This is a genomic window from Enterobacter cloacae complex sp. 2024EL-00214, assembly GCF_043945575.1.
Lineage (GTDB): Bacteria > Pseudomonadota > Gammaproteobacteria > Enterobacterales > Enterobacteriaceae > Enterobacter > Enterobacter cloacae_P.
The window spans coordinates 1-90,907 of the sequence record NZ_JBIMRC010000022.1 but is presented as its reverse complement, the minus strand read 5'-3'; the positions used below and the strand labels follow the sequence as shown (position 1 = coordinate 90,907).

Sequence of the window (90,907 nt, the reverse complement as noted above, 5' to 3'; positions counted from 1 at the left end):
TGAGGCAGCACCTGGCACGGCTGGGACGGAAGTCGCTGTCGTTCTCAAAATCGGTGGAGCTGCATGACAAAGTCATCGGGCATTATCTGAACATAAAACACTATCAATAAGTTGGAGTCATTACCCTTTTCTTCTGCATCGAATTAGCAATGACAAAGATCAGGAGCAAGTTCATAAAATGGTACCCGACAATTTGCGAGGATTACTCCGTGAATTGCCTTCATTGCCATCTCAACATGCAATACTGATGGGCTGGGCATCTGAACTTCCTGTCTTAGTTAAAATGAAAAATTTGACGAAAGAGCAGCAACCCCATTCTGATGACCCTGATTTCTGGGATGTTTGGACAAGAAAGGATGCTGATGGGAAATTGGTCGAGAGAACGGCCAATTGGGAAGCTGTTGTAAAGGAATGGCAACAAAATTGAACTGAAGTAGGATGTGAAAACGGGAGGGCAGATCGGAATTGAAGGAACTTTATGCAATCAATCTACTTGGTATTGCGTTCCATCGACCATCAGCCCCATGATCATTGGAGTAGCTGTAAATGCAGCACCTAATAATTAAAATAAAACAATAGGTTAACCTATTAACGTGGTTTTTTACATCGTTGGCCCTCAAACCCCTAAAATCAGAAAAGTATCTTTCCAGACCTGTCAAATGGAAGCATTAACAAATCAGTTAACAAAACGGACAATATAGTAAAAAGTGGCTGGTAAGCATACTAACCACCTGATAGGCAGGTAGCAGCATAAAAGGGGAACCGAGTAATGAAAGGCTGTATCACCCGAAAAAGGTGTTTTCAGAGATGCACTATATGATGGAATAACAAGTTTTTGCAGATACTACCGGCGTAGAGGATGTCCCGAACACCTATAGCTGGAGTATCGATATTCACGGCATAATACGAATAAACCGAATGGGATATAAATATGGCAATTATTTTGGGTGTTTTATTTGTGATAACATTAACACTTAGCATCTATCAGTTGCGGAAGATAAGAAGACTATCATCCCGAATTAACACATTGGAATCCGTTATCCTGGGTGAACGGACGGGAAAGACAATTCCTTATGAATCGTTGCACCTTCTCAATATTTTGAGATTACAGGCACGACAATGGACTAGTTCGGAGGAAAATCCCGCTTTATTAACTATCCGGCCAGTTTGTATTGAACTGCTGGATGATTATATGTCTAAACTTTTAGCTTCTATTCCAGAATTGAATTTGATGATAGAACCTCGTCCTTCATATGCATCGCTATACAGTATCAATTCTGTAATGTTCTACATCGATAGTGAGAAACATGAAAAGTTGCCTATTCGCTTTCATTGCGCCAATCAAGACCTGGCAGAGCGCATTGCAAACTTGTTGCTATCGAAGGGCATTGAAGCTCGCGCAGCGATTGAAATGTCACACGTAGATTAGCCTGATATAAATAGATGGGCATTCTGTCCGGGTTGTTTATGCAGCCCTGTTTACAATGCACTGAATAAAACGGACAGCAATAACATAAGCCGTTAGCAAAAATCCCTCAATCAGAACCGTGGAAACAGCGACAGTCGTAAAATCCGTTGTTAGCTTGATCGCTGCTACTATCACCAGTCCGCCAAAAAGAATGCAGCGGGTAGCGATAGTTTCACGTTGAAACCAGCTAAAGAAAGCGCCCGCGATAATGACCAGGGAACAGTAAATCGAAAAAAGAAGTGTCATCATATTCTGTTATCCTATCTAACACAGAAAAAACTGGCCCGAAGCTTTTGAAACATATATGGAAATCAATCAGAGCACGTCTAACGAGCACGGTCTTATATATTCAATAACTATACATGTTGCTTATCATCATAAATGGATTTGGTATAGAGTGGCCAAAGAAAAAGGTAACAACAGTGGCAAGGACAACACAGGCTAACAATATCCACTCAAACTTTTCTGGAATGAATAATACCCGGATGGAACCTGCTGCGATAGTGCCACCAACTAAACCACCAATCAACGCTTCAGAAATTGTTGATAGTTCCATAAATTAAGTCTCCTGGTGTTTGGAGGGCTTCGGGAAGTTGCACCAGCTTATTCGCCAGACGCGTCCACTCACGTTAATAATAAAATCTGTCAGAAAACAACTCTACCAGAACCGTTGAAACTTCGATAAAAAAAGGACGCTGTTTTGAGGGCGTTTTCTATGCAAGTTATTTACAATGTTTCAGGCAATTACTTCACTACCGTAAGTTTTCGTTCGACAAACATTCAGATCCCATAGTTTGCGCTGGAACTGACCTATGTGGACGAGATCTGCTGTAGGTCTGTAGGGATTGGGGGCCATAGAGTAAATCTGGCATTTTTAGCTATAAAGTAATGATTGGGCTACACGTATGTAGGTTTTAAGGTTATGTTATCTCTGCCTCGTAATTCTGCGAGCACCTCATTAGGGAATAATATGAGTAACTTAAACCACATGGATAGAACCGTAACACAATACGTAAACACTAAAGTATTAGTGGCGCGTTTAGTACATCTTAGCGCCACTATCAGAAAGCTTGAATCCTACCAATCGTCATCTTGGGCAGATAGAGCTCTCCATGATTTATATGCAGAACTTCAGCGAATTTGGCCACAGGTGGAAGAGTATTATACTCAGATGCCAACATACCAAATGGAACGTGAGTTTTACGCTGAACTCGTGCAAATAAAGATAAAGGCTGAAGAGTACCTACGTAGAACTAAGCAGGAACAATAAAACAATTCGTTTTTGGGGAGCCCGGTGGGCTCCTTTTTTGTGATGGTTCAATCCGGTGACGTGGGGTTACCGAGCTGGCGCATTCCCACGATTCGCACCTGATGGATTACCGGTTTTACTTGGTCAGTTCTAACCGGCGCTGATAACGCTCCCAGCGCATGACGAGATTCGCCGGGTCTATCGGACGGCAAAGCCCGGTAATCACATGGCCATCGTATTGCTGCAAATCGGGATCTTCGGCCTGCGCGACAGGGTCAACGTGGACGGTCAACGTCTCCGGGCAAATGGCAAGGACGTTGTCGTCAAACAGCCGGTGCAGATCGATACGAAGCAGCAAGCCATTACTCCAGTGATCCAGACCACCAGCACTATGCTCTACCAGGTGTGCGGCCTCTGTCCTGCGGCGTAAGCTTGCTCCTGTAATCACGCAGCGGTCGTTACAGTTTCGACGGACGGTAGCAGCGAAATCAGCCTGATCCGGCCTGGTCACCACGCAGGTTGTAGAGCCTTCACGTTTAGGGTGCGCCAGGGGCGCAACAGACGGTTCCTGCATGGAGACGCGGGATTGTTCAACTTCGACGGAGATCAGGGCTGGCTGGGGTGCTGGCTGCGATTCTCGCACTACATCGTGCGTAATGCCGTTGGTTTCCGCTTCTTTAAGCTTTCCGACCTGGCTTGCTGCGGCCAGCGCACGGTCACGCGCTTCCTGCTTTTCTTCCTTCGTCCATTTACGTTTGGCAGGTTCGTGTGTGGGAGCCGGGAGATTATCTGGTTCATTGACCGGCACAGGGTCAACCATCTTTTTGCCTTGCATTGACTCAGCCATAAACCGGCGAGCCAGCACATCAGCGCGTAGTCCCGTATCGCGATGCTCATAAAGATAGGTGCGAAATTCCGTCACACGTCCGCCCACCAGCTTAATGGCCTCACTCATTCCGGCCTTGTTGATGGAAGCGCTACTGGTTTTCAGGTTGGGCAAACCGTACTGACGTGGGTTTTCTTTCTGGGTGCTTTCAGCGCCGGTCAGACGGCTCTCTCTGATTTTTCCATTATGCCGGGTCGGTGAATCGCCATTCGGATGTTCAGGAGATCGCCAGGTGTCTGCGGGAGGCGTATACGTTGTACCGTTCTTCTGGGCCATGTAGGCGAGCACTTCCCGCATATCAACACGGGTCTTTTTGCGCTCGGCAATACCTTCATCAATCTGACGTTCAAGATCCGCTCGCTTCTCTTTGTGCAGGCGGCGCGATTCCAGTACGGTTTCGTTATCATTCAGGCGTTCTACTATCTCACCGGTATTTAAATTCTGGTTTGCCAGTTCGCGCACCATGCTCAGCACTAAATCGCCCATTGGATGCCGGGTTGTGATACCCAGGCGCTCAAACGCCCGGTTGGTGATCTCGTTTCTGCGGGTTTGATTGGCCAGTTCCGTGATCTTCTTCAGGCGCTCGATTTCGGCAAGCTGTGCCCGCTTCATCAATTCGCTGCCGGTTAGCATGGCAACAATCTGAACCTGACTCTCACCCTTCAGTAAGTGCTCGGTGATGAATGTAGAAAGAGCTGCCCGCCCACCGTGATTTTTAGGGATACCCAGCGTGGCCAGAATGTCTCTCTTTAGAATATTACGCAGGTTAGCGGCCTTTTTTTCCGCTTCATGTTTGGCCTGCATGTCCCGGCTATGCTGCTTACGTTCGGCCCGGGTTTTCTTCACCTTCACTTTCGTCGTCACTACTCTTTACCTGGCAGGGCATCATCATCATTGATACCGGTCGCGGAGGCCTGCGGTCGTTACCTATCCCCCGCCGCTGGCCGCACATTTGATGGCGAGAGTATACCTGCTCTGTCGGCAGCGCGTCTTTTCTTGTCTTCATATATGCAAAATTAGTCCAACATACAAATGCGATCAGGGTCAACACCCCCGCGTCCACCCTGCAAAGCGCCCTTGACCTTTATACCCACTGAAACCCTCGCGCCCCCGGCCCCTCTTTTTTTTCTCTTTTTTTCTCTCTTTTTCTCATATTTTCTCGCATGGCTCATCCAGCGACCGGAGTCCCTATGTGGGGTTTGCAGGAACCGGACGGAAAGACCGGCACGGCCCGGTTGCCGCAGGCGGGGGAAATGGCCAGACCGGGCACGGCGGTTTCTTTTTAAAATGGTGGGCCCGGGCAGAATGGTTACCCCGGGCACGGGCCCGATCCTGAAAACGACACGGAGGTTTCAGGTACGGCTCCCCTTTCTGCCCCAAGCGAAGCGCAGGGGCAGAAAGGGGAAGTTTATTTGTATGTTGGACTAATAGAGGGTGATTTACGTGAATTCTGCCCGGGTTTTCCCGGCGATTATCCCGGAATCCATCACCGATATTCTTCCCTTTATCCTAATACCGGTGATGGCCACCGGCACAAAATGCAGGGTGTTCCGGCCCGGCGAAGATGCGGCCGCAAACCAGCACGAAAGTGTCGGTCGGAAAAAGGTGAAGCCAATGCTGGTGGCCGCACGGAATTCAGGCGGGCACTCGACGTTACTCACCCACGACTCCGGGTTAACGGTTCGACTCCGGGTAGCCTGGCCCGGGTGAAGCCCGGGGCAGGCTACCCTGTTTTTGTATGTTGGACTATTTTGACGGGTACTGGAGCAAACCACTCTGCCACACGATATGGCATTTAGTTACCGCTCTTGCGGTTCATGGATGAAATAGTCGGTTCTGTCAGGAGGGAGTCAGGGAAATGTGAAGAACCGAAATGGCCACGCTGAAAGATCATGTAGCCAGTTCAGATAAGCAAATTGAGTTAACGCCCTCGCTCATACCGCACCAGCTCTTCAGGTTTAGACAACCACTCTGTAATCTGGTGATCATGCATTGACGTATCGTATTCAAAGTCTGGCGGATAATACATATCGCCAACAAACCACTCTTCCTGCTTTAATTCATCCTCATCTATATCACAACCGCTATCAAGCCAGTCCCATCGGCCTCTTTTGTTAAAAATCACTCTCCCATTCGGCATAAAAGCTCCTTATTCAGTCAGATGGTTACGGTCTCGATATCTCGATGCCAGGTTAACATCGTTCACCAGTTTTACCACGGCTGGACGTTCGGCTTCAGTCCAGGAATCAGGCTGATAGTACACCCGCAGCGATTATCATCAAACTACTTCGCCTCTCAATCCCGCGCTCTCAAATTTCTGTTATGCATCATGCCAGAGTACAATATGAGGACACTATCGCCGGAATATTACCGACCGCCCCGACGATTAACGTTACCGGCCTAAGCTGAGGAAAATGGTTCTATGAAGTCATTTCTGATCAAAATGTCAAACGCGCATAACGAACACATCCGGGAAGTCGCTTCCGTGGATGAAGCTATTCGTATCGCATCCGAAAGAGCAAATGAAGGTTTCTGGCTTCCACCCAGCCGGGTCTGCGAAATGAGCAAGGAACATGAAGGCCGGTATACAGTCGGTGATGATGGCTGGTTCCGCCCCATCGAGCTGGCGGTTCCAGTCGAAATAGAAGAAGTGAAGTCGTCCTACGGGAACGGTGGTTACGACATGATTTCCGTAGGCAAATGGATCCAGACTCAATCAGGCTGGCAACCGTCACCGGCTGTCTGACTCTCCTTTTGTTTCGGTGGGGCTAGAGTGCCCCACTATTCTTCCGCTTTACGCTCGCGTTTTTCTTTGTCGCACTTCACTTTTTCATAAGCCTTGCCAAACCACTTAGGCTCTTTTCCCATCCCCGAATAAGATAGTCCTTCCGGCAGACTCTTCCAGAACACCGTTATCGCCTCGGCAAATTCTCTAAACTGTTCCTCGGAAACTTCAAGTTCTTCGTGGCGAGCTGGTCTCTCTTGCGGATAACCTTCGCATTGCCATACTGAGTAGTACTCCGGGTGAGCATTAACCAGTTTCTGGTGGGCATCACCATCTCCATGTTTATAAACGTTGACAACCTGATGACATGCACTGATTAACGGGAAACATGGCATGTTTCGTACTTCAATACCCAGCCATTCCATCAAATCCATAAGCCTCGGAAAACTGAGGTTCCAGATCAAATCTGATATCACAACCATGTCGAGCCACCGCCAGCTTCTGGCCTCCCGGATAAGCAGATCTCGTAATGCCTTGTCAAACTGGTGGTACATCCCAGCGGTCAGGGAAAGCGTGACCGTGACCTTCATTTCCCGCAACGCAACCCAGTGGCAAGCTTCAATCTGTTCAATATTCTCGTATACGTCACTTTCGTCGTGGTAATCAGGATTGAACCAGTCTCCAGCTGACTCTATAAATGACTCGCCTTTCTTTGTCGCTTCACTCCTGATCTCCACATCACTGAACTGCGACAGCAAACGTTCCTGCGCTTGTTCAGCGTAAAAAAGATGCGGGTTAAGCACCCACGGTCGGTCAATTGCCGCAAAGAAAAAGATGTTCCATCTCGGGTCGATAATTTCTTTTTCAGCATCAACAGCTGGCGCTGATACACTGCGGTTTGATTGTTTTTTTCTACCCATACCACTATCCAAATTAAAAACAGACGAAAAAAAACCGTCCAGCTGGACGGTTAATATCAAAATATCCTTCAGAAGTCTGACACGGGTCAGGCGCTAACCCGGGCAGTCGCTACTCACTAATTAAACCCCGCATAGGGGAAAACAATATTTTGATACTCCGACAACGCACCCCGCGATGGGGGAAGGTATGTCAGGCCAGTCTAACAAACCCAAAGCTCGTTGCAACCGCCAATCAGTGACTTAATCCTGGCAATCCTGATCATCAGTTTCAGTTCCGCAACTTAAGTAATCCATATTTAAAAACATTTTGTTCCCCGAGCCTGCCAATGCAGACAGACCTGAGATTTTACAGATCACGACAATCGACGGTACGCGTTTATAAATCTCGATTTCGCTTTCCCAACTTGACGCAAGATACCTTTCAAGCTGAAGTTCAGGGGTTACATCAACAGGTTGAATTCTGACCACAAAACCGTCTTTTCGCCCCTCATTGCGAAGAGATGTTAGCTGTTTTATCTCTGCATCGTTGAGTGTGGAAAATTTACGGCCATTAAGAATATGAGAGCAAAAATTGAAGCCAGTGATATGAGATGAGCCACCAGTTATCGATTCCAAAATGCTTGCATATTAGCTATCTGGGGGTTAGGCTCGCCTGTTTGCGGAGTGGATTCACATAATTCAAGGAGTCTTTCCAATTCCGATTTGGAATCACCCATACCCAATTCATTGCAAGGAAAAACATTGTGATTATTATTCATGAAAACTCCGTAGCATTAGATTTGAAGGCTAGTTTTCAACACTATGGGATCCCGAAATAAGTTCTCCCCCCCGCTCCCGGTAAGCTTTCGTTAATACCGCATAACTTTCTGAATTAACATGCTCATCAACCCCCGAACAAATCAGCCGGTTCGTCGGTGCTTCAAAAGCGTGGCGTTCGTATTTTTCGACCACGCGACAATCTTCCGACCATCTCTTGCCGAGCAACAAATCATTTGTGGTAATTGATGGAAACATCATCAATGCAAAAATTCCCCCAAGACAGCCTATTGGCACGAGCCACATGCAAACGATCTTGTTTTCGGAGCGTACAAATTTCAACCCGATGGTAGCGCCTATGATAGTCACGACAAATACCACCAGCAGAATTTTTAAGGGTAAAATCAGATCTGCGGCATAAATTAGCATTAATCATATCTCCTTAACTTTTCAATATTTGGTTCCTTCAAAAAGCCATCCATACTTTCCTTCATCTGGATGATCTGTCTTGTAGTTTATCTGGCAAGTGGTGAACTGACGCATCCATTCTCGTGACCTAAAAAATTTCCCACGAGGAAGTTTATCGCCAGGTAAGCATTGTTCAGCCCATTCGACAAAAGCAGGACAAACCCCCTTAAAGTGAGGAATAACAACTTGCGTGGCTTCTTTACGCATTACTGCTGACTGAATGGTTTTGGGATCAATCGTCATGGCTTCACAGGCTAACCCGACTTCACAAACATTTCTATTCTGCTGATGTTCTGTCATAGCGCCTTCCAGTTGAAGTTAAGTAGGGTCAGTTTGGATTTGAAAATTGTTGTACGGTAAGCCTGTTCTTGAACCTGCTTCGTGATCTTATGCCCGTTTGATGGCCACGGACTGACGCAAAAGTGCAAGAACGTCACTGACACTCATATCCCACGCATCCGCCTGCCGTTTCAGAATAAATGCCCCTACTTCCATTCTTTGGGCATGGTTCAACATATGCGTCAGCATATCCCCACCATGAGAAAAGTTTATCCCGCAGCCGGATGCACCATTGTTGATGAGCGTAAAACCTTTGTTTTTATCGGTTCCGTGAAAGTTTGCCCTCATCTCCTTTTCCAGCCCGAACAATACCGCGCAACATTGAGTTAATTCATAGCGATTCAGCTGGATGACGCGCTTAAGCTCCCATTGGGCTTCTTTTGCGCCATCAGCAATCGGAGCCATAGTGATGTTCACCGTGGGAAACGCATCCTTACCAGGCGAAACCACATATTGAAAATCAAGAGCAGTACGTTTTGCGCCCGTTTGCCGGTCTGCATAAAGCTTCAGCTGCTTACCAAATGTCGAAGTCATAACTATCCTCCAGAACTTAATTTACCCTGGTCATTCCAGCCGACAAAAGATTGTCGGGTTGTTTTCTACAGGCCTTCCCTCTCAATCCCACCGGGTATATTTTCCCCTTCCCTCTCGTTCCCACCGGCGATAAAAACTGTGCAGATTAAAAAAGTATCTTTTTGGGATTAGGCGAACAGCAGTAATTATAAAGAGGAGTGTTATTTTCTTTATTTTTCATGGTAATACAAGTTGTATTCAATAGAGGCCTGACGCGCCCCATCAGCTTTTCAGATGTAAATGGGACTATTTATCCTTTAGCGACTACAAAATCACGGGTGGGTTTGAGAGGGAAACGTCAACTTAGTGTTTTTGACCGGTGGGAATGAGACAGCACATTCCCGGAACCGGGCAAAAAGACGTTTCAAACATCAGGAACCTGTTAGTTTGGGATTCCGATCCGTGATCTGAATGGTGGGTACGCTGGTGTCCACCAGGTAGTAAAATTTCAGGTAACCGATGCTGGCAAGCACATCGAGAGCAGTTCGCATTTTCCGGTTCTGTTCGGCAATGCGCCCATTGAGCAGTAAACGCTGTCGAAGTCTGTCAAAGGTGATCGGGGCTGGATGTTGAGGTAGCGCTTCAAAAAATGTATAGAGCGCCTGAGCCGTTTCATTCCTGGTAAGTAGCTCCAGGGGTTTCTTCCGCAACAGAGTAAGATGATCTGAACGGTACAAATCCCAGAGTCGTTCGTCGGCTTCCAGGATGATGTAATCACTTTCACCATCAAATTCCGCCTCTTTCAGCAACCCGGCTACTTTGAACTTGGTGATCCCCGGGTTCTTCTCAAACCGAATGCTTTTTGAGCGAATCTTCGTCAACGAATCGGCTATCTCATTGCGCAGTTTCGTGCTGTAGCGTTTTGATGGGTAGCCGCAGAGTTTGGCAAATTCACTAAAGGGCATTTTAATCCGGTTACCTTTCAGCGCATCAGGCGATACGCTGAAGGAATGGACGATTGCTGTCCAGCACCGGAAGTCCTGGAAATAATTCAGCATCGGGCCGGTGATCTTTATGTCCGTGTACCCTTCCTGTTTTGCAATTTCCAGACTGGATAGCGCTTCCGTCACGTTTAGCGTGACCGTTGCCTCTGTTCGGCAACTGGGAGTAAAAACGCCCAGGCGGAGCAGTGATACAGGTTGTACTGATGAATTTTTTGTCACCGTCAGCTTTCCAGTCGACGGCTGATTGAAGTCGGGAATAGCGTCCTTGAAAAGAAGAACTTCATTCGAGTTCATCGTGTGGATCCCCCAGTTTTATTGTTATTTTCCGGGTATCTTGGAATGCCCAGTCCGGGCGAATGTATCACGGTGATTTTTATTGATCATGAGAAATAGGGGTCATTTAGTCCCCATTTATCGGGTATTGGTTTTTATTTGTACTAAATCAATACGTTATTTCAGAGATGAATCGGATAAATGTCGTTGACATCAAATTTTTGATCTGCTGCCAGTGTGGACAAAAAATGAATACCGATCACCTATTTTTGAGATTTGTTACGTATGATTATGTTTTTATTTGATGTTTTCATTAGCACAGCAGATGTTGATAATTAAGTTCCTTTCCCCTTCCAATCCCACCGTTATTCCCTTTGAACACCACCAGCTACCAGGCTAACCCCACCGACAGCCCTTCAGAGCTCACTTTTTTCCCTCTCAACCCCACCGGGGCAGGTCTTCAGAGCTTACCAGCTGCGGGTTTGCGGGAGCGGGGATCTTTTTGGTTCTATTTGGTCTTAATCTGGATCGATCTGTTGATCTACCCGGTGGATATGTGGATTAGTTGAGTCACGTCCTTGTTACTCGGTTGCTTAAATTTGGCCACTACGAACTGTCTCAATACCACTCTGAACAACATCCCAGTTGATACCGATATCACCATCGTGAGTTCGGTCTATCAACGCTAAGGTCGACTCAGCTTCGCTAGCTGAAACCTGCGGCATGTTTCGGTCTATTGCTAACTCCTGAACATCAGACTTGTACCAGACACGGACTAGCACCTTTTCGTCAGGGTTCATTTTTTGCAGCTTTGCGATAATTTCTTTTGCAGTTGCGTACATGTGAGTGCCTCTTATCGTTTTGTTTACACAATCAGTAAAGCACCGAGTCAGTAGCTGACGAAGGCAAAAAAGATACTTTTCCACAGGACAGTTCCAATAAAGAGATCCCAAAGGTGCAACGGAGTACAAAAGAGATCCCTGTACGCTGCAAGCCGCATGGTTACTGGGCTCAAGGGCATTTTATGACAATGGTAATGACTTTTTTGACATTGGTAATGATTAAAATGACATTGGTAGTGACTATTTCGACGTTAGTAGTGAGTATTTGTGACAATGGTAGTGAGTTTTATTGTGTGATCTGAAGGTATAACTCTTAAAGAGTTTTGAGTATATTTCTATTATAATTCATATAGATACCATCTATCACCTGTATGATGAAACAAAATTATTAAAATCTTATCCACTGTTTTCTATACGCATTTTCCTTTCATGCCCGTACATATTTTCGACAATTTAGCTATTCGATGTTGATTTAACTCGAAGAGAGAATTTATCCCCATTTTCCACAAGGTAGTTCCAATAATTAGTACCTTACGAGTTCCCATAGATCACAAGAGATCCCCGCAGCTCGGAAGCCAGACGGCACAAGGCCTGGAAGCCAATCGGTGACAACGGTAGTGATTATTTTGACATTGGTAGTGAGTTTTTTAACGGTAGTAGTGAGTTTTTTGACAACGGTAGTGATTGCGGCGACAATGGTAGTGATTTTTTAAAGGATCTTTTTCACCGGAATTGATCCTTTGTTGATAAACTACGTATGTATTTGTTTTTATGTGAATTTCAGAGTTTTATATTTAGTCGTGGCGTTTTTTTAGCCTGGACTTATGCACAATCTGAGATCGTCGCAGAGATCCCTTAAGTGACACTGAGGGCTTTGGGCGATAGTATTCAATAATCTGTTGATTAATACAGTCGATAAACCACTATGACCAATGAGAAAGATTCTGAGCAGCAAGGCCAGATGGTTACCAGGGCTTTCTCTGTAACAGAGAGAGAGACAGGTAAAGAAATTATTTTACGTCCTAATAGCAGCAGGACGGTTCAGTCTATCGCGCTCATGCGCCTTGGGTTGTTTGTGCCATCACCAAAAAGCGTTGGCCGTCAGAGTCGTGAATACAAAACTGTTGGCTTTGATGCCACGAAAGAACTACAGACACTTTCTTTGATGGAGAGCGAGGGTTTCACCAATATCTCGATCGTGGGTCAGCGCCTCGATATGTCTGTTGACTTCAAAACGTGGATGGGAATCATCCGAACGCTAGCTAACCATCCGATTGATAACGATAAGATCAGCCTCAAATTTACTGAGTTTCTGAAGCTCTGTAACCCTGAAAATTATCGTTCCTCTACCGCATCCCGTAAGCGTATCGACGCGTCGTTACGCAGGCTGGCATCCGTGATGTTGTCCTTCACCAGCACCCACTCGTCAAAGGTGTATACGACGCACCTGGTGCAGTCTGCCTTGCTTGACCCGGACTCTGATCAGGTAGAGCTACAGATAGACCCTAAGATATTCGAGTTGTATCAGTACGACCACAAGGTTTTGATGCAGCTGAAGGCTATCAAGGAACTGGCGAAAAAAGAGAGCGCACAGGCGCTTTACACGTTCATTGAGTCACTTCCACCAAATCCAATCCCGATCTCCTTAACGAGACTTAAGAACCGATTAAATCTTAAGACCCGTGCCAACAGCCAGAACGCCACAGTACGTAAGGCATTGGAGGAGCTGGCATCCATTGGTTACCTTCAGTACACCGAAGTAAAAAAAGATGGGAAGGTTTATTTCCAGATCCACAAACGCGATCCTGATTTGAATCTGAACAATATCCAACCACCACCTGATGGTGATGGCGAGGGTGATGCTGATGAGGAGAACAATGGCACGTCGGGTAAAAATAATGGTGAGCCACTGGAAGGTGAATTGTGCCCACCAGATGAGCCCATTGATGGGGATGAAACGTTAACCATCCATGACTTAACAGCTGAAGAACTTCACTACATTCGCAGCCTTAGAAGCCAGAAAAAGAACAATCCCGCCAGCTAGCATTCCCTCCGGGCTGTCAGATGACGGCCTGGAACCCTCCCTCCCTGCACATCGTCAGAGAATCCTGTTTAGCTTAATGACAACGGTATTGAGTGACGCGGTCACTACTGTTGTCATTGTGGGGTGACCACTCATGACAATGGTAATGAGACTAGATAGCTCACTACTGTTGTCATCATCGACATCTCTCCAGACCAGCTTCTCAGGGAAGGTCTTACACCGCTCACTACCATTGTCGGAATCGCCGGTACAGACAAATCGCTGATACCCATGACACCATGACATCGGCAATGAGTCTTGGCAGCTCACTGCTGTTGTCATCATCGACAACTCTCCAGAGCAGCTTCTCGGAGAAGACCTCATACCGCTCACTACCATTGTCGGCATCGTCAGTACGGATTTATCGCTGATTCCCATGACACAATGACAACGGTAATGAGTGATTTGACTCACTACCGCTGTCATTTGCTCCCGGCGCATTTGAATGACCACTGTATTGACTAAGAATACTCACTACCGTTGTCATTCATGATTCAGACCAAGTTCTTACTGCTCCACCAGCACAATGACAACGGAAATGAGTTCTGTTGGTCATTACCGTTGTCATATGCATTCCAGGTTAATCAGGCCTTTCAGGTAGCTATGGTAAGGATTCACTCGCCGTACTGTCTGCTCGTACTTGAGGGGCGGGATGAATGACCGTGGTAGTGACCGCGTCACTCCCTGTCGTTGTCGTTGTATGAATACATGGCCTGTCGGTGACAATGGAAATGAGTCCAACCGCTGTCGTAGCTAACCTGATTGGTCAATGACAATGGATGTGATTTTTTCAAGTCTCTACCATTGTCATCGTTTCCAAGTACATTTCAGTGGGGTCGTTCCGGCGATGACGAATCAAGTGAGTGCGGGATCACAACCATTGTCGAGGCACAACTTGCCGGTTGTAGCCATACCGAACGCTGCGACAACGATAGTGATCTCGATCACTCATTACCGTTGTCACCAGGCGGATGGTGAAGCACCAGAATCACTACTGTTGTCATCTAACATTCTGCTACCCATGCAACCAATGACGATGGTAGTGAGCAACGCCGTCTACTTGCTGTATATAGGGATAGTATGATGAGCCATAACAATGGTAATGACTCACTACCATTGTCATAGTTCCTGTACTTGATTGCCGGTAACCAGACAAGGGTTAACCATTAAGTCACTACCGTTGTCATTACAGAAAGGTACTTTCCTTAATTGTCATTACCGTTGTCGACCATGCACCCTCTTACCAGTAGTAACGGTTCGTTAATTATGTGAAGGTGATCATTACCATTGTCACTGGTTACACTCCCGGCAGATTCAAAAATCGAGTGACAATGGATGTGAGTTCGATGCGCAGGACGGCATCTCAGTGCCGATGGCAATAGTTATGAGCTGACCAGACTGGTGACAACGATAATGAGCCAAGCATTGAAGCCCGTTTGCTACGACAACGGTAATGATTAGGCCTCACTACCGTTGTCAGACACGATGCTTACTTCGGCCAGGTAAGTTCATCCCACCGGGATTTTAACCAGGCAGGGTTTACAGGTTTTCTTGTCGGTAATATTGGCCGAGCTTCATACGCGATGAGATCGTCATCCTTAGCCAGGATAGTGGGGTGGAAATGGATTGTCAGGGTGCTGGGATTAATCACACACAGGCCGTTGTCGTATAACCGATGTATGTCTGCCCGAAGCCACAGGCCATTACTCCAGTGGTCAGAGCCCGCTTTATGATGCTCAATCAGATGTGCTGCTTCTCCCCTGCATTTTGTCTTCACACCGGTGACGACACACCGCTCCATGCAGTTGAAGTATACCCTGTCGCTGAATTTCTTCTGATCAGGACGGGACATCGCACCGTACCGGCGATATCCAAAGCGTTTTGGTGAGACTTTCTCATCCAGGTCATCGTCAAATGAATCCTGACTCTCAGGCCGGAAGGTCTTCAGACGAACTTCCCAGCGAATGCCGTCACGTGCAAATTGCTGCCCTACGCGTGGGTCATCATCAGGCCAGATAGCTATTCCCTTAGCTTTAACAGCCAGCCGGAACTGGCGGGCATCAGCAGGGGTTCCCGTGCGGGTTAGTGTCATAAATTCATGGACACTCCGGTACTCCACTGGTTCTCCTGATGAGCCAGCAGGCCTGGCGAGAACCTTGTCTTTAATATCGCGGGCGAGTTTATCGGTTTGATTTTTATCTGAAGCCATGTGAGCTATGCCATACCGGAAGAGGGAGGCATGAATAATGGGCTGTTTTCCGAGGATAAGCCATAGATACTCACTACTGTTGTCATTCTTGTCGATGACAACAGTAGTGAGTCTGGTTGGTATGCATCATGTCGAAATCGGAGCACCGGTGACTTATCGAATAGTCTGAACTGACTTGTAATGCGCTTGTGCAGGGTGGCCATAAGCCGTATTCGAGCGTGGAACTTCGAGGTGACCCGGCATCCATCCGGTCGTTTTTGCAACCCAGAAACAGCGTTCCTCACCGTCATCGGTAGTGACTCTAACACGACAACCTTCAAGCCCAATTAGTTGGGGGGAAAGATTACCGGGGCAGCATTTCCGGGAAGCGTTAGCATATACCTGCCCGCGCCGCATGAGTTCTGCACATTGTTCAAAATGTTCTTCTGTACCCAGTGCAGCTACTGGTGCTTCAACGTCCATCCAGTCAGCTACGGCGGTTGCTTTTGTATGCAGGAGATCAAATCCGTAGCTTGATAGAATAGAGCCACATTTAAGAACATAGAGCTGCTGCTCTTTGTTAATGTTTTCGAGTTTCATAGCCGCTCCTGTTAGATTATCGTTGCCTGTTATTTAAAACATGGCTTTTCAGTAAATAAATAACCACACCTGCATGACGATTGGGACGCGATAATAAATAACGAGTATCTATTAGCTTTGAGTGCCGAAAAAACCACAATCCATAAGTTGCTCACCAACGGTATTGTCGAATAACATATCGTCTACTGAAACTTCATAGCTATTCTCTGATGAAAAATATCCAGCGTTATCATAGTCGACTTCTAAAGCGTCACCATCAATAACCACAACCTCAGTATTAACGAAAAGATCATCAAGGTCTGAAATAACCTCAATATCTTCACTCTGTTCATCGGTAATGACAATGACAACCATATCATCTTCAAACTCGGAAGCTGATACTTCATCATATCTTGCTGCAATTAAATCTGACATATTAGCCTCCAGTTGAATGTGATTGCCTATATGTCTATATTACCACCCACATGCTTGTGACGAAGTGATTTGGCTTATTTTTAATCGTTTAAAACAAAAAAGCCACCCCGGTTATTTCCTTGGTGGCTAATTGATATTATCCCTCGGCTAGTTCCAGCGCTTCCTTCTGGGAAGTGGCTTCACCGAACCAGACCAGATCATAATGCGTGAAGTCAGTAGATAACATGCTCCTGACCCGTTGTTCCTCTGTTGCCACAGTGCGGCTATAGACAGCTACACAGCGCTCTCTCTTCCCGCCCCGCAATGATGAAGGGCTGTTGAAAATCGCAAAACACATCGTTTCCGGCTTAACGTTAACCCCGCCCATTTTTTCAATGACGTAATCATAGGCAATTTTTTCAATGTCATAAAATGAGCCGTCAGATGACACCATTGAATATTTCAGAACAGTACCCCCCAGAGCTCGCTTAATCTGGTGCTCCCTTTGCTGCTCGTTGTTCCAGCGAAAGGTTTGACGGCTGCTGGGGTGTCCTACTTTCTGTTCCGCTTTTGCACGTGGGCTATAGCCGTCAGCAATGAGTGAATCCATAAATTCACGCATTGATAAAATCTTACCGTTATGACGAATTTGTTTGGCTAGGAAGTTTTCAATACGTTTTTCGTTGGCTTTTTGAAGTGTCATTTTTTCTGGCCTATGGTTCGTTGTCGTTATATTCAGTAAACCATAGGTCGTTCATGTGACGAAACGTGTATTTATTCAACCCTATCTTCAATTATTTCGGTCATTAGAAAACGCAAATGATGATTATCGCCATCAGGATTGATTTTGTTTTTGTGATAATCCATTACGCTTACATTTCTTGCTTGTTTGAAGTGGTAATTATCCATCGCGTTTACAGTTTTCTCATAGTAAGCTTCAGCTGAATAATCCAATAAACTTCGATAATAGGCAGCGACAACATCCCATCGACGATTTTCCGATGCTTTACATAACTCTTCGTCGTCACCTATTGCCGCTATGATATAACCATATATATAGCCAAGACATATGTCATGATTAATGGCTTTTCTGAATAATTCGGGAGAATATACCATAAGTATAAAGCCTAAAGACCTATGTATAAATACCCTGCTGTCATGGACTATTTTTCTGTCATGTTCGATAGCTGATGGCGCGTTATCACCCTCAAGAGTAACAGGTTCAGGTATAGAGACTGACGGTTCCGCCCTCTCCTGTTTTGTTGCGCCAGCGAAAAACCTGCTTATACGTTCAAACATAATGTGTCCTCCGCATTTTTGACTCAGTATAGCCAGGAGCACTGGCCCGTGTGCGGGAACGGAAGATGACCGTCGATATCCCGTTGTTACTTAACCAGCCTTACCGTACTATCAGGTGAATTATAGTTCACGTGGATTAACCTATGTACAAACCCACCAGCGATGAATTTAAAGCAGAGATGAAACGCAAAGGCTGGACGCGGCAGGCGCTGGCACAGCGCTGGGGCAAGTCCGAAAGATGGATAAGTAATATTTCAGGTAATGAGGAACGCGAGCAGCATTGGAACGATGCGCTTGCAGGACTACCAGTATTAAAAAAAACCAAGAATAAGTGAAGTATAGTTCCCTTTTTTATTGATTAAATGTGAACTATAGTTCATGCTTTCTCGTGTGTTCGACTTCACTTCCCATCGAGGAGCAGCAGGCATGAACGTAGATCAGCGGCAACGTATTGAGCAGGAAATTGCCCGGGCAGCAGCAACCGGGTTGATTGAAGCAGGATATAGCATCTCGGTATTCGACTCAGAAGAGATTGTGCTGAAGCGCTCTACGAACGTAGAACGTATTGTTGAAGCCATGTTCTCTACTGATGAAGACTACTTCTATGCTTATCGCCCTGAAGAAACTGAACGTGCAGGTTACGTCCATTTTGTTTACGGCAATGAGGGATGGAATGTTATCAGCGATAACAGCCTGTCGCTTGAACCGGCGCTTGAAGCCGCTACTGCTCTGTCTGAGTCTTATGCCTGACCCTCAATGGCCCACTTAGTACTCGCAAGTGGGCTGTTTCTTATTCATACCCCATATGAATAGCAACATTATCACCACCTCGTGCCTATCCCTTTCTCCGTTCTTCGCCCCGGCACCAAGCCGTTCCGTTTTGTAATTGATGCCACAGCTGTAACGCGAAGAAATAAAAAGCCCGCTTGCAACGACTAAAGCGGGCTTTTTTTTATTCATACTGCATATGATTAACGGTCTATCCACCGTTCAATAATCCCATCAGGTACATCGAAATCATTGTCGCGGAAGAAATCCTTTTCGTATTTTCTGGCCTGCGGCATCGTCTTGAGTACGAAGAGGATGGCATCCTCCTTGGAACTGAACGAAGTCCGCGTAATGACGTGATCCGGCGCGTGAATGTGGGAGAGTGCCAGGCTTTCTTCGGTTCCTGGCTTACACAAATCACACCAGTGCTTATGCCAGAATGTCTCACCATTCTTCTTCAGCTTCGCCCCTGGTTCACCGGTTGGCGCTGGGTTAATAACCACCTCAAGAATATCTACCGGCTCATCTGCATCTCGCGCCGCATCGCCGAGCAGTTGATCGATAAGCAACTCCCCGGCTGAACTGACCAGGTTGCTGGCTATCGTGAAGCGACGGTGTAAGCCGCGATCTGCCTCTTGCTGAATCAGCGCTATCTGCGATTTAAACGATACCATATGCGTAAGCACAGCATGGTTAACGCCGAAATCAGGCCCATATGTCTCTATGTTTCGGTCTGCGCTAAAAGGGGCCATGTCCGGGCGCTGTTTTGTGCAAAAGAGACCCAGACTTGTTTTCTTATTGGCAAGATTATCGAGCTTACCCTCTTTGACCTCGTAATTTGAAATCAGACGGTGGGCTACCCGGGCCTTGAGTGCCTTATCATTCAGATTCTGATAGATATACTCGACCGCAGAGCCGCGTGTACCAAGATATAAGTATGACCACTCCTCACGGTCGACAATAAGACCAATCGGGATCATCATTACTGGCTTTTGAACGATCCCGCCAGTCGGTCGGTAGAAGTTCATTTCTTCAAAAGCATTAATCCACAATTCTGCCAGCTCGCTCAGACCTTCCTGGTTGCTGGGATTCAGACGCTTGAGAGTCTCACGGCCAGTTCAATGTCTGCCAGAGCTTTAAGTTTCCGGTCGTAGCTTTCAAATACAGACTTTAACCCTTTCCACTCATCCACCAGCGGCCATTCTTTGAGGGTGCATTCAGATACGCTCAGTTCGTTAACCAGAGCCCATGAGCGAGATACCTCTTTCACACCGGTACGCGTCAGACTCAATACCACACGTATAGCCCATTTGTGTTTCTCAGCTGCATCGTTTCGTTCTTCAGCTCGTGGGGCTACATACAGGCCCAGTTTGCCGTTTGGCATTACCACAAGCCGTAGAGGAGAGTTTCCAAGTTGCTCACAGTAGCATTCAATTTGCGGGATGCTTGCATGACCTCGCCATGCAATTAAATCCATCATGGCAAGGAGCGCTTTCCATTGCTTCTCATCTTCCAGACCACTTTGGAGGGATGCACCTCGGTTTGCGCAGCGCCACGTCTGAATCGTTTTATCTACAGCCGCAACCCGGTCATTTTCGTCACCGATGTTCCCGGCGTTTAAAGCCGCCAGCATTTTGCTTCGGTATTGTTCTTCATGCGTTTCTTCCAGCTTCAGCAGTGCCGCAAGTTCTTTGAAGAGCCGGATGTAATAAAGATGGTTAGCCCGGATACGCCGGTTGTGAATGTAATATTCGAGATCGGCGGATTTCACCGTGTCCAGGCAAAGATAGCCAAGGCTATCAGAGGTTCTGAATTTTGAGAGGCATACCTTGGCATTGAATTCTCGTTTGTCTGACTTCGCATTACGGCTGTAGGTGTGCTGAACGACTGGCACATCAACGTAGATCTCTTCATTCTTCTGGTATGCCACGCTGGTACTACGGCTTTTAACGAAATCAACCGTGAATGAATGTCCCCGGTAGCCGTTACCTGAATCATCCTTAGCTGCCCCGGGTGCGGTAACCGGATTAACGACCTGTCTCCACTCACAAAAGACGCGTGAACCAGAACGCAGGTGCTGGTTCGCCTGCTTAATGTAGGACTCCAGCGATGGTCTGGTATCGGCCTCCGGGTCACTCAACAGACCGGTTCCATCTGCGTCATGAATAAAGCGGCAATATTTCTCCTGGAAGTCCATCGAGATGAAATTAATGTTACTACTGCGATCATAGAATTCGCCAAACAGGCGCTCACGCTGGTCGAGCCCGCAGCAAAGGATCAGGAAACGTTTATAGTGCAGCGCCATCTTTTCATGCGCCCGCAGCCGGTCAGTGTAAGCTACATCGCGGAAGGTGATGCGAGAACCGTCAAAACCGCGAAAAAGCGCGTCCTGCTCGTCACGTTCAGGGAACAGCGTATGAGCGCCCAGATGAGATTCAACCGGGCTGCATACCTGGTAAATATTTTCGCCGTCTCGTACCAGCAGGAAGACACATCTGTTTTGAAAGTCTTTGGCCGCAGCCTCCCACGGATCCTGATAATTGACGTGCCGTCTGGTGACGGCCATAACCAGTACGCAACGTTGGGTCGGGAAAATCTGCTCGATTAGGCCCGGGTGTTTTTGCAGTGCCTGGTCGAATAAATCTGCTTTGGTGAAATCGAACCAGTCTCCCAGATCCAGATAGACAGCGAGCTCCTCATCCATCAGTAGCTTTTTCTGGACAAATGTCAGAGGAATGTCGCTCGGGGCTGAATTGCCTTTGATTATCGTGTTGACGACAACATCTTTGCCGATGAAAAGATCCAGAGACGCAATCCCTTTCATCAGCGATTCAACGTTCTCCCTGCTCTCTTCGAATGCGGCCAGCTGCGCCGCAGCCATTTCCTGGTAATAGGGTACGACGGCCTGAACGGCCCTGGTAATTTCGTTATTCTTACCTTGTAGCCATTCAGATTGTATGACGGCCAGTTTATGTCCATGCCGAGCCGCTTCCATCATTCCCTTAATGCTTTCCTCATTGACACCGGATGTCAGCGCATTTTCTAACGGGCCGGTGGCGAGGTTTGTGTACTGGTCAATCGTCGCGGGTAGAGTATTGAGTTTGTTCTCGCTTTTTTCTGTCTGCTCTTTTTCAAGGCGTTCCGCAATGATCTCTTTCATGCGTTCAGGGTTTGTCATCGCCTCGGAAAGTTCAACGGTCAGCTTCTGAGCCAACTGCTGGCAGGCCTGCACTTCACTTTCGCGGACTTCTTTCGAGTCAGCAGCAAAGGTGAATTTGTTAACGAAGTCATCAAACAAAAAGCGGTGCTGAGTGAAGCTACGGGTAGTGCCACAAGTGCGGCCAGATTCATCGGTATATTCAAACCGAATGTGTTGGCCATGTTTTGATGGGTGGGTGCGCAGAATGACCGTATGCAGTTTGTTGTCGACCCAACGCAGCGATTCAATCAGCAGTACTTCGGAAGCGGCAATGTTCTCTTCAGCAATGGCTTCATTTGCCCGCCAGTACTGACCGCCTTGAAGAGAATGGAAACGTTCAATTCGCTCTACCGGTTGTTCAATGCGCACGATACCCGTCATTATGATCTCCTTCCCCCGGCTTTAGCCATGTTGCCGCTATTGTACTAGGACATGGTGTTTCTAATGGCTTAAATGGGGGACATATTGTTTGTGATACTTTGATTTTATCGTTGGGGGGGCAGGTGACGAATAGCTCTGGGGGATGAAAGGCAACGAAGAGTTGCCTTTTACGAAAAGGAAGATGCAGTACGAATTGCGGGTGGTCAGGAAAGAGGGTTTACCCAGCCTTTTCCGGTCACGAACTGAATTTTGCCAGCCTTTCTTAGCGCCTGTAACCGCCGGTCAAGAATGCGGAATGGCATCGGCTTATTCCTCTCCTCATCAGCGAGTCGGGAACACTCACCAGCTACGTCTGGAAGCATAATCAGTGAAAATGGAACCGGCTCTTTGCCGAGTATTTTCATGATCGCACTGTCCAGAACGGCGTACTTGTTTTTAGCAACTTGCATGTTCACTGTCCCCTCTCTCTATAGCGTGGTGATCGGTTCGCCTGATACCTACGGAACACATTCCGGTGGGACGGCCTTATTTTTATCCTGCCAACGTAGAGCAGCCTTAATACACTGCTTACACGTTATTTCACATACGTAAGGCCCGTACTCACCATCACTATGGGTGGCTGGGTTAACCCAAAGCTTGCCGTTACTTCCACCTGCGGCGGTGCAAAGAAAATCCCCTTCATTTCTGACCAGGCGCCCATCACGTATGTCCTCAAGTAAAAGCACGTGAATCACAGTTCGCCGGTTTATACCGTTACCGCTACTGTTTTCCGTCAGCCCGGAAATCACCGATTTGAATCCGCTTGTCCATCGTACCGGAAGATACAAACGAGCGTTTCGCTCTTGCGCCTGTTGCATCAGCTTCATATCGAGAGCGGCCTTTTGCTGTCGTTCTTCTTCTTGCCGTGTCAGACGTTGTCTGGCCTGTTCCTCTCGTCGGGCCCGGCTATCAATCTCAGTTTCAGCTTTAATATCGAACCGGTCAGGTGTAAGAAACAAAGTCGCACCTACCGGAGGGAGTGTGCCCTCCACCAGCAGCAGGTTATCCTTTGTTGCTTCCACATAAACTGTTCCAACCTCGGTAACCACACCCGTTTTATCTTTTTCCCCCCGGAACCAGAAGGGCGATGGGTAAGGAGGGTATTTGAGAACGATCATAATTTTTCCTTTCTGAAATACCGCATCGAGTTAATTTACTGGTTGTCAGAACGCAGTAATGTTATTTCTGATTTTGTTCCCGGTACTTCATTACGATATCCATTTCCTGTTGAGTTAATCCATTCTGAACTGCGGCCCGGCCTTGCCATATGTGAAAGAGCACCTCAAGAAAGACCCTTTCTTCTTCCTCTGATACTGAACCACTTGAATCAGGTGAGTAATCATCTTTCATAAAGCTATCGAACAGAACTCTTTCGCTGAGCCCCGCTATAGCAGGTTGTTCGCTGTGGGTCAGCCAACCGTGATGCCACGAAAACATGCAGTAGGCTGCTACATCACGTGGATCACCTTTTGAAAGGTGTCGGTGGAGCTCTTTGAGGCATTCATCCTTCCAGTCAGATTTTGCCCATTCAGCCCCACGACCATACTTCTCCTGGGCCCGGTAAAGCTTACCCGCCATCTCAGAGGCGAAGTTAACTACAAGCTGAGCTGTTGCATCGTGTAAACCAGCAGGGATCTTTACGAGGTGATTTGTGAGGCCACACTCATTGATAACTACCCGCAGACCACGCTTTATCTCTTCAACATCATCGGAACCAATTGCACCCTCACCAGATGCCGCGTGGAACGCGTAGGCCATTGCGTCCGTTATTTCTACCGATGAATCAGCCTTTTCGCCTGACGTACACGTTTCTTGAACCAGCTCGCCCTTCTGTTTGTTGTCCAGCAGACTAATCATGGTGTTTTTAAGTAACGTTGCTTTTTTGACGGCTTCCATATTGCCGTTCTGCAAAGCGGTCGTAATCTCAGTATCTATCTCGTTAATGCCTAGCTGAAGCTCTTCAGCACTGGCATAGAATATATTTACGATTTTTGTCTGGCGCATTAATTTTCCTTTTCAATAATTTTATGTCCAAGAGAATCAAGTATTGCAATAACTTGGTCTCTGGAATATGCAGGATAACTATGATCTGCAAAGCAACATGCAGGGGGTGGCAGTATGATTTTTTGTGGGCTTTTATTTCTTAGTTCCTTTAACTCCAATAATATGCTGAGTAATTGAGACGCTTTCTTTTCCATCGCATCAGCTCGGCTTGGGCTGATAAGTGCCCTCTGCGCATATAGCAGTTCAGTTGTAGTCTCAGTAATCATCGAGTCGAGTTTTGCAGGTGTCAGTTGCTCCATTTTTCCACCGGTTATTAATGCAATAATTGAATTCAGACCGTCTCTTTTGAATAGACAACGTTTTTAGCGAGTTCGAATACAAAATCGCTTACGAAGGTAAAATCGCGCCATACCAGCACACCATCTACCTTATGCCGCAACTCAACCTGAGTGGATGTGTTGCTATACTTAGTGACCTTGATGTCCCAATCAATGAAACCACCAGCATTCTGAAGTTCAGTGACAGCGGCTAGGTTTTCCTGTTGCTTCAGGTTGTAGGCCTCGTCTGAGTCGTCGTTCTTCACAAGCTGGATTTTTTTGAATACCATGCGGAATCGGTCGGCCAGAACTTTGCCACGCATTTTTTCAACATCATTAAATACCTGCTCGACGTATGCACTCATGGTTTTCCTCGTGACTTTAATGATAGCAATTACAAAACCCGTATAGCCTGATTAGGCTCTGTATTTTTTAAAAATTAATCCGTGAGTAACATTATTAACTGCATTAAACCTACGACGAAATTTAAAAGAAGACAAAATGTGCTTGAATTTAAGAAATATTGAATTCGTTTAGTTTATCTGTTAAAAAAATACTGCTATTGAGCACCAAAAAAGGTGTCTTCTTACAGCGGAAACAAAAAACGCTAGAAAGTTACTTTTTCCTCATTGGAAGGCTTTTTAAAAGCGTTTCCATCGGGATGGCTTCGACGGATTGTTTCATTTTCTCTGGTTCTACTCCAAGAGATGCCAGCTGCCGGTACAGTACTTCCCGTTCTTGCAGGAGGCTTATCGCCAGCCGTGATATTGCAGCGGCGTTTTCCAGGGCGATTGCAAGGTTGTTTTCGGATGGAAAACTATCCCATGTATCCACTATGCCTTTTGCCAGGCACACGGTTCGCTTAAGCGGCTGAGGAACGTTTAATGGGTTAACGCCGGGTGGCATACCGGACAACTGCCTAATCAGTGCTCTTCCTTTCATTCCATCAGTTCTGTCTGCCATAGCAAGACCTCTATTCGTTGTACGTGGTCACTTCGGCTGAGTAGCAGTGCTGCTGATAACAGGCCTCTGTCTGACCAGACAAAGCGGTACGCAGCATTACGGTAGTTCCGGGTACGGGCGCGGATTTTGACCCGGGCGGAAAATCACTTAGCTCTACACTGATTCCGGCATGACCCGAAAACAGCACTGGGTTTTCACGCATTTTCATGCCGATATTCTGGTTACCATTTGCAATGCGATACATCACTTGTTCGATAGTAATCTGAACAGGTTCGTTGATCCGTAAAGGCCTGTTCCCGTTGCTGCCATTAGCCTGGCTGCACAGCAACAACATAGATGCTACTGTCGTAATAGCAACAGAGCCTAGTGAAAGCATGATTTTCATTATTTTCCCTTTATTCCAGGCAGTTAAGCCGCCTCACAAAATTCACTCTGACCAATGCTTGTTAAACCTGACAATTGCCACAGCCTGATTAACCGCATCATTATTTTGATATGGATCCGTAACGCGTCCGCGTTCTGAGTTGCCAGTTCCTGTATGTGTATCAGGCCAAGGCTCAACTCTTTATGGCTATTGAGTTCATAAAGCGCACGTCGATAAATATTGAACATCTCACGAGCCACCAGCGATTTAAGGACTTCCGGTACTGAAGCACAGTGCGCGAAAGCTCGGGCCCGCTCCTGTCTCCAGTAGCGGCGCAGCGCATTTGATGTATCAGGTTTGTTGCCCACGTCACTCATCACAAGACACCAGGCATTGGTCTGGTTGATCAGGACAGTTTCCAGGCTGTTTTTGCACAGCGTTTTCTCGTCCATAAGCTCGTTATGGCTTTCCTGGCGTAAGACGCGATGCAGCCAGAACCCAAATTCTGTCATGCGGGTCATGTGGTACTGGATGGTGAAAGCGAGGTTAGCCCACCATTTAAAACGAATGATCCGGGCCTCCAGCGTTCTTTTCAGAACATGCTGGTATTTCTCGGTCGAGAGGATGCGAAGGTCTTTTCGAGCTGTGATCCCTTCCATCGACTGGAATCCGGTCAGGCCGAGTCGATGGTAGGTTTGACCACGCTGCATCATTTTGTGATACAAGGCTGACTTACCTTTGCACAGAGATACCGTGCCGAAACGCAGGTAGAACTGCGCCGCGCTCCCAGCGGTGTACGCCCCGCTCTCAATAGCAGATTTAAGGCGTGGGTATTCCACCCATAACACAAAGCTTGCAGACTCTTCATCTACGGTAACTTCGTTATCTTCGCTGAAACTGACAACACGACGGTGGCCGTCTCTTGTCTTGATGACACGTGCGGCGCGTTCGTCATCTCCGCCGTCGAAATAGGTCATTTCCGCAACAGGATCAGCCAGCCCATCAAATAGTGAGTCATCGCCAAATTTCCCCACCTTCAGCCAGACTGCTTTAGGGATTGGGGACTGAGGGACTACAGGCATCGTCGGTTCATCAGTCAACAGATCCAGCTCGCCGTGGGCCCAGACGCGGTGGTAGATCTCCAGTGCCCTAAAAGGCTTGTCATTGAAATGATGGAAAGCCCACATGAAATCGACATGCACAACGGCTTCTTCGCTGACGATGCGGAACTGAGGCCGGGACATGCGACGGTTATGCGCATTGTCTTCCAGCAAGCCGTAAGCGAGTTTCTCGGCAACGTCATCGGCGCGTTGCTGCTCTACGTAGTCGGCGCTACAGCAGATGTGTAACAGACGTTCCAGGAATTTCGGCGAGTATACATCTGGCTGGATCTTAATATACCCACCTTCGTATACCGTGCGGCCCACTGGATGGCGGTCTTCCCAGGCATAACGGCGTTTGGCAATGAAACGCTGAAGCCGGTTCAGGATAGCCATATAGCCATATTTCTCCGGGTCGGCATTCAGCAGGTTTTCCATAGAGCGGTCGAGCCCTACAGCCTGGCAAAGGTAACAGCCAAATCGTGAACCACAGGCGCTTTTTGCTTTTTCAGAACCCGTCCAGACACATTCGCCCGTAGCCTCTTTGTAGAGCTCAGCAGTTTCATTATTGTTAGGCAGGTAACTGGGTAACGCAAAACGAGCCTCATCCCCGGACGATAGCAGGAATTCCCATACGTTCCCCTGATGCCAGTGACGGATCGGATAGAGCTCACCGCCCTCTTTTGTCTGTTTAACGTCTTCAGCGCTCCCGCCTTTTTTTTCGATGTTCATGGCACGGGTTGTGCTCTCTGCATCACGGGAACCCAGCAGCAGACAAACGCGCTGACGAACGGCTTTAGGCAGTCCTCGCATGTACTCGGCACGGGCCCGACGTGCAGGATCGACCTTCAAGTCGATCGAGCACTGTCTGGCGGAACTATTTGAAAATGTTGGCAATCCTCGCCCTGAAAGGATGCGGCCAGTCCACCCAGATGTCAGTCCAGGCTTACCAATTACAATGCTCAGCGGTAACTGGTGCTTTTCAACGAATGCCTCAAGTTCGGCGAGTTTTGTGTCTGCCAGCCAGCGGACGGCTGGATTCTCGATGCCCGTGTCGGTGTGGATCACATAGTGATGCTGGCTGATGTTTGTGCCATTGCGGGTAGCCCTTACCAGCGCCATCAGGAAGAGGTGCAGAACGCACTCAGAGTCCTTTCCTGATGAATACGCCAGGCTCATAGTCCAGCCGTCAGTAAGCGCTTTATAAATGGCGTTTGTGCCGGTGGTGATAAGATTGGCCATGCTCGTGCCAGTGCTGGCATCGACATAATTCAGGTCTTCGTCATTAGCCAGTGTTTGCCAAACCGTATCCCATTTATCCCCGGTAAGGATTGGGGCAAGGGTCGGTTCTGATGTGCCAAAGTCGATTACCTGTTGCATGGTTCACCTGTTTATTTATTCGTTTTGTATATTTATTTAAACACGGGCGTACCAGCTGACGAATAAGGCCAGCGGTATTATTTAATGATTTATTTAGTAATCGGGGATGGAAATAATTGATCAAGACAACTCATTGGTTTGCCAATGGCATTTGTGAGCTTTAGAATTTCTCCCGGCGTAACTGCCTTAAGCATTTCAGAGCGCCCTTCACGGATATATTCATCTACAGACATATTCCGCCATCCTGCTTTTGGTCGATTACTGCAACCTTGCCAGTTTGAATCAGCATTATCCCGACGAAGAACATATACATCGATAGAGCGAGTTAACCCTGCACCGAACGCAGCCTGAGCAGTAATTTTCACTTCAGATCCATCCTTGCGTTTAATGACCTGCGATATACGCGTGATTAACTCTTCAGGTGCGGATGCGTTGTTCTGAGTTTCATTTGTCATAAAACACCTCGTGAATATTGTCCGGTTTGTTTACTTATTAAATCACGAGGCATTCGGGTGACGAAGTGATGTTCAGAAAGATACTTTTCTTTGCTGGAGCAGGCTTAACCGTTGGTTGTCTGGATGCTACCATTCATAAGAAATGACGGTTAGCGTATCACTCACCTGTTCTTTGGTGATCTTTGGTTTTACCGGTTCGGGTAAAATTGTAATCGAAATTTGAATAGTTGCCGTTGCCTGTTGCTTTTTATCACCACTATTTCCCTCATCCTGTGCCAGTGCATTCCATGAAACAACGAATAATAAAGCTGAGAGTATCGTTTTCATTTTACACCTATATAAAAGATTGCTGTCCGTAGAACCATTATCTATCGGGCCAATCAGCTGGCGAAATTAAACAGTCGAAAACCTTTAATTAAATATCAGGATAAGGTCAGTAGCTTTTATGGTCAGTCGTCATCATGATACTCAGGGCCACCATAATTATCAAATCGAGACCATTGACCATTAAATGTGAGACGTACTGTCCCTATAGGCCCGTTGCGCTGTTTACCTATGATAATTTCGGCTATACCTTTCATATCGCTATTTTCGTGATAGACCTCATCACGGTAAATAAACATGATCAGGTCAGCATCCTGCTCAATGGAGCCTGACTCTCGCAAATCTGAGTTTACCGGACGTTTATCGGCACGTTGTTCAAGCGAGCGGTTTAGTTGCGATAAAGCGATTACCGGTACATTCAGCTCTTTTGCCAGTGCTTTCAGAGATCGGGAGATTTCAGCAATTTCCAGAGTTCTGTTGTCAGATAACGACGGTACACGCATCAACTGAAGGTAGTCGATCATAATGAGGCTAAGCCCACCGTGTTCGCGGGACAATCGACGCGCCCGGGAGCGAACGTCCATAGGTGTTAGGCCAGAGCTGTCATCAATGTAAATGTTCTTTTTTTCCAGCAGCAGTCCCATTGTGCCGGATAACCGGGCCCAGTCCTCGTCATCGAGCTGTCCGGTTCGGATGCTGGTCTGGTTGACGCGTGATAGCGATGCCAGTGAGCGCATCATGAGCTGTTCCGTAGGCATTTCCAGGCTGAAAATCATGACGGGCTTATCGTTTGTCAGCGATACATTCTCGCAGATGTTCATTGCAAACGTAGTTTTCCCCATTGAGGGTCTGGCAGCGATAATAATCAAATCCGAGGGCTGTAGACCGGCTGTCTTCTTGTTCACGTCCACGTAGCCGGTATCAACTCCAGTGACCCCGTCATGGGGACGCTGGAACAAGGCTTCAATCTTGGTAACGGTTCTGTCCAGAATGCTGCTGATATTTTCCGGCCCACCGCTTTTATTTCCCCTTTGCTCTGCAATCTGGAAAATCCGGCTTTCTGCAAGATCAAGCAATTCGTCACTTGTCCTACCTTCCGGGTTGTAACCGGCCTCGGTTATTTCGTTGGCAACTTTTATCATTTCCCTGATTACGGCACGTTCCCTGACGATCTGCGCGTAGGCAATTATATTTGCCGCACTGGGCGTATTTTTTGACAGTTCTGCCAGATAGGCGAAACCGCCGAGACTATCCAGCTTACCTTCTCCCTCGTTTTCGATGTGCTCAGCGAGGGTTATCAAATCAATCGGGAATTGATTCGCAACGAGCGATCTCATTGCAGAGAAAATTGAGCGATGCGGTCGAGAACTAAAATCCTGCTCACTAACGATTTCTGCCACATCATCCCATCTCTGGTTTTCAAGCATTAACCCGCCCAGCACGGACTGTTCCGCTTCTATCGATTGCGGAGGGGTTTTTAAGCTGTATTCAGCTGTTTGCTTTGTCTCACCTGTTTCGGTAAACGAGATGTCCGCCATAGTCATAAGTGGCCTCAGAGGTTCTGGAATAGCTTTTGTTTTTGTAATTGTCGTGCGCATTCCGATACCAACTCCGGGTAACTGGATGCTATTGCCTTTAGAATTGCTTCAGAGAGCTCATTCGCTTCATCAGAGCGGCCCACCAGCCTCAGCTCGGCTACTGTACCGGGGTCGCAGTTTGTCAGGTTGGCGCGGGCGTAATTGACTTTCAGCCGCGCCAGAAATTCCACCCCGGGCTTGCGCTTCACCGCGTGGACAGAAAGTGTTTTTCGGCAAAATCGACCAGCTGTACGGCGTTCGTGATGCTCCAGAGCTTTTGCTTCCAGCTCCTGCCCGGCGATAACGGTCACATAGAGGCTACTAATCAACGCCGATACATTCATGCAGCAATCCCCCGCTTATTAGCCAGCGCAACGGTATCCAGAAGTACGAAGTCATCAAGCAGGTTCAGTCCTGCGGGCGTCTTCTGATCACGCCATAGCGCATCCAGTACATCGGTGTCTGGCATTCCCGTTGGGATTAGGCTTAGAAGTTCGGATAACGTATCTACCTGTAGCATGTGGCAGATAGAAGCCAGCATTATTCCCTCTGACGCTTTATCCATAAGACCACCGATCAGAATCTGAATTTCCGGGGTCATAACAAAATGCTCATAATTGGATTTATTGAATCGGCACTGAATGAGTTTATAACCCTTGAACTCAGTAATTAACTCCTGAAGGAATACATGCAGCATATCTGGTTTTGTTTTTCTAATAGCCGCTACCTGCATTGCAATTTTTAAAATGCCATCATCAACTCTTTCGTGCGGGCATCCTGCGGAGGAATAAATACTTTTTGCCTTTTCGAGCCAATTTTGCAGCTCGATATAATTAGTCTGAATATTCAACGCGACCCCCATTGCTATCCAAAAAAGTCTATAACCCTGATATTTTAATGCGCTCCTGTCTATCATCGAAAAATTTAAGACAGCAAAATGCGGCCATTTATATGTGCAAAAATATGAGCCGGTTTATCCGGCCCATCAGAATGAAAAGGAATTTTATGCAGGTCTGTTAAAGACCTGCTGGGAGGTTAGTACACCGGGTGCAGCTGAGTCTCTTCAGTTTCACCATTCTGCTGGTTAGCGCCATCGGTATCGGCATCAGTCGCATCGTCAGCACCGCCGTTGTTTTCAGCACTATCACCGTCGTTGTCACCATTAGCTTCAGCATCTTCTGCCTGTTTTGCTGATTCCAGTTCAGCCAGGGTAGCCATCAGAGTACGGGCCATTTCAGGAGTCAGGCGTAAGACGACTTCTTCCGGCACGGTTTCCGTAATTTCGATCTGATTTTCATGCTCACCTTCCGGCTGCGGCGGGATCTGGTCGCGCAGCTGGCTCAGGGTTGGCAACAGGCTGTCGAAGGTTTTACGGATAACTTTCGGTTTCAGGCCAGTCTTTTTCTTGGAACTCACGAATTTGGCAGTGACGCGGGTTTTCCCAGCTCCTTCTGCCTTTTTCAGGGATTCCATCAGGACTTCATACGGGTCGCGGTCAGTACCCTGACATTCGTTAATAACGTCAACGGCAACGTCACCAGATACCTTATCTTCTTTCACCAGCATCTTGATGCTGAAGTCAGCGTTTGCCAGCACGATACTGCGGCGAACGGTGACCAGAGAGACACCCAGACGCTGAGCAATCGACTCAATGGTGTGACCCCAGCCAATCAGGCGCTTGAAGCCTTCAGCGCGTTCCACCATCTTCAACTGAAGGGAGTTGGCGCTCTCGATCATGTTGTAGACTTCTTCGTCCTTGCCGCCTTCAAATTCCTCGACGGTGATTTTCTGGAAGCTCGCGCCCTCAGCAATCGCCATCATCAGGCCAGCAAAACGGTGGTGGCCATCAATGATTTTCAGGCGGGTTACGCCTTCCACTACTACTGGTTTAACGCGGATGACAGGCACTGACTGAGGACGTTCCAGATAAGCGTGTTTGAACATTACCGCACGGTCATAATTTACGTCGCGGAGGTTCAGTCCCTCTTCCACAAACAACCAGTACGGGCTCACCGCAAAGACGTTGTTACGCCCGATATCGGCTTCTTCGAACTGTTCCGTATTGCCGCTTTTACGCGCTTTGGTTACGAAATCGCTCAGTGCTCGGAGTGATGATGGCGCTTTGTCTAAGCTGCGCATCAGTACCGCAGCGCCTTCCAGATTTTCCAGGGTACGGCTTTGTTCGAAGATAGCTTTAACGTCGGTGTTCATGGTGTTTCTCCGCTTTAGTTATTGTGTCGCGAGGTTCGTTGCTTGCTGTAAATCCAGTTAAACACACACCAAACAGGTGACGAAGCGTATTTGGGGACAAAATGTCTCTTTTTTTTCGGGTACATAAAAAAGCCCTGTAATCCAGTGATTACAAGGCCTTAGCTCGTAATGATGACATCAAGATGGCGACGTTTTTCGATTTTGACCGCATTTTTCATCAAAATTGTCATCACTTCATTTAGTTTTGAACTCTCCCCTTCCTCATATGAACCCCAAGGTAGGAATGGAGTAGGACTATTGATATTGAATGCAACGCCCGTAGGGCATCGCCATGCAGTTGGCTTCTTTGAGTCAGGTTCCCATTTCACCAGGAGTATTGGCGCGTTACAGTCGATGTCATCGATGGCTGGTATAGCCTCATATAAAAACACTCCCGCATCATCCCCACTGAAGAAAGCTAGATGCTTATACGCGCTGGCAAAAGAGACTACGCCCGCGAAAAGGCCCACAACGATGAGGTTAAGGTTCGATGTTTTGTGACGGATACGTTTTTGCTTCAGGCGAACCATTGTCAGGGCTGACAAGAAGATAGCCACCAGCCCCCCGGCTCCTGCGAACCAAACGGAATTGATTTGCAGGAAGGAAATCAAATCACGATGCTCTCTCTGGTTTTCTTCAAGCATCAACGACACAAAAGTTGTTGTTACTGGCATTGATATCAGGAATATCGTGATCATCACTATTGCAAAAGTCTGTATGGAATAGCGGTCTCTATTTTCCTCTATAACAGAATTAAAGGATAACAGATAAACAAATGTAAATAATAAAATGGAAAGAAGGTACATTGGTTATGCCTTTTTTTGGGTTATCGCTGAATTCTTTTATTTAATTCTGTTCTGAAAAATGCATACAAGAACTGCCACCCATCACCATGAGCCGTTCTGAAATCTTTTTCAGGGAGTACCGGAAAACCAAATTTAAAATTATCTTTTCCAGTGTGGCGCTGGCAAAAGTGCGCAAGCTCATGTGCCACTACGCCTTTGATATGATCCAGTTGATTGATTGAATAAAATGCTCCGATGTCCTTACGCTGCTCTATATGTGCGTACTCATGGTAGCGATAGCGCGGTGTATCACTGTCAGGATAAATGGACGATGGTGAAATAGTGATTGAGCTCCTGCCGCCCCATGAATGTTTGGCACTCCAGTTGACCCGAACTTCAGGCGCAGGGCCGGTGAAACCATATGCCTGTCTATAGAGGTGCAGAAGATACCCTGAATACAGAAAAACAACTTTCTCCGCCGTCATAACGCGAGAAACGCCATAGCGAGCAACTGCCCTATCTCTGGCTGTCAGAACGGGGGTTTTTACCCGTGGGGAGAATAATTTTGTTGGGCTGAATAGCCAGACTTCTGAATCGTCATCAGGCATATCCAGTATCACCTGAATTTCTTCAGGCGACCCAACTCGTTGATGCCACCTTTCAAGATTATCGCCCACTTCATTCAGGCTGATTAAATCATCGGCATTCTCGTAGAATAACCAGATCAGCGTTCCTCGTGGGAGTGCTTTCTCAGCTGTAATATGTGAGAGGATAATTTGACGTGGTGTCATCTTATTCGCCACAGTTCCCGGATGCTTCTATCAGTTTTATTTTTGTTGCTTCTGCCGCCTGCATTTTTTGTTTCATCTTCTCAATGCTAGCGGTCACACGGCGGGCGCACCATTGATACGCTGCCTGACGTGATTCGAAAAACTCATAATCCGCGTGCAGGTAAACTGATGTGCCGTAGGAGACGGACATACGGTAACCCTTCGGCGTTTCATTGATGACTTCCCGTTCTTCTACACAGTTTTCAAACTCAGGGACATAATCCACGAATCGACGACGCAGAATGCAAAACAGCACCTTTATTTGGTTTTCATCAGTCATTTGTTATCCTCGTTATTCTTCTTATTTATCATCAACCTTTCTTAATTGTCGATGCTGAATACGGCGGAGCGGATTTCACGCTTGGCCTGCTGACGGGCGCGGTGTTTGCTTACACGAAGAGATCTATCGTATGCATTGTTTTTACGATAGCCACGCGAGCGGCACAGTGAACAAGTGCAGCCTTCTACTGAATAGAAAATCCCAAACGGTTTCATAAGTATCACCTTTAAGCTTGATAATAATGTTTATCATAGCTGGAGTTATTCAGGTGACGAATAGTTAAGGGGCGCGTTTTGCTTGGGTTTTTACACTATCGTTTATTGAGTCGATGAGGTCGGAAATAGAAAGGAGTTTTCTGCCAAAGAATAGTTTTCGTCTGGCTTCTATTTCGTAGCGGAAGGGTTCAATAATTTCATCTTCATGCATGATTACGAAACGATAGCCGTTATTAAGGAGTTTATGCAGCTTGTTTGTTTTTTTTCTTATGGGACTTAGCTTAAACATTGTTATCAACTTCTCATCATGATCACCTGAATTGTTATAACACAGTTATTTCCGACACGCTGCTGCTTTTGCTGAAGAACTCGGATTGCTTTGGGCTGGGCCAGCAGGTTGTATGCCGGGCGAACCCGGCATCGTTATCACAGGGCTTTTTCTTTTCCCTTTCGTTCTATCCCACGAAACATCGCGCATTTCCGCACAATATCCAGTGTCGGGATGCTACCACTCCCCTGCTCTTTCACGCTCATTCGCAACGTGAGCCGTAGCAACATCTTGATGTCACGTGGTGGAAGTTCTGGGTAAGTGTTTACAAGTGATCTGACCAGTTCATCAGGAATGTTCACGCCAAAGTTCTCACCCATAATCTTCCAGATCTTTTGGGCATCTGATTTCTCCGGCACATCATAGTGAATGATTGCAGCGCATCTTGGTATGATAGCCTCATCGATGTCACTACCCCGGTTGCTTGTCATGAACATCAACCCATCGAAATACTCCAGTGTACGGAGGAACTCCGCAACGATGGCATTTTGAGTCAGTGATGCTCCACGCTGCATGACAAACACATCGGCTTCGTCCAGAAGCAGGACACAGTTCCAGCGTTTAGCCCGGGTCAGAATCGTCCGCAGATTTTTCTCAATGTCATCGGCGTTGGTTCCCAGTGCGCCAGCATGAATTGAGTACAGGGGCCGTTCAATGACCTCTGCATACACTTCAGCAGTTAATGTCTTCCCAAGTCCGGGTGAGCCCACGCACATGATGATGTTACCCGCGCTTTTCCCTTCAACAATATCGCTGGTGAAAGCGCTGATATCCGTGGTCAGTATATCGAGTAAATCACGGTGGTCTTCCGGCAAAACCATCTTTTTTGGCAGTTCTTTATCATACTTGTATGGTTCTACGTTATTGGCATGTATCCAGATAAAGTCTTGCAGCGAGAGATCAAAATAACGCTGCACAGGAATTTCGGGTAAAAGGCCAAACTGGTCATCTTCAAAAAGAGGCGACTCCACTTCTGCACCGTAGGCATCGCACTCACTATCAGGCAAATCGTGTATCAGTTTATGCCCTGCTATTTCCAGATTCCGGTCGCTGTAGCTATACGATTCCATTCTGACAGCCCTGCCGGTTGCTTTAAACTGATTGCCAAATTGCCCGTCGACCACTTCCTTAAACCGCGTTAGTTGTTCCAGGTACTCTTGTTTCAGCTCATGCGTTTCATGGTAGATATCACGGTCGGCCAGTGTCTTAGCGACACTGCGCCGCGCCACCTCATTAGGCTCGAAATTCAGGGCGGTAAGCTGGGTTCCGTAAACCTTTTTGGAGTGCGAATATTCGCCGAACCCATACCAGCTGATTTGTAACAATAGTGATGGGGGACGGTCAGAGTTTTTTTCTGATTTTACTTCTTTTATTGCTGTAACAAGACCGGGGTACAGGTTGCCGTCATGACCGCGTCGGTATATCCAGCCATCAATTCGATTTGACTTCAGATACTGTAGTAACACACGACCGAATGCCGGAAAACTGCTCACAGGCTTATCGAAATCACCTTCCAGTGCAGTGATGATCGATTCAAGAGCTCGTCGATTTTTTGACTCTCCATCACCACGACATGCCTGTAAAAGTTCATTCAGATCATCCCGAGATAAACATAGCGGATCGACGGCAATCTCATCGTCAGAACTACGGTGGCTATAACGATTACGTAAAGCCTCAAATGTTGGGCTTGTGGTAGCTTTTAGTGTTTCTGTTTTTATCGTGAGTGCCATAGCCGTCCTCGTCAGTAATTTACTTTGATATGCCTTAAGTTCACATGGAAGGGGCAACTTCGAACGCATTAGGAACTCTGATCCGCGAGCCTATTTCCAGTTTAATGGTTGCCTTTACGTATTCACCCTCCTTCAGATAGGTGATGTCTTGGTTATGAAATGTTGACTTTTCATGTGTAGCCCACCATTCCATAGAGCTTGGGATTTTTAACGTTAGCCCAAGATGTTCAGTGAGATAGCATACTCCCATGTTTGAGTAGGTCTTAACGGGGTTCGGGTAGAATTGAAAGTTACCCTCTACGAGACAATCAGTACGAGGATCGATGAACGAAAGGAAAACGCTAAAAGTACCCTGACGTTTTAGCTCGGCGTAAGCCTCAAGAATCGTGAAACGCTTTAATGCGTCATTTGAAAACAGGGTTACAATTTTTTCCGAAAGCATAGCCACCTCATGAGCTGTTTTTTTCCTATTATCAACCGGTGTCTCCTCCTGACGAATAGGTTTGCGGCCAAAAAAAAACTGCACCAGGAGGTGCAGTTTCGATAATCAAGCAATGGCGAATTGTTATTTTTCGCTACTCAGTTTATCCGTAATAAATGCTTCAATTTCTGCCATGAGCTCGGTACTCATTCGGTTAAATTCAAAGCGAACTTTACGGCCTGATGCATTTTTGCTGATACGGGCGTATTTGTCCTTATTAGCAAAATTAGCCAGATCACGGGTTTCCCAACTTTTTGCAGGTGGCTTTTGATCGAGTAATTCAACCGCCTTTGTGATCTGCGCCATGACAATTTTCTGCGCTTCCGGGATGTCACTGATGTCCAGATTAGCAATTTCTTCTTTCACCCTATCAACTACATCTGCAAGAATGAAAAGGTTGCTCTCTACGTATTTCTGAAGTTTGGACAACCGGCTGTAGAAGGAGTTTGGTATACCTTCATAATCCGGGAACAGAGCTATCAACGAACCGTCAATACGCGCCGCCTGAATACGTTTAAAGACTGACACATGGCTTATGCCAAGAAAGAGGGCAAGCTCTTCATTTTTGGTGAATCCTTTTTCCTGCATTAGTTCCAGATACTGAAGCCCAACCTCTCGGTATGAGAATCGGCGTGATGTTTGTGCAGCGGTAATAATCGCCTTGATGTCCTCAGCTGATAGATCATCTGGTAGCACCCATAAAGGCAGATCTTTTTGAGCCGCAATACAGCAAAAACGTCTGCGGCTACCTTCAATAAGCAGGTACACGCCATCACGTTTAACGGCAACACCTTCAGTATCAACACCCCTTGACTCAATTTGTTGCAGGATATCTCGTACTGCGTTTGTGGTAAGCGCTTCCTGATTTCGCGGGTTCATTGGGTGAACGGCGGTCTCAGTAGCGACATTTTCAGCTGCTACAGTGACGTGCTCAGCTTCAAGTTTTCGCCCGTTATGAAGGGTAAAGAGTTTCTTAATGCGAGGGGGACTCTTAAGGTTAGCTAACCCGGAACGGTGGCCTACATCGGTTCGCTTTGGCGTATTTAGATAACGCGATTTATCGTTTCCGATATGCTGTTCATCACTCATGCGTTAACTCCTTCCTTCGCTGAAAAACTCTTTATCTCATTAATAAACTGTTGATATACGGACATTACGGATTCTTCGGCAATATCCAGCTGCTTTGGTGAACATAACTCTTCAGATTTCTTAATATCGAGAACCGACCTACCCCGTGACGCAGCTGCTTTGAATGCTTCAGAGTTTTTGATATTGGTTGCCATAAACAGGTCTTGAACGGTTCGAATTAACTTATCGAGGACTATTTTTTCGTATGGGCTTTTATCATCGACGTTAACGGCCAGTACTTTAAACCATTTAATATTTTCACCTTTATTGGGAGACTGACGGAATCGCTCACTGATCGTCAGCATAAAATCAGTTGTGGATGCATAGTCGTATTCTCGCGGAGAAACTGCGACAAGAATACCGTCAGCGGCCTCATCAGCGGCCCAGATAATTGGCGAGTCTTCTGGAGGGGTATCGAAGATAATAAGGTCATACTTAGCTTTCAGGACTGGCATTATCACTTCTTTGAATCGTAGCAACAACTGAGTGCGCTCTTCTTTACTGCACTGCCAGTATTTATCTTTGAATCTCGCATCGGTTGGGAACGCAGTAATTACATCAAGATTTGGCAGATGGGTTGAGAACGGCATATTCTCAATGATTTCAGCCTCAGAGTAACCCATGTCGAGGTATTTTTTATATTCAGAACCTTCTTCATACACGCCCAGGATTGCGTCGATTGCAGTCAGGAATACGTCGTCTTCAGATACGCTTTGAATCATACCGCTACCAATAGAGCCTTGCGGATCCCATTCAATTACTAAAACTCTGGCATTCAACTGGAGATCAAGTGCTGCTGCTACAGCCAGAGCCACTGAGGTCGTGCTTTTTCCTGTCCCACCTTTATGATTCTGAACAATGATTGTTCGGCTCTGGTAGTAATCTCTATAGCGCGGATAACCCAGGGCATCCATAATATTCTGGACATCCCAGCGGGTATAAAGGTGGTTTTTGTTCTGATAAATAGGTTGACCCACCAGCCTTTTTTCTTCGAGATCAGCGAGAATTTTATTGAAGGTAACTCGAGATTTTCCAAAGAAGTCGGAGAGATTTTTTTTATTCAGGCAGTGGTTATAGATAAGGCGATCTACCCCCTCCACACTGTCATCTGATACAGATACCCGGGAAGAAGCCAGTAACGATTCTTTCAATGAAATTTGTTCGGACTTCATGCGTTGCCCGACAAGGGCAATTTTATCTATTAGATTCATTCTCGTCATACCCTCAAACCTGAATTATGAATTTAAACGCATATGCGTATACTTTACGTATAATGCGTAAAATGACGCTCTATGCGTATAATTGTAACGGCAATCAGATTGAGACGCTAACATTCTATTTTGTTTTTTCTTCATTTTGCGATCTCGAAATGCAGTTCAATGACACATCATCTTTCTCTTCTGGCGATTAAGGGGGTTAAGTAATCCACGGGGCGGGCAGAACCCGGAGAGACTGACTGGCGATTAAGGGGGTTAAGTAACCCACGGGTCGGGCAGAACCCGGAGATGCTGGCTGGCGATTAAGGGGGTTAAGTGACCCACTGTACGGGCAGAAACCGGAGAGGCTGGCTGGCGATTAAGGGGGTTAAGTGACCCACTGTACGGGCAGAAACCGGAGAGGCTGGCTGGCGATTAAGGGGGTTAAGTGACCCACGGTACGGGCAGAACCCGGAGAGGCTGACTGGCGATTAAGGGTGTTAAGTAATCCACGGGTCGGGCAGAACCCGGAGATGCTGGCTGGCGATTAAGGGGGTTAAGTGACTTAGCGCTGGAGGATACGCCCTGCAACTATTGGTAAATTAATGACAAGGTTTCCCGTAAGACCCATCAAATAAAAAAGCCTCTGAAGTAGAGGCTCTTGGGTATTCGATATAGTTAGGCTAATTCGTCCGGGTCGTTGATGGCACTAACGAAGAACTCCGTGCGGTAATCATTCCCCCATCCCAACCAGACAGAAGGTGAACCCTCCTTTGCCAACGAACGGTCACCCGTCATGCTGTCCGCTTGGACAGGAACTGTCACGCATTCTTTAATAGTATCGGCCTCGGCAACCAGTCCAGTACTCTGGGTTTCAAATCCGGCAATTACGACAACAGCATCAGGGTCGTGTAGCTGAAGCTGGGCGATAAGCTCTTTAACTTTCATAGTGATCCTCTGCGCTAGAATTATCCAATTCTACCACGCTTGATGGTCAGGCGTATAAGTGCTTACTGTACAGCTCGAAAGCTTCATCATGTTCCAAATCGTCCAGGATAACGATATCAGGGCCATGTTCTTTTTTGATTTGTGCGATGTATGAAGCGTATTGAGCCTGGCTTTTGTAGCCCACTGTCCAAAGTCTACCTTCGCGTAAGACGCAGATTTTCTTGCGGTAAACCTTCTTGAAACTTGATTTAGTTTTCCGGTTACGCTCCTCGTCACTGACAAGCTGGTCGATTACTTCAATCAGGTTTGAGTCTATGAGAAATGGCTTGCCATTGTGTTCGCCAAGGCAGATTGGCAGAAGACCCTTCGCATATGATTCGGCCTGGCGGAACAGCTCTTTTTTTCCTGGTTCGAACAGTACGCGAGTTTCGCCACCATGCCCATCATTATCAGCTGTACCTATGCTCAGCCCGTCGAAGAGGACAGTAGCGTTAAAGCAGACTGTTTCCTGGCTCATGCCAGTATAGATTTTGAGGCCTTTCAATTTGATTCTTGTCTGAGTGTTCATTGTGTGTTCCCCGCTTTCTAATTGTGATTCTATTTTCAATCACCTTGAGCAGGTGACGAAGTGATACGGAGAAATAATTGTTGGGTCGCCTGATAGCCGGGCTGGTGGCAGCCGCAACCCTTAGTCAGTACTTCGGGATCGTAGTTCCGAAAAGCCACAACAGTCTCCACAGCGTTTTGGGGGTGTTAACCCCCATACGCTTTGAGACTTTGCCCTAGCGGGCCGCGAATTCGCCTAATCGCCCCGTGAGGGCTCTATTCGAATTTACATGTCGTGCCTGCTTCGCTTGAGAGCGAAGCTTTTGGACGGCGATTGCCCGCGTGGCGGGCAGACATTTTTACGTGCGCATTGCGCACGATTTTCTTCGGTTACATTACAGGGCTGGCTGGGGATTGGCTTATTGCAATATTCTACAACGAAGCTGGGAACGGCTGGCTGGAACGCGAAGATTTAAATCATACTCTATATCGACTGATATCAACGACGGTATCAGCGGGGTCTGTTGCCAGCTTACAGGTCACTTGACCTTCCTGATCCAGCATCAGTGTCGCGGTTAACGGTTCATTTTGAGCATCGATTACAGTGACATTCACGCGTAACCGTGTTGGAAGCATCATCAGAATTCGCGTAGGGCTCTCTGATAATGACACGTTTCTGGCTTGCAGAACCGCTAAAACACTCTTCATTAACTCTGCTTGGTCGATCATATAGTCACATGCCACTGGATGTATTGGGATGAAATCGTGCCTACCGCAGGGCTACACGAAAGATATAAATCAGTATGACATGCGGGCCGGACTCAAACCATCAATTACTGGAACCAGTCCGAAGATAGCGCTCTGGTTTTTATGCTGTTGAATTTACATAGTTGTTATTTAGTGAATTATTCGTACCTTATCATTCACTGATATCACTTAAATTCAAAGTGAACAGGAGAGGATTGGATTAAAAGTCCATAAAATGTGAATTAAAAGTGCGCTAGGAAATGCGATAAACTGATTGATTTGTTTTGATATGGTTTTTATGTGAATTATCGGTGAGTTACTTGTGTGCTACTTATCTCCATGCTGCTATGCCTTTCCAATAAATAGATTGGATAGGGCAGGGAGATGGAAGAGGGGAGAGGGCTTACTCCGCAGGTGATTTCACTTTAAATTCAAGCCATCTTGCCCCGAGCCTGTTTTTATCCAGATTGTAGAACAACGGTTTTATACAGACCCCTTCATACTCAGGGAACTCTATACCGCTGGCGAAGTGAATCTGTAGTGTATCAGGATCAATACCCATCATGTTTGTGTCAAACAGCCTGTGGAATGTTGGTGATAGCAAAATGCCGTTACTGGCGTTATAGCAGCCTGCTACGGATGTTGGTTCAATATGTGCTGCCTCCAGCACACCGTTGAGGTGTTTGCCCGATACCGCGCACAGGCTTCCGAAATTCTTATCCACCAACTCACGGAACTGAGACTGGACATGCACATCGCGAACGCTAACCTCTCGGCGGAAGCTCGGGGAGCGCATACGGATATCTGCATGGGGGAGGTGACCGCGTGGTAATGGCAATACAGCCGGTTGCTCATCCATTACTGGATTCTGCTCCTCGCAGTAGGTGTCCACGGACTCAATCAAACGGGATGTGTCATTACCAAATCGGCGAGTGAACCAGAGCCTGAAGTGAGCCAACCGTGATGCCGGAATTTTGTTACGTGCGTACTCCTGAGCATTCTCCTTTTCGATTTCAGTATTTAGTAAAGCCAGACGGGCCTGAGAAGCACGAATTTCTTCCTGGACTCTGAGATATCCTGCCAGTAGACAAACTTTGGATTCCTGATGTTCAGGCCGTCGCGGATAACCAGATCCTGTTTCAACCACGCCAAAGGCTTTGTACCGGAACATTCGGGGAAAAAGCGTTAATGCCACCCGGTTGTTACGACGAACGAGGGAACGAATCAGATTGGTTATCTTCCTCATGTTCTGAATAGTGCGGGGAGAAAAGAACGCGGCGTATTACCTCTGCTCTATCTATTCCCGACATTATCCCTCTGCGAATGACACCACGGAGGTGAGCATTATGTCTTGCCCCGCTTACTAGGCCGAACTCACGGGACAAACTGACATACTCTTTCAGGAGGTGATGCTTAGGGTCGGTAAACGCCTCTGGAGGAATCACCTGATATGCAACTGACGAAAGTATACGGAAAGTCAGTTCAGATGCTGTCCAGCCCTCACGCCGAAGCCGAATAATTGTTATAACGAGATCATCGATACCAGGCATATCCGGTTCGATATATAGGGACATCAGAGTGTCGTTCATTCCGGGAGGAAGGCTAGCAGAGTGTGACGGGTTGCTCATAGGGTAAGGTACTGATCGGACGTAGAAGAAGCGCTTATGTTACGGAATTCGCTCTGGTGGGTTTTAGCTCCAGTGGCGAACGCTGGAACTACGGGTAAAAAAATCCCCGGTTTACCGGGGAAGTTAACAACTACCTCCAGAAGGGTTGGAGGCAAAGCCGGTTGGGCGACCGGCCACAGGGAATGCTACGGCTTAATGCCGAGTACTACACCGCCATAGACCAGGTACATCACGATGGCGAACAGCATGAAGAAATGGGTTACCGGGTGCGCCAGCGCGGCTGCTGCCGCATTGCTTGCGCTGAGCTTCAGTGAGCCAAAAGAGTGATTACGAACAGCTTGTGCTTTCATGGGTCGCTCCTGATAACGGGTTACATGTTGTGGCTTCTGTATCCAGTATCTGGTGAGTGACTCAGGTGACGAAGAAAACCAGGGCATAAAAAGCCCTGTATTTTCAGAAAGATAATATCGGTTTCGTTTTGTGTTGTGCTTGCTATTCCGGGCATAAAAAAACCGCCTGGTGAACCAGACGGCTTTGGGATAAACAGGCTTTACACAGACAGGTCAGTGGATCATTTAAGTCACTTAACCCCCTTAATCGCCAGTGTATTGCCACCAGCAGTACGTGGTCTAACGCTTAAATATCGTAGCGACCTTCTTTGATTTGCTGGAGCTGTTCAGCCAGCACCTTCGCCAGTGGTTCGGCTTCTTCTTCATCATCAAGATTGTCGATGAGCGTCAGATTCGACTCACCCGCACGGCGGGCATAAACCCCATACGCTCGCTGGCCGGAGATATCGGTGACCGAAGTCTGAGAGTGATCGCAGATGATATTGCCGTGACGGTCTACCGGCCCGAAGCTGATGGCTTCATAATCCGCATCGTGGCCCAATGGTAAATCGCGCAAAACAAACAGGCGTAATGGGAGAACGTCGTACTCAGCACCACATTTTGCTGCCACATCCAGATCGTTAATTTCACGGAGAAAATCTTTCGCTACCACCGAGTCAGAATGCATCCGGTAAATGGTCGATGCGGCCCAGATTGCACCAGCATAAAATTGTGATTCTTCTTTTGTCATTTAGCACCTGCTCTTATTGTCATGGGTATGCCGGTCGAACGGTATCCCCGTGCAGACCGTCAGTAAACGGTTATTTCCTTTGCGCAGCAGTCGCATTGGTATTCGTTGATACCACCAGTTGCGACCCAGTTTATTGCGCCGCAGCGGCAACTCAACAGCTGGCGCATACCAGGAGCAAGTGCCCGCTCTGAAAACGACTCAACCGGGACTTCGCCCGGGTAGTAGTAACCTTTTATCAGCTTGCTGCGTGAATGCCCGTCAGTGTCGGTGTAATGCAGATACACCTTCCGGGTATAAATCATACCCGAGTCAGTGCCGAACTGCGTTTTCAGAAGCATACATATCCTCCAGACGCTGAATACATTGTTGTGCGGCCTTATCAAGTAGTTCAGCCGTGGGTTCATCATAGATGCCACGTACCAGCAGACCAAATATTTCCGGGTCTACAGACAAATCGTACATGCATACGCGAACGCCAAGCGCTGTACGTAGCGCATAGACATGGCGGTTAGGCTTTCCGCCGATACCGGTGACTGACGCGACATTTTCAAAATTACCAGGGTTAACCAGGTTAATCACGGGGCACGATATACACTCAGGGATCCGCTTCAGAGCCACAGCATCCAGATACAGGCTGTGGCCCACTTTCAGGTTTTTTGGCAACGCTTGCAACGGCATGGCTTCGAGGGCCAGATTTTCTTCAAGATGCAGGTTATCCGGCAAAGTGGTAATACGGGTGTTTGACAGCATCATACTGCCAGCTACTTTCAGCGTATCCGGCAGATAGGCGATATCAGTACACATGATGTCCAGAACGCGGCCCACCGTCAGATTTTCCGGCAGATACTTAAGACGTGAAGAATTCGCCATGAGCGTACCGGTAATGGTCAGGTTGTCAGGGAGAGATTCCAGCTCAGAGTAGCTGATAAACAGATTGCGGGCCACCAGCCCGGCAGGGATGCTATGAATGCCCGACAGAATGGTCAGGGTGTTCGTCACGGTCAGATTCGCGGGAATATAGTCGCAGGGAATTGCCGGATCTTCTGGCTCAAGCGTAAACCCGACACGAAGATCGCCTTCAACGATGATTCGTCCGTCCTGAAGGGTAAAGGCCACACCATTCGCTGCCAGTTTATCAATGAAGTCTGTCATATCGGTTTCCTTTTAATGGCCCGACGAGCCGGGCCGGAGGTTCAGAGTTTGCTGACAAAGTTCTGCTGCGTGAACAGGTACATATCGCCCTGCTCATTGAACATGCACAGATTTTCGAGGATGCGCTTTTCAATCCAGACGACCGGCTTTTCACGCATATCCTTCGCGAGCGAAAAGGTGTTTCGCAGCCGGGTAATGCGGTGCTGATCATTGATTGCCTGGTGAATTGCGGCCTTTGACGCTGCCGCCTGCTTTTTTACGTTGTTGCGGGCACACCATAATTCGCCACTAGCGGCTGATGCCCGCGCTGCTGGCTGACGTGAGGAGTCCAGTTGGTCATAACGTAAGAGATTCGGCATGATGCCCCCTGTCATAGTTTTGTCGTTATTGACCTATTATCTGGCAGGTGGGGCTGGTGACGAAGGGCGCTGAGGTTGTCTGATGGTTAAAAGATTGCCGTTAGTGTTCCATATGGTATAATTGAATTACCAAATGGGAGGGCTAGTTATGACGATGAAAGTTTTTTCTCCAGACGTTACCAAAACGAATCAGCACTGCTTATGGCAGGTTGCTGGGCTGGATAATGACGGTATCGCGCTGATGGATAAAATCAATCACGGTCTCGATGGCACAGTAGCTAAGCACATTTCTGAATGGGCTAACATCACGCCGTCTGAGCTGCGCAAAATGTCGGGTATACCTAATACGACGTTTAATCGTAGCATCAAAGACCGTTTCACTGCCGATCAGAGCGAACGTCTGGTGCGCATTATCCGCGTAATTGAACGCGCTGTAGAGCTGTTTGAAGGTGACAAAGAAGCGGCGCACAAATGGCTGAACGAAGCGAACCGTGGTCTGAGCTGGAAATCACCGGCAGAGCTTGTTTCTTCTGAGACAGGTGCGCTTGAAGTGATGCGCCTGATTACGCGTATTGAGCACGGGGTATACTCGTGATCCTTTACCGACTGACCAAGACCCGTTATCTGATGACTGCGTGGTCTGGTCTGGGTGCGAAAGAAGCGGGGGGCCGCTGGAACAGCGTAGGCACTGCAATGGTCTACCTGTCTGAAACGGCCAGCCTTACCATGCTTGAAACGCTGGTACACATTCACGCGCCGCAGTTACTGGACGACTTTACACTGCTGAGTCTTGATGTACCGGATGATCAGATCCAGACCTTCGACATGAGCCGTCTCCCTGATAACTGGGCGAGTGAGGATGCTCCTGCTGAGCTGGCGCTCTACGGTGATAACTGGGCTGAAAGCGGTTCTTCTATCGCGCTGCGTATTCCAAGTGCGTTGTCTCCGGTTGAATTTAACTACTTGCTGAATCCGGCACACCCTGAACTCTTTGACCTGATGGCTACGGTTAAGAAAATTCCGTTCCGGTTTGATTCCCGCCTGAAATAACACACAGGCAACTCCCCGGCATTGACGAACTGAGGTGTCTCTGATGATTCAGAAAGCGAAAGTCGCTAAAGCGTTTATCTCTGTAATTGCCTTGTTCGCCTTTGTCTACTGGGGACTTGATCCCGATTCAATTTGTCAGGCAGTTGGTGACGCATCTCAAACCTGCGGTTACTCCGGCAAGAATGGCGATGCGAGTCTGGTTGGTTCCGTGTTTGCTCTGATGCTGACGGTGTTGGCGGGTGCGATGCTTTGGGCGTGGGTCAGGAAAGGCTAATCAGAACTCTTGCAACTCCCTCCGTGATGCCGGGTGACGCTCCTCACTGAGCGCCACCAGTCAGTCATTACAAACGGGTTGATGATTCAATCGCGGGCGGAAGGCTACTATTCAGCGCGTCGAACCCGCCAAATGCCCGGCCCTCTTTTGTCAGCACCAGATGCATCGGCGTTTCGTTGATATTACGGGCGATGTAATCGTTGATGAATGCCCGCGCCTGATCGGCATTTTTAACCTCTGCTGTTTCCGGCATGGAGTTATGGGAACGATTAAAGACGACAGAGACATAATTCCCTTCAATTCTTACCGGGCGAGTCGATACGGTGAGTTTCATGGTCATTTTCCTGTAGTGAGTGTTGTGTGTATTGGTGTTCTGCCACTATCTACTGCAACGTTGCGGCCACAGGGCGAAGAATTGCTATCGCCTTTGATAACGCCTGCCGCTCACCACCATCAAGGATTCTGACTGCTTCTACGCAAGCCGCTTCTGCTGTATCAGCACGTTCTACCAACGTCCTGACGGTATTTTCATATGATCCGCAATCAGGCTCCTGATTGCTGTCTTCGCTCAGCGTGTTCCATGACTCAGTGAGGTTAACTGCAACAGCGACCAATTGGTCAGTGCTGATATCACCTTTTACGCAACGGCAGGCCACTTCAGCGCCCAGACGTTCAGCAATGTCGTAGTACCAGACTCCCGGTTCTTCAGATGCCTGATACGCAGGTTCGCAGGCTTTACAGATCTGCTCTGCGGCATCCAACATCCAGTGAGCACATTCAATTTCGCCACCAGCCAGCGTTTCACAGATCATTGTCTGTACGCTGTCACAGTTGAAGGTGAGGGGGATAGGATTAGCCACTGATAATGCGGTCAGACGGGAGACTTCATGCTGGAAGCCCTGAAACATGAACATGGCGCAGATAGCTGGATTTAACATGGTAGACCCCTGTAGTTATGTGTGTTGTTCGTTTTGTTTACATAACCAGTTAACCACGCTCCCCGCAGGTGACGAAGGCTTTCGGGGCAGAAAATTCACAAAAAAAACCGACCATTAAGGCCGGTTATGATCTGGAGTATATGGGGCTGAAAACCGCGTTATGCCTTCACTTTCGCCATAAACAGCTGCATGGTTTCTTCAGCAAGCGGAGTGCCAACCTGCTCAAGAACATACTCCGCGACATGCGGGGTGAGAATGAAGTCGATAAACTCCGGCAAGGACATGCTGTTCAGGCTCGGTAGCTGTCTGGACAGTGCATTCTGGTAATTTTCCACTTCACCCAGTTTGCGCTCGGGCCAGCCCACCAGCTCAGGGTGCTTTTCCTTAAGTGCGAGGCCGCGCTCCGGGAAACTGTTACTGATGGGGTGTCTGGCGAGGGTGGGGATCAGGAGATTCGCCAGAAAATCCACTTTCTCGTAATCAAGACAGACAGAATTCATATAGGTTTACCTCTTGCCACTGGCTATGATGTTCGCTTGCTATCTGGAAAACTCTACCAAAGCGGCTGGCGATATCTCATTGAAAACGCCAGCAGAATGCGGTCATTTCCAGCAGGAGTTACCCCATCTGATAACTGTCATAAGATGCCCCGCAGGCTTCCACCAGCGCATCCAGATCACCGGTAAACTCTCTGGCCCGCTTCATCAATGCACGGTGTAATTCCGCTGGTGGAATGTCATCGCTACTCTTCGCCGGGTATTCAACACTGAACGCGATGGTAAACGCATGGCTATACCACGGCCCGGCATTCTGGTTTTCAAAGCGGGCCATCAGCTGGCTTTCGGTTGTATCGGTAGCAAATGTATCGAGGTGGACGACATCGACCGGCACGTTGAGTGCCCCGGCAGTGGTTGATGCCAGCTGCCGGGCTTCGTCTCCTCGCTCTGGTGGTGCGCAGTAGAGACATTTCCCGTTCAGTACCACCAGCGTCTGACCGTAGGTCGTACTGACGATACTCACGGTGTTAGCCGGTTGCGGGTGTGTGGTTGCAGTGTGCTGCATGGTGTTCTCCATTAGGTCACTCACATGGCAACCAGCTTACCCGGCACAATTCAGCTGACGAAATCAGGACGGACTGGTGTATATCGTTCGCAAAATAAAGATATTTTTTATCATCAGCACCGGTAGTTACGGGGCAAATTGCAGGTATCCGGTACAATGGTGATATGAAGGGCATTACATGCAGAATCGTGTGGCCCGGCAGACGGATACCGAATATCAGCAGAAGGAACCAGGACAATGCAGGAACTCGACTTTGACCATATCCAGATAAACCTGAACCCGCGAGCGTGTGCTGTCACACCTATCCCGGAAGACCTGAAAAGGGAGCTGGCTTATCTGGGCGCTATCGCAGAGAGAAAGAAATTCGCGGCAAGCCTGATTGTTAATCTCTACAACCCGGACGTTTGCGGGGCGAATATGTACAAACTCACGGCCTATTGCCGTAACGAGTCATGCGATACCCTTCGCGATGGCATGATGACCCTGATACAGCTTTGTGCATACATGGAGTCACATGAGATCTATGGCGAGACGTTTGTCAAAAAGCTGATTAAACAATGGGAGTTTCGTAAGTAGTCTGCTGCTTCAAAATACCTTTCTGACAGGGCGCTATGTGCGCCCTTTTATTTTAAAAAAACGGGAAGGTCTTGCCCGGGTATTACCTGCTATTTTCAACTACCAAACCACAACGGCAGAAGAAAATTGACCAGTCGAAGCAATTCGACCAGGAGTTCGACATACAGGAAATGGAAGTCTTTCATAACAGTCTCTTCATATAATTGGCTCGACAAAATCGTTGCATCACGACGATCGCAGGTGTGAGGTTTGTTTTCTTCGTGGGGGTTGTCAGCTATCACGACATTGAGGCAGGCAAGCGCAGGTGTCACAGTTTCGGGTATATTTTATGCTGGTGGGGTGACCACCAGCTGCGGGTATAGTTACTTAATGGTTTTCAGGAGGGTGAACTTGGTTTTGCACCGGGTGCATTGCGCTTTCAGAGACCCGGAGCGCACCTGTTTCAGTTTCCCGGCGCACTGGGTACAGGCTACGTCCTTCACACGTTGTGCCATTCGCTCATCCACAGCGAGTGTTTTGGTCGGGTTATGCTTACGCTTGGGAGCCTTCAAAAGCCCCAGCGCCCGCAACGTGGCTTTGTACTCCCGGGTGATCCATTGACCGTCGCGCTCATAGTGCAGGCCATCCCCCATCATATCGCCAAGCTGTATCAGCCGCTGATGCAGCACTTTTTCTTCTTCAGGACTCATATACCGTGCTCTCTTTAAATTATTGAGACGGAACCGAGCCGATTGATACCTCATATGAGGCCACCAGCGTCTTTACTGGCGTTTCAACGAAGCTGACGCTCTGCTGAGTAGAGTCGAATGAGAATCGCGTCCAGCGCCCCACAGAGCGCGATCCTGAAGCTTTCGCTATGACCGTCCCGTTCGCGCATCTCCAGAAGGGCATCCAGCTCGTTATCGTCAATCGGCAGTGGCCCGGAACAGAAGGTTTTCACCATGTCAGAGGTGTCAGGGTTTATACCTGCAATGCGCAGGATATCGGGAACCTCAGACCGGTAGATCACCGGTCGGCCTGATGGCGGTGTCCACGTTATCGGCTCTATCTTCAGTTGCGGTAAGCCAGCACCGGCGAGGGCGTTATTCAGATCGTCTATAAGCACGACATCCGCTCCTGAAGGAGGATGTACGCCGAGGGCCGCAGGGATTTCGACAGAGATATTGTGCATGGCGTTTACCTCAGTGAAGGACGTGATTAACCAGCGACGGGGGGATATCGAGTGACCCGACACTCCAGCCATTGGCAGTTGTCGCAATAAGATCTGGCCGGAACCCACCCCAACCCGTCACACGGCCCGAATCGTTGACCACCACCACCAGCGGCGCACCGGTATTTTGTGTCAGGCGAACGAGATCTGCGTTGTCCACCAGCGGGATCTCATTCACGTCCACCCCAGCCAGAGAAAAGCGGGTAAGCGTCATGCGACATTTCGGACAATCAGGGGCAGTAAACACAGTAATTTTCATTGGGATAGCCTGGTGTATACGGGATATATTCATTATCCCAGCTTTCCGCTTCTGACGAAGCGTTGCGCGGGTAATCAGAGCGTAAGCAGGTAAGATATTGTTGGGGCCATCCTGCAACATCAGTTGCGCCAGTTGCCTGGCTATTCGTCGCTCTCTCCATTAGAGAAAATAAACCAAATAAGCAGAACGCCTCCGACCCACATTCCAACAAAGAGGCAAATACCGATCAGGTCATAGACGTATTGTGGGATTTCATTCATAACGCATCCTCATTAATAATTTGTATTCAGCCTTAAACCGGTCATTTCATTAACCGAATCCGGTCTATCAAAGCGCTACCCTGCGTTGCATTCAGCCCCTCGTGCCGGTGAGTCAGGAACAGGGCAGGGCAGTCAGTTGGAAAGAGTCGAGCGGTATCGTCCACGAAGGTGTAATGCTGTAGGCCGAACCGTTTAACGACCGCCATGCATTCGTGATAACGCACGTGGTTATTCACCAGCCCATCCAGATCGGGATTGAGTCCAGCAATCCGATCGCGTATACCCGCAGGGAAATGACTCAGCACCATCTCCCGGGGTACGCCGGTACGCCAGTTTGTGGAAAGGATAATTCCCGTCTGCGGGCATTGCGTCAGCACGTGATCCAGCACAGGCATAAACTCCAGTGACCCGTTTTCCGCCCGGTGGAGTACACCGTCGATGTCCAGGAAAATCCAGTGACGACGGGCATCTATTTCCAGCCAGAACTCGCCCGCAGAGCGCCGGGTCGACATACAATCTATATCGTCCTGACAGGTAAACCTGACTAACCACTTCTGTAATAATCGGAACATAGAGGCCTCTCGCGGTAGTTGACTATATGCAGAACCGGCAACCATCAAAATCATACGGATTCTGTTGCCATGAAATACGGCCACACCCGGGGCAATTCCAGCGAGTCAGCCCCTTTGACTGTCGGCGATTTTGGCGTTTCAGCCAGGCAGGCATCAGCAGACCGGCCCCCTGCGTCATTTTACGGCGGTCTATCCGCTCAACACTGAAGGTAGGGCGCTTTGCAGCGTCAGGGATGTGATGGGGTAACCAGACGACATCAGGTCTATCTGCCTGTGGTGAGTCAAAAACTCTGGCAAGGGAAAAATCCGTGGTAGTACCCGCATCAGCCAGCCAGAACAGATCGTTTCCGTCCCATTGGCCATTAACGAAGCCGACATATTTGGTGGCGCTTTCGGAGAGAATGGTTTTTCCCGGTACAAACTGATGATCAACATGAAACACGAGATGGCGGTCGACTGCATCGGCATCAACCGGCAGGTCAAACTCCCGTCCCGTATTCCATGCGCGTTGTGCTTCCTCGCGGGTGTAAACCCGGGCATTACGCTGATCGGTGCTGTAACCTCTGCCGTGATGGCTATGAAAAGCGGTATTGCTACCAACGGTGTCACGCAAGCTGACCAGATAAAAACGGTCTTTCATGAAACACTCCAGAGGATGATGGCAGGAAAATAGCCCGGCGCGGCGGATACCGACACCGGGGAGGAGGGGTTAGCTTTCGATTTTGCTGACGTTTACGGTGTCATCGTCGTTACGCTTTACACCCAGCATGGTATCGCCATCGACTTCGATAATGCCGTCAAAGTAGTCGGTCATTTCGTCATAGCTGACTTCATCAAGGTCATCCAGCCGGTAGGAAGAGCCATCCGGCAGAACAAACTGACCATCCAGCGTGGCAAGGTCATACGCCAGCGGGGTAACCGTGAAGTAATACTCATCGGTGAACCAGACCGCGCCAACCACCAGTGGGTGAGAAATGTGGAATTCGACGGTGTTATAGCCCTGCGCTGCGATTGCATCCAGCAAATCAATGAAGCCGGGCATCGTATCGCCATCCCAGCCATCAGCCGATAAGGAAGGCTTGAGGTTATCCCAGTCGCTCAGACTGAAAAACACTGTGCCCTCACCGTCATCGCTGATATGGGATGAAATGTACGTCGCGCTTGCTTTTGAAGCCATTGCAAACAGGAAGTCCTCATCGAGCACGTGTTTGAGGGAGGTTTTAAAAACCTTGTCAGTGCCTGCTGCCGGGATAATCGCTAACATGAAACACCTCAGTGGTTGTGTTGGTCTGTTTTTATTATCGAACGACTGAGTCTGCTGACGAAGGAAAAAAGGGGACAAAAAGAGGCTGTTTTCTCAATAAAATCAGAAAGATTGTGACGGCCCGAATTCAGATGAAACGGGCGCAGACGGGGGGTTATTTGCTGGCGGATTCGGCTTCGTAAATGACTTCGTCGGCCCAGTCTCGATCAAATCCCGGCATCACCGGTAATGCTGCAACGACATCGGTAGGGAGGGCATCAATATAATCGCGCATGGCTTTTGCCACTTCCAGCAGTTCATTTTGCTTCATCATTTTCTCGCTCATTATCTCTGTCAGAAACCATCCAGCAGGAAGTCCACCGCACTTTTGATAGTGTGCCGGAACGGAGATGCGTCCATGACCGCCTGACCGAGCTGCTTCACGCGGACTGAAGCCATTTCATGCGTCATCAGGATAACGTCATTCCCTTCCACCTGTATGACCGGAGTTAATCGCGCAACCGGGGCCGAGGCTCCTTTTTTAAGCCGATGAAGGGGGATCACCAGGCGGGTATTTAACTCGCCAATGATGTCGCTCTGTATATCCAGCAGGTAAGGGTATGCCTGGCTGTTGCCGGGATTGCGGTAAACGGTATATTGCATTATCAGAACGTCCTGTATTCGTCAGACAGTAACCCATGCTCTTCAGTGATGCGGTTCAACTCCTGAATACCAGCACGATTCTGTCGTTTCCATTCTTCCGCTGCACTGGCCTTCAGTTTGCTCTGAAGCGCTTCTGCCAGCGTGGCGGACAAGTTAATCCCAGCGTCTTTTGCCTGCTGTACGAGCATTGGCTCAAGGGTGACACTGACGGTTTTTTTCTGGCGAGCAGCTGTAGCCTGCATGTGTCCTCCAATAAAAAAGCACGTGTCGATTACACGTGCTTTAAGTATGCGCCCATTTTATCCCACCAGCAAATTTGTTTGCCTCCGAGAGAGTCTACTGCGTCAGTTCAGCAGGTCAGATGGCCTAGACCGCAGAGGCTACGTTTTTCCAATCATGATAAGCAACACACGCCTGTTTGGCAGGTTGGCTGCAACTTTAGCTGCTTTATCAATGCTTTGTGCTGTATACACTACCCCTCTTTCTTTCAGGTTCTCCGCGTTCTGACGCAGCGTTTCCTCTGAAAAGCTGGACGACTCATCAATGCCAACTGGGCCGGGCTTTGCACCGCGCAAACTGAATGGCACAGGGCCATGCCAATCATTCTTTACCAGTAACAGTCGGGCATCAATGATCCGTCCTGGTAGCGTTCTTTCGATGAGGTAACTTTTTCCGGTTCCAGTGCTGCCAATCAGGCAAACGGTGTAACCGAAACGCAATGCCCATCGAATGATTAGAGCCCAATACCGCGCCCGGAACGCGGAAATGACAGGCATTTCACCTGGTCTAAATACCGCTGCGAAAAGACATGAATAGCTATATTTCTCAGCGTTACAATCTTTCATAAAACTTTATCCAGTGATGTGTTTTTGGGGAATTTTCTGCCCGCCCAGCAGGTAGCTGGTGTATCTGAAGTACATAACATCTTGTAGTTGCCTCTGACTATCTCTCTGGATATAGACTTATCAAATTCATTTCTATCCATATCAAATAGCCAGTAGAACCCATCAGCATAGATAATTGTGGTTCGATTGGGATCCGAAGCTACGACGCGAGCATCCGTAATCAAATTCTCCTCATAGCGCAAAGGCGAAGCGGAGAAAAAGAATATTATTAATACGAACCAACTCCCTATGAAACACGGTAAAACATGTTTTTTGCAATCCTTTAAACCATCTTTGTTGCCTTTCATTTTGTAGTCATAAAGACCAAGCAAAAAAAGTAAGAAAGAAAAAGCAAACCCCAGAAAAACGTGAGTATAAAACTGATGGATGCCGTCACTCCATGTAATACTGATACTTCCAGCATTTGTTCTTTTTGTTGTTATTTCTAATACGGAAATGAAAATGGCTGTTAACTGACTAAAACAAAATATTTTTATGCTTAATTCAGACTTAAACGCTTTGTTATATACTAATACAATCACAAAAAGTATTACGATTACAAAAGCTGTAATCATAAACTCACTCATCATCATGAGCACACTGTTATTAATACTGTAATTTATGTTCATCATCACTCCTTAATTTCACAACTTTTCATCATTTTATTTGAGAATTGACAGGCTTATCGAGTAGGGGGTTTAGCGTCCTTGAATATGTTCGCTCGTGTGGCGCTCACTAGACACCAGATAACAGAAGAAAGCAGAGCAAGCATTGCGTAAACCATTCGGAAGTTTGAATCCCACTTCGCGGTTACTATTGATTCATCGACCGCCTCGCGAACGCAGGGAGATTCGATAAGTGTCGGGGGAGTCGTGGATTGTGGCTCTTCGGTACATACCATTAGTTTGCCGACCGGAGCACCATCAATGACAGCCCTGGCTGCACTAACCAGATGCGCTGAAGGTGAACCTGAATAGTTCATGCAGATGAACGTGATAAATAAAGCAATCGCCGGGCCGGAGACCAGAGTGAAGAATGCGAAGCTGCGGCAGGCCGTAGTATGGCGATGCAAATTAGCGAGAAATGTCATCATGATTTGTCACTCTGGGTTTTAGTCGTATCCGACTCGGTGTCACATCGCTGGAAAGCTACTTGAGGAGGAATTTGATCAACCCCGGTAAAGCAATATTTCAGGGATAGTTGCTTTTTTCCCTCATCCAGTCCAACAAAAAAGATATCGACCGGATCTTCATGAAGTAGCTCTTTTGAGAGCCGGTTGTAGGCCATCCAGCTCCCAACCATATCGACCATTGGCTTAAATTTATCAGTTGCGTTATCTGTAGGTTTAAATGGAATTACACGGAAAACATTCCATCGTGAGCAACGAACCAGCAATTGAGCATCACTCTGAAAGACGTCCAGATCAGTGTTATTTGTCAGGACTTTACACAGCGACTTGAGATCGTTACCCCTGACCTCCAGTTGGCTGAAGCTTCTATAATACTTTTCACATCCAGTTAAGTGCTGAGCGTAGCACTGCTTCAACAGTGTTGTGTCGTTACTGGCCTGCAATTGAGTATCTTTCGCCACATAGGCATCACTGATAAGAAAATCGGGATAGAGGTGTCCCTCCCATAGCAGTTTCTCGGCGATAGCGCCCCCCAGCACCACCACCAATAAGATAAAAAAAATTGGGAACGTCTTACCCAGAGGTATTTTCATAAATCTCACCAGTCGTTAATTTGAGGTAAATTTGCTTTCCAGATTCAGAATGCATTTTTCATGTGCATACATGACGGCGGAATCATGGCCGTAATAGAGTTCGCCATTTTCACGCTGCCACTCACGCGCTTTTCGGGTACGGAATGCTTCTGACATATGTTTTCCACACAACTCACATGGCCCGAAAAAGTCGCTGCTGCGGCCTGTTGATTTTGTGAGTCTGACGATATTGCCTGTAGGTCTACCCATACTGCCCCCTGTGCTGCTGGCATTGACCGGCTGTCTGCCGTGCTAAATGAGTGGTTATTTATCCGCGTCATCATCGGATTCTTTCGGCACGAGTTTTGTATAGCTAAATGTCATATCAGAGGGACGGATCCCATAGCGCCACGGCTTTCTGCGGTAGTTAACTGCCTCGCTTACCATCCAGCAGATAAGAGCGATACCCGCCACTATCAGGTAGCCTTTGAGCAACAGCGAGTCCCATTGTTTAATGGCATCATCGGCATTCACCACGTGTCGCTGGCATTCTGAGGAGCGGAACGCGGCAAACACTGCTTTCTCTTCAGGGCAAACCATGACCGAGGTGCTGGTGGCATTTCCAACCAGACTACGGGCCTGATCGAGGAAGACCTTGGATGGTGAACTGGTAAGAACTGTGCAGAACAGAATGAGCAGTAACGCAACTGCCGGAGCAGTGACAAACGAGAAAATGAATGCCTGCCCGGATTTCCATAAAACGTCGCTGATGTAAAATTTCATGTCGGTGTTTCCTCTTATCGGTATTCAGGCCCAGAGCAGCCCGGGGCTTAATTTATGCTGACTGGAGTCCGCCAGATTGTTTCTCTTCAGCGCGGGTATTCCAGCGCGTCACAGCGGCTTGTTCGGAGTCCTGAAACGCCACCGTGGCCTCACAGGAATTGCAGCAGGCGCGAAAATTATTCGAAATCTCCCGAACCCGGATAGATGAACAACCGCAGAAAGGGCAGGGCTTGACGTTATCGTGTCTCATCGTATTTCCTCGCTGGTGGGCTTTATCCACCGAAGCTATTGAGCCGAATTTCAGGTTCATCACCGAGCTCGTACATGTGTCCCATTTCGTTCATGATGGTGCTACTGCCATTGAACCAGGTAACCATGCATCGCCAGTGCTGACTGCCGTTTTCACCCCAGCGGCTCACGCCCGCAGCATCCATTTCGTCTTCAGTGATAAAGAAATCCGCGCCCGGCAGTTTCTCGGCATCAAGGCAGATCTCAGGCTCAACGACGAAGCAGATACCGTTGCTGTTCATGACGTACATACGCCGCTCAAGGGTTTCAGTACTGACAATGACCTGCTTATCAGAAGTAAGGTGTGATTTAGTGACTTCCATGCGAATCAGGTTCTTTGCATTAGCCTGTCCACTCGCAAAAACCATTGACGCATTGCGAACCATTAACTCAGCAGCTTCTTCACCGAAGCTACGAAGGCCCATCAGTGCAAGCAACTCACTACATTCGGCTTTACCGAGGTTGCCAGTAGTCAGATTAACCACGCCTTGTAGAGTGCTCAGTTCAACCGGTTGTGACCGGAGGATGTCGCGAAGCAGTGTATTACCCGCCGTGCCCGGGTCGCTCCAACTGGAGGATTCGGGACGCTGATTTTCAAGAAATAGGGCGCTTTGCAGTAAAGCCGCTGGTGGCTTTCCGGCAAAACTCAGTTTTACTCTGACCGAATCGAATGGGTGCATGACGGCGGTTTCTCCATAATATCGTGAAGCTAAAAACTGTTTTAATCCTATTATCCCACCGGTCGACAATTGACGAAGTAATCGGGTATGAAATGGACACCCCTTCGATAATTCACATATAGCGAAGCCTTTACGCCTTTGTCTTATCCGCAGGCTGGGGAATGCAATAACTTAAGATGGTGATAGTTTCCCCACGCTTTGCTTTAGGCGCGGCACTCTGGCATTCATCATAGGTTTTGTAGTCAGGTATTTTCTGAGAGGTGACACCACTTGGATTAAGACCACTTGAATAAAGCCCAATCACGAGAACTAAAGTAAACATGTTATTACTCCAGAATGTATTGATGGAAAGTAAGTGAGAATGCCATTATCCATTTCTCCTAAAATCCCGAAAAAACTTTTCAAGAAAGGTACTTTTCGGTTACTTCAGCGTAAGCATACTTAGATCGCAAAATGAGTGAATAAATAACTTTGCTCTGCAATTGTTTTTGCTGAACTTCAAATTAATCAGTCATCGATTTCATCAGGCAAGTGAAAAGCTGAGACGTAAAGCTTGCCATCATGAAAATCCAAACCATCTTGGCAGTGATAATCGGAAATTCGAGAGTGCCAATATAATAAATAATAATTATCAATCCCCCCAAGGCCAGACATCCAAGGAGACCTGCTGCTGCCTTTAGGAAATCACTGCCTTCAGGATTCTGGAATGTGAATCCAGTTATAATCAGCGAGGAAAAACAAGCGAACAAACAAGTTCTATACAAAGGCCAGTCCCCGGATATAACATTTTCTCGAATAAGCACTGCCCATATCAAAAATTCAATGCTGAAAATAATCAGCGGAACTGCGAGCACACGAAATGAAAGTTTTTCATATAAAGTGGTAATAATTGATGTCATAGCAAACCCCGCTTGCAATATTCAAATTAATTTTCGTGGTTTTTACCTGCTTTTAACAAACGCGTTATTTCATCAGTAAGGCAGAAACTTTTCCCAGATGATGGTTTCCCGATAACCACAACGTGACCAGTACTTGGAGTTCCCTCTACTTTAAAAAATGCAAGTTTTGCATCGATAATTTTATTTTTCATTGCATCGGTAACCTTGTATGACGTGGGGGTAAATTTTGTGCGTTAATGTTCAATGATAATATTAATCGCGAAATACTGTATCTATAGGGTCTGTTGATTAAGACTATCCCTCTTGAAGTAAAATACAATCATCATTCCTATCTGTATGGAATAGGAAGCCAATTCAGCATATGTTACATAATTGCTTGTGATGAAGGAAAAACCTCGCGCGATTACAAGTAGGAGTATTGATGCAATAAACACTAAAACCCAAACGGTAAGCATTCCCAGCACTGAAAGAAAGTACTCATATTCATTTGGGTCGTAAAATACAAATGCTGTTGAGAATATTGCAATAATACATAACGGAAGTGATGTAGCGAGTTCCGACCATTGAAGGTCAATTTTTCCAACCACCAGCAATGTAGAAATGACAGCGTACTGTATAGCCGATAGAACTGTTACCGGAATCGCAGCTCGAATGAACTTAAAAACAGAATGTTGTGTTTTAGCCTGGTTTTTCATGTGTTACCACCTGTCATTTGTTTCGAAACCAATCATAACCAGAGTGATAGATTTCAGAGTGAATAAACCACTACAAAACGCCCCCATTTATTGCTGGACATCATCCGCAGGAGTGGCATAAAACTCACGACCTGACGCGCCGAGTTTTTTCTGAAGCTTCTTTGTTGCTTCAGCCTGACTTCGGGCCTTGAAATAGAACGTCCTGATAAAATCCCCATTGTTGTAGTTAACGTCCTCTGGATTTGCCCATTTCTGCATAGCAACAAACCGGATAGAAGGCTTCGGGATGGTTTTCACCTCGACATACCCCCGGCCCTTGCAGCGAAAACACACACCGCCTTGAACGTGCCGGAACGCTCGGATCTCACCCTTACCACCCAGACAGCGTGGGCATTCAATTTTATGCATAGCAACCTCTCGACTGTTGATTAACGAATTTCGCGCCTGAAAGGGGGCAGGGATGCGAGGATGTCTTTCCCGTAGGCTTTTGTCTTCAGGCGTTTATCCAGGATAGTCACCGCGCCGGTATCGCTCTCTGTGCGGATAAGCCGACCAACGGACTGGGTCAGTTTGAGGCAGGCCTCCGGTATCGAGATTTCCCGGAAAGCATCACGCCCGTTTTTCTCCAGCCACTCCGTCAGGGTCTGGCCCACCGGGTCGGTCGGAACGCTAAAAGGCAGCTTGGCAATGATGACGTTGTTGCAGTACACGCCAGGCAGATCCACCCCTTCACTGAAAGAAGCCATACCAAAGATAATGCTCGGCTCACCACGGTCGATTCTGAGCTTATGGCGCAGCAGTATTTCCCGTTTTGGAAGTGCCCCCTGTATCAGCAGAAGCGGTGAAATGTGTTGAGGCATCGCCTTGCTGACTTCTTCCATCTGCCTGCGGGAGGCGAACAGCACGAGGCAACCCTGAAGCCGAAGCACCAGTTTGGGAAGGAGTTCGATGATCTCCGCCGTATGTTCTTCATGATTGGTCGGAACCGAGCGCATACGGGGGATGAACAACACGCCGTTGTTCTGGTAATCAAACGGGCTGCGGGCCAGCAGGGTAGGTGTATCGACTGGAAGACCGGCCTGCTCCAGGAATGCGTCAAACTTGCTAAGGGAGCGGATTGTTGCCGAGGTCACAATGGTGGCATAAGCCTTCGACCAGAGCTCGGATTTCAGGTGTTCGCCCGCATAGACCGGACTGCAATTAATCACCACTTCGGTGCTGCGTTTAGTACGACGGACGTTAATCCACCGGGCCATAGGCATACCAGAGACGGTTTTATTCCCGCAGTATGAGGCCAGAGCCTGATGCATACCCGCCAGGCGATTTGCCAGCTCGCCGACAGCCATCTTTTGAAGGGCCAGTTCTTCCTCGCTGATATCCCGCCCGGCCTCATCTACAATCGCCGTCATTTTCACAACGATATTCTGCATCTCGTTTACTGTCTTTAACCCAGGCTTAAACAGGGCCGCAATATCTTCAGGAACGAAACCTTCCGGGAAGCGATAGATGTCCGATTCCGTGCCATTTGGCATTTCGTGATCGTTTCGCCAGTTCAGGGAGCGTAAAAGTGTCCCCCGCAGCTCACCGAGCTCATCACCGGCATGGCCCGCAAGCTCCACCAGCTGCTGCACGTGCTTTTCCATAGTCCCGCCGTAGGACTCTGGCATGGTCATTACCATGTCGAAGATTTCGCTCATGAAATGCCTGCTGGCATCGAGAGAGGCGGAGGTCGCAAAGTGGTTAATTGCTTTCTGCGGAACGTGGTGACCTTCGTCGAACACATAAATGGACTCTTCCTGCGGGGGAAGGATAATACCGCCTCCCAGTGACAGGTCAGACAATACGATGTCATGGTTGGCGATAACCACATCCACCGACTCCAGCAGGGCGCGGGCGAGGAAGAACGGACAACGGTGATAATGTGGGCAACGCTTTTTAGGGCACTGACTGCCAATAGCATTGACCCGACCCCATACCGCCTCATTGATCTCATCAGGATAGGAATCACGCTCTCCTGTCCAGTGACCACCAGCAAAGGCCTTGCTGATATCCTCCACATCATCGCGGATGTAGCCATAGGCATTCATCTCGCTTTCCATATGAACGTCACAGCGCATCTGGCAGAAGTAACGGCTACGGCCCTTCGCCATCGCATAGGAGAAGCTCAGGCCCGCTCTCGCCTGTATTTCTGGCAGATCCTTGGAGATGATTTGTTCCTGAAGCGCAACGGTTGCCGTGGAGATGATCAGCGTCTTATGCTTTTCCATCGCCAGGGGGATCAGCGGCAGACAATACCCGAGTGTTTTCCCTGTCCCCGTACCGGCCTCAATAACCCCGACGCGATACTGCTCCTCAGCGGGGGTAGCGTTAACGACTGCGCTGCAAAACGCCATCATGTCTACCTGCCCGGCACGAGGGGACAGACCCTTTGCGTCCAGGAAGAAGTGATAGGCTCGCTCAGTCATTTCAGCGGCAGTCATCCGGGGTTTATTGTCTGGCATATCCGTACCTTGTCCTCTGCTGCTCAGGAGGCACAGCCCGGCAGCGGCTATCGAAGTCAGGTACATCCTCATGCTGGTGGATGTACCGGGTTCATCAGTCTTCCAGTGAATGGCCTTTAAAGCGTCTCACATAGCGTTTAATTTCAGTTTCGGCCTGTTCCAGTACAGCTCGGTTGCAGTGCTCAAGAACACAGTAAGGCCCATGTGCTGGCCCGCCATCGCTGGTTTCGCAGGCATCAAGCTTGAGCCGAACGGAGGCATCGAAGATAAATTGGGTGATTTTCGCAATGGAGATCTGGTCTTTGTCTTCCTGCTCTTTGGTGTCGATGACATCGCCGTTATACACGTCGAAATCGAGCCGCAGGCGGTAAACTGTGTCGATTGCCATAATCGGATCCCTTCAGAGGATGTCGTAGATGACTGGGACGCGGCCACGTTCTACCTGTTGATTCAGGGTGCGGAAACCACCGTGATCAACGATGTAGAATTCACCCGCCACGGCGGAGCGATGGAAGTCGGCGAGCTCTTCAGTGCCAAAGACGAAAACCGGGGTTCCAGAGGGGACGGTCATGCAGGCAGTTTTTCCGCCATAGCCGCGAACCGTAAAGGTGATTACCCCATCCGCGCTGGTGGGCAGGAAATCGGCGAAAATCGAATGAAAGGCTTTATTCGCCTTATCGCTGAATACGTCGGTCAGTGTCTGCATGATGCGCCCCGTGATCTCGTTTTATGTTGTACTGATACCAGTACAACACGGGCCCGGCAGGTGACGAAGGCGATACGTCGGGTATTATCAGAATGAATATGTCGGTCTGAAATGGTTTATCAGTGAGCCATCAGCTCCGGCCCCGGGACGCGAATCAACGGTCGTTATGCTGTAGCACCTCCACGAACTGTCCGCAGCTGTCGCAGCAGTACTCATTGGCGAACCTGCCATCGTCTTTCCAGTTGTTTGCCCCGCAGCGGCAGAGCAGTACACGTACCTGAGAAGGGCGGATGCGAGCTTGACCGAATTTGGTTGTCCACTGAGGCTCGCCATCAAAGCGAAAAGAGTCAATGCGAAACCTGCTTTCGCGTTCGTAGGTGTTGAGGTATTTGAAGTACAGCTCTTCAGAGAGAATGGCATCGGTCATCGTGTATTCCCTGTCTGGCCCCGTGGAGGGTGATTTGCGGCAGAGTGTTGCGTTGCGAAAACTGCCAGGTTGTCGGAGCCATTACACCACGGGTCATACAGGTCACGAAGGGGGTTACTTACCAGCCAGCGCTTTCTCTTCCCTGGTAGCCAGGCGCATTTGCCCGAAACCTTCACGGATCAGCAACGGCTTTTCTTTCTTCCAGCCCTTAACGACGGACTCACCGAAACGACGCGGGGCGTTACCATTCCAGGTGGCTATGACGTGGTTATCATGGACTTCGACAATCACGACCGGGTGGACGACAACTGTTTTAAGTGTGGTGTTGCCCATATTTACCCGGCTAACCGACCAGACACTCATCCCGACTTCCAGCTGGCTTATTTTCATCTTCATTTCCTTCTAAACGAACGTAGTGCGCCACGGCGTAATGTCGTGACGCACATTACCATGCCCGGGGCTTATCAGAACATAAGCCAGGTGGCGTTACCGGCAGTATTTCTGGACTGGTAGGCTTTTGCCTGCGCGTGAAGCAGCTTCCACAGCTGACGAAGTGTAGCAGCATGATTTTCACCACCAGCATTAACCCGCAGTTCGCCGATCTCGCGGGTAACAGTGAAACAATTCCGGCTCTCATCCCAGCCTGAATGTTCACGCGCTTCCACCACCAGATCATTAGACGTATCAGGGCCGGTCTTTGCTGCATTCAGCACGAACTCCGTTTTAACAGTAATACGGCTGGCGTTATCCGGCGCATCCAGAAAGACGGTGAACCCCTCAGTTCGGCGGTCAGTTATACGACGGCTCCCCCAGGAGGTGATCCCCCTCTGGACACGCATCATTGAAAGAGCGTGGGACTCGGTTGCCTGCACTGTGCGATACAGGTCGGTCAGGGAAGAAAGGCTGAAGCTTTCAGGGGCAGTCTGGATAGCGTCGGTCATGGTAGATCCTCGGTTATATGGTGTGTTTTCTGGCTTCAGTAGCTGTCGTTTGCCACGTAATAGGACGTGCCTGGATAGAAGTAGCGGTAATCCGGCTGCATGTCATTGGTGATGACGGATGCTTCTTCCCAGACCCCGCTGGTGGACATAAACTCATCTGTCGTTTCATTCTCCAGCCGCATATAGCGTTCAGGAGCGCATTCCGCCCAGGCGCGTTTCACCGTATCCCAGTTAGCGTACTGGCTGATTTCAATATTCAGGGGCGCATTCTTCTCAGGCTGGTTACGGCGGGAACTCAGCACGAAATTCAGCTTCAGGACGATACGACTGTCGTTGTCAGGAGTATCCATCCAGATCTGGTATTCAGCCGTAGGCCGGGATGACTGGTTTTTGCGGCCCCACGAGGTGACACCGGTTTTAACCTGGACTATCGAGACTTTATGCGCATCAGTCTTGCCAACGCTGGTCATCAATTCAGACAGACTTTTAAACATGGTGCATCCCCAGTGATTATTGGTATGTTCGTTTTGTTTACTTATTAAATCACTGGTTACCCGGGTGACGAAGTCAGAGCCGGGTAAAAAAAGGACAAAATTTGCGGATTAGTGGCTGGTGGTGGTATTGGCCTGCGGGACAGGGCCATCGAACAATTTGTCAAAAAATTCCACGCCACGCTGGTACACATCGCGCAGCTCCATATCTTCACGCTCGGTCAGGCCCATCTTATTGAGCACGGCAAGGCCGGTACGAAGGCGAGGAATCAATACGGTTTCCAGATAGATCCTGCGGCCCGCAATAATTTCCGGGGATGCTTCATTGATGTAAAAATCAACGGTTTTCGTGATGCTGAAGTGCTTTACTTCGCTCATCGTCTGGTACTCCTCAGAATGATGTCATGATACTCGGTTTGATTCAGGGGAGGGGAGCAACCCGGGCAAACAAGCCCGGGCGCAGGCAGCAGTTATTCGAGACCCAGTGCAACGTGATCGCCATCATCAGAAAGGCGAATGAATAGCATCTGCGTACCGCCGCTCAAGCCGAACTGGAGATCCCAGCCTGGGACAGAAGATGTCTCGCATTCACGCACATCGATGACCTGGTCACGGTAGAGCAAGAAGCGTGTATCAGACTTGTCATCTTCAGCGACGTGGGCCATCTGATCAGCAAATTTGTCTTCGAGGTCGAACCAGCTTTCCAGCCAGACCTTATCAGAGACCAGGCTGATACCGCAGGCGGATTCCGCCGTGCCGGTCACAGCCTCAGCGACTGGTTCTACAGAAGTCATATTAAATACCGCATCAACTACCAGTGCCTGCTCTGAGGTCGCCGGGTAGATACCTTGCAGATAAACGCTATTGCCGTTCACTTCGAAGCCGTCTTCAAGACTGATGTCGTCATGATCAACGTCATAAACATCCGCGAGGTTGCGAAGACAGATCAGGTTGGCTTCATCTTCGTTCTCCGCTTCAATGCGCATCAGTGGCAGTTCGCCACCACTGGAGTCGGATTCATAGTAGTGAACGTAGAATACATTTTTCTCTTTGCTGGTGGTCATGGCGTTGCCCCGTGTTGTTCGTTTTGTTTACTTATAGTCTCACGGGGTATTCAGGTGACGAAGGAAATCGGGCATAAAAAAGCGGGGATTTAACCCCGCCAGTTTTGATATTTATAATTATGCCAACATGTAGTTCCAGCGCAGTTATTACTTAGGCCTTGGGCCTTTTCGTGTATTACTTTTTTCTGGCTCTTCCACCGACTCTTCTGCTGGTTTTTCCACCGACTCTTGTGTTGGCGTTGTAGTGGCTGCGGCTGCTGCTGCGGCAGTAGCGGTTGAATCGTCATAATCAGTGGTAGCAGTAACATCACCCGATTCAGTCATATGGAGAGTGACAGTGACAGGTTTGCCATCAACAGCAAAATTGAGACTAACTGAACCTTTCATCTTCAGTAAGAGTGCGGCCCGGGTATATCCATCGGAAAGTTTTAAACCAACAGAAGCTAAAGCATCAGCAATTTTGTTATGAATATCGTTGCTCATTTTCATTCCTTAATGTGTGTGTATTAGCGGAATATCAAATCATAAGACTTCAACTGAAAAAGGGTCAGAAGTGAAAAGTTATTTTCTATACGTATGATGGCACAGGAAGGTGGGGTGACGAAGAAGAATAAGCAAAAAAAAAGCGGGGTATTATCCCCGCAAAACTACACACAGCAATTCAATAAAACAACTTCCAGGGGGGCGATGCACACATCACAACTTCGGTCTGTCAGACGGGAACCGGCCTTGGGCGCTTGTATCCCATTTGACGAAAATTTGGTTTTAAAACCGGTAAATCGTTACTCTTTCTTCCTGCTACCCCGGTCTATCACCGGGGTAGCGGAGTCCGCCATTCTCGGCAGCGCCAGCTGATCAGATTACATAGACTCAGATTTAAAGTTACGCGTTCGCATATAACCTCCTTAGTGTGGGCCGGTTCACTGGATTGTGAATTGTCAGTAACGCTAAATTTGTAGACTTCAGGTCTACAGCCTGGCTTATATAGGCAGGCGCGGCAGTTTTTTAAGAGTTTGAACGTAACGAGAGCATTTACATAAATCCTCCTTTCTGTAGCTGACCAGATTTAACGTCTTTGTCTATTCAGTGAACCATACCCTATTCATGTGACGAAGGTTTCTGAGTGTAAAAATACGTAATAAGCAACGCTATTATCGCTAATTCTAAAAATAGGGCGAATTAAAATACCGGCAAAACGCGGACGTTTATACCGGTATTATTTCTGAGCTGCTGGTGCAATATCGCGAGGTAAGCTGTAGTCAGCGCGGCAGGTACTTAACGGCTAGGCTTGCTGGTGGTTAAGGCCTCATCCTGCGCCAGCAACGTGATCACATCCCCGGCAATCTCCGGGCGGATACCAGGCGATTTATGCGCGGCATGGGCCGCGACAGCCAGCGGTCTCCAGTTGAGTGATGCTGCAATACGTCTGATCTCTTCAATAACCCGGAATGTATCGCTCTCCAGCGCCAGACCCGCACGGGCGGTATCGAAAGATACGCGCTGCGCCGAAGTGAGCGGCGAGTGCTTCTTCAGTTCTGCGGTGATGATACGCTGCGCTTCAGCACCGATTGACGCGCCACCTTCGACGACCCCGGTTAAACCGACGAGCTTACCTCCATCACTGCGGCTATTATCGTCTTTAACCCTGGGTGGCGGGGCCAGGGCGGTCAGATCCACGTCCTGCTGTAAGAGCTCCAGCAGGTCAGCCAGCATATCGGGTTTAATCACACCTTTTAAACCCGCTGCGCGTTTCGCTAGGCTGACAGGAGAACGGCCCAGGCGGGCGGACATCGCAATAAGGCAATTAGCCAGAACAAAGAGGTCATCAACCCCAATCAGTGGCGCACACTCTTGCCTGAACGTCTGATCATCCCGGAATGCAGGAGCTGGTGGGGCCGGTTTAGGCGTTTTGGCCTTTGCCTGCGGCTTGTCATAACCACGTAGGGCTTTTTCTGCACTGTCTGAAACCTTACGGATGCTTTGCGCCAGATCATCACCACCTGCCAGGCCTGCGGTCAACTGAAGCATATAATCGAGCCTGCCGAGCATGTCAGGGGAAGCAAGCCCGGTCGCTATCTTCTGGCTGATGTCGTTAAGGTTGCTGAGTATACCACCGGCGATTTTAGACGGAGGAGTAACAACCGCCTGGACATTATGGCTGGTATGAATTTCCCGCGACACCAGGGTGAGGACTTTGCGCCAGTCAGGTTGTACACCAGCATCAAGCGTCTCAAGGTGGCTTATTGCATTTCTCAGGCTATCCCATCTGGATAGCTGTAGAGGGTCACCGTTCTGCTTTCCTGATTTCAGCCACTGAACGAGGTAGACGAAGTCAGATGTAGCTGAGGCCACCAGCCCGGCAATAACGCGCTCTCTTGCTTGAGGCGTTGTAGGGTTAGATCTTCGCACCGGCAGACGGTCATTTTTATGTGCCGTTGGTCTTTTCATTTCGAATATCTCAACTTGGTTCCATCAACGATAACTCCGCGCCCGGGAGCCAGACAGCATGAAACAATGTATTTACCATGTTTGATAAAAGCGCAACCGGCAGCGCCGTCAAAAAAATGCTATATGACAGCGCTGGTTAGAGCAGAAAGATTCAGGGAGGTTTTACATCTACTCTCGATCATCTGTGAGGAAGAGATGCAGTTGAGTCACAAAGGCATCGAGATAAGGGGTATTTCTGGCATTGTCTGCAAAGTTCATTTTGGCATTGGTGTCGTCGTATACATGCATCCAGCCGCTGTTTCTGGCAATACGACGTACATCAGTATTTGCCGGGTAGAGTTTCCCAATAGCTTCACGCAGACCTTCAATTTCTGAGATCAACTGCCGGGCATTCGCAGCAGGCTCAGGAGCCGATGGGACGAGAACCCGGAATTCAGCGGTTTCCGGCTGCATCTTAATCACTTCAATGACTTTGTCCCGGGCAACGGAATTCCATTCAGTAGTCATGCCGTTGTACTGGTTTCGGATGCGGAACTGGTAAACCGGCTGCTGTTCGTTAACAAGCAACCAGGCATCGGCAAGTGCAAGATAGAACGAGACAGGCCGGTTTATCATCTGGTGTTCCTGAAGGGCTTTTTTATAGCTATGGACATCTTCAGGAAGGACATCAGTGATACTGGAGGTGAATTTTAGCGGATCCAGTGGACAGACCGGGCCGATAACCCTAAGCACAGCAACAGGATTATTACCATCATCAGTAAACCAGAAGTCATTTTCTGGGCCGATATTGAGCCTTACATCTGCGGTCTGATTCTCTGCGAGAACGGCCTGCACCCGACGACCGTTCTGCCACCAGCGTGGTGTACCTTGCATACATACCTCGTACAGGAAATTAGCCCGAAGCCCACCTGCTGGTGGGCGGTCGGAACACAAGTCTACTGAAGGTACTGCTCTGCCTGAGCAATACGAGAAAGAGTACCGGCATTCGGTTCAATCATCTGGATACGTCGGCTGTCCTCCAGTAAACCGGCAATAAGGTGCTTGTCGGTATATGGGGCATCGTCATCCCCGAGCATACGGCGGATAGCAGATAAATCGCCGGATGGAACCGGGTATACCGACTCAATAAAGAGCTGGTCACCGTGAGGATTCTCCCACTCATATGGGGTTTGGGCGGAAGCAGCAAAACCCGAATCATTCAGACGTGCGAAATCTTCAAGCGCCTGGAGGCGGGCCGCAGATTCATCGGTAGCGTAGATTAGGATCATTCGCGCCGTCTCAGGCGATGAGCAGAACAGCAAAATGAGAAATGGCAGCATGTTATAGACTCCTTCAGTTTGCGACTTGTTGAGCTGGCGGTGTGGCTACGCTAGTGAGTTGCTTAAGGCGAATGTTCAGCTCATGAATTACATCATCGCGTTTGCGCCAGCTGGTGGATGGTAGAGCCAGGAGCGCTTCAGCTTCGGACACGGAGAGACCGGCCAGGTGAGCTTTCGATGAAATCTCTGCGTTATATAATTGCTTCAGCACAATCAATGAGTGCTGGGAGGATGCAGCCATCATCATGAAATGGCGAAGCACCGCACAATAGATTTGAGTAGACATATTAAGCCGCCTCGTTCAATGCGTGAGGTAATGATTAATGGCATGTTCAACATAGCCAACAGATTTACCCACCAGGTGTGCAAGCTGCTGCACATGATGATGGTGAACTTCACGGCACGGGCCAAATGAAGTGGTGTAGCGATACCAGAGGCTGCGGCCTACAGAAAAAAGTTCTTTCTCTGTCTGCGGGCGAACTGGATAACAAACAGGACGTGCAGATGTAGTGCGACGAACGTTATTTCGTACTTGATGAATTGCAGTATTCATAAATCACCCCGCGTATGTTTTTCGTTTTGTTTACTAACTTCAGTTAAACACACGCTGGGTGGCTGACGAATAGAAAATCCATAAATAAATGAGCTAAAGATTTAAGCTCTTTATGAAAGAATTATTCTGGGGTTGGAAACCAGATAATGTCCGAAATAGGCTTATTGCCCGTCAGTAAAGCGAGGCTGGAATGCAGTTCTTTAACGACCTGCTTATTATCCTGCGTTTGCTCAAGTGCGGTTATAGCCTTTAGCAGGGTATTTGCCACAGATGCTTTAGCATATGCCTGCGGTGAGCCGATTAGCACCTGACGCATTAGCTCCGCATTGTTAGAAGCCAAATAGCCTTGCTCCTCGGAAATTCTTTCTGCATCGGGTGCTGAAATAACCAATGCGGCAAGTTCGTGATCGTTTGCATAGTTGATAACATCAGATAGCATTTCGAGAGCTGTGGTATCTGTCATGATAAAGCCGTCAGCTACCCACTGAGGAGCAACATCGAAGCGAACTACCCAGGAATAAGGTTTAACGTTTGACATACAGAGACCTCATTAAAGAGAGATATAAGCGTCGGGATTTTCTTCAACAGAAAGAAACTCAATATCTTCGAGATGCATTCCTGCATTACGAATGCCTACCTCGGATAACCACGACAGTATTGTTTCATGATCCGGTTCACCAGAAAAATCAACAAAGGCTGGAAGAGCCCAGTCGGGTGTATAGCCAGCGCTATACATTACAGTGGCAGTAAAGCGCCCAATGTGGGGAATTTTGAAAAGGATGGATGCCTGCTCAGGGGTATTAATTACCATGCCGTGATGATAGACGACATCCCAGTTTACCCCATGCTCCCCTGTATTTCCTCGATAGAGATGGTGGCGGTCAACGGCCCAAAGGACACCTTCGCTATCCAACCAGCAGAAATAATTATTATCTGTGGATAACGTGATCCCAAGGTTCATTAACTCCGCCACCAGCAAGCAAGGGTTAATATCAGTTACAGTTTTAATAATCGTCAGCCCCATCTCGGTTCCGGTAGTAACTGTCAGTACCTTGGAGGCACTGATCCAGAATTGATAACCTGCTTCTTTAGCCTTCGCGATTAAATTAAACATTGTTGCTTCCCATTGAATGGCAGTTAGGTCAATAACAACATGAGGCTGGTGGGTGACAAACAGGGAATCTGACGATATTTCAAGAAAGAATTTAGCGATGAGAAATGCAGGGGGAACAATATGGTCTGTACTTGCCAGCGCTTCGCTCGGCCAACCCCTCGACAGCCCGAAAACAAGTTTCGGTCTGCCTCACGGTTATCTACTGACAAAGGCGGGGATTATTCGGGGTACTGTATGAACTACACAATTTCAATCGGAACAAAAGAAAGCAGCAACCCCTAAACAAATGATTGAGAGTAACCAGAAAAAGGCGAGTACTACTACAGCGCTTAAAGATAGTGGAACGGTTTTTGATAGCATAACGCCCATACCTACACCAAATGAACATAGTGCGATAGATCCTAATTTCAATTTGCTCTTATACGAAATTAACATTGGCTTCTCCTCAAAATAGGTGTGGTGCTTGCCAGCGCTTCGCTCGGCCAACCCCGAGACAACCCGAAAGCAAGTTTCGGTCTGTCCCGGGGTTCCGGGTAACGGCCAGACTTACCGCAGATCTTCTTTAGCGTTAATCATATGACATATGAATAAGAATTAATCACGATACAACTGGATAAAACTCTCCACACGGGTTCCATCACAATAGCTCGGCCAGGCGTTCATCACAGGTAGTTCTTCTGTTGTGAATCTTCCCAGTGCGAGAGCTACAGAATACCAGACCGGGAAAATCGTATTGGCTGATGTCATATTCCCATTGTTGATTAACTCATAGAGTCCGCGTCCATTAGCCCATGCACTTTCTGGTGTATCACCGGCAAGGTAGTTATCCACCCAGATGGATGGTGACAGAGCCTGACCTTTCGCCAGTCTCGCTAACAACTCGTACCACTTCAGATATTCCGTGGTTCGCAGTGAGAGAATCGGGATTCCGCCACGTCTTAACAGTGCTGCCGCAGAACGTGAGTCTACCGGTGCGGCAATTCTATCCAGGTGGTTACGGGCTTGCTTTATCCGTGCTGATATTCCCGCAGGGCTCACTCGGGAGATGTATTTCTCCACCGTCTCAGTAGCTTCAGCGATATCCGGGGCCAACGAACCATCAACATGGAGGGGACATAAAACAAGGCCGGTATCATCGTGAGTCACCCAGGCAGAATTGTCAGTCGGGTTCCTGACGATAGACAACGACTCACTTTGACCCAAGATCGTTAACCTGAATGACTTAAGCCTTTCGGCTATCCAGCTGCCTCCATCACCAAAAACCTCAATGCGCTCGTGACTCATACCGCATCACCTCTACAAGTGCTTTACATTCAGACCTAATCATAACGGCTTCCCCGTTCGGAACAAAATCAGGGCATAGCCAAACCATACTCAGGAAATTTACAGATATGTCGATCTACAAAACGCGCTCAAAACGCTCAGGCGCGTTTTAATCAATCCGATCGTGAAAATACCAGGGGGATAAGCTCAGAATCGTTCTGAGGCGATTCTGGCGTGGTTTTATCCCAATAACGGATCCTTTTGCGAATACAGATCGGTTTACAAGGGAATTTGGCTGGTATGAGACGGAGATGATCCACTTTGATAATCTGAGCGATAATTTGTTAATGGTTTCGTTTTGTTTACGCGTGTATCGGGAGGGAAGTTATTCCGAACGAGGGTATCGACTTCATATTGTCCGTTTCGATAGCCGATCACAATTTCTAAGCGGTACTCGCCGCGACAAAAACCCCCGGAGGAAAACCATGTTGGTTATTCACTTTTGGTTTTCCCCGGCGATTAAAACCAGGGCAACCTCCGGTTGCCCATAAAAACCCCCGGAGGAAATTCATCTTTCCTCCGACATCGTGCGGTTTGATTATTACCATGCTCAACCTCCCGATGTAAAAATAGAGAAAACCGACGCTATCGCTTCCGCTTTGTTTACCTTCCATATTCGCGCCCGCGAAATAGTCCGCTGCATTCCCACCCGATCATACCCGGGCGAAAACACTCGCGATCATATTGCGATCATCCTGATTCATTTCCGCCGCGATAAGTCCGCTATCGCCTGAAGGCTCACTAACAGATCGCCTGAAGGCTCACTAACAAAAATACCAGGTCATCGCCTGGTATTCATGTATATCCGTTATGTTTACTCCAGAGCGGTTTGTATTTCTAAAGCTGTTTTCTTAGGTGAGTTATTCGAAGTGAAAGTGCCTGCCGAATTGCACGGTTTTTTCGTAACTCATCACGCAACCAAATAAGCTGACCTTCATACAGTTCGATAAGCGCAAGTTCTCGCTGGCTTGCATCCTTAAATTTCGCTGGTGGATATGATTCGCCTTTGTTGAGAGGTAGGTATTTGGGAACGACACGATCAATGCCTCCACCAGCTTTGCGCAAAGGTGTCAATCTGGCCCAGCGGATCCTGATAGTTGTTCCTTGCCTGGTTACGTTAAAGCTGTACCGTGCCTTCTCGTCATCAGCAATAGCTTTGTCCCAGTATTCCTCCCGAAGACTATTGGCCTCGTTAAACAGAAGTTCTGCGGCTGAATCAACCGCATCACGAGCCTTTTCCAGATCATTGATGTACCCGACGAGTTGCATAAAACCACCTCGATGTTTTTTGATTAGGACTTAACCCCAAAAAAGAGAATCTCTATTATTACGCCAGAACTCTATGTTTCTGGAGAAAGAGAAAACTCCTTTTCAGGTTCGATTTTTAGTTTTCAGTTCCAAAACAGGAAAGATTGATTCTCCAGTTAAGTATCTTTCTGGGTGTTCTCATTTTTTGCATGTTTCTGGAGAATACAATGGCAATCTGGTGATTGAGCTATTAATATCTATCTGTACGGGTACTTTTATCAAGCCATTTTATTTTAATCAAGCAGTTTGCCAATCTCTATATGATATGGCAGAAAACTACGTTTCTGGGCATTTCTGATTTTTAATAGGTTTCTGGGGAATATAATGGAAACTTACTTCCCCTAATGTAGAGGCGATTAACGGGATGACGCCCACCGCTGCACAAACCTCTTAGTAAACGATTATGTAGAGTCGCTATATGATATGGCAGAAACTTATGTTTCTGGCTTTTCCACTTTTTGTTACCTTTCTGGAGAATACAATGGCAAACGCAGCTGAAACTTCCATCACCTCCCTCCGTCTTCAGGATCAATCCTAAATCACAGTAACTTCATAGTGATTTATGTCACATTTTGTAGGTATATATACTAGTTTGAGAGAGTTTTTTTGGGGGGGAAGTGAAGGGGAGATATGCATATTTAAGTGAAATTATAACTTGTGCTTAAGTAAAATTTTCACGAAGTGTACCCTTGAGTAATCGCCACAACATACCTTAATTCACCTCACCGAAGCATGTGTTTTTAGTATATATACTCCGCGAAATCCCCAGGCGGAAAGCCAATCTAAATGTGTTGCCCTCATACATTACCACCTAATTTCCTCAGTCTGATTTAGGTTAGGGGTTAAGGTTTTTAGGGCCGGATTTAGCCATATATGACGTCCAGTTTCATGCAGCATTTATGTACATATCTGACATTTTAAACGTCCGTATCTAGCCATTATTAATGTCAAAAATGGGGACGTTTTGCCGATAAAAAAAATGGTAATCGATGATCGTTTGAATACCATGTTACAACTTGTTAACGGTTAATTCCCGACGTTGACAGAGGGAGGCCACCTTTCTTTACGTTAGTGCGAACCCCTTTTTGGCGCTCAAATGTTATCGGAGTGGCAGTAATTCATTTTTAACTTGCAGGGTTAACGAATGAGCAATGACAAATTGGTTGTCTGCGGAATTGATATTGGATACAGCAATGTAAAAATTGCTGTAGGGGATTCAGCGGATGACAAACCCACAGTCAGTATTTATCCGGCCTACGCTACGAATGAGCCAGTAGATGATGTGCGGCTGGTAAAGCGTAGCTGCGAACATGAAGTGTTGGTGTACCCAGGAGGTAAAGAATGGCGGGCTTTTACCGAACGCCCCGATGCGCGTGAGCTGCATGACCGTTACCACATGACAGAAATGTACCTGGCACTATATCTGGCCTCACTGGATAAAATCACTGCTAAAGCAGGCAATGAAATCGACCTGGTAGTAACTGGTTTACCTGTCCGTCTTGCTAATGAAAGTGAACGCGCGAAACTGACTGCGAGGCTCACCGGTACGTTTACTATTGCGCCAGGAAAAACAGTGACTGTTAAAAAATGCCTCGTTCTTCAGCAGGGCGTTGGTGTCATCAATGACATCGTTAACAGACCGGGCCTTATCAGTCAGGAAGAATTAGAGAAGTCGACCATTCTCGTGGTTGACCCTGGCTTCTTCTCGATGGACTACATCGCCTTTAAGAGCGGAAGCAGGGTATCAGGCTCTTCAGGTTCATCATTAAAAGCAACCAGTGCAATTATCGAAAGCATTGTGAACCGCCTTAATGCCGATAACCCGGAAGAGCGAATTGATGATCTACCAGAAATTATTGAAATCGCTCTCCGTAACAATGAGCAGTCTTTCTTTAATGGGTTCCGCCACATTTCCCTACGTCCTCTGCTTGAAGAAGCTATTCCCTCCATCGCCAGTGATGTAGTCAAAGAGTTGCGAAAATCGACAAGGGTTCTCGGGCCAGTCCATATCATTGCAGCTGCCGGTGGTGGGACAAGGTTCTACGAACAGACCATACGAGAAGAATTCCCCCGAGCCAGGATCGTATCGAGCCCGTTGCCTGTTGCCAGTAATGCCATTGGTTTCTGGAACTATGGCGTTGACTTGATGCTTTACGGCGATGATTGAGCAAAGGGGGTTTCATGCAAGTTCGAGTGACGATTAATCCAATACTGTTTCCAGAGCTGATTAATTATCTGGAATCAAAACAGTCTGGCCAGCGCAGCAGTTCACTATTGGCGCTGGCAAACCGAGCATTGCTAGCAGGTGACAGTTTTATACCCGGTATCGTCCGTGAGACTTCAAAAAAACGTAAATCAGAACAGAAGAAATCAGTCCGTGGGCCGAATACAGAAAATGAGACTGGTCTGATGACTAGTCAGAGAGACGGCCACTTACCCAAAGTAAATGAGGACACTGAACCAAAATTTCGTCACGTGGTTAGCAACGATATAGTCAATACAGGCCCGCCATTTTGTGTGGGCAGTGATATTCAAGAGTTCGAAGTTAAAGATGACCAGTTATCGACGGCGAACCTTACCAGTAAGCCTGAGATTGCTGGAAAAATACCGGATCCCAATCCTGGAGATAAATCGGGCGTTGGGGAGACAGGCGACAATCAAGATAGCGGCGTTAATGAAAAGGTTACACCAAGGCGTGTTCGCATAAGTTGATGCCGTTGTAGGGTTTGTGGGGAGGGGAAATGCAGATAGCAACGAAGAGTTTGGTGCTCGCTTTACTATGTGCTGCTTACTGCACGAGTACGAACGCCAGGCTTGTAGATCTTCGTGGCACTTCTTGGGAAAAGCATTCCCAGAAAGAGTGTGGCCTCGATCCGTACCTTCTCTACGCGGTGGCACTCACCGAGAGTAAAAATAATGCAGGAACCAAGGGGTATGTTGTTCCCAGCCCCTGGGCATTGAACAACTATGTTTATGGGTCGTATTACCCGACAAGTTATGAAGATGCAAAGAGAGCGCTAGCCCGCTATCTCTCAGCCACTCCGGTAACAGATATTGGAATCGTTCAAATTAATTTTCGTTGGAACGGACAGTATGTTAACCATCCTGAAGAACTCCTGGATGTCGATACAAACATCCGAATCGGGGCAAAGACTTTGTGTGCAGCCATCAAAGCTAACCCTGGCGATATAGAACTGGCGATAGGTGGATACAACACTCAAAACCCTAAGTTGGAAGGCAAGGCTCGTGAATATGGTCAGCGCGTATTACGCGTATGGAAGAGGCTTATCGAAAATGATTAATCAAAATTTGTATTTTCTACAGACTGCCATCTCAATTATTACCCGTGCGCAATCGTTGTATAAAAGCCCTTTTGAGTTAGCAGAAGGAGACCGGGAATTTTTGATAGAGAAATCTAATCAGGCCAAGCTCGCTTTATCGATGGAGAAGTATGACTTGCCCATCTTTAATATCTGTCATGATCCCGAGCGCAAGATATCTACTGAGGTAGAAAAATTCGTTCGTCATGACTCATACATCCTACGGCTTGCCCTGCTGGTATTCAGTGTTCGTGTTTTCATTAATACGGGGACTGTTGCCCAAACGTTCTACTGGTTTGATAATGAAAAAACCGTACAGCTTGTCGAACGTATGGATGATGCACAAACAATCGATGCAATCATAACCGGCAAAATATATTTTAAACCTATTCGTCCATTTGCCGATTTAGTAGATTGTGACTTCAGTACAGTTATTGGAGCCCCCAACCCAACCTTAGAATTAACAGGTTACTTACAGTCGCGCTATTCTCATTGGAGTAATTGATTATGAAGGCTGCTCTTGTCCGGGATGAAGATAAATTTGCTTTAACACAGAAAATGGTAAAATTAGTATTTCGTAGAAAGATCATTGTGCATTCGCTTAATGCAAGTGACCGTGTTATTGATTTTTTGCGAAAAGAGTTCCATCTGAGTGATGTATCAATCGGACGACTTAAACATTCAGAGACGCTGCTCAATACGACACATAAAAAGGTTGAGGCAACCAATTTTATGAGCATCTATCTGCGTCGTTCGAAAGACCCAAACAACAGTGACAACATCGTTGATGTGGTGAGTGCGTTCGAAATCTACCGGGAACTAAACCTTAAATTCCGCCCGGAAGAAGCCTCGAAAATGATGATTGATGCCAACGAGGCCTGGACTCTTGCTCGTGATTTTCGAGCTGAAGAAATACGTATGGTAAGGTGTTACCGTTGCGATCTTTCATTTATTTCACCGCAGAGTTGTGACCGTCCACGGAAAAAACATATTTGTCCGTTCTGCTCTGATACAGAAGCTGAAAATGAAAGCTCGTAAGTGACTAAGTTAAATTTCATAAAAAAGCCCGTTTTAACGGGCTTTTTTATTGCCTGGATACTTCGTCACGTGAATGAGTCGGGTTAGTATTGAATAACAAACCTACTGGTGTCCCAAGGAAAATAAAATGAAGAAAATCTCTGGTCTTGCTTTGGTATCGCTGATGTTAGTTGGTTGCGCGGCTTCTCAACCACCAGCTATGCCGGTTGACAGCAATCCATCTGATGCTTTGAAATTTGCCCGAGCGATGGATTTACGTCAGATCACCGATGCTGGCGATCAATACCTTATCTATAACGGTTTCGCGTCCAATGGGCAGCTTGTCCCTCTCAAAACCCCGGTTAAGGCTGGTGAAAAAGGTGTAACCAACCTGGGAGGTAATGGAGTGGCCGATGTGGCTGCGGGCTTCGCGACACACACATCTTTCATCCCTGTGCTGTCTGTTTTAACGGCCCAACAGCCTACTGCTATTGTTGATGGCGTGGTGCGTGTCGCGTCATGGAACGGTAAATCTCAGGAAGATAATGAGCGTGAGGTCAATGCGATTTTCTGGAAAACACTAACCCGGATGGATGGATACAAAGTTGGTGGGATGTGTGAGGGGAAAGGCGGTGCTGTTGAAAATGCAGTTCGTCGGAAAGCGACGAACGGTGATTGGGTATCGTATGCTGATATAGCTCCAACGTTGCCGAAACCACCTATCAGCACCAGCGGTCAGGTGACATTCATTATCGGTAATGACTGCTTCAACCTCTATGCAACACGAGCCTCTAACGTAGGTCTGGTTAAAGAAATGAGTAAAGAACTGGGTGCTCAGCGGGCTCTGTTCTTACCAGGCTCTCCTGAACATGAACCAATGGTATTCAGTGACGGTAAGCAATACCTGTTCAGAAAGTAAAAAAAAAGCCCCGACATAAAGTCGGGGCTTCTTATCCTGCAAAGCTATTGAGTTTTCAAAACAGCCTCTGTGCTAGATTTCGCCGCATCAACATCGATACTGTCAACACCGCTCTGGAATCGCTCCAGGGAGTTCTGGCGAGATCCATCTATATTCAATACGTTTCCTTTACCGGTTATCTTATCCAGATTTATTTCCGACGCTTTAGGTAAAAGTTTCGCCTCGTAAAGTGAACCAATCCACTCTGACAAATCGAGTTTGTTAAAATCAATCCGTCCAAATTCTTCTAACGTCAGTGGTCGACAATCCGGGTTCTTTTTATCCCCCCAGCCGATACCTAACATTGGTCTCCCTTGTTCCTGAATGATGCGACCAATCTGAGAATCAAACGTGCAATAACTTGACCGTTTCTCGATACAGACACCCAGAAACTTTGTTTCACACCAGCTGGATATATGCACGGCCAATTTTGTTTCTTTCTTAACGGCAAGCTTAAATTCATCAGGAGTACAAGCCCAGATGATGTTGACCAGTATATTAGCAATCTGGTACGCCATGTAAGCATATCCAACCACGGATATTGCCGAAACAATAGTTGACGACAATTGAACAGATGTAGCCAGGCCAGACGATGTTACGGCTGCGCCACCGCCAGAGGCCGCACTTTCAAATATCAGATTCGTCGCAGCAGGGCCGAAGGTATCAAGAGTCCATTGAGCAACTTGTTTCGTCAGCGCTCCTATAGCCTGATTCATCAAACCGGACAAACCTGCTTCTGTAGCTTGCTGAGCCGCTTCAGTACCTGCCGACCCAACCAGACTGTTGAAAGCGGAAATAGCTGGTCGAGTTATTGTATCGATGGCATTAGTCATAAGTTCGGAACCCATGTCAAAAATACCTTTTCCCTGTTCGAACATACCGGCTTTTACAGAGACAGCATCAGCAATTTTTAGAGTGTAGTAGGACAACTGCAAATACTGAATCCAGCTGACATCTACGGGCTGATCACAACAATCCACCCATCCCCCCATCGCCGATTTACATTGTGCAGACTCACCTTTAAAAAGAGTGCAGGAACGGTTGGTTTCGTCAGTATCATCGCCACACTTCATTTCATTCAATGCGTAAGTTGCGGCCTGAAGAGTTGCAACTGCTTTGTTGAAATCGCCGCTTGGTTCAGCAGAAGGCTGTAGGCAAGACCCATTAAGGCATTGCACAGCGCCAGGACAAGTATAGGTATCGGTGGAGGAGGTATTGGGTACAACGACATCCGTTCCGCAATCCCATACCTCGGTTGCCTGCCAGCACCCATTTTTGTCACCCTCCGCACCTGTTATGCAAGTGGACTTAATGAATTTACATGCAGTGTTTGCATCGTACTGCTTGCAAGTATTGTTAACGCCACCGTCGGTTCCGCAGTTGGAAACTACCGTTGCAGACTTACAGAAAGGTGAGAGACCTCCGATCGGCGGCTTAGCAAGCTGGTTTTCGCAGATACGTGCGCCATTTATGGTTGCGCACCCATTTGCATCAGGAATGACTGTCTCGCGGCAGGTTACCGTGTAATTCTGGCAATACCCGGCGTTGATGGCCTTCAGCAACGTATCGAATTGTTCAGGTTTATCAACAGTCCAGGCGTTATCCGAGATAATTTTGTTTGGGTCAAAGTAAATATAAATGAGAGCATAACCTTCGCCGCTGCCAGTCACTGACACACGGTTTTTGAAATTAAGAACGCCATTTTGGGGGGTATTTCGGATTTGTGCTGTTACATCTACATTAATCGACTGATCCCAGCTTGTTTTTAATTCACAGGCTCCTGATGTCTCTGGCGGGAAGACGTTTAAACCTTTTGGCCCTGCCCAAACCAAACTACCCCTATCTGTACCACCGACATAAATCTGCATGTAATCATCCCATTTAGCCCTGATGATCTTGGCGCTGGTAACTGCCTGGGGATTGTAGACAGTGACGGCCATTGCCTGTTCAAATATTGTGCAGTTGCCGTCCCAGTAGTTATCACCGACAGTCCCGAGCCAGAGTTCGATGCAGTTAGTGCCGCAAGAACCGATGTTCGCCGCGCCACTATAATGCGAGAGCATACCGGCAACGTAAGGATGGTAGAGGGTGAATGTGCCGCTGACACTTGTGGTACGGGTACATTCGCGATAATCAGGGATATGGTTGACGGTGTCCTTATTCGTCATGGTCTTGGTCATAGAACAATCACCAAGATCTTGCATGTACTTATCCTGATTCTCCAGGAAGTCTTTATGGCCATCAAAGATGGAATCATCAGGTTTAATGTTTGCTGTAGTTTTCGTTGAGCCCACCAGCGTTCGGTAAGCTTCGCCGCGCAGTGAATTTTCGGTTTTCAGATTGGCGTTGGTTGTATTGCCCAGTTTTAGCGTGTTGCTGTCATCTCCGTAGGTTCCTTTCAGGCTATCCAGTGAAGTTGATGAACCTTGATTTGGATAAGCAGAGTTCAAATCAACGGCCTGGCCTTTTCCATACTGAACCGTACCATTTGACGTAGCTGAAACTTGCGGCAGTGTTTTATAGAAATTAGTGGCAGATGTAACGTTTTCCTGGGTCGTTGCTGAAAAGGCATACGGCACGTAGGATACAACACCAAGGTGACATAACATCGTTATTGTGCAGAGTGGTCTGTAAAACCATTTTTTGCGGAAAAGGTTTTTCATTCTATGATCACCTTTGTCGTGGTTACTGATTATGAAATCAGAGATCTCGGTAACTAAATTTCGTCAGCCAGCATTTCTATGCGAAGCTACTAAAATGAAGGATTAAGCAGGCAGCGTATTAAACAGACTGGTTTCAGACAATAAAGAAGGACGGCAAAACGAGGGTGTTTTCAGCGTCTTGAATATTACCGACTGGAGGTACTTATGGACATGTTTGGTATTACTGGCCTTATCCCATTATCGGGGCCAAGCGATTCAGATTATGGTGGTGGAAATGGTAAGAGGGGACGTGGAAAAAATGGCAGAACGTTCAAGAGCAAATGTGAGCGTATGTGGGAGTTTTATATTCTGCTCTATTCTTTACTGAGCCTTCCTGTCGTATACATGTTCGTGACCACATAAGAGCCCTGCAAGATTGCAGGGCTTTATTGCGAATCACTTACTCGATGAAATTATCATGTCGTCATTTCCACCACTATGACCTCCATTGTTCTCTTTATTACGTGGATGCACAGGTACATACTCCTGATGCGACTGGGTTGCACGTGCAGGTGGCGGATCACTGAACATTGTACCTCCGTTATTTGAATCACTATGACCACCAGCGCCTTGGGTATTAATGTTTGTTGTCTCAGACCCACCATAGTTTGAGTTCTGGTTTAAACCATTATGACCTTCAGCACCTTGGGCATTAACGGTCATTGTCTCAGCCTCGCCGTATCCCTGGTTGTGGGTTCCCATCGCGTAAGGGACGCCATCACCCACAGCAGAACCTCCATTTGATGCCTGATGCATCCCTCCAAGGTTGTTGGCCATGCCACCGGTGTTGTATTCGTGGGTTTGGCGATCGGTATTCAGTGCAGTAGTAGCCTGTTGAATAATGGAGCCATCATTGGCTGAACGGTCTAAACCGGCATTATCAATACGGGCTGCAATACCACGGGCAAGAGCAGTATTTCCGCCCATAACCGTTCCATTGTCATTTTCACCACCCGTCGCGAGTTGAATACGTGCCATCATGTCACTGCGGGCCTGGGAAAGTTGTTGCTCAGACGCTCCAGCTTTAGTCATGGCGTAGTAGTTCACAATAGAATCTCGCGCCGCTTCGCGGTTTGCATCTCCACCAAGCGGAATTTCCCCAGCGATGGTTCTGGCCTGATCATGTACCTGTTCATATACCGGGCTTTCTTTGAACGCATTACTGACATGAGAAACGAGTTTATTAAAATCGCCAGTAATACCGCCAAGATTATAGTGGTTGTTTTCGAAATCATTTGCGGCGGTGTTACCCGCTTTCGTCATGACTTCACCCTCATTTCCCTTGTGAATTTGCTCAACTGCACCGCTATTCTGTCCCCCGACAGTATTAACCTGGCCTTGCCCATAACCATCAGACGATGACGCATGTGCTTCACCAAGCGCTCCGTAAGATCGGCCTGTTACTGCATTAACGGAGTTGCCAACGTCCGCTGCACCAGCAACTGCGCGGCCACCAGCGCTTTCAGCTCCACCACTCACGCCACGGTATTGCTCAGATGCAGTTGTCGTCAGTACTGGGCTGGAATCAGCGTTAATGAACCCGGCTTTGGCAGCTACTGCACCGGCAACACCAAGTTCACTGGCTGCTTTGAATTGAGCAAAGGTATGCGCGTCTTCGTGAGTCATACCTAAAGAGGTCAGGCTCGCTGCATCACCGGCGATTTTGCTGGACAGTTCCGGGTGCGCCGCGAGGGTTTGAGTCAATGTTGCTTGTGCATCATGATTACGACCAATGGCTGTAGCAAGTTGCGCAGCATTCATTGTCTGGCCCATTGAGGTACTTGAAACGAAGGAGTTTGCTTCCTGGAAGTTCTTTTGTGCGGACTGCATTCTTTGATTTGCCTCAGCAAAAGAACGAGTCGATTGAGAACTCTCACCTTCTTGCGATAAGGACTGGTACATCGCACTTGCTGCGGTATTGACGATGCGTGACTGGGTCGCACTGTCTATTTTGTGCGACGAGGCGCTGTCTGTAGAACCGTACTTAGCACTGTTGTCATTACTCAGGCCACTGCTTTCTGCCTCTGAACGTGACATTCCACCTTTAACACCAACACCAGCACTTGAACTTCCCGCACCGCCACCGACACTCACATCACCTTTGGCGATAGAGACAAGCGCCTGCATATCAGAAATACCTTGTTCTTTAGCCACAGAACTGACAAGGGCACGATCTGAGCTGCTCAGGCTGGCAAATGCTGCATTGGAAGCGTCACTATAAACTTGCGAATGTCCACCAGAATTCATGTTACTGGCCACCTGGCTAATCATTGCTCCAGATTGGGCAGTCAAGGAACTGGATGCTGAATCTAGTTCTTGCTTAGCGCTGGACAGGTTGTGAGTAGCGACCTTTTTCATGTCAATGGCAGGGAGAGTGCCAGAAGACCCACCCATGATAGTTCCTTGTGTTGGGTTAAATTCAACATCGGAACCACGACTGTTTATCGCAGGAGCGTTGGTGACATCAGGTGCGAGAGTTTTAGTATCGGCAGCTGAAGGTGCTGCTGCTGAGCTTGCAAGAGAGTTAAAGGCAACAGAACTGCCCCAGACAATGAATCCACCCAGGGCCGGGATCATCGCGTATAAATTACCAGCAAGACCTATACTTTTTTGAGTCTCAAACAGGAGCTGATAAAGCTGAGCAAAGCTAAGTCCGCCAGAACCCGAACTGACAAGAATTTGGCTTGACGTATCACGGATACTGTTTAACACATACATGTTGACGACCGCTGCGAGGGGAAGCCAAGTCCATGTCCAGATGATAACGAGGAAGTACTTCATCACCAGTCGCAAACCCATAATACCCAGACCGAAAAGGAAGGCCATAAATGGTGCGAGTGCGTATATTATTCCCTGGAAAATCGGCATAAATGAACCCATCCAGCTCAAGAATGATGAACCAGAAGAAGACCATTGGAATGCCTGTTGAGTCATGGTTTGGGCGCGAGTTACAGCAGCAGTACCACGAAATGAGCTTTCGAGTCCGTACATTGGCAGTTCCCTGAAATGAGGGTACATGACCAACATCAATTGGAAATCACGAATATCAGTGCCACTTATGTTGAAGAAATTCAGTACTTCCTGGGCTTTTCCTGAACCTGAGCATGGCGCACCACCGCAAGTGCGCCCGGATGCGGTATAAGAGCTGGCAAAAGCTGAGTCCAGGCTAGAAGCGTTCTGGGTAGCGAGTCCTTTAAGTTTCGTGTACGCGTCAGAACAGGTATAAAGTGAGCCCCCATTTGAAGATTCTTCAGTACTGGTAGACCAGCCGCTACGTACATTGTCGTAAATAACAACCCGCTGGAAGGAATCGTTCGAGGCTAGCCCTGATACACCTTGATTAGAGCGATACATTGAAGCAAAGGTTTTAGACCCACGAATAATATCGTTGCCTACGCAGTTCTTCACATAGTTTGAAACGCTTGCGTCCAGATCACCGTAAGCACCAGTTTGACCCGTCCAGCGCATTGGCGTTTTCAATGTGTCGTATAAAGTGGCCAGAGTGAAAAGGGGATCCAGAGACCCATACTCAGTCATGCTTGGGACAGAAAATGCCTGCTCCATCTTCTCGGTAGTTGCATACCCAACAGTAGACAGTACAGATGCGGCAACGGCTAATCCCGCTGGTACATTATCAACAGCACGAAACTTACCCGTTGTAACATCTTCAATGTTGGTGCGCATCGATACACTGAAAAACAGGTAATACATCACGACGGCCACACACATATGAGAAAGGGATAATGATTTCCCGGCTGATATAGCAGCAGCAAGCACGACACAAATTACACCAATGAGTGCTGAAATCCTAAACAAGGATCCGTAAGTGCCATCATTCAATAACATGGCAACGGAATTGAATATATTATAAATAAATTCAATGTTGCCAACAGTATATACGTTCCATTCACTCATATTAAGTTACCTTGTTAGAGCGAGCCATCAAGAGAACCTTCAGATTCATAATGAACCTGCGGAAGCGTTGTCATATAGTTGCTGAATGATTCAGGTATACGGGCCTCGCCACCATAACGGGATATCATGGCGTTATAGGAGACATACAGATTTTGCCTTGCCTTTTCGATTAGCTCTCCAGCATCCTTATAATAAACTGACGCCGATTTATCATTTTCCTGCTGGAGCCGTGCGCCGGTCGCAGCAGCCGTAAGCATTTCGCTGAGGTAGTTATAAGCAGCTGAATAGGCTATGACAGGAGATAGTTCACGTATATAGGAATAAGATGCGGCTAAATCATGACGTGCAATTTGAGTCGCTTTACTGGTAGCACCAGCTACGTTGTAGTAGTTTGCTTGCCGTAATTTAGCATCCCCAGGGTTTGAACCAGTTCTGGCCGAGCTCAAATATCCGTTATCGATAAAGAAGAGTGTGATATTGGCAGCGAGACCTTTAATTATTTTGGTCTGTTTTTTGGGATTCTCACAAGTACTAGTCTGACCTGAACAAGACCAGAAATCGAAACTATCATCACCATTTATAAAAGAATCCAGGACATTTGAAGTTGCGAGTGGAGCAATCCTAACCACACTCTTTTTAGCTGACCCATCTTTATCTGTACCCAACTGGCTACCGACGATGATGGTGCCGGTCATAGACATAATAAGTTCTTTTTGCTCATCTTCGGAGCCGATGAATTGATTACTAAAGCTACCATTCTGGAGCAAACACCACACAATGTTACCGTAATCGTCACATGCCTTTCTTTTCCCTGCCTCTTGTTTTTGTACGTCGGGTGCTTTACCACCACCCATATTGCCCCACATGGCTTTAAATTGGTCTGAGAGGCCATCAGAGGACAGCTGAGAAGATACAGCAGCCTTTGCACTGTCACCAAATGCAGAGGCAGTGTCGACTAACAACCCCTTCGCTAACTGACACGAATTTGCGGTCAGATCGTTCATCTGCTGGATGATTGCCTGCATTTTCGAAATAGCATTATCCAGAACGGCATCCATAGCGTTCAGGGCCAACTGGAAAGCTAGACCGGCAGCATTAGAAGCAATATTACGTAGCATCTGGACGAACTGATCAGCGTTGATGAACGAGAATGACCCGCCGAAAAGGTCTATCCCTCCACATCCTCCCGACGCAGAAGGGAGACTAATACTAATAGGTGTCAATGTACGGAGCTTATTACGTAGAACAAATCCGCCACCGGTATATCCATCACGTGTAACGCTCTGATAATCACCGGGAGCTGTAACATTCGACATAGAGCCGAACATACTGTCTAGCTGAGTACTAATGCTGGTGGCCTCGCATTGAAAAGCTGTCAACCCGGAGAGGCAGATAGAAATTGCAAGAATGTTTCTACGGAATACATTCTTTATATTATAGTTGCACGAAATCTTCATTTTTCCCCCGGGTTATTAGCATTTGGGTTAGGTGTCGAACCGTAGCCAGCTTTAGCTTGTATATATTTGATAAACTCATCAGGTTGTTGAGTTAGGTCTTTAGGCATGTCATTCAGAATGTTTGAGTCGATATAGCCGGTATCGTTATATGGCAAGGTGCTCTTATATTGCTGGTCAGAAATGATCCCTGCATCGTGGGCAATAAGGACTGTTCTTGAAATTAACTGGTCTGCACTGATAGGCCCAAATGAGACAATGCGTGTTGTAGATGGCGGGATTGCCAGAGCTATCGCAGGTGCGTTTGATATTTGGAGCTTTGATGCCTGGCCAGAATCAGGCCTCCAGTCCGGGTAAATATTCCCTGGAAGAGGTTTACCATCAAGTGAAATTGGGATGACCTTCATGTCTGTCATGAAACTAAACGTATTCATAACAGAAGCTTGCTTTACGCATATGGAGCAGTTTTCCCCACGGAAGAAGAAAAACAATCCTGCTTTTGTCGCTACGTCTTTTATGACCGTTCTCGAATTGTTTTCAGCTTCATTCGATTGATCCATTGCCCCAAATGTTGAGGTTGAGCGGCGGCTATTCTCATCTATGAGGGGGTCGGTAGAAGTAACCAACCTAGCCATATCAGTAAAGCGGCTGGCTTTATCCAGCATAATGCGTTGGGCCAGAAAATATGCCCTAACGTTTTCTTGGGTAGGATTGTCGATGGCCTGGTTGCGTAGTTTCTGAATGTTTTCATTAAACCAGGCTACGGTGAACGGAGCCGGGCCGGGCTTTTCAGTTGCGGCAGGTTCTGGAGTCGACTCCATAGGTGTTTGAGCAACCTGTTTAGGCGTTTCTTGAGGCGGTAAAGTCGGCGGAGGAGGTAACTTCACTGGCTTTTTCTTCACTGGCTCAGGTGGCGATTTACGCCAGAACCAACCTTCCTCTTTTCCATTCAGAAATGCCTGACCACCAGCGAGGTCGTCACTGGTGGTCTGAGGGGATTGAGACGTTGGGGTGTTACCCTCATCCGCAAGAACTGAGGTAGAAAAAGCAAATCCCACTAGCAGGGGAATAATGATTTTAGTTAAAAATTGATATTTCATCGGAATTACCCTCGGAAATTATTCTTGCGATAGACTCCGTCCAGAAAAAGCTATTTTTTCCACTAAAGACCCTTGCACTTTCAAGTTGGCGAGTTAATGCATAATGCCTATATCTGACCTGTCCTATACGTTTGGCTACACTATCCGACTTAACACCAATTTCGGAGCAAGCCTCATCGAGAGTCATGCGTGTTCCATATTTACGCAACAGCTCATCAGTAACTATGTTCTTAGGGTCGTCGTTAACTAATACCGCAGGGATTTTGTGTGCTGGCATAAGCATTGCCCTGTTATGAGAACATTTAAGTGTCTTCATAAAACTCCCTTATCAGAAATACGGACGGCATTACGATTAGTTTGCCATATGGGTTAAAATAACAAGTTCAAAAATGGCAACGTTTTGACTGTAAAAATCAAAAGTAATTTTCATGTGCATCCGTTTTGTTTACATGATTTGAAATCAGCAAATACAAAAAAACCCAGTCCGAAGACTGGGTTTTTCTGTGTTAGCTAATTAAAAGAATTAGATGCTTTAAAGACCAAAGTTATCTTTAAAATGGCCTTGGTTCTTCCAGGATGAATTCTCCATCACACAGCATTCAAATACTGTATTCAGGCCGTCATCTGGAAATTTAAGGGCATCGTTGCCTATACGAATGATGTTACCGATGAGTTCACGGGCTAACTGAGAATTACGCAAGAAACGCGTAAAGAACTCATTGCTGATATGTTTGCCCAGGTTATAAGCAAATTCAAGCAACGTTGCATCGTTAGCAGTCAGCACCGCACCAGATTCAGATGCGTAATAAAAAACATTCTCTTGGCAACCGAGGTTTTTCATTGCGCGGAGAAACAACATTTCTCCTTCCATATCCATAAGGCGAAAAATTATATCAATATCAGATTCATCGTTTACGACAGCACCGACAGCATCATAAAGTACGGCAGCGGGAGCTTGTTCAAACTCATCACGTTCGTAATTCATCAACATACGGTTTTGTGCGTTATTAAAGCTATCAATATGATCTGATTTAGCAGTAGTTGAAGTATACATGAGTGACTCCTTAGAAATTTTCTACCAGACAGTTTGTTCTTTCATGAAGTCAGCCTCATTCGCTATAAAGCGTTTTGCTTCATTCATCGCCGCATCGAAATGTTTATTACCCAACTTACGTCCTAGATCAGTTATCTGTTCAACAAGAAGAGCACATTCAGGGTGAGTAAATCGTCCACCACCTTGGCAGTAAGTTAAACGAGTAACCAGCATTAATGCCTTCGACTCATTTTGTGTTACATGAAAGATGGTTTTCTGAGTTCCTATCCCTCGTTCGTTCAGAATATTAATGGTATCCATATCGGCGAGTAGTAACCTTAAGTCCTGCAAATCTCTATCGATTGAATGAGGTCGCAATGACATATCGCCAGACACAAAACCATAGATATCCTCGGTTTCAGAATGAAACATATATACCTCGATAAATTAAATGAATTAGAAGATACCCGGCTTACACCGCAATAGAGCATTAAGGAAGGTGCGAATAAGCAGGTCATTTCTTCCCAAGCTGACTCGCTGATTAAAATTTCGCGGATCTGGGCCGATTTTTTTCCCGCAAACACATCGAATCAGCCTATTTAGGCTATTTTTTCCA

General features: G+C 47.6%; 118 protein-coding genes and 1 pseudogene. 19 read left to right on the top strand and 100 right to left on the bottom strand.

All coding sequences use genetic code 11. The features are described from left to right. The 3 genes and pseudogenes from ACHHZ6_RS20590 to ACHHZ6_RS20580 form a co-directional block, all read left to right on the top strand. A partial coding sequence (locus ACHHZ6_RS20590) for an IS1 family transposase (protein ID WP_019725171.1) occupies positions 1-110 on the top strand: 110 nt, incomplete at its 5' end. 17 nt (positions 111-127) lie between these two features. After that, positions 128-427, top strand: a pseudogene (locus tag ACHHZ6_RS20585) (ATPase); the annotation flags it as partial. Between the two features lie 504 nt (positions 428-931). Continuing rightward, the gene (locus tag ACHHZ6_RS20580) at positions 932-1,429 is read left to right on the top strand and encodes a hypothetical protein (protein ID WP_016241538.1); all 498 of its coding nucleotides are present in this window, start codon (positions 932-934) and stop codon (positions 1,427-1,429) included. Between the two features lie 36 nt (positions 1,430-1,465). On the opposite strand, the gene ACHHZ6_RS20575 is transcribed toward ACHHZ6_RS20580, so the two are convergent. Together ACHHZ6_RS20575 and ACHHZ6_RS20570 are read right to left on the bottom strand one after the other, a co-directional pair. After that, the gene (locus ACHHZ6_RS20575; protein ID WP_007372348.1) at positions 1,466-1,717 is read right to left on the bottom strand and encodes a hypothetical protein; all 252 of its coding nucleotides are present in this window, start codon (positions 1,715-1,717) and stop codon (positions 1,466-1,468) included. Between the two features lie 100 nt (positions 1,718-1,817). Continuing rightward, positions 1,818-2,024: a hypothetical protein gene (locus ACHHZ6_RS20570; RefSeq protein ID WP_032951190.1), complete on the bottom strand. Its 207-nt coding sequence runs from the start codon at positions 2,022-2,024 to the stop codon at positions 1,818-1,820. A gap of 414 nt (positions 2,025-2,438) precedes the next feature. On the opposite strand from ACHHZ6_RS20570, the gene ACHHZ6_RS20565 reads away from it, so the two are divergent. Further along, entirely contained in the window at positions 2,439-2,738 is a 300-nt protein-coding gene (locus tag ACHHZ6_RS20565) for a hypothetical protein (RefSeq protein ID WP_024196077.1), read from the top strand. A 115-nt stretch (positions 2,739-2,853) separates the two neighbouring features. Here ACHHZ6_RS20565 and ACHHZ6_RS20560 read toward each other — a convergent pair whose 3' ends face one another. Beyond that, entirely contained in the window at positions 2,854-4,467 is a 1,614-nt protein-coding gene (locus tag ACHHZ6_RS20560; protein ID WP_007372347.1) for an HNH endonuclease signature motif containing protein, read from the bottom strand. Positions 4,468-5,046: 579 nt separating this feature from the next. On the opposite strand from ACHHZ6_RS20560, the gene ACHHZ6_RS20555 reads away from it, so the two are divergent. Continuing rightward, positions 5,047-5,313: a hypothetical protein gene (locus ACHHZ6_RS20555; protein WP_016241542.1), complete on the top strand. Its 267-nt coding sequence runs from the start codon at positions 5,047-5,049 to the stop codon at positions 5,311-5,313. Between the two features lie 211 nt (positions 5,314-5,524). On the opposite strand, the gene ACHHZ6_RS20550 is transcribed toward ACHHZ6_RS20555, so the two are convergent. Next, on the bottom strand, positions 5,525-5,743 hold the full coding sequence (locus tag ACHHZ6_RS20550) for a hypothetical protein (RefSeq protein ID WP_007372345.1): 219 nt from the start codon (positions 5,741-5,743) through the stop codon (positions 5,525-5,527). A gap of 420 nt (positions 5,744-6,163) precedes the next feature. Between ACHHZ6_RS20550 and ACHHZ6_RS20545 the strand changes: the two genes are divergently transcribed. Further along, positions 6,164-6,349, top strand: coding sequence for a hypothetical protein (locus ACHHZ6_RS20545; RefSeq protein WP_257273592.1), 186 nt, complete (start codon positions 6,164-6,166; stop codon positions 6,347-6,349). 35 nt (positions 6,350-6,384) lie between these two features. On the opposite strand, the gene ACHHZ6_RS20540 is transcribed toward ACHHZ6_RS20545, so the two are convergent. The 7 genes from ACHHZ6_RS20540 to ACHHZ6_RS20510 form a co-directional block, all read right to left on the bottom strand. Then, the gene (locus ACHHZ6_RS20540; protein ID WP_007372342.1) at positions 6,385-7,308 is read right to left on the bottom strand and encodes a hypothetical protein; all 924 of its coding nucleotides are present in this window, start codon (positions 7,306-7,308) and stop codon (positions 6,385-6,387) included. Between the two features lie 180 nt (positions 7,309-7,488). Beyond that, positions 7,489-7,863: a hypothetical protein gene (locus ACHHZ6_RS20535; RefSeq protein ID WP_223226822.1), complete on the bottom strand. Its 375-nt coding sequence runs from the start codon at positions 7,861-7,863 to the stop codon at positions 7,489-7,491. 171 nt (positions 7,864-8,034) lie between these two features. Continuing rightward, entirely contained in the window at positions 8,035-8,433 is a 399-nt protein-coding gene (locus ACHHZ6_RS20530) for a hypothetical protein (protein WP_016241545.1), read from the bottom strand. Between the two features lie 21 nt (positions 8,434-8,454). Continuing rightward, positions 8,455-8,772 carry a hypothetical protein gene (locus ACHHZ6_RS20525; protein WP_009651680.1) on the bottom strand — a complete coding sequence of 106 codons (318 nt, stop codon included), beginning with the start codon at positions 8,770-8,772 and terminating at the stop codon, positions 8,455-8,457. Between the two features lie 87 nt (positions 8,773-8,859). Next, positions 8,860-9,345, bottom strand: coding sequence for a hypothetical protein (locus ACHHZ6_RS20520; RefSeq protein WP_007372340.1), 486 nt, complete (start codon positions 9,343-9,345; stop codon positions 8,860-8,862). Between the two features lie 410 nt (positions 9,346-9,755). Continuing rightward, positions 9,756-10,622 carry a RepB family plasmid replication initiator protein gene (locus tag ACHHZ6_RS20515; protein ID WP_008786567.1) on the bottom strand — a complete coding sequence of 289 codons (867 nt, stop codon included), beginning with the start codon at positions 10,620-10,622 and terminating at the stop codon, positions 9,756-9,758. A gap of 572 nt (positions 10,623-11,194) precedes the next feature. Further along, positions 11,195-11,443, bottom strand: coding sequence for a hypothetical protein (locus ACHHZ6_RS20510; RefSeq protein ID WP_016241546.1), 249 nt, complete (start codon positions 11,441-11,443; stop codon positions 11,195-11,197). Positions 11,444-12,368: 925 nt separating this feature from the next. On the opposite strand from ACHHZ6_RS20510, the gene ACHHZ6_RS20505 reads away from it, so the two are divergent. Next, positions 12,369-13,487, top strand: coding sequence for a RepB family plasmid replication initiator protein (locus tag ACHHZ6_RS20505; protein WP_016241547.1), 1,119 nt, complete (start codon positions 12,369-12,371; stop codon positions 13,485-13,487). Positions 13,488-15,015: 1,528 nt separating this feature from the next. Here the strand turns inward: ACHHZ6_RS20505 and ACHHZ6_RS20500 are convergent. The 5 genes from ACHHZ6_RS20500 to ACHHZ6_RS20480 form a co-directional block, all read right to left on the bottom strand. After that, on the bottom strand, positions 15,016-15,735 hold the full coding sequence (locus ACHHZ6_RS20500; protein WP_007372337.1) for an HNH endonuclease signature motif containing protein: 720 nt from the start codon (positions 15,733-15,735) through the stop codon (positions 15,016-15,018). A 153-nt stretch (positions 15,736-15,888) separates the two neighbouring features. Further along, the gene (locus ACHHZ6_RS20495; protein WP_016241550.1) at positions 15,889-16,314 is read right to left on the bottom strand and encodes a hypothetical protein; all 426 of its coding nucleotides are present in this window, start codon (positions 16,312-16,314) and stop codon (positions 15,889-15,891) included. Between the two features lie 111 nt (positions 16,315-16,425). Continuing rightward, positions 16,426-16,728 (bottom strand): hypothetical protein, encoded by a 303-nt coding sequence (locus ACHHZ6_RS20490; RefSeq protein WP_007372336.1) that lies wholly within the window; start codon positions 16,726-16,728, stop codon positions 16,426-16,428. 136 nt (positions 16,729-16,864) lie between these two features. Further along, a complete protein-coding gene (locus ACHHZ6_RS20485; protein ID WP_007372335.1) occupies positions 16,865-17,410 on the bottom strand; it encodes a hypothetical protein in 546 nt (181 codons plus the stop codon). Between the two features lie 71 nt (positions 17,411-17,481). After that, positions 17,482-18,006 carry a hypothetical protein gene (locus ACHHZ6_RS20480; RefSeq protein ID WP_016241551.1) on the bottom strand — a complete coding sequence of 175 codons (525 nt, stop codon included), beginning with the start codon at positions 18,004-18,006 and terminating at the stop codon, positions 17,482-17,484. Positions 18,007-18,149: 143 nt separating this feature from the next. Here ACHHZ6_RS20480 and ACHHZ6_RS20475 point away from each other — a divergent pair, with 143 nt between their 5' ends. Then, entirely contained in the window at positions 18,150-18,341 is a 192-nt protein-coding gene (locus ACHHZ6_RS20475; protein ID WP_007372333.1) for a hypothetical protein, read from the top strand. A gap of 91 nt (positions 18,342-18,432) precedes the next feature. Further along, a complete protein-coding gene (locus ACHHZ6_RS20470) occupies positions 18,433-18,756 on the top strand; it encodes a hypothetical protein (RefSeq protein WP_007372332.1) in 324 nt (107 codons plus the stop codon). A gap of 221 nt (positions 18,757-18,977) precedes the next feature. Here ACHHZ6_RS20470 and ACHHZ6_RS20465 read toward each other — a convergent pair whose 3' ends face one another. From ACHHZ6_RS20465 to ACHHZ6_RS20305, 33 genes are all read right to left on the bottom strand, one after another. Beyond that, positions 18,978-19,826, bottom strand: coding sequence for a hypothetical protein (locus ACHHZ6_RS20465; RefSeq protein ID WP_395122956.1), 849 nt, complete (start codon positions 19,824-19,826; stop codon positions 18,978-18,980). A gap of 38 nt (positions 19,827-19,864) precedes the next feature. Continuing rightward, positions 19,865-22,354, bottom strand: a complete 2,490-nt coding sequence (locus ACHHZ6_RS20460) for a hypothetical protein (protein ID WP_395122955.1) — start codon at positions 22,352-22,354, stop codon at positions 19,865-19,867. A gap of 203 nt (positions 22,355-22,557) precedes the next feature. After that, positions 22,558-22,803 (bottom strand): hypothetical protein, encoded by a 246-nt coding sequence (locus ACHHZ6_RS20455; RefSeq protein WP_007372330.1) that lies wholly within the window; start codon positions 22,801-22,803, stop codon positions 22,558-22,560. 48 nt (positions 22,804-22,851) lie between these two features. Further along, a complete protein-coding gene (locus ACHHZ6_RS20450) occupies positions 22,852-23,511 on the bottom strand; it encodes a hypothetical protein (protein ID WP_008786574.1) in 660 nt (219 codons plus the stop codon). A 61-nt stretch (positions 23,512-23,572) separates the two neighbouring features. Continuing rightward, complete coding sequence (locus ACHHZ6_RS20445) at positions 23,573-24,397, bottom strand: hypothetical protein (protein ID WP_007372328.1); 825 nt, start codon at positions 24,395-24,397, stop codon at positions 23,573-23,575. Next, complete coding sequence (locus ACHHZ6_RS20440; protein ID WP_016241553.1) at positions 24,397-24,696, bottom strand: hypothetical protein; 300 nt, start codon at positions 24,694-24,696, stop codon at positions 24,397-24,399. The genes ACHHZ6_RS20445 and ACHHZ6_RS20440 overlap by 1 nt, the downstream gene beginning before the upstream one ends. A 32-nt stretch (positions 24,697-24,728) precedes the next feature. Then, positions 24,729-25,079, bottom strand: coding sequence for a hypothetical protein (locus ACHHZ6_RS20435; protein WP_007372327.1), 351 nt, complete (start codon positions 25,077-25,079; stop codon positions 24,729-24,731). Between the two features lie 250 nt (positions 25,080-25,329). Continuing rightward, complete coding sequence (locus tag ACHHZ6_RS20430; RefSeq protein WP_008786575.1) at positions 25,330-25,677, bottom strand: hypothetical protein; 348 nt, start codon at positions 25,675-25,677, stop codon at positions 25,330-25,332. Between the two features lie 10 nt (positions 25,678-25,687). Continuing rightward, on the bottom strand, positions 25,688-26,062 hold the full coding sequence (locus ACHHZ6_RS20425; protein WP_008786576.1) for a hypothetical protein: 375 nt from the start codon (positions 26,060-26,062) through the stop codon (positions 25,688-25,690). 23 nt (positions 26,063-26,085) lie between these two features. Beyond that, positions 26,086-28,521, bottom strand: a complete 2,436-nt coding sequence (locus ACHHZ6_RS20420; RefSeq protein WP_007372324.1) for a phosphoadenosine phosphosulfate reductase family protein — start codon at positions 28,519-28,521, stop codon at positions 26,086-26,088. Between the two features lie 89 nt (positions 28,522-28,610). Next, entirely contained in the window at positions 28,611-28,976 is a 366-nt protein-coding gene (locus ACHHZ6_RS20415) for a hypothetical protein (RefSeq protein ID WP_008786579.1), read from the bottom strand. A gap of 126 nt (positions 28,977-29,102) precedes the next feature. Further along, positions 29,103-29,303, bottom strand: a complete 201-nt coding sequence (locus ACHHZ6_RS20410) for a hypothetical protein (RefSeq protein WP_007372322.1) — start codon at positions 29,301-29,303, stop codon at positions 29,103-29,105. A gap of 122 nt (positions 29,304-29,425) precedes the next feature. Further along, the gene (gene dnaB, locus ACHHZ6_RS20405; protein WP_007372321.1) at positions 29,426-30,838 is read right to left on the bottom strand and encodes a replicative DNA helicase; all 1,413 of its coding nucleotides are present in this window, start codon (positions 30,836-30,838) and stop codon (positions 29,426-29,428) included. Between the two features lie 14 nt (positions 30,839-30,852). Further along, positions 30,853-31,221: a hypothetical protein gene (locus ACHHZ6_RS20400; RefSeq protein ID WP_007372320.1), complete on the bottom strand. Its 369-nt coding sequence runs from the start codon at positions 31,219-31,221 to the stop codon at positions 30,853-30,855. After that, positions 31,218-31,727 (bottom strand): hypothetical protein, encoded by a 510-nt coding sequence (locus ACHHZ6_RS20395; RefSeq protein WP_223307977.1) that lies wholly within the window; start codon positions 31,725-31,727, stop codon positions 31,218-31,220. The genes ACHHZ6_RS20400 and ACHHZ6_RS20395 overlap by 4 nt, the downstream gene beginning before the upstream one ends. Positions 31,728-31,912: 185 nt before the next feature. Beyond that, positions 31,913-33,088, bottom strand: coding sequence for a ParB/RepB/Spo0J family partition protein (locus tag ACHHZ6_RS20390; protein ID WP_007372318.1), 1,176 nt, complete (start codon positions 33,086-33,088; stop codon positions 31,913-31,915). Positions 33,089-33,246: 158 nt separating this feature from the next. Next, positions 33,247-33,933, bottom strand: a complete 687-nt coding sequence (locus ACHHZ6_RS20385; RefSeq protein ID WP_016241554.1) for a hypothetical protein — start codon at positions 33,931-33,933, stop codon at positions 33,247-33,249. Positions 33,934-33,953: 20 nt separating this feature from the next. Continuing rightward, entirely contained in the window at positions 33,954-34,703 is a 750-nt protein-coding gene (locus tag ACHHZ6_RS20380) for a hypothetical protein (protein WP_007372317.1), read from the bottom strand. A gap of 1 nt (position 34,704) precedes the next feature. Beyond that, positions 34,705-35,022: a hypothetical protein gene (locus tag ACHHZ6_RS20375; protein ID WP_007372316.1), complete on the bottom strand. Its 318-nt coding sequence runs from the start codon at positions 35,020-35,022 to the stop codon at positions 34,705-34,707. Positions 35,023-35,063: 41 nt separating this feature from the next. Next, the gene (locus ACHHZ6_RS20370; protein WP_009653096.1) at positions 35,064-35,237 is read right to left on the bottom strand and encodes a hypothetical protein; all 174 of its coding nucleotides are present in this window, start codon (positions 35,235-35,237) and stop codon (positions 35,064-35,066) included. 426 nt (positions 35,238-35,663) lie between these two features. Continuing rightward, positions 35,664-37,295, bottom strand: coding sequence for an ATP-binding protein (locus ACHHZ6_RS20365; protein ID WP_008786582.1), 1,632 nt, complete (start codon positions 37,293-37,295; stop codon positions 35,664-35,666). Between the two features lie 40 nt (positions 37,296-37,335). Further along, complete coding sequence (locus ACHHZ6_RS20360) at positions 37,336-37,821, bottom strand: hypothetical protein (RefSeq protein ID WP_172745723.1); 486 nt, start codon at positions 37,819-37,821, stop codon at positions 37,336-37,338. 39 nt (positions 37,822-37,860) lie between these two features. Next, entirely contained in the window at positions 37,861-38,865 is a 1,005-nt protein-coding gene (locus ACHHZ6_RS20355; protein ID WP_007372313.1) for a ParB family protein, read from the bottom strand. After that, positions 38,862-40,115: a ParA family protein gene (locus ACHHZ6_RS20350; protein WP_007372312.1), complete on the bottom strand. Its 1,254-nt coding sequence runs from the start codon at positions 40,113-40,115 to the stop codon at positions 38,862-38,864. The genes ACHHZ6_RS20355 and ACHHZ6_RS20350 overlap by 4 nt, the downstream gene beginning before the upstream one ends. Positions 40,116-40,778: 663 nt before the next feature. After that, positions 40,779-41,048: a hypothetical protein gene (locus ACHHZ6_RS20345; RefSeq protein ID WP_008786584.1), complete on the bottom strand. Its 270-nt coding sequence runs from the start codon at positions 41,046-41,048 to the stop codon at positions 40,779-40,781. A 46-nt stretch (positions 41,049-41,094) separates the two neighbouring features. After that, positions 41,095-41,616 carry a hypothetical protein gene (locus ACHHZ6_RS20340; protein WP_007372310.1) on the bottom strand — a complete coding sequence of 174 codons (522 nt, stop codon included), beginning with the start codon at positions 41,614-41,616 and terminating at the stop codon, positions 41,095-41,097. A gap of 455 nt (positions 41,617-42,071) precedes the next feature. After that, positions 42,072-42,323: a hypothetical protein gene (locus ACHHZ6_RS20335; RefSeq protein ID WP_024196080.1), complete on the bottom strand. Its 252-nt coding sequence runs from the start codon at positions 42,321-42,323 to the stop codon at positions 42,072-42,074. A 421-nt stretch (positions 42,324-42,744) separates the two neighbouring features. Further along, the gene (locus ACHHZ6_RS20330) at positions 42,745-43,587 is read right to left on the bottom strand and encodes an HNH endonuclease signature motif containing protein (protein ID WP_007372307.1); all 843 of its coding nucleotides are present in this window, start codon (positions 43,585-43,587) and stop codon (positions 42,745-42,747) included. Between the two features lie 567 nt (positions 43,588-44,154). Then, complete coding sequence (locus ACHHZ6_RS20325) at positions 44,155-44,319, bottom strand: hypothetical protein (protein ID WP_007372306.1); 165 nt, start codon at positions 44,317-44,319, stop codon at positions 44,155-44,157. A 286-nt stretch (positions 44,320-44,605) separates the two neighbouring features. Beyond that, positions 44,606-45,049, bottom strand: coding sequence for a hypothetical protein (locus ACHHZ6_RS20320; protein WP_007372305.1), 444 nt, complete (start codon positions 45,047-45,049; stop codon positions 44,606-44,608). 59 nt (positions 45,050-45,108) lie between these two features. Further along, positions 45,109-45,387 (bottom strand): hypothetical protein, encoded by a 279-nt coding sequence (locus ACHHZ6_RS20315; RefSeq protein ID WP_007372304.1) that lies wholly within the window; start codon positions 45,385-45,387, stop codon positions 45,109-45,111. After that, entirely contained in the window at positions 45,359-46,201 is an 843-nt protein-coding gene (locus tag ACHHZ6_RS20310; RefSeq protein ID WP_007372303.1) for a hypothetical protein, read from the bottom strand. The genes ACHHZ6_RS20315 and ACHHZ6_RS20310 overlap by 29 nt, the downstream gene beginning before the upstream one ends. Before the next feature lie 41 nt (positions 46,202-46,242). Further along, on the bottom strand, positions 46,243-46,560 hold the full coding sequence (locus ACHHZ6_RS20305) for a hypothetical protein (protein WP_007372302.1): 318 nt from the start codon (positions 46,558-46,560) through the stop codon (positions 46,243-46,245). Between the two features lie 154 nt (positions 46,561-46,714). Here ACHHZ6_RS20305 and ACHHZ6_RS20300 point away from each other — a divergent pair, with 154 nt between their 5' ends. Genes ACHHZ6_RS20300 through ACHHZ6_RS20290 form a run of 3 tightly spaced genes read left to right on the top strand, consistent with a single transcriptional unit; the run spans position 46,715 to position 47,884 of the window. Then, entirely contained in the window at positions 46,715-47,155 is a 441-nt protein-coding gene (locus ACHHZ6_RS20300) for an antitoxin Xre/MbcA/ParS toxin-binding domain-containing protein (protein WP_007372301.1), read from the top strand. Beyond that, positions 47,152-47,610 (top strand): RES family NAD+ phosphorylase, encoded by a 459-nt coding sequence (locus ACHHZ6_RS20295; RefSeq protein ID WP_007372300.1) that lies wholly within the window; start codon positions 47,152-47,154, stop codon positions 47,608-47,610. Before ACHHZ6_RS20300 ends, ACHHZ6_RS20295 begins: the two co-directional genes overlap by 4 nt. Positions 47,611-47,653: 43 nt before the next feature. Beyond that, the gene (locus ACHHZ6_RS20290; protein ID WP_007372299.1) at positions 47,654-47,884 is read left to right on the top strand and encodes a hypothetical protein; all 231 of its coding nucleotides are present in this window, start codon (positions 47,654-47,656) and stop codon (positions 47,882-47,884) included. A gap of 67 nt (positions 47,885-47,951) precedes the next feature. On the opposite strand, the gene ACHHZ6_RS20285 is transcribed toward ACHHZ6_RS20290, so the two are convergent. The 4 genes from ACHHZ6_RS20285 to ACHHZ6_RS20270 all read right to left on the bottom strand — a co-directional run bounded on the left by ACHHZ6_RS20285 (position 47,952) and on the right by ACHHZ6_RS20270 (position 49,884). Further along, positions 47,952-48,218 carry a hypothetical protein gene (locus ACHHZ6_RS20285; protein WP_007372298.1) on the bottom strand — a complete coding sequence of 89 codons (267 nt, stop codon included), beginning with the start codon at positions 48,216-48,218 and terminating at the stop codon, positions 47,952-47,954. Positions 48,219-48,267: 49 nt separating this feature from the next. Then, complete coding sequence (locus ACHHZ6_RS20280) at positions 48,268-48,822, bottom strand: hypothetical protein (RefSeq protein ID WP_007372297.1); 555 nt, start codon at positions 48,820-48,822, stop codon at positions 48,268-48,270. Positions 48,823-48,980: 158 nt separating this feature from the next. Beyond that, a complete protein-coding gene (locus tag ACHHZ6_RS20275) occupies positions 48,981-49,322 on the bottom strand; it encodes a hypothetical protein (protein ID WP_007372296.1) in 342 nt (113 codons plus the stop codon). Positions 49,323-49,440: 118 nt separating this feature from the next. Next, positions 49,441-49,884: a hypothetical protein gene (locus tag ACHHZ6_RS20270; RefSeq protein WP_007372295.1), complete on the bottom strand. Its 444-nt coding sequence runs from the start codon at positions 49,882-49,884 to the stop codon at positions 49,441-49,443. Between the two features lie 237 nt (positions 49,885-50,121). On the opposite strand from ACHHZ6_RS20270, the gene ACHHZ6_RS20265 reads away from it, so the two are divergent. After that, entirely contained in the window at positions 50,122-50,460 is a 339-nt protein-coding gene (locus ACHHZ6_RS20265) for a hypothetical protein (protein ID WP_007372294.1), read from the top strand. 362 nt (positions 50,461-50,822) lie between these two features. On the opposite strand, the gene ACHHZ6_RS20260 is transcribed toward ACHHZ6_RS20265, so the two are convergent. The 40 genes from ACHHZ6_RS20260 to mobI form a co-directional block, all read right to left on the bottom strand. Beyond that, positions 50,823-51,149 carry a hypothetical protein gene (locus ACHHZ6_RS20260; protein WP_007372293.1) on the bottom strand — a complete coding sequence of 109 codons (327 nt, stop codon included), beginning with the start codon at positions 51,147-51,149 and terminating at the stop codon, positions 50,823-50,825. 83 nt (positions 51,150-51,232) lie between these two features. Then, positions 51,233-51,631: a hypothetical protein gene (locus ACHHZ6_RS20255; protein WP_007372292.1), complete on the bottom strand. Its 399-nt coding sequence runs from the start codon at positions 51,629-51,631 to the stop codon at positions 51,233-51,235. Between the two features lie 10 nt (positions 51,632-51,641). Beyond that, complete coding sequence (locus tag ACHHZ6_RS20250; protein ID WP_016241556.1) at positions 51,642-51,929, bottom strand: hypothetical protein; 288 nt, start codon at positions 51,927-51,929, stop codon at positions 51,642-51,644. A 301-nt stretch (positions 51,930-52,230) separates the two neighbouring features. Beyond that, positions 52,231-52,701, bottom strand: a complete 471-nt coding sequence (locus tag ACHHZ6_RS20245; RefSeq protein WP_007372290.1) for an HAD domain-containing protein — start codon at positions 52,699-52,701, stop codon at positions 52,231-52,233. An 82-nt stretch (positions 52,702-52,783) separates the two neighbouring features. Beyond that, entirely contained in the window at positions 52,784-53,401 is a 618-nt protein-coding gene (locus ACHHZ6_RS20240; RefSeq protein WP_007372289.1) for a hypothetical protein, read from the bottom strand. 69 nt (positions 53,402-53,470) lie between these two features. Continuing rightward, positions 53,471-54,025: a hypothetical protein gene (locus ACHHZ6_RS20235; RefSeq protein WP_007372288.1), complete on the bottom strand. Its 555-nt coding sequence runs from the start codon at positions 54,023-54,025 to the stop codon at positions 53,471-53,473. A 154-nt stretch (positions 54,026-54,179) separates the two neighbouring features. Beyond that, positions 54,180-54,338, bottom strand: coding sequence for a hypothetical protein (locus ACHHZ6_RS20230; RefSeq protein WP_016241558.1), 159 nt, complete (start codon positions 54,336-54,338; stop codon positions 54,180-54,182). A gap of 20 nt (positions 54,339-54,358) precedes the next feature. After that, on the bottom strand, positions 54,359-54,667 hold the full coding sequence (locus ACHHZ6_RS20225; RefSeq protein WP_007372286.1) for a CcdB family protein: 309 nt from the start codon (positions 54,665-54,667) through the stop codon (positions 54,359-54,361). Between the two features lie 2 nt (positions 54,668-54,669). Then, positions 54,670-54,909, bottom strand: a complete 240-nt coding sequence (locus ACHHZ6_RS20220; protein ID WP_007372285.1) for a type II toxin-antitoxin system CcdA family antitoxin — start codon at positions 54,907-54,909, stop codon at positions 54,670-54,672. 138 nt (positions 54,910-55,047) lie between these two features. After that, complete coding sequence (locus ACHHZ6_RS20215; RefSeq protein WP_008786596.1) at positions 55,048-55,512, bottom strand: hypothetical protein; 465 nt, start codon at positions 55,510-55,512, stop codon at positions 55,048-55,050. Continuing rightward, positions 55,509-56,183, bottom strand: coding sequence for a hypothetical protein (locus ACHHZ6_RS20210; protein ID WP_008786597.1), 675 nt, complete (start codon positions 56,181-56,183; stop codon positions 55,509-55,511). The genes ACHHZ6_RS20215 and ACHHZ6_RS20210 overlap by 4 nt, the downstream gene beginning before the upstream one ends. Before the next feature lie 457 nt (positions 56,184-56,640). Continuing rightward, the gene (locus ACHHZ6_RS20205; RefSeq protein WP_007372282.1) at positions 56,641-57,273 is read right to left on the bottom strand and encodes a hypothetical protein; all 633 of its coding nucleotides are present in this window, start codon (positions 57,271-57,273) and stop codon (positions 56,641-56,643) included. A gap of 15 nt (positions 57,274-57,288) precedes the next feature. After that, positions 57,289-57,429 (bottom strand): hypothetical protein, encoded by a 141-nt coding sequence (locus ACHHZ6_RS20200; protein ID WP_007372281.1) that lies wholly within the window; start codon positions 57,427-57,429, stop codon positions 57,289-57,291. A 147-nt stretch (positions 57,430-57,576) separates the two neighbouring features. Next, positions 57,577-58,035: a hypothetical protein gene (locus ACHHZ6_RS20195; RefSeq protein WP_008786599.1), complete on the bottom strand. Its 459-nt coding sequence runs from the start codon at positions 58,033-58,035 to the stop codon at positions 57,577-57,579. Between the two features lie 52 nt (positions 58,036-58,087). Next, positions 58,088-58,285 (bottom strand): Lar family restriction alleviation protein, encoded by a 198-nt coding sequence (locus ACHHZ6_RS20190; RefSeq protein ID WP_032155220.1) that lies wholly within the window; start codon positions 58,283-58,285, stop codon positions 58,088-58,090. 22 nt (positions 58,286-58,307) lie between these two features. Continuing rightward, a complete protein-coding gene (locus tag ACHHZ6_RS20185; RefSeq protein WP_007372278.1) occupies positions 58,308-59,003 on the bottom strand; it encodes a hypothetical protein in 696 nt (231 codons plus the stop codon). 130 nt (positions 59,004-59,133) lie between these two features. Next, a complete protein-coding gene (locus tag ACHHZ6_RS20180) occupies positions 59,134-59,325 on the bottom strand; it encodes a hypothetical protein (RefSeq protein ID WP_016241560.1) in 192 nt (63 codons plus the stop codon). Between the two features lie 181 nt (positions 59,326-59,506). After that, a complete protein-coding gene (locus ACHHZ6_RS20175; protein WP_024196081.1) occupies positions 59,507-59,902 on the bottom strand; it encodes a hypothetical protein in 396 nt (131 codons plus the stop codon). Positions 59,903-59,928: 26 nt separating this feature from the next. Then, positions 59,929-60,093, bottom strand: a complete 165-nt coding sequence (locus ACHHZ6_RS20170; RefSeq protein ID WP_007372277.1) for a hypothetical protein — start codon at positions 60,091-60,093, stop codon at positions 59,929-59,931. A gap of 81 nt (positions 60,094-60,174) precedes the next feature. Further along, a complete protein-coding gene (locus ACHHZ6_RS20165) occupies positions 60,175-60,597 on the bottom strand; it encodes a hypothetical protein (RefSeq protein ID WP_024196082.1) in 423 nt (140 codons plus the stop codon). 87 nt (positions 60,598-60,684) lie between these two features. After that, entirely contained in the window at positions 60,685-61,005 is a 321-nt protein-coding gene (locus ACHHZ6_RS20160; protein WP_016241561.1) for a hypothetical protein, read from the bottom strand. A gap of 20 nt (positions 61,006-61,025) precedes the next feature. Next, the gene (gene dinG, locus ACHHZ6_RS20155) at positions 61,026-63,098 is read right to left on the bottom strand and encodes an ATP-dependent DNA helicase DinG (RefSeq protein WP_016241562.1); all 2,073 of its coding nucleotides are present in this window, start codon (positions 63,096-63,098) and stop codon (positions 61,026-61,028) included. A 94-nt stretch (positions 63,099-63,192) separates the two neighbouring features. Next, on the bottom strand, positions 63,193-63,486 hold the full coding sequence (locus ACHHZ6_RS20150; protein ID WP_007372274.1) for a hypothetical protein: 294 nt from the start codon (positions 63,484-63,486) through the stop codon (positions 63,193-63,195). A 12-nt stretch (positions 63,487-63,498) separates the two neighbouring features. Next, the gene (locus ACHHZ6_RS20145) at positions 63,499-63,804 is read right to left on the bottom strand and encodes a hypothetical protein (RefSeq protein ID WP_016241563.1); all 306 of its coding nucleotides are present in this window, start codon (positions 63,802-63,804) and stop codon (positions 63,499-63,501) included. A gap of 154 nt (positions 63,805-63,958) precedes the next feature. Then, the gene (locus ACHHZ6_RS20140; RefSeq protein ID WP_007372272.1) at positions 63,959-64,231 is read right to left on the bottom strand and encodes a hypothetical protein; all 273 of its coding nucleotides are present in this window, start codon (positions 64,229-64,231) and stop codon (positions 63,959-63,961) included. A gap of 114 nt (positions 64,232-64,345) precedes the next feature. After that, on the bottom strand, positions 64,346-64,621 hold the full coding sequence (locus ACHHZ6_RS20135; protein WP_007372271.1) for a hypothetical protein: 276 nt from the start codon (positions 64,619-64,621) through the stop codon (positions 64,346-64,348). A gap of 74 nt (positions 64,622-64,695) precedes the next feature. Next, positions 64,696-65,172, bottom strand: a complete 477-nt coding sequence (locus tag ACHHZ6_RS20130; protein WP_007372270.1) for a hypothetical protein — start codon at positions 65,170-65,172, stop codon at positions 64,696-64,698. A 35-nt stretch (positions 65,173-65,207) separates the two neighbouring features. Next, positions 65,208-65,666: a hypothetical protein gene (locus tag ACHHZ6_RS20125; RefSeq protein WP_007372269.1), complete on the bottom strand. Its 459-nt coding sequence runs from the start codon at positions 65,664-65,666 to the stop codon at positions 65,208-65,210. A 108-nt stretch (positions 65,667-65,774) separates the two neighbouring features. Next, positions 65,775-66,041, bottom strand: coding sequence for a hypothetical protein (locus ACHHZ6_RS20120; protein WP_007372268.1), 267 nt, complete (start codon positions 66,039-66,041; stop codon positions 65,775-65,777). A 92-nt stretch (positions 66,042-66,133) separates the two neighbouring features. After that, positions 66,134-66,727 (bottom strand): hypothetical protein, encoded by a 594-nt coding sequence (locus tag ACHHZ6_RS20115; RefSeq protein ID WP_007372267.1) that lies wholly within the window; start codon positions 66,725-66,727, stop codon positions 66,134-66,136. Positions 66,728-66,874: 147 nt separating this feature from the next. After that, a complete protein-coding gene (locus tag ACHHZ6_RS20110; protein ID WP_007372266.1) occupies positions 66,875-67,210 on the bottom strand; it encodes a hypothetical protein in 336 nt (111 codons plus the stop codon). Positions 67,211-68,002: 792 nt separating this feature from the next. Continuing rightward, complete coding sequence (locus tag ACHHZ6_RS20105; protein ID WP_007372264.1) at positions 68,003-69,175, bottom strand: hypothetical protein; 1,173 nt, start codon at positions 69,173-69,175, stop codon at positions 68,003-68,005. A gap of 168 nt (positions 69,176-69,343) precedes the next feature. Then, a complete protein-coding gene (locus ACHHZ6_RS20100) occupies positions 69,344-70,048 on the bottom strand; it encodes a hypothetical protein (protein ID WP_007372263.1) in 705 nt (234 codons plus the stop codon). A 62-nt stretch (positions 70,049-70,110) separates the two neighbouring features. After that, positions 70,111-70,494: a hypothetical protein gene (locus ACHHZ6_RS20095; protein ID WP_007372262.1), complete on the bottom strand. Its 384-nt coding sequence runs from the start codon at positions 70,492-70,494 to the stop codon at positions 70,111-70,113. A gap of 13 nt (positions 70,495-70,507) precedes the next feature. Continuing rightward, positions 70,508-70,780: a hypothetical protein gene (locus ACHHZ6_RS20090; protein ID WP_016241565.1), complete on the bottom strand. Its 273-nt coding sequence runs from the start codon at positions 70,778-70,780 to the stop codon at positions 70,508-70,510. A 15-nt stretch (positions 70,781-70,795) separates the two neighbouring features. Next, positions 70,796-71,047: a hypothetical protein gene (locus ACHHZ6_RS20085; protein WP_007372261.1), complete on the bottom strand. Its 252-nt coding sequence runs from the start codon at positions 71,045-71,047 to the stop codon at positions 70,796-70,798. Positions 71,048-71,168: 121 nt separating this feature from the next. After that, positions 71,169-71,585, bottom strand: a complete 417-nt coding sequence (locus ACHHZ6_RS20080; protein WP_016241566.1) for a hypothetical protein — start codon at positions 71,583-71,585, stop codon at positions 71,169-71,171. 12 nt (positions 71,586-71,597) lie between these two features. Beyond that, positions 71,598-72,161, bottom strand: a complete 564-nt coding sequence (locus tag ACHHZ6_RS20075; protein WP_395122954.1) for a hypothetical protein — start codon at positions 72,159-72,161, stop codon at positions 71,598-71,600. A 594-nt stretch (positions 72,162-72,755) separates the two neighbouring features. Further along, the gene (locus tag ACHHZ6_RS20070; RefSeq protein ID WP_009652897.1) at positions 72,756-73,445 is read right to left on the bottom strand and encodes a hypothetical protein; all 690 of its coding nucleotides are present in this window, start codon (positions 73,443-73,445) and stop codon (positions 72,756-72,758) included. Positions 73,446-74,321: 876 nt separating this feature from the next. Continuing rightward, positions 74,322-74,753 carry a conjugative transfer protein MobI(A/C) gene (gene mobI / locus ACHHZ6_RS20065; protein ID WP_016241569.1) on the bottom strand — a complete coding sequence of 144 codons (432 nt, stop codon included), beginning with the start codon at positions 74,751-74,753 and terminating at the stop codon, positions 74,322-74,324. Positions 74,754-75,936: 1,183 nt separating this feature from the next. Here mobI and ACHHZ6_RS20060 point away from each other — a divergent pair. The 6 genes from ACHHZ6_RS20060 (at position 75,937) to ACHHZ6_RS20035 (ending at position 80,048) form a co-directional block, all read left to right on the top strand. Further along, complete coding sequence (locus tag ACHHZ6_RS20060) at positions 75,937-76,959, top strand: ParM/StbA family protein (protein ID WP_007372253.1); 1,023 nt, start codon at positions 75,937-75,939, stop codon at positions 76,957-76,959. Between the two features lie 14 nt (positions 76,960-76,973). Beyond that, complete coding sequence (locus ACHHZ6_RS20055; protein ID WP_016241570.1) at positions 76,974-77,504, top strand: hypothetical protein; 531 nt, start codon at positions 76,974-76,976, stop codon at positions 77,502-77,504. A gap of 29 nt (positions 77,505-77,533) precedes the next feature. Then, the gene (locus ACHHZ6_RS20050; protein ID WP_016241571.1) at positions 77,534-78,094 is read left to right on the top strand and encodes a transglycosylase SLT domain-containing protein; all 561 of its coding nucleotides are present in this window, start codon (positions 77,534-77,536) and stop codon (positions 78,092-78,094) included. After that, positions 78,087-78,617 (top strand): hypothetical protein, encoded by a 531-nt coding sequence (locus ACHHZ6_RS20045; protein WP_016241572.1) that lies wholly within the window; start codon positions 78,087-78,089, stop codon positions 78,615-78,617. Before ACHHZ6_RS20050 ends, ACHHZ6_RS20045 begins: the two co-directional genes overlap by 8 nt. A 2-nt stretch (positions 78,618-78,619) precedes the next feature. After that, positions 78,620-79,150, top strand: a complete 531-nt coding sequence (locus tag ACHHZ6_RS20040) for a FlhC family transcriptional regulator (RefSeq protein ID WP_395122953.1) — start codon at positions 78,620-78,622, stop codon at positions 79,148-79,150. A gap of 127 nt (positions 79,151-79,277) precedes the next feature. Then, positions 79,278-80,048 carry a hypothetical protein gene (locus tag ACHHZ6_RS20035; RefSeq protein WP_007372251.1) on the top strand — a complete coding sequence of 257 codons (771 nt, stop codon included), beginning with the start codon at positions 79,278-79,280 and terminating at the stop codon, positions 80,046-80,048. Positions 80,049-80,092: 44 nt separating this feature from the next. On the opposite strand, the gene traN is transcribed toward ACHHZ6_RS20035, so the two are convergent. The 7 genes from traN to ACHHZ6_RS20000 form a co-directional block, all read right to left on the bottom strand. Further along, positions 80,093-82,750 carry a conjugal transfer mating pair stabilization protein TraN gene (gene traN, locus ACHHZ6_RS20030; RefSeq protein WP_007372250.1) on the bottom strand — a complete coding sequence of 886 codons (2,658 nt, stop codon included), beginning with the start codon at positions 82,748-82,750 and terminating at the stop codon, positions 80,093-80,095. A gap of 435 nt (positions 82,751-83,185) precedes the next feature. Then, positions 83,186-86,704, bottom strand: coding sequence for a conjugal transfer protein TraG N-terminal domain-containing protein (locus tag ACHHZ6_RS20025; protein WP_007372249.1), 3,519 nt, complete (start codon positions 86,702-86,704; stop codon positions 83,186-83,188). Positions 86,705-86,718: 14 nt separating this feature from the next. Next, entirely contained in the window at positions 86,719-88,161 is a 1,443-nt protein-coding gene (locus tag ACHHZ6_RS20020; RefSeq protein WP_395122952.1) for a conjugal transfer protein TraH, read from the bottom strand. Beyond that, the gene (traF, locus tag ACHHZ6_RS20015; RefSeq protein WP_007372246.1) at positions 88,158-89,258 is read right to left on the bottom strand and encodes a conjugal transfer protein TraF; all 1,101 of its coding nucleotides are present in this window, start codon (positions 89,256-89,258) and stop codon (positions 88,158-88,160) included. The genes ACHHZ6_RS20020 and traF overlap by 4 nt, the downstream gene beginning before the upstream one ends. Further along, a complete protein-coding gene (locus ACHHZ6_RS20010; protein WP_024196083.1) occupies positions 89,236-89,574 on the bottom strand; it encodes a hypothetical protein in 339 nt (112 codons plus the stop codon). The genes traF and ACHHZ6_RS20010 overlap by 23 nt, the downstream gene beginning before the upstream one ends. A gap of 216 nt (positions 89,575-89,790) precedes the next feature. Continuing rightward, a complete protein-coding gene (locus ACHHZ6_RS20005) occupies positions 89,791-90,312 on the bottom strand; it encodes a hypothetical protein (protein WP_007372245.1) in 522 nt (173 codons plus the stop codon). Positions 90,313-90,333: 21 nt separating this feature from the next. Next, entirely contained in the window at positions 90,334-90,723 is a 390-nt protein-coding gene (locus ACHHZ6_RS20000) for a hypothetical protein (RefSeq protein ID WP_016241575.1), read from the bottom strand. Positions 90,724-90,907: the final 184 nt, after the last annotated feature.

Excerpts from the sequence above, each read along its gene's own strand:
- ACHHZ6_RS20580 (WP_016241538.1), top strand. The coding sequence starts at position 932 with ATGGCAATTATTTTGGGTGTTTTATTTGTGATAACATTAACACTTAGC.
- ACHHZ6_RS20575 (WP_007372348.1), bottom strand. The coding sequence starts at position 1,717 with ATGATGACACTTCTTTTTTCGATTTACTGTTCCCTGGTCATTATCGCG.
- ACHHZ6_RS20570 (WP_032951190.1), bottom strand. The coding sequence starts at position 2,024 with ATGGAACTATCAACAATTTCTGAAGCGTTGATTGGTGGTTTAGTTGGT.
- ACHHZ6_RS20565 (WP_024196077.1), top strand. The coding sequence starts at position 2,439 with ATGAGTAACTTAAACCACATGGATAGAACCGTAACACAATACGTAAAC.
- ACHHZ6_RS20550 (WP_007372345.1), bottom strand. The coding sequence starts at position 5,743 with ATGCCGAATGGGAGAGTGATTTTTAACAAAAGAGGCCGATGGGACTGG.
- ACHHZ6_RS20545 (WP_257273592.1), top strand. The coding sequence starts at position 6,164 with ATGAGCAAGGAACATGAAGGCCGGTATACAGTCGGTGATGATGGCTGG.
- ACHHZ6_RS20530 (WP_016241545.1), bottom strand. The coding sequence starts at position 8,433 with ATGCTAATTTATGCCGCAGATCTGATTTTACCCTTAAAAATTCTGCTG.
- ACHHZ6_RS20525 (WP_009651680.1), bottom strand. The coding sequence starts at position 8,772 with ATGACAGAACATCAGCAGAATAGAAATGTTTGTGAAGTCGGGTTAGCC.
- ACHHZ6_RS20520 (WP_007372340.1), bottom strand. The coding sequence starts at position 9,345 with ATGACTTCGACATTTGGTAAGCAGCTGAAGCTTTATGCAGACCGGCAA.
- ACHHZ6_RS20515 (WP_008786567.1), bottom strand. The coding sequence starts at position 10,622 with ATGAACTCGAATGAAGTTCTTCTTTTCAAGGACGCTATTCCCGACTTC.
- ACHHZ6_RS20510 (WP_016241546.1), bottom strand. The coding sequence starts at position 11,443 with ATGTACGCAACTGCAAAAGAAATTATCGCAAAGCTGCAAAAAATGAAC.
- ACHHZ6_RS20505 (WP_016241547.1), top strand. The coding sequence starts at position 12,369 with ATGACCAATGAGAAAGATTCTGAGCAGCAAGGCCAGATGGTTACCAGG.
- ACHHZ6_RS20500 (WP_007372337.1), bottom strand. The coding sequence starts at position 15,735 with ATGGCTTCAGATAAAAATCAAACCGATAAACTCGCCCGCGATATTAAA.
- ACHHZ6_RS20495 (WP_016241550.1), bottom strand. The coding sequence starts at position 16,314 with ATGAAACTCGAAAACATTAACAAAGAGCAGCAGCTCTATGTTCTTAAA.
- ACHHZ6_RS20490 (WP_007372336.1), bottom strand. The coding sequence starts at position 16,728 with ATGTCAGATTTAATTGCAGCAAGATATGATGAAGTATCAGCTTCCGAG.
- ACHHZ6_RS20485 (WP_007372335.1), bottom strand. The coding sequence starts at position 17,410 with ATGACACTTCAAAAAGCCAACGAAAAACGTATTGAAAACTTCCTAGCC.
- ACHHZ6_RS20480 (WP_016241551.1), bottom strand. The coding sequence starts at position 18,006 with ATGTTTGAACGTATAAGCAGGTTTTTCGCTGGCGCAACAAAACAGGAG.
- ACHHZ6_RS20475 (WP_007372333.1), top strand. The coding sequence starts at position 18,150 with ATGTACAAACCCACCAGCGATGAATTTAAAGCAGAGATGAAACGCAAA.
- ACHHZ6_RS20470 (WP_007372332.1), top strand. The coding sequence starts at position 18,433 with ATGAACGTAGATCAGCGGCAACGTATTGAGCAGGAAATTGCCCGGGCA.
- ACHHZ6_RS20460 (WP_395122955.1), bottom strand. The coding sequence starts at position 22,354 with ATGACGGGTATCGTGCGCATTGAACAACCGGTAGAGCGAATTGAACGT.
- ACHHZ6_RS20455 (WP_007372330.1), bottom strand. The coding sequence starts at position 22,803 with ATGCAAGTTGCTAAAAACAAGTACGCCGTTCTGGACAGTGCGATCATG.
- ACHHZ6_RS20450 (WP_008786574.1), bottom strand. The coding sequence starts at position 23,511 with ATGATCGTTCTCAAATACCCTCCTTACCCATCGCCCTTCTGGTTCCGG.
- ACHHZ6_RS20445 (WP_007372328.1), bottom strand. The coding sequence starts at position 24,397 with ATGCGCCAGACAAAAATCGTAAATATATTCTATGCCAGTGCTGAAGAG.
- ACHHZ6_RS20440 (WP_016241553.1), bottom strand. The coding sequence starts at position 24,696 with ATGGAGCAACTGACACCTGCAAAACTCGACTCGATGATTACTGAGACT.
- ACHHZ6_RS20435 (WP_007372327.1), bottom strand. The coding sequence starts at position 25,079 with ATGAGTGCATACGTCGAGCAGGTATTTAATGATGTTGAAAAAATGCGT.
- ACHHZ6_RS20430 (WP_008786575.1), bottom strand. The coding sequence starts at position 25,677 with ATGGCAGACAGAACTGATGGAATGAAAGGAAGAGCACTGATTAGGCAG.
- ACHHZ6_RS20425 (WP_008786576.1), bottom strand. The coding sequence starts at position 26,062 with ATGAAAATCATGCTTTCACTAGGCTCTGTTGCTATTACGACAGTAGCA.
- ACHHZ6_RS20420 (WP_007372324.1), bottom strand. The coding sequence starts at position 28,521 with ATGCAACAGGTAATCGACTTTGGCACATCAGAACCGACCCTTGCCCCA.
- ACHHZ6_RS20415 (WP_008786579.1), bottom strand. The coding sequence starts at position 28,976 with ATGACAAATGAAACTCAGAACAACGCATCCGCACCTGAAGAGTTAATC.
- ACHHZ6_RS20410 (WP_007372322.1), bottom strand. The coding sequence starts at position 29,303 with ATGAAAACGATACTCTCAGCTTTATTATTCGTTGTTTCATGGAATGCA.
- dnaB (WP_007372321.1), bottom strand. The coding sequence starts at position 30,838 with ATGGCGGACATCTCGTTTACCGAAACAGGTGAGACAAAGCAAACAGCT.
- ACHHZ6_RS20400 (WP_007372320.1), bottom strand. The coding sequence starts at position 31,221 with ATGAATGTATCGGCGTTGATTAGTAGCCTCTATGTGACCGTTATCGCC.
- ACHHZ6_RS20390 (WP_007372318.1), bottom strand. The coding sequence starts at position 33,088 with ATGAACACCGACGTTAAAGCTATCTTCGAACAAAGCCGTACCCTGGAA.
- ACHHZ6_RS20385 (WP_016241554.1), bottom strand. The coding sequence starts at position 33,933 with ATGTACCTTCTTTCCATTTTATTATTTACATTTGTTTATCTGTTATCC.
- ACHHZ6_RS20380 (WP_007372317.1), bottom strand. The coding sequence starts at position 34,703 with ATGACACCACGTCAAATTATCCTCTCACATATTACAGCTGAGAAAGCA.
- ACHHZ6_RS20375 (WP_007372316.1), bottom strand. The coding sequence starts at position 35,022 with ATGACTGATGAAAACCAAATAAAGGTGCTGTTTTGCATTCTGCGTCGT.
- ACHHZ6_RS20370 (WP_009653096.1), bottom strand. The coding sequence starts at position 35,237 with ATGAAACCGTTTGGGATTTTCTATTCAGTAGAAGGCTGCACTTGTTCA.
- ACHHZ6_RS20365 (WP_008786582.1), bottom strand. The coding sequence starts at position 37,295 with ATGGCACTCACGATAAAAACAGAAACACTAAAAGCTACCACAAGCCCA.
- ACHHZ6_RS20355 (WP_007372313.1), bottom strand. The coding sequence starts at position 38,865 with ATGAGTGATGAACAGCATATCGGAAACGATAAATCGCGTTATCTAAAT.
- ACHHZ6_RS20350 (WP_007372312.1), bottom strand. The coding sequence starts at position 40,115 with ATGAATCTAATAGATAAAATTGCCCTTGTCGGGCAACGCATGAAGTCC.
- ACHHZ6_RS20345 (WP_008786584.1), bottom strand. The coding sequence starts at position 41,048 with ATGAAAGTTAAAGAGCTTATCGCCCAGCTTCAGCTACACGACCCTGAT.
- ACHHZ6_RS20340 (WP_007372310.1), bottom strand. The coding sequence starts at position 41,616 with ATGAACACTCAGACAAGAATCAAATTGAAAGGCCTCAAAATCTATACT.
- ACHHZ6_RS20335 (WP_024196080.1), bottom strand. The coding sequence starts at position 42,323 with ATGATCGACCAAGCAGAGTTAATGAAGAGTGTTTTAGCGGTTCTGCAA.
- ACHHZ6_RS20330 (WP_007372307.1), bottom strand. The coding sequence starts at position 43,587 with ATGAGGAAGATAACCAATCTGATTCGTTCCCTCGTTCGTCGTAACAAC.
- ACHHZ6_RS20325 (WP_007372306.1), bottom strand. The coding sequence starts at position 44,319 with ATGAAAGCACAAGCTGTTCGTAATCACTCTTTTGGCTCACTGAAGCTC.
- ACHHZ6_RS20320 (WP_007372305.1), bottom strand. The coding sequence starts at position 45,049 with ATGACAAAAGAAGAATCACAATTTTATGCTGGTGCAATCTGGGCCGCA.
- ACHHZ6_RS20315 (WP_007372304.1), bottom strand. The coding sequence starts at position 45,387 with ATGCTTCTGAAAACGCAGTTCGGCACTGACTCGGGTATGATTTATACC.
- ACHHZ6_RS20310 (WP_007372303.1), bottom strand. The coding sequence starts at position 46,201 with ATGACAGACTTCATTGATAAACTGGCAGCGAATGGTGTGGCCTTTACC.
- ACHHZ6_RS20305 (WP_007372302.1), bottom strand. The coding sequence starts at position 46,560 with ATGCCGAATCTCTTACGTTATGACCAACTGGACTCCTCACGTCAGCCA.
- ACHHZ6_RS20300 (WP_007372301.1), top strand. The coding sequence starts at position 46,715 with ATGAAAGTTTTTTCTCCAGACGTTACCAAAACGAATCAGCACTGCTTA.
- ACHHZ6_RS20290 (WP_007372299.1), top strand. The coding sequence starts at position 47,654 with ATGATTCAGAAAGCGAAAGTCGCTAAAGCGTTTATCTCTGTAATTGCC.
- ACHHZ6_RS20285 (WP_007372298.1), bottom strand. The coding sequence starts at position 48,218 with ATGAAACTCACCGTATCGACTCGCCCGGTAAGAATTGAAGGGAATTAT.
- ACHHZ6_RS20280 (WP_007372297.1), bottom strand. The coding sequence starts at position 48,822 with ATGTTAAATCCAGCTATCTGCGCCATGTTCATGTTTCAGGGCTTCCAG.
- ACHHZ6_RS20275 (WP_007372296.1), bottom strand. The coding sequence starts at position 49,322 with ATGAATTCTGTCTGTCTTGATTACGAGAAAGTGGATTTTCTGGCGAAT.
- ACHHZ6_RS20270 (WP_007372295.1), bottom strand. The coding sequence starts at position 49,884 with ATGCAGCACACTGCAACCACACACCCGCAACCGGCTAACACCGTGAGT.
- ACHHZ6_RS20265 (WP_007372294.1), top strand. The coding sequence starts at position 50,122 with ATGCAGGAACTCGACTTTGACCATATCCAGATAAACCTGAACCCGCGA.
- ACHHZ6_RS20260 (WP_007372293.1), bottom strand. The coding sequence starts at position 51,149 with ATGAGTCCTGAAGAAGAAAAAGTGCTGCATCAGCGGCTGATACAGCTT.
- ACHHZ6_RS20255 (WP_007372292.1), bottom strand. The coding sequence starts at position 51,631 with ATGCACAATATCTCTGTCGAAATCCCTGCGGCCCTCGGCGTACATCCT.
- ACHHZ6_RS20250 (WP_016241556.1), bottom strand. The coding sequence starts at position 51,929 with ATGAAAATTACTGTGTTTACTGCCCCTGATTGTCCGAAATGTCGCATG.
- ACHHZ6_RS20245 (WP_007372290.1), bottom strand. The coding sequence starts at position 52,701 with ATGTCGACCCGGCGCTCTGCGGGCGAGTTCTGGCTGGAAATAGATGCC.
- ACHHZ6_RS20240 (WP_007372289.1), bottom strand. The coding sequence starts at position 53,401 with ATGAAAGACCGTTTTTATCTGGTCAGCTTGCGTGACACCGTTGGTAGC.
- ACHHZ6_RS20235 (WP_007372288.1), bottom strand. The coding sequence starts at position 54,025 with ATGTTAGCGATTATCCCGGCAGCAGGCACTGACAAGGTTTTTAAAACC.
- ACHHZ6_RS20230 (WP_016241558.1), bottom strand. The coding sequence starts at position 54,338 with ATGATGAAGCAAAATGAACTGCTGGAAGTGGCAAAAGCCATGCGCGAT.
- ACHHZ6_RS20225 (WP_007372286.1), bottom strand. The coding sequence starts at position 54,667 with ATGCAATATACCGTTTACCGCAATCCCGGCAACAGCCAGGCATACCCT.
- ACHHZ6_RS20220 (WP_007372285.1), bottom strand. The coding sequence starts at position 54,909 with ATGCAGGCTACAGCTGCTCGCCAGAAAAAAACCGTCAGTGTCACCCTT.
- ACHHZ6_RS20215 (WP_008786596.1), bottom strand. The coding sequence starts at position 55,512 with ATGAAAGATTGTAACGCTGAGAAATATAGCTATTCATGTCTTTTCGCA.
- ACHHZ6_RS20210 (WP_008786597.1), bottom strand. The coding sequence starts at position 56,183 with ATGATGAACATAAATTACAGTATTAATAACAGTGTGCTCATGATGATG.
- ACHHZ6_RS20205 (WP_007372282.1), bottom strand. The coding sequence starts at position 57,273 with ATGAAAATACCTCTGGGTAAGACGTTCCCAATTTTTTTTATCTTATTG.
- ACHHZ6_RS20200 (WP_007372281.1), bottom strand. The coding sequence starts at position 57,429 with ATGTCAGAAGCATTCCGTACCCGAAAAGCGCGTGAGTGGCAGCGTGAA.
- ACHHZ6_RS20195 (WP_008786599.1), bottom strand. The coding sequence starts at position 58,035 with ATGAAATTTTACATCAGCGACGTTTTATGGAAATCCGGGCAGGCATTC.
- ACHHZ6_RS20190 (WP_032155220.1), bottom strand. The coding sequence starts at position 58,285 with ATGAGACACGATAACGTCAAGCCCTGCCCTTTCTGCGGTTGTTCATCT.
- ACHHZ6_RS20185 (WP_007372278.1), bottom strand. The coding sequence starts at position 59,003 with ATGCACCCATTCGATTCGGTCAGAGTAAAACTGAGTTTTGCCGGAAAG.
- ACHHZ6_RS20180 (WP_016241560.1), bottom strand. The coding sequence starts at position 59,325 with ATGTTTACTTTAGTTCTCGTGATTGGGCTTTATTCAAGTGGTCTTAAT.
- ACHHZ6_RS20175 (WP_024196081.1), bottom strand. The coding sequence starts at position 59,902 with ATGACATCAATTATTACCACTTTATATGAAAAACTTTCATTTCGTGTG.
- ACHHZ6_RS20170 (WP_007372277.1), bottom strand. The coding sequence starts at position 60,093 with ATGAAAAATAAAATTATCGATGCAAAACTTGCATTTTTTAAAGTAGAG.
- ACHHZ6_RS20165 (WP_024196082.1), bottom strand. The coding sequence starts at position 60,597 with ATGAAAAACCAGGCTAAAACACAACATTCTGTTTTTAAGTTCATTCGA.
- ACHHZ6_RS20160 (WP_016241561.1), bottom strand. The coding sequence starts at position 61,005 with ATGCATAAAATTGAATGCCCACGCTGTCTGGGTGGTAAGGGTGAGATC.
- dinG (WP_016241562.1), bottom strand. The coding sequence starts at position 63,098 with ATGCCAGACAATAAACCCCGGATGACTGCCGCTGAAATGACTGAGCGA.
- ACHHZ6_RS20150 (WP_007372274.1), bottom strand. The coding sequence starts at position 63,486 with ATGGCAATCGACACAGTTTACCGCCTGCGGCTCGATTTCGACGTGTAT.
- ACHHZ6_RS20145 (WP_016241563.1), bottom strand. The coding sequence starts at position 63,804 with ATGCAGACACTGACCGACGTATTCAGCGATAAGGCGAATAAAGCCTTT.
- ACHHZ6_RS20140 (WP_007372272.1), bottom strand. The coding sequence starts at position 64,231 with ATGACCGATGCCATTCTCTCTGAAGAGCTGTACTTCAAATACCTCAAC.
- ACHHZ6_RS20135 (WP_007372271.1), bottom strand. The coding sequence starts at position 64,621 with ATGAAAATAAGCCAGCTGGAAGTCGGGATGAGTGTCTGGTCGGTTAGC.
- ACHHZ6_RS20130 (WP_007372270.1), bottom strand. The coding sequence starts at position 65,172 with ATGACCGACGCTATCCAGACTGCCCCTGAAAGCTTCAGCCTTTCTTCC.
- ACHHZ6_RS20125 (WP_007372269.1), bottom strand. The coding sequence starts at position 65,666 with ATGTTTAAAAGTCTGTCTGAATTGATGACCAGCGTTGGCAAGACTGAT.
- ACHHZ6_RS20120 (WP_007372268.1), bottom strand. The coding sequence starts at position 66,041 with ATGAGCGAAGTAAAGCACTTCAGCATCACGAAAACCGTTGATTTTTAC.
- ACHHZ6_RS20115 (WP_007372267.1), bottom strand. The coding sequence starts at position 66,727 with ATGACCACCAGCAAAGAGAAAAATGTATTCTACGTTCACTACTATGAA.
- ACHHZ6_RS20110 (WP_007372266.1), bottom strand. The coding sequence starts at position 67,210 with ATGAGCAACGATATTCATAACAAAATTGCTGATGCTTTAGCTTCTGTT.
- ACHHZ6_RS20105 (WP_007372264.1), bottom strand. The coding sequence starts at position 69,175 with ATGAAAAGACCAACGGCACATAAAAATGACCGTCTGCCGGTGCGAAGA.
- ACHHZ6_RS20100 (WP_007372263.1), bottom strand. The coding sequence starts at position 70,048 with ATGCAAGGTACACCACGCTGGTGGCAGAACGGTCGTCGGGTGCAGGCC.
- ACHHZ6_RS20095 (WP_007372262.1), bottom strand. The coding sequence starts at position 70,494 with ATGCTGCCATTTCTCATTTTGCTGTTCTGCTCATCGCCTGAGACGGCG.
- ACHHZ6_RS20090 (WP_016241565.1), bottom strand. The coding sequence starts at position 70,780 with ATGTCTACTCAAATCTATTGTGCGGTGCTTCGCCATTTCATGATGATG.
- ACHHZ6_RS20085 (WP_007372261.1), bottom strand. The coding sequence starts at position 71,047 with ATGAATACTGCAATTCATCAAGTACGAAATAACGTTCGTCGCACTACA.
- ACHHZ6_RS20080 (WP_016241566.1), bottom strand. The coding sequence starts at position 71,585 with ATGTCAAACGTTAAACCTTATTCCTGGGTAGTTCGCTTCGATGTTGCT.
- ACHHZ6_RS20075 (WP_395122954.1), bottom strand. The coding sequence starts at position 72,161 with ATGTTTAATTTAATCGCGAAGGCTAAAGAAGCAGGTTATCAATTCTGG.
- ACHHZ6_RS20070 (WP_009652897.1), bottom strand. The coding sequence starts at position 73,445 with ATGAGTCACGAGCGCATTGAGGTTTTTGGTGATGGAGGCAGCTGGATA.
- mobI (WP_016241569.1), bottom strand. The coding sequence starts at position 74,753 with ATGCAACTCGTCGGGTACATCAATGATCTGGAAAAGGCTCGTGATGCG.
- ACHHZ6_RS20060 (WP_007372253.1), top strand. The coding sequence starts at position 75,937 with ATGAGCAATGACAAATTGGTTGTCTGCGGAATTGATATTGGATACAGC.
- ACHHZ6_RS20055 (WP_016241570.1), top strand. The coding sequence starts at position 76,974 with ATGCAAGTTCGAGTGACGATTAATCCAATACTGTTTCCAGAGCTGATT.
- ACHHZ6_RS20050 (WP_016241571.1), top strand. The coding sequence starts at position 77,534 with ATGCAGATAGCAACGAAGAGTTTGGTGCTCGCTTTACTATGTGCTGCT.
- ACHHZ6_RS20045 (WP_016241572.1), top strand. The coding sequence starts at position 78,087 with ATGATTAATCAAAATTTGTATTTTCTACAGACTGCCATCTCAATTATT.
- ACHHZ6_RS20040 (WP_395122953.1), top strand. The coding sequence starts at position 78,620 with ATGAAGGCTGCTCTTGTCCGGGATGAAGATAAATTTGCTTTAACACAG.
- ACHHZ6_RS20035 (WP_007372251.1), top strand. The coding sequence starts at position 79,278 with ATGAAGAAAATCTCTGGTCTTGCTTTGGTATCGCTGATGTTAGTTGGT.
- traN (WP_007372250.1), bottom strand. The coding sequence starts at position 82,750 with ATGAAAAACCTTTTCCGCAAAAAATGGTTTTACAGACCACTCTGCACA.
- ACHHZ6_RS20025 (WP_007372249.1), bottom strand. The coding sequence starts at position 86,704 with ATGAGTGAATGGAACGTATATACTGTTGGCAACATTGAATTTATTTAT.
- ACHHZ6_RS20020 (WP_395122952.1), bottom strand. The coding sequence starts at position 88,161 with ATGAAGATTTCGTGCAACTATAATATAAAGAATGTATTCCGTAGAAAC.
- traF (WP_007372246.1), bottom strand. The coding sequence starts at position 89,258 with ATGAAATATCAATTTTTAACTAAAATCATTATTCCCCTGCTAGTGGGA.
- ACHHZ6_RS20010 (WP_024196083.1), bottom strand. The coding sequence starts at position 89,574 with ATGAAGACACTTAAATGTTCTCATAACAGGGCAATGCTTATGCCAGCA.
- ACHHZ6_RS20005 (WP_007372245.1), bottom strand. The coding sequence starts at position 90,312 with ATGTATACTTCAACTACTGCTAAATCAGATCATATTGATAGCTTTAAT.
- ACHHZ6_RS20000 (WP_016241575.1), bottom strand. The coding sequence starts at position 90,723 with ATGTTTCATTCTGAAACCGAGGATATCTATGGTTTTGTGTCTGGCGAT.